116 protein-coding genes, 5 pseudogenes, 1 CRISPR repeat array and 2 riboswitches (2 of these 124 cut by a window edge) are annotated in these 115,343 nt (G+C 42.3%); of the genes and pseudogenes, 97 read left to right on the top strand and 24 right to left on the bottom strand.

Annotation, left to right across the window (positions count from 1 at the left end; translation table 11 throughout):
* From cas1b to ACQRBN_RS00790, 11 genes and pseudogenes are all read left to right on the top strand, one after another.
* A protein-coding gene (gene cas1b / locus ACQRBN_RS00840) for a type I-B CRISPR-associated endonuclease Cas1b (protein WP_427737035.1) crosses the window boundary here: on the top strand, positions 1-117 show its end. Its footprint begins 882 nt before the window's first position; the window shows 117 of its 999 coding nt (coding positions 883-999); the start codon falls outside the window, past its left edge; the stop codon is at positions 115-117.
* Complete coding sequence (cas2, locus tag ACQRBN_RS00835) at positions 118-408, top strand: CRISPR-associated endonuclease Cas2 (protein WP_427737034.1); 291 nt, start codon at positions 118-120, stop codon at positions 406-408. It abuts the gene before it with no gap.
* 179 nt (positions 409-587) lie between these two features.
* Positions 588-5,643: a CRISPR direct-repeat array (repeat unit 30 nt; unit sequence GATGAAGATTAACATGAGATGTATTTGAAC).
* Positions 5,644-5,887: 244 nt separating this feature from the next.
* On the top strand, positions 5,888-6,445 hold the full coding sequence (locus ACQRBN_RS00830) for an alpha/beta hydrolase (RefSeq protein ID WP_427737032.1): 558 nt from the start codon (positions 5,888-5,890) through the stop codon (positions 6,443-6,445).
* A gap of 1,130 nt (positions 6,446-7,575) precedes the next feature.
* A pseudogene (locus tag ACQRBN_RS00825) lies at positions 7,576-7,662 on the top strand (SEC-C metal-binding domain-containing protein); the annotation flags it as partial.
* 18 nt (positions 7,663-7,680) lie between these two features.
* Positions 7,681-9,057: a Wadjet anti-phage system protein JetA family protein gene (locus ACQRBN_RS00820; protein ID WP_427737031.1), complete on the top strand. Its 1,377-nt coding sequence runs from the start codon at positions 7,681-7,683 to the stop codon at positions 9,055-9,057.
* Between the two features lie 2 nt (positions 9,058-9,059).
* On the top strand, positions 9,060-9,674 hold the full coding sequence (locus tag ACQRBN_RS00815) for a DUF4194 domain-containing protein (protein WP_427737030.1): 615 nt from the start codon (positions 9,060-9,062) through the stop codon (positions 9,672-9,674).
* The gene (locus ACQRBN_RS00810) at positions 9,643-12,882 is read left to right on the top strand and encodes an ATP-binding protein (RefSeq protein ID WP_427737028.1); all 3,240 of its coding nucleotides are present in this window, start codon (positions 9,643-9,645) and stop codon (positions 12,880-12,882) included. Before ACQRBN_RS00815 ends, ACQRBN_RS00810 begins: the two co-directional genes overlap by 32 nt.
* A gap of 29 nt (positions 12,883-12,911) precedes the next feature.
* Positions 12,912-14,210, top strand: a complete 1,299-nt coding sequence (locus tag ACQRBN_RS00805) for a Wadjet anti-phage system protein JetD domain-containing protein (protein WP_427737027.1) — start codon at positions 12,912-12,914, stop codon at positions 14,208-14,210.
* Between the two features lie 160 nt (positions 14,211-14,370).
* On the top strand, positions 14,371-14,709 hold the full coding sequence (locus ACQRBN_RS00800) for a helix-turn-helix domain-containing protein (RefSeq protein ID WP_427737026.1): 339 nt from the start codon (positions 14,371-14,373) through the stop codon (positions 14,707-14,709).
* Positions 14,710-14,800: 91 nt separating this feature from the next.
* Positions 14,801-15,022 (top strand): aspartate dehydrogenase, encoded by a 222-nt coding sequence (locus ACQRBN_RS00795; RefSeq protein WP_427737025.1) that lies wholly within the window; start codon positions 14,801-14,803, stop codon positions 15,020-15,022.
* An 89-nt stretch (positions 15,023-15,111) separates the two neighbouring features.
* A complete protein-coding gene (locus tag ACQRBN_RS00790; RefSeq protein WP_427737024.1) occupies positions 15,112-16,416 on the top strand; it encodes an FAD-dependent oxidoreductase in 1,305 nt (434 codons plus the stop codon).
* Positions 16,417-16,490: 74 nt separating this feature from the next.
* On the opposite strand, the gene ACQRBN_RS00785 is transcribed toward ACQRBN_RS00790, so the two are convergent.
* The 5 genes from ACQRBN_RS00785 to thiS are packed head-to-tail and all read right to left on the bottom strand — an operon-like array spanning position 16,491 to position 20,109.
* Positions 16,491-17,108 (bottom strand): thiamine phosphate synthase, encoded by a 618-nt coding sequence (locus ACQRBN_RS00785; protein ID WP_427737023.1) that lies wholly within the window; start codon positions 17,106-17,108, stop codon positions 16,491-16,493.
* Positions 17,101-18,330, bottom strand: coding sequence for a 2-iminoacetate synthase ThiH (gene thiH, locus ACQRBN_RS00780; protein WP_427737022.1), 1,230 nt, complete (start codon positions 18,328-18,330; stop codon positions 17,101-17,103). Before thiH ends, ACQRBN_RS00785 begins: the two co-directional genes overlap by 8 nt.
* 13 nt (positions 18,331-18,343) lie before the next feature.
* Positions 18,344-19,153, bottom strand: coding sequence for a thiazole synthase (locus ACQRBN_RS00775; protein WP_427737238.1), 810 nt, complete (start codon positions 19,151-19,153; stop codon positions 18,344-18,346).
* Between the two features lie 59 nt (positions 19,154-19,212).
* Positions 19,213-19,851, bottom strand: coding sequence for a sulfur carrier protein ThiS adenylyltransferase ThiF (thiF, locus tag ACQRBN_RS00770; RefSeq protein WP_427737021.1), 639 nt, complete (start codon positions 19,849-19,851; stop codon positions 19,213-19,215).
* A 60-nt stretch (positions 19,852-19,911) separates the two neighbouring features.
* Positions 19,912-20,109, bottom strand: coding sequence for a sulfur carrier protein ThiS (gene thiS, locus ACQRBN_RS00765; RefSeq protein WP_427737020.1), 198 nt, complete (start codon positions 20,107-20,109; stop codon positions 19,912-19,914).
* 248 nt (positions 20,110-20,357) lie between these two features.
* A riboswitch (TPP riboswitch) is annotated at positions 20,358-20,465 on the bottom strand.
* Positions 20,466-21,696: 1,231 nt separating this feature from the next.
* On the opposite strand from thiS, the gene ACQRBN_RS00760 reads away from it, so the two are divergent.
* The 5 genes from ACQRBN_RS00760 to ACQRBN_RS00740 all read left to right on the top strand — a co-directional run bounded on the left by ACQRBN_RS00760 (position 21,697) and on the right by ACQRBN_RS00740 (position 26,557).
* Positions 21,697-23,409 carry a Na/Pi cotransporter family protein gene (locus ACQRBN_RS00760; RefSeq protein WP_427737019.1) on the top strand — a complete coding sequence of 571 codons (1,713 nt, stop codon included), beginning with the start codon at positions 21,697-21,699 and terminating at the stop codon, positions 23,407-23,409.
* A 399-nt stretch (positions 23,410-23,808) separates the two neighbouring features.
* The gene (locus tag ACQRBN_RS00755; protein WP_427737018.1) at positions 23,809-24,840 is read left to right on the top strand and encodes a methionine ABC transporter ATP-binding protein; all 1,032 of its coding nucleotides are present in this window, start codon (positions 23,809-23,811) and stop codon (positions 24,838-24,840) included.
* Entirely contained in the window at positions 24,833-25,492 is a 660-nt protein-coding gene (locus ACQRBN_RS00750) for a methionine ABC transporter permease (RefSeq protein WP_427737017.1), read from the top strand. Before ACQRBN_RS00755 ends, ACQRBN_RS00750 begins: the two co-directional genes overlap by 8 nt.
* Positions 25,493-25,517: 25 nt before the next feature.
* A complete protein-coding gene (locus ACQRBN_RS00745; RefSeq protein ID WP_427737016.1) occupies positions 25,518-26,378 on the top strand; it encodes a MetQ/NlpA family ABC transporter substrate-binding protein in 861 nt (286 codons plus the stop codon).
* A 44-nt stretch (positions 26,379-26,422) separates the two neighbouring features.
* Positions 26,423-26,557, top strand: coding sequence for a hypothetical protein (locus ACQRBN_RS00740; RefSeq protein ID WP_427737014.1), 135 nt, complete (start codon positions 26,423-26,425; stop codon positions 26,555-26,557).
* Positions 26,558-26,740: 183 nt separating this feature from the next.
* Here the strand turns inward: ACQRBN_RS00740 and carB are convergent, their stop codons facing one another.
* Positions 26,741-29,965 (bottom strand): carbamoyl-phosphate synthase large subunit, encoded by a 3,225-nt coding sequence (gene carB / locus ACQRBN_RS00735; RefSeq protein WP_427737013.1) that lies wholly within the window; start codon positions 29,963-29,965, stop codon positions 26,741-26,743.
* 269 nt (positions 29,966-30,234) lie between these two features.
* On the opposite strand from carB, the gene ACQRBN_RS00730 reads away from it, so the two are divergent.
* From ACQRBN_RS00730 to ACQRBN_RS00690, 9 genes are all read left to right on the top strand, one after another.
* Entirely contained in the window at positions 30,235-30,882 is a 648-nt protein-coding gene (locus tag ACQRBN_RS00730) for a TetR/AcrR family transcriptional regulator (protein ID WP_427737012.1), read from the top strand.
* A 58-nt stretch (positions 30,883-30,940) separates the two neighbouring features.
* Entirely contained in the window at positions 30,941-31,900 is a 960-nt protein-coding gene (locus tag ACQRBN_RS00725; protein WP_427737011.1) for an alpha/beta fold hydrolase, read from the top strand.
* Positions 31,901-32,157: 257 nt separating this feature from the next.
* Positions 32,158-32,607: a GtrA family protein gene (locus tag ACQRBN_RS00720; RefSeq protein ID WP_427737010.1), complete on the top strand. Its 450-nt coding sequence runs from the start codon at positions 32,158-32,160 to the stop codon at positions 32,605-32,607.
* Positions 32,607-33,581 carry a glycosyltransferase family 2 protein gene (locus tag ACQRBN_RS00715; protein WP_427737237.1) on the top strand — a complete coding sequence of 325 codons (975 nt, stop codon included), beginning with the start codon at positions 32,607-32,609 and terminating at the stop codon, positions 33,579-33,581. The genes ACQRBN_RS00720 and ACQRBN_RS00715 overlap by 1 nt, the downstream gene beginning before the upstream one ends.
* Positions 33,562-36,246, top strand: a complete 2,685-nt coding sequence (locus tag ACQRBN_RS00710; protein WP_427737009.1) for a YfhO family protein — start codon at positions 33,562-33,564, stop codon at positions 36,244-36,246. The genes ACQRBN_RS00715 and ACQRBN_RS00710 overlap by 20 nt, the downstream gene beginning before the upstream one ends.
* A 28-nt stretch (positions 36,247-36,274) precedes the next feature.
* Entirely contained in the window at positions 36,275-36,835 is a 561-nt protein-coding gene (locus ACQRBN_RS00705) for a chorismate mutase (RefSeq protein ID WP_427737008.1), read from the top strand.
* Between the two features lie 141 nt (positions 36,836-36,976).
* Complete coding sequence (locus tag ACQRBN_RS00700) at positions 36,977-37,684, top strand: helix-turn-helix domain-containing protein (RefSeq protein ID WP_427737006.1); 708 nt, start codon at positions 36,977-36,979, stop codon at positions 37,682-37,684.
* The gene (locus ACQRBN_RS00695; protein ID WP_427737005.1) at positions 37,681-38,406 is read left to right on the top strand and encodes a LytR/AlgR family response regulator transcription factor; all 726 of its coding nucleotides are present in this window, start codon (positions 37,681-37,683) and stop codon (positions 38,404-38,406) included. Before ACQRBN_RS00700 ends, ACQRBN_RS00695 begins: the two co-directional genes overlap by 4 nt.
* The gene (locus ACQRBN_RS00690) at positions 38,399-39,667 is read left to right on the top strand and encodes a sensor histidine kinase (protein WP_427737004.1); all 1,269 of its coding nucleotides are present in this window, start codon (positions 38,399-38,401) and stop codon (positions 39,665-39,667) included. The genes ACQRBN_RS00695 and ACQRBN_RS00690 overlap by 8 nt, the downstream gene beginning before the upstream one ends.
* Before the next feature lie 28 nt (positions 39,668-39,695).
* Here ACQRBN_RS00690 and ACQRBN_RS00685 read toward each other — a convergent pair whose 3' ends face one another.
* The 4 genes from ACQRBN_RS00685 to ACQRBN_RS00670 form a co-directional block, all read right to left on the bottom strand.
* Positions 39,696-39,824, bottom strand: a complete 129-nt coding sequence (locus tag ACQRBN_RS00685; protein ID WP_427737003.1) for a hypothetical protein — start codon at positions 39,822-39,824, stop codon at positions 39,696-39,698.
* Positions 39,825-39,827: 3 nt separating this feature from the next.
* Complete coding sequence (locus ACQRBN_RS00680) at positions 39,828-40,382, bottom strand: accessory gene regulator B family protein (RefSeq protein ID WP_427737001.1); 555 nt, start codon at positions 40,380-40,382, stop codon at positions 39,828-39,830.
* A gap of 325 nt (positions 40,383-40,707) precedes the next feature.
* Entirely contained in the window at positions 40,708-42,009 is a 1,302-nt protein-coding gene (locus ACQRBN_RS00675) for a cation:proton antiporter (protein ID WP_427737000.1), read from the bottom strand.
* 159 nt (positions 42,010-42,168) lie between these two features.
* Positions 42,169-43,089 carry a LysR family transcriptional regulator gene (locus ACQRBN_RS00670; RefSeq protein WP_427736999.1) on the bottom strand — a complete coding sequence of 307 codons (921 nt, stop codon included), beginning with the start codon at positions 43,087-43,089 and terminating at the stop codon, positions 42,169-42,171.
* 318 nt (positions 43,090-43,407) lie between these two features.
* Here ACQRBN_RS00670 and ACQRBN_RS00665 point away from each other — a divergent pair, with 318 nt between their 5' ends.
* The 7 genes from ACQRBN_RS00665 to ACQRBN_RS00635 all read left to right on the top strand — a co-directional run bounded on the left by ACQRBN_RS00665 (position 43,408) and on the right by ACQRBN_RS00635 (position 51,064).
* Positions 43,408-44,046 (top strand): endonuclease III domain-containing protein, encoded by a 639-nt coding sequence (locus tag ACQRBN_RS00665; RefSeq protein ID WP_427736997.1) that lies wholly within the window; start codon positions 43,408-43,410, stop codon positions 44,044-44,046.
* A 63-nt stretch (positions 44,047-44,109) separates the two neighbouring features.
* On the top strand, positions 44,110-45,822 hold the full coding sequence (locus ACQRBN_RS00660) for an IS1096 element passenger TnpR family protein (protein ID WP_427736996.1): 1,713 nt from the start codon (positions 44,110-44,112) through the stop codon (positions 45,820-45,822).
* A gap of 61 nt (positions 45,823-45,883) precedes the next feature.
* Positions 45,884-46,168: a hypothetical protein gene (locus ACQRBN_RS00655; RefSeq protein ID WP_427736995.1), complete on the top strand. Its 285-nt coding sequence runs from the start codon at positions 45,884-45,886 to the stop codon at positions 46,166-46,168.
* Between the two features lie 211 nt (positions 46,169-46,379).
* Positions 46,380-47,153, top strand: a complete 774-nt coding sequence (locus ACQRBN_RS00650) for an ABC transporter ATP-binding protein (RefSeq protein WP_427737236.1) — start codon at positions 46,380-46,382, stop codon at positions 47,151-47,153.
* A complete protein-coding gene (locus ACQRBN_RS00645) occupies positions 47,143-49,194 on the top strand; it encodes an ABC transporter permease (RefSeq protein ID WP_427736994.1) in 2,052 nt (683 codons plus the stop codon). The genes ACQRBN_RS00650 and ACQRBN_RS00645 overlap by 11 nt, the downstream gene beginning before the upstream one ends.
* 18 nt (positions 49,195-49,212) lie before the next feature.
* Positions 49,213-49,884 (top strand): response regulator transcription factor, encoded by a 672-nt coding sequence (locus ACQRBN_RS00640; RefSeq protein WP_427736992.1) that lies wholly within the window; start codon positions 49,213-49,215, stop codon positions 49,882-49,884.
* A gap of 76 nt (positions 49,885-49,960) precedes the next feature.
* On the top strand, positions 49,961-51,064 hold the full coding sequence (locus ACQRBN_RS00635; RefSeq protein ID WP_427736991.1) for a sensor histidine kinase: 1,104 nt from the start codon (positions 49,961-49,963) through the stop codon (positions 51,062-51,064).
* A gap of 83 nt (positions 51,065-51,147) precedes the next feature.
* Here the strand turns inward: ACQRBN_RS00635 and ACQRBN_RS00630 are convergent, their stop codons facing one another.
* Positions 51,148-51,558, bottom strand: a complete 411-nt coding sequence (locus ACQRBN_RS00630; protein ID WP_427736990.1) for a MerR family transcriptional regulator — start codon at positions 51,556-51,558, stop codon at positions 51,148-51,150.
* Positions 51,559-51,694: 136 nt separating this feature from the next.
* On the opposite strand from ACQRBN_RS00630, the gene ACQRBN_RS00625 reads away from it, so the two are divergent.
* The 8 genes from ACQRBN_RS00625 (at position 51,695) to ACQRBN_RS00590 (ending at position 57,504) form a co-directional block, all read left to right on the top strand.
* Positions 51,695-52,870: an iron-containing alcohol dehydrogenase gene (locus tag ACQRBN_RS00625; RefSeq protein WP_427736989.1), complete on the top strand. Its 1,176-nt coding sequence runs from the start codon at positions 51,695-51,697 to the stop codon at positions 52,868-52,870.
* A gap of 29 nt (positions 52,871-52,899) precedes the next feature.
* Positions 52,900-53,577, top strand: coding sequence for a ThuA domain-containing protein (locus ACQRBN_RS00620; protein WP_427736988.1), 678 nt, complete (start codon positions 52,900-52,902; stop codon positions 53,575-53,577).
* Positions 53,574-54,260 carry an SDR family NAD(P)-dependent oxidoreductase gene (locus ACQRBN_RS00615; RefSeq protein ID WP_427736987.1) on the top strand — a complete coding sequence of 229 codons (687 nt, stop codon included), beginning with the start codon at positions 53,574-53,576 and terminating at the stop codon, positions 54,258-54,260. The genes ACQRBN_RS00620 and ACQRBN_RS00615 overlap by 4 nt, the downstream gene beginning before the upstream one ends.
* An 18-nt stretch (positions 54,261-54,278) precedes the next feature.
* Positions 54,279-54,950, top strand: coding sequence for a hypothetical protein (locus ACQRBN_RS00610; RefSeq protein ID WP_427736986.1), 672 nt, complete (start codon positions 54,279-54,281; stop codon positions 54,948-54,950).
* Between the two features lie 260 nt (positions 54,951-55,210).
* Positions 55,211-55,393 (top strand): DUF6440 family protein, encoded by a 183-nt coding sequence (locus ACQRBN_RS00605; RefSeq protein WP_427736985.1) that lies wholly within the window; start codon positions 55,211-55,213, stop codon positions 55,391-55,393.
* 17 nt (positions 55,394-55,410) lie between these two features.
* Complete coding sequence (locus ACQRBN_RS00600) at positions 55,411-55,737, top strand: PadR family transcriptional regulator (RefSeq protein WP_427736984.1); 327 nt, start codon at positions 55,411-55,413, stop codon at positions 55,735-55,737.
* Position 55,738: 1 nt separating this feature from the next.
* Positions 55,739-56,635, top strand: coding sequence for a DUF2812 domain-containing protein (locus ACQRBN_RS00595; RefSeq protein WP_427736983.1), 897 nt, complete (start codon positions 55,739-55,741; stop codon positions 56,633-56,635).
* A 269-nt stretch (positions 56,636-56,904) separates the two neighbouring features.
* The gene (locus ACQRBN_RS00590) at positions 56,905-57,504 is read left to right on the top strand and encodes a TlpA family protein disulfide reductase (protein WP_427736982.1); all 600 of its coding nucleotides are present in this window, start codon (positions 56,905-56,907) and stop codon (positions 57,502-57,504) included.
* An 86-nt stretch (positions 57,505-57,590) separates the two neighbouring features.
* Here the strand turns inward: ACQRBN_RS00590 and ACQRBN_RS00585 are convergent, their stop codons facing one another.
* Positions 57,591-57,842, bottom strand: coding sequence for a hypothetical protein (locus tag ACQRBN_RS00585; RefSeq protein WP_427736981.1), 252 nt, complete (start codon positions 57,840-57,842; stop codon positions 57,591-57,593).
* Between the two features lie 88 nt (positions 57,843-57,930).
* Here ACQRBN_RS00585 and recQ point away from each other — a divergent pair, with 88 nt between their 5' ends.
* From recQ to ACQRBN_RS00565, 4 genes are all read left to right on the top strand, one after another.
* Positions 57,931-59,793 (top strand): DNA helicase RecQ, encoded by a 1,863-nt coding sequence (gene recQ, locus ACQRBN_RS00580; protein ID WP_427737235.1) that lies wholly within the window; start codon positions 57,931-57,933, stop codon positions 59,791-59,793.
* Positions 59,794-59,892: 99 nt separating this feature from the next.
* Complete coding sequence (gene rbr / locus ACQRBN_RS00575; protein WP_427736980.1) at positions 59,893-60,432, top strand: rubrerythrin; 540 nt, start codon at positions 59,893-59,895, stop codon at positions 60,430-60,432.
* 75 nt (positions 60,433-60,507) lie between these two features.
* Positions 60,508-61,278, top strand: coding sequence for an HD domain-containing protein (locus ACQRBN_RS00570; RefSeq protein WP_427737234.1), 771 nt, complete (start codon positions 60,508-60,510; stop codon positions 61,276-61,278).
* A 69-nt stretch (positions 61,279-61,347) separates the two neighbouring features.
* Positions 61,348-63,786: a cation-translocating P-type ATPase gene (locus tag ACQRBN_RS00565; protein WP_427736979.1), complete on the top strand. Its 2,439-nt coding sequence runs from the start codon at positions 61,348-61,350 to the stop codon at positions 63,784-63,786.
* A gap of 67 nt (positions 63,787-63,853) precedes the next feature.
* Here the strand turns inward: ACQRBN_RS00565 and yfcE are convergent, their stop codons facing one another.
* A complete protein-coding gene (gene yfcE / locus ACQRBN_RS00560) occupies positions 63,854-64,384 on the bottom strand; it encodes a phosphodiesterase (RefSeq protein ID WP_427736978.1) in 531 nt (176 codons plus the stop codon).
* 144 nt (positions 64,385-64,528) lie between these two features.
* Here yfcE and ACQRBN_RS00555 point away from each other — a divergent pair, with 144 nt between their 5' ends.
* From ACQRBN_RS00555 to ACQRBN_RS00535, 5 genes and pseudogenes are all read left to right on the top strand, one after another.
* A complete protein-coding gene (locus tag ACQRBN_RS00555) occupies positions 64,529-65,050 on the top strand; it encodes a GNAT family N-acetyltransferase (protein WP_427736977.1) in 522 nt (173 codons plus the stop codon).
* 80 nt (positions 65,051-65,130) lie between these two features.
* Positions 65,131-65,349, top strand: a complete 219-nt coding sequence (locus ACQRBN_RS00550) for a hypothetical protein (protein ID WP_427736976.1) — start codon at positions 65,131-65,133, stop codon at positions 65,347-65,349.
* Positions 65,350-65,363: 14 nt separating this feature from the next.
* A complete protein-coding gene (locus ACQRBN_RS00545; protein WP_427736975.1) occupies positions 65,364-66,023 on the top strand; it encodes an HAD family hydrolase in 660 nt (219 codons plus the stop codon).
* Positions 66,023-66,706, top strand: coding sequence for a Crp/Fnr family transcriptional regulator (locus ACQRBN_RS00540; protein WP_427736974.1), 684 nt, complete (start codon positions 66,023-66,025; stop codon positions 66,704-66,706). Before ACQRBN_RS00545 ends, ACQRBN_RS00540 begins: the two co-directional genes overlap by 1 nt.
* 248 nt (positions 66,707-66,954) lie before the next feature.
* Positions 66,955-67,200, top strand: a pseudogene (locus ACQRBN_RS00535) (IS110 family transposase); the annotation flags it as partial.
* 503 nt (positions 67,201-67,703) lie between these two features.
* Here ACQRBN_RS00535 and ACQRBN_RS00530 read toward each other — a convergent pair.
* From ACQRBN_RS00530 to ACQRBN_RS00515, 4 genes and pseudogenes are all read right to left on the bottom strand, one after another.
* Positions 67,704-68,564 carry a hypothetical protein gene (locus tag ACQRBN_RS00530; protein WP_427736973.1) on the bottom strand — a complete coding sequence of 287 codons (861 nt, stop codon included), beginning with the start codon at positions 68,562-68,564 and terminating at the stop codon, positions 67,704-67,706.
* Positions 68,565-68,624: 60 nt separating this feature from the next.
* Positions 68,625-68,939 (bottom strand): annotated as a pseudogene (locus tag ACQRBN_RS00525) (relaxase/mobilization nuclease domain-containing protein); the annotation flags it as partial.
* A 10-nt stretch (positions 68,940-68,949) separates the two neighbouring features.
* Positions 68,950-69,111, bottom strand: coding sequence for a rubredoxin (gene rd / locus ACQRBN_RS00520; protein WP_427736972.1), 162 nt, complete (start codon positions 69,109-69,111; stop codon positions 68,950-68,952).
* Positions 69,112-69,286: 175 nt separating this feature from the next.
* Positions 69,287-70,147, bottom strand: coding sequence for a class I SAM-dependent methyltransferase (locus tag ACQRBN_RS00515; RefSeq protein ID WP_427736971.1), 861 nt, complete (start codon positions 70,145-70,147; stop codon positions 69,287-69,289).
* Positions 70,148-70,439: 292 nt separating this feature from the next.
* On the opposite strand from ACQRBN_RS00515, the gene ACQRBN_RS00510 reads away from it, so the two are divergent.
* The 10 genes from ACQRBN_RS00510 (at position 70,440) to ACQRBN_RS00465 (ending at position 79,185) form a co-directional block, all read left to right on the top strand.
* Complete coding sequence (locus tag ACQRBN_RS00510; protein WP_427736970.1) at positions 70,440-71,375, top strand: substrate-binding domain-containing protein; 936 nt, start codon at positions 70,440-70,442, stop codon at positions 71,373-71,375.
* 1 nt (position 71,376) lies between these two features.
* The gene (gene pstC / locus ACQRBN_RS00505; protein WP_427736969.1) at positions 71,377-72,270 is read left to right on the top strand and encodes a phosphate ABC transporter permease subunit PstC; all 894 of its coding nucleotides are present in this window, start codon (positions 71,377-71,379) and stop codon (positions 72,268-72,270) included.
* Complete coding sequence (gene pstA / locus ACQRBN_RS00500; protein ID WP_427736968.1) at positions 72,263-73,126, top strand: phosphate ABC transporter permease PstA; 864 nt, start codon at positions 72,263-72,265, stop codon at positions 73,124-73,126. Before pstC ends, pstA begins: the two co-directional genes overlap by 8 nt.
* A gap of 42 nt (positions 73,127-73,168) precedes the next feature.
* Positions 73,169-73,918, top strand: coding sequence for a phosphate ABC transporter ATP-binding protein PstB (gene pstB / locus ACQRBN_RS00495; protein WP_427736967.1), 750 nt, complete (start codon positions 73,169-73,171; stop codon positions 73,916-73,918).
* Positions 73,919-73,921: 3 nt separating this feature from the next.
* Positions 73,922-74,575, top strand: a complete 654-nt coding sequence (phoU, locus tag ACQRBN_RS00490; protein WP_427736966.1) for a phosphate signaling complex protein PhoU — start codon at positions 73,922-73,924, stop codon at positions 74,573-74,575.
* A 12-nt stretch (positions 74,576-74,587) separates the two neighbouring features.
* Positions 74,588-75,262, top strand: a complete 675-nt coding sequence (locus ACQRBN_RS00485) for a response regulator (protein WP_427736965.1) — start codon at positions 74,588-74,590, stop codon at positions 75,260-75,262.
* A gap of 29 nt (positions 75,263-75,291) precedes the next feature.
* Entirely contained in the window at positions 75,292-76,608 is a 1,317-nt protein-coding gene (locus ACQRBN_RS00480; RefSeq protein ID WP_427736964.1) for an ATP-binding protein, read from the top strand.
* A gap of 195 nt (positions 76,609-76,803) precedes the next feature.
* Entirely contained in the window at positions 76,804-77,544 is a 741-nt protein-coding gene (gene yaaA, locus ACQRBN_RS00475; RefSeq protein ID WP_427736963.1) for a peroxide stress protein YaaA, read from the top strand.
* Between the two features lie 83 nt (positions 77,545-77,627).
* Positions 77,628-78,392, top strand: a complete 765-nt coding sequence (locus ACQRBN_RS00470; protein WP_427736961.1) for a MerR family transcriptional regulator — start codon at positions 77,628-77,630, stop codon at positions 78,390-78,392.
* A 265-nt stretch (positions 78,393-78,657) separates the two neighbouring features.
* Positions 78,658-79,185, top strand: a complete 528-nt coding sequence (locus ACQRBN_RS00465) for an ECF transporter S component (RefSeq protein WP_427736959.1) — start codon at positions 78,658-78,660, stop codon at positions 79,183-79,185.
* 143 nt (positions 79,186-79,328) lie between these two features.
* On the opposite strand, the gene ACQRBN_RS00460 is transcribed toward ACQRBN_RS00465, so the two are convergent.
* A complete protein-coding gene (locus ACQRBN_RS00460) occupies positions 79,329-80,798 on the bottom strand; it encodes a rhodanese-like domain-containing protein (RefSeq protein WP_427736958.1) in 1,470 nt (489 codons plus the stop codon).
* A 175-nt stretch (positions 80,799-80,973) separates the two neighbouring features.
* Between ACQRBN_RS00460 and ACQRBN_RS00455 the strand changes: the two genes are divergently transcribed.
* Genes ACQRBN_RS00455 through ACQRBN_RS00405 form a run of 11 tightly spaced genes read left to right on the top strand, consistent with a single transcriptional unit; the run spans position 80,974 to position 90,204 of the window.
* Complete coding sequence (locus tag ACQRBN_RS00455; RefSeq protein WP_427736956.1) at positions 80,974-81,966, top strand: heterodisulfide reductase-related iron-sulfur binding cluster; 993 nt, start codon at positions 80,974-80,976, stop codon at positions 81,964-81,966.
* Positions 81,932-82,966 carry a radical SAM protein gene (locus ACQRBN_RS00450; protein ID WP_427736955.1) on the top strand — a complete coding sequence of 345 codons (1,035 nt, stop codon included), beginning with the start codon at positions 81,932-81,934 and terminating at the stop codon, positions 82,964-82,966. The genes ACQRBN_RS00455 and ACQRBN_RS00450 overlap by 35 nt, the downstream gene beginning before the upstream one ends.
* Positions 82,967-82,989: 23 nt before the next feature.
* Positions 82,990-83,976, top strand: a complete 987-nt coding sequence (locus ACQRBN_RS00445; protein ID WP_427736954.1) for an ABC transporter substrate-binding protein — start codon at positions 82,990-82,992, stop codon at positions 83,974-83,976.
* A gap of 21 nt (positions 83,977-83,997) precedes the next feature.
* Entirely contained in the window at positions 83,998-84,807 is an 810-nt protein-coding gene (locus tag ACQRBN_RS00440; RefSeq protein WP_427736953.1) for an ABC transporter permease, read from the top strand.
* Entirely contained in the window at positions 84,797-85,522 is a 726-nt protein-coding gene (locus ACQRBN_RS00435; RefSeq protein ID WP_427736952.1) for an ABC transporter ATP-binding protein, read from the top strand. Before ACQRBN_RS00440 ends, ACQRBN_RS00435 begins: the two co-directional genes overlap by 11 nt.
* A 19-nt stretch (positions 85,523-85,541) precedes the next feature.
* Positions 85,542-85,874, top strand: coding sequence for an arsenosugar biosynthesis-associated peroxidase-like protein (locus ACQRBN_RS00430; protein ID WP_427736951.1), 333 nt, complete (start codon positions 85,542-85,544; stop codon positions 85,872-85,874).
* 2 nt (positions 85,875-85,876) lie between these two features.
* Positions 85,877-86,857 carry an arsenosugar biosynthesis radical SAM (seleno)protein ArsS gene (gene arsS / locus ACQRBN_RS00425; RefSeq protein ID WP_427736949.1) on the top strand — a complete coding sequence of 327 codons (981 nt, stop codon included), beginning with the start codon at positions 85,877-85,879 and terminating at the stop codon, positions 86,855-86,857.
* Positions 86,858-86,863: 6 nt separating this feature from the next.
* On the top strand, positions 86,864-87,301 hold the full coding sequence (locus ACQRBN_RS00420; protein ID WP_427736948.1) for a C-GCAxxG-C-C family protein: 438 nt from the start codon (positions 86,864-86,866) through the stop codon (positions 87,299-87,301).
* 13 nt (positions 87,302-87,314) lie between these two features.
* Entirely contained in the window at positions 87,315-88,316 is a 1,002-nt protein-coding gene (locus tag ACQRBN_RS00415) for a sulfurtransferase (protein WP_427736947.1), read from the top strand.
* Between the two features lie 17 nt (positions 88,317-88,333).
* Positions 88,334-89,482, top strand: a complete 1,149-nt coding sequence (locus tag ACQRBN_RS00410; RefSeq protein WP_427736946.1) for a glycosyltransferase — start codon at positions 88,334-88,336, stop codon at positions 89,480-89,482.
* Positions 89,483-89,499: 17 nt separating this feature from the next.
* Entirely contained in the window at positions 89,500-90,204 is a 705-nt protein-coding gene (locus ACQRBN_RS00405) for a TVP38/TMEM64 family protein (protein WP_427736945.1), read from the top strand.
* A gap of 55 nt (positions 90,205-90,259) precedes the next feature.
* Here ACQRBN_RS00405 and ACQRBN_RS00400 read toward each other — a convergent pair whose 3' ends face one another.
* Positions 90,260-90,955, bottom strand: coding sequence for an MATE family efflux transporter (locus ACQRBN_RS00400; protein WP_427736944.1), 696 nt, complete (start codon positions 90,953-90,955; stop codon positions 90,260-90,262).
* On the opposite strand from ACQRBN_RS00400, the gene ACQRBN_RS00395 reads away from it, so the two are divergent.
* The 5 genes from ACQRBN_RS00395 (at position 90,883) to ACQRBN_RS00375 (ending at position 94,363) form a co-directional block, all read left to right on the top strand.
* Complete coding sequence (locus ACQRBN_RS00395) at positions 90,883-91,041, top strand: rubredoxin (protein WP_005339874.1); 159 nt, start codon at positions 90,883-90,885, stop codon at positions 91,039-91,041. The genes ACQRBN_RS00400 and ACQRBN_RS00395 overlap by 73 nt on opposite strands.
* Before the next feature lie 154 nt (positions 91,042-91,195).
* A complete protein-coding gene (locus tag ACQRBN_RS00390) occupies positions 91,196-91,942 on the top strand; it encodes an SDR family NAD(P)-dependent oxidoreductase (protein WP_427736942.1) in 747 nt (248 codons plus the stop codon).
* An 89-nt stretch (positions 91,943-92,031) separates the two neighbouring features.
* Complete coding sequence (trxA, locus tag ACQRBN_RS00385; RefSeq protein WP_118049837.1) at positions 92,032-92,337, top strand: thioredoxin; 306 nt, start codon at positions 92,032-92,034, stop codon at positions 92,335-92,337.
* A 12-nt stretch (positions 92,338-92,349) separates the two neighbouring features.
* A complete protein-coding gene (locus ACQRBN_RS00380) occupies positions 92,350-92,670 on the top strand; it encodes a rhodanese-like domain-containing protein (protein ID WP_118041673.1) in 321 nt (106 codons plus the stop codon).
* Position 92,671: 1 nt separating this feature from the next.
* Positions 92,672-94,363, top strand: coding sequence for an FAD-dependent oxidoreductase (locus ACQRBN_RS00375; RefSeq protein WP_427736941.1), 1,692 nt, complete (start codon positions 92,672-92,674; stop codon positions 94,361-94,363).
* A gap of 116 nt (positions 94,364-94,479) precedes the next feature.
* Here the strand turns inward: ACQRBN_RS00375 and ACQRBN_RS00370 are convergent, their stop codons facing one another.
* Complete coding sequence (locus ACQRBN_RS00370) at positions 94,480-95,139, bottom strand: Crp/Fnr family transcriptional regulator (RefSeq protein WP_427736940.1); 660 nt, start codon at positions 95,137-95,139, stop codon at positions 94,480-94,482.
* A 161-nt stretch (positions 95,140-95,300) separates the two neighbouring features.
* Here ACQRBN_RS00370 and ACQRBN_RS00365 point away from each other — a divergent pair, with 161 nt between their 5' ends.
* From ACQRBN_RS00365 to ACQRBN_RS00320, 10 genes are all read left to right on the top strand, one after another.
* Positions 95,301-96,194 (top strand): hypothetical protein, encoded by an 894-nt coding sequence (locus ACQRBN_RS00365; RefSeq protein ID WP_427736939.1) that lies wholly within the window; start codon positions 95,301-95,303, stop codon positions 96,192-96,194.
* An 85-nt stretch (positions 96,195-96,279) separates the two neighbouring features.
* The gene (locus ACQRBN_RS00360; protein WP_427736938.1) at positions 96,280-96,606 is read left to right on the top strand and encodes a hypothetical protein; all 327 of its coding nucleotides are present in this window, start codon (positions 96,280-96,282) and stop codon (positions 96,604-96,606) included.
* A 119-nt stretch (positions 96,607-96,725) separates the two neighbouring features.
* A complete protein-coding gene (locus ACQRBN_RS00355) occupies positions 96,726-96,926 on the top strand; it encodes a 4Fe-4S binding protein (protein ID WP_427736937.1) in 201 nt (66 codons plus the stop codon).
* Positions 96,923-97,504 (top strand): 4Fe-4S binding protein, encoded by a 582-nt coding sequence (locus ACQRBN_RS00350; RefSeq protein WP_427736936.1) that lies wholly within the window; start codon positions 96,923-96,925, stop codon positions 97,502-97,504. The genes ACQRBN_RS00355 and ACQRBN_RS00350 overlap by 4 nt, the downstream gene beginning before the upstream one ends.
* Positions 97,505-97,606: 102 nt before the next feature.
* Positions 97,607-98,380 (top strand): NifB/NifX family molybdenum-iron cluster-binding protein, encoded by a 774-nt coding sequence (locus tag ACQRBN_RS00345; RefSeq protein ID WP_427736935.1) that lies wholly within the window; start codon positions 97,607-97,609, stop codon positions 98,378-98,380.
* 330 nt (positions 98,381-98,710) lie between these two features.
* On the top strand, positions 98,711-99,034 hold the full coding sequence (locus ACQRBN_RS00340; protein WP_427736934.1) for a thioredoxin family protein: 324 nt from the start codon (positions 98,711-98,713) through the stop codon (positions 99,032-99,034).
* A gap of 56 nt (positions 99,035-99,090) precedes the next feature.
* The gene (locus tag ACQRBN_RS00335) at positions 99,091-99,348 is read left to right on the top strand and encodes a hypothetical protein (protein ID WP_427736933.1); all 258 of its coding nucleotides are present in this window, start codon (positions 99,091-99,093) and stop codon (positions 99,346-99,348) included.
* Positions 99,330-99,497: riboswitch (M-box (ykoK) riboswitch) on the top strand. (Overlaps the previous gene by 19 nt.)
* A 220-nt stretch (positions 99,498-99,717) precedes the next feature.
* Positions 99,718-101,049 (top strand): magnesium transporter, encoded by a 1,332-nt coding sequence (mgtE, locus tag ACQRBN_RS00330; protein WP_427736932.1) that lies wholly within the window; start codon positions 99,718-99,720, stop codon positions 101,047-101,049.
* Between the two features lie 97 nt (positions 101,050-101,146).
* Complete coding sequence (gene pepI / locus ACQRBN_RS00325; protein ID WP_427737233.1) at positions 101,147-102,034, top strand: proline iminopeptidase; 888 nt, start codon at positions 101,147-101,149, stop codon at positions 102,032-102,034.
* A gap of 89 nt (positions 102,035-102,123) precedes the next feature.
* On the top strand, positions 102,124-103,008 hold the full coding sequence (locus ACQRBN_RS00320) for a DMT family transporter (protein WP_427736931.1): 885 nt from the start codon (positions 102,124-102,126) through the stop codon (positions 103,006-103,008).
* 105 nt (positions 103,009-103,113) lie between these two features.
* Here ACQRBN_RS00320 and ACQRBN_RS00315 read toward each other — a convergent pair whose 3' ends face one another.
* Positions 103,114-103,401, bottom strand: a complete 288-nt coding sequence (locus ACQRBN_RS00315; protein ID WP_427737242.1) for a hypothetical protein — start codon at positions 103,399-103,401, stop codon at positions 103,114-103,116.
* A 97-nt stretch (positions 103,402-103,498) separates the two neighbouring features.
* A pseudogene (locus ACQRBN_RS00310) lies at positions 103,499-103,747 on the bottom strand (DUF4118 domain-containing protein); the annotation flags it as partial.
* A gap of 195 nt (positions 103,748-103,942) precedes the next feature.
* Here ACQRBN_RS00310 and ACQRBN_RS00305 point away from each other — a divergent pair.
* Together ACQRBN_RS00305 and ACQRBN_RS00300 are read left to right on the top strand one after the other, a co-directional pair.
* The gene (locus tag ACQRBN_RS00305; protein ID WP_427736930.1) at positions 103,943-104,716 is read left to right on the top strand and encodes a polysaccharide deacetylase family protein; all 774 of its coding nucleotides are present in this window, start codon (positions 103,943-103,945) and stop codon (positions 104,714-104,716) included.
* Positions 104,717-104,815: 99 nt separating this feature from the next.
* Positions 104,816-105,061 carry a TM1266 family iron-only hydrogenase system putative regulator gene (locus tag ACQRBN_RS00300; RefSeq protein WP_427736929.1) on the top strand — a complete coding sequence of 82 codons (246 nt, stop codon included), beginning with the start codon at positions 104,816-104,818 and terminating at the stop codon, positions 105,059-105,061.
* A gap of 103 nt (positions 105,062-105,164) precedes the next feature.
* Here ACQRBN_RS00300 and ACQRBN_RS00295 read toward each other — a convergent pair whose 3' ends face one another.
* Positions 105,165-105,809, bottom strand: coding sequence for a PduL/EutD family phosphate acyltransferase (locus tag ACQRBN_RS00295; RefSeq protein WP_427736928.1), 645 nt, complete (start codon positions 105,807-105,809; stop codon positions 105,165-105,167).
* A gap of 168 nt (positions 105,810-105,977) precedes the next feature.
* On the opposite strand from ACQRBN_RS00295, the gene ACQRBN_RS00290 reads away from it, so the two are divergent.
* The 6 genes from ACQRBN_RS00290 (at position 105,978) to ACQRBN_RS00265 (ending at position 111,125) form a co-directional block, all read left to right on the top strand.
* The gene (locus ACQRBN_RS00290) at positions 105,978-106,187 is read left to right on the top strand and encodes a hypothetical protein (RefSeq protein ID WP_427736927.1); all 210 of its coding nucleotides are present in this window, start codon (positions 105,978-105,980) and stop codon (positions 106,185-106,187) included.
* 174 nt (positions 106,188-106,361) lie between these two features.
* Positions 106,362-107,693, top strand: a complete 1,332-nt coding sequence (locus tag ACQRBN_RS00285; protein ID WP_427736926.1) for a glutamine synthetase family protein — start codon at positions 106,362-106,364, stop codon at positions 107,691-107,693.
* Positions 107,694-107,753: 60 nt separating this feature from the next.
* A complete protein-coding gene (locus tag ACQRBN_RS00280) occupies positions 107,754-108,302 on the top strand; it encodes an ANTAR domain-containing response regulator (protein WP_427736925.1) in 549 nt (182 codons plus the stop codon).
* 47 nt (positions 108,303-108,349) lie between these two features.
* Entirely contained in the window at positions 108,350-109,195 is an 846-nt protein-coding gene (dapF, locus tag ACQRBN_RS00275) for a diaminopimelate epimerase (RefSeq protein WP_427736924.1), read from the top strand.
* Positions 109,196-109,219: 24 nt separating this feature from the next.
* Positions 109,220-110,434 (top strand): LL-diaminopimelate aminotransferase, encoded by a 1,215-nt coding sequence (locus ACQRBN_RS00270; protein WP_427736922.1) that lies wholly within the window; start codon positions 109,220-109,222, stop codon positions 110,432-110,434.
* A gap of 250 nt (positions 110,435-110,684) precedes the next feature.
* Entirely contained in the window at positions 110,685-111,125 is a 441-nt protein-coding gene (locus ACQRBN_RS00265; RefSeq protein WP_427736921.1) for an RpiB/LacA/LacB family sugar-phosphate isomerase, read from the top strand.
* A 121-nt stretch (positions 111,126-111,246) separates the two neighbouring features.
* On the opposite strand, the gene tpiA is transcribed toward ACQRBN_RS00265, so the two are convergent.
* Positions 111,247-112,035, bottom strand: a complete 789-nt coding sequence (gene tpiA, locus ACQRBN_RS00260) for a triose-phosphate isomerase (RefSeq protein WP_427736919.1) — start codon at positions 112,033-112,035, stop codon at positions 111,247-111,249.
* A gap of 288 nt (positions 112,036-112,323) precedes the next feature.
* Here tpiA and pdxA point away from each other — a divergent pair, with 288 nt between their 5' ends.
* From pdxA to ACQRBN_RS00240, 4 genes and pseudogenes are all read left to right on the top strand, one after another.
* Complete coding sequence (pdxA, locus tag ACQRBN_RS00255; RefSeq protein ID WP_427736918.1) at positions 112,324-113,343, top strand: 4-hydroxythreonine-4-phosphate dehydrogenase PdxA; 1,020 nt, start codon at positions 112,324-112,326, stop codon at positions 113,341-113,343.
* 2 nt (positions 113,344-113,345) lie between these two features.
* Positions 113,346-114,203: a four-carbon acid sugar kinase family protein gene (locus tag ACQRBN_RS00250; protein WP_427736917.1), complete on the top strand. Its 858-nt coding sequence runs from the start codon at positions 113,346-113,348 to the stop codon at positions 114,201-114,203.
* Complete coding sequence (locus tag ACQRBN_RS00245) at positions 114,204-114,734, top strand: nucleotide-binding domain containing protein (RefSeq protein ID WP_427736916.1); 531 nt, start codon at positions 114,204-114,206, stop codon at positions 114,732-114,734. It abuts the gene before it with no gap.
* A gap of 72 nt (positions 114,735-114,806) precedes the next feature.
* A pseudogene (locus tag ACQRBN_RS00240) lies at positions 114,807-115,343 on the top strand (2-keto-3-deoxygluconate permease) (it continues 485 nt past the right edge of the window).

Raw genomic sequence — 115,343 nt, 5'->3', positions numbered from 1 at the left:
ATATTGAAAAGAAAGGTGTCTTATCGAACGGCAATTAAGTTGGATTGCTATAAATTAATTAAGCAAATCATGGAAGATAAAGAATTTGTTCCTTTTAGTTTGAAGGAGGGTTATTGATTGGCTAAGAAAATAAATTATAATTATGCATTTGTGTTTTATGATGTGGGAGAGAAAAGAGTACAGAAAGTGTTTAAGGTTTGTAAGAAGTATCTGTCACATTTTCAAAAGTCGGTATTTCGTGGGGAGATGTCGCCATCAAAATTGATACAATTAAAGACAGATTTGAAGAAGGTGATAAATAAGGATGAAGATTTTGTATGTATTATTAAGTTGATGAATGACAATGTATTTGGTGAGGAGATATTGGGGAATGGAGATGTTGAAAATGGGGAGAGTTTGATTATTTAGGCCATTTTTACCAGGTGGAATTTGAGAGAAAAGTGTAGAAAAGCAGGTAAGATAAAGGAAAAGTGCGAGGAGAGAAAAGTATGAAGGGAAATGAGGTATGGCTGGTAAAAAAAGGGAAATAGTTGTAAAATAGAGGAATGTAGGGTATAGCGGATTCGGGAAATGGCGGAAATTCGTTGGATGAAGATTAACATGAGATGTATTTGAACAAATGCAGGATTGCTGTAAATCCGGCGTTTGATGTTGATGAAGATTAACATGAGATGTATTTGAACAGATTACTATTACGACACTGTCGCCAGCCTAAATGGGATGAAGATTAACATGAGATGTATTTGAACTACGAACACCCCGATTCTTTCAGAAAACGCTTGAGATGAAGATTAACATGAGATGTATTTGAACAAATAACGACAAACGAAACGGAGGTGAAGCAGGATGGGATGAAGATTAACATGAGATGTATTTGAACCATCTCCGTCTGTCTGCCTCGAACTGCTCCCTCGTGATGAAGATTAACATGAGATGTATTTGAACGATTATAGAGAGCATTAAAAATGAATTCGGCAGTAGATGAAGATTAACATGAGATGTATTTGAACTTGATTACTTGCGTTCCTGGGATGCAAGTAAGATGATGAAGATTAACATGAGATGTATTTGAACATAATATTAGGATTAATATTTGTAAGTCTGCAATAGATGAAGATTAACATGAGATGTATTTGAACATGATCCATGCAGTCCCCGCACGTACCTCTCTGCAGGATGAAGATTAACATGAGATGTATTTGAACTATTATACCAATCGCAAAAGGAGGTCACCCTTCTGATGAAGATTAACATGAGATGTATTTGAACGGATGTATGGTCGAAAAAGTGGAAATATGAAAAAGATGAAGATTAACATGAGATGTATTTGAACCTACGTGGAAATGCCACGCCCCTTTAGTCCCTCTTTGATGAAGATTAACATGAGATGTATTTGAACAACCAATTTCATTATAATGCTTATAATGAAGAACGGATGAAGATTAACATGAGATGTATTTGAACGTGATACGGACATTAAGTCCTGCTGCCAGTCGTTCGATGAAGATTAACATGAGATGTATTTGAACAACGTGGACAAGTCTTTGTTATCCCCTACTATTTGATGAAGATTAACATGAGATGTATTTGAACGAATGATTATATTGCAGATATCCGTTGGCTTGATAAGATGAAGATTAACATGAGATGTATTTGAACCGGTTTTATTTTTCTCTGTTGGATGTTGCAATGTAGATGAAGATTAACATGAGATGTATTTGAACATCCGATTGCTCTTACTCTAAACTTTTCGTTTTTCGATGAAGATTAACATGAGATGTATTTGAACGTCATATGCGCTTATCTTTGACGATGCAGCCTTGCGATGAAGATTAACATGAGATGTATTTGAACTTCATTATGCGAATGGCTTCTTCTTTTTTCTTTGCGGATGAAGATTAACATGAGATGTATTTGAACTTCCACAAGGGAAAATTACAGAAGTCGGGGATATCAGATGAAGATTAACATGAGATGTATTTGAACAAATAATGTCGAAACAGGAGTGGAATCTTTGAAATTGATGAAGATTAACATGAGATGTATTTGAACCAGAGACAGACCCTACCGTCCCGGAATGGGCGAAGAGATGAAGATTAACATGAGATGTATTTGAACCCTGTTTCTGAACTGCGTATGATAACCGTCGTATTTGATGAAGATTAACATGAGATGTATTTGAACTAAGTAACCTTCCACAAATCGCATCTGCGGCATTGGATGAAGATTAACATGAGATGTATTTGAACTTTTTTTCTTTTACAGCATGGAACATACATCCGCGATGAAGATTAACATGAGATGTATTTGAACATATTATTTTCTAACAAATATTTCTATTGTTCCTGATGAAGATTAACATGAGATGTATTTGAACGACGATGAAAACGTGGGAGAAATAGAACATAATATTGATGAAGATTAACATGAGATGTATTTGAACACAATAAATTAACCTAATCTACGCGTAGTGTGGTGATGAAGATTAACATGAGATGTATTTGAACATCGAACAGATATCGCAAAATATCGCAAACAATACGATGAAGATTAACATGAGATGTATTTGAACAGGAGGCTGTGGACGGCGTAAAGATAGAGGTTGGAGAGATGAAGATTAACATGAGATGTATTTGAACAGCCTCTAACATTCTGTCAAATGCATGTATATACAGATGAAGATTAACATGAGATGTATTTGAACCGGAATGACAACCTGCGAGATGGCTGAATTTCTCGGATGAAGATTAACATGAGATGTATTTGAACGCATTTAGTAATCATCCGGCAATATCTCCGGGAAATGATGAAGATTAACATGAGATGTATTTGAACTTTGCAGTGATCTGGCTAGGAATTATAAGCATGATGATGAAGATTAACATGAGATGTATTTGAACCAAGTTTCTCGGTTCCGTTCCAGTACCTTGGATACCGATGAAGATTAACATGAGATGTATTTGAACACCAAATTGTCATAAAAATAAATGGTAAAAATGGTTGATGAAGATTAACATGAGATGTATTTGAACGATATTTGCAGAGAGTTTAAAGTAAATGAAGTTTGGGATGAAGATTAACATGAGATGTATTTGAACCTTCCATTGCGAGGCAAAAATTAATATCCGGAGATTGATGAAGATTAACATGAGATGTATTTGAACTGTCCTCTTTCCAAAAAAGCATGTTCTCGAATATGATGAAGATTAACATGAGATGTATTTGAACTTGAATATATTCTTGCACAGTTGAAAAATGCAACGAGATGAAGATTAACATGAGATGTATTTGAACATACGATGCCAATAAGTTGCATGCAGAGATACCGATGAAGATTAACATGAGATGTATTTGAACAAACCAAAGCCAGCAGTTTCCATCGTCACATCTACGATGAAGATTAACATGAGATGTATTTGAACAACGAATATGCCACCATAGCAACCAATGACGGTCTAGATGAAGATTAACATGAGATGTATTTGAACTAATGTTTAGGAAGTATATAACCCAAATTTTCAAAAGATGAAGATTAACATGAGATGTATTTGAACTATTGAGTGTGGAAACTATGATACATTAATGAAGAGATGAAGATTAACATGAGATGTATTTGAACGAGCCTTAAATCTTGCAAGACGCTCATTCAGTGTGATGAAGATTAACATGAGATGTATTTGAACAAAACAGCGTAGTTTGATGTAAAAATTGCAGAAATCGATGAAGATTAACATGAGATGTATTTGAACACAAGTATTATGATGTTGCTATTGATAATGGCGCACGATGAAGATTAACATGAGATGTATTTGAACATTAACTACGGAAAGGAAGGAAAGGGAAGCATTGTAGATGAAGATTAACATGAGATGTATTTGAACAACTGAGATTTAATGGAGGTCTTATGATTGAGAGGATGAAGATTAACATGAGATGTATTTGAACTATGGACATAGTATACGCAAGTAAGGTGTTTACTTTGATGAAGATTAATATGAGATGTATTTGAACGAGTACAGCACATTGGTGACAATACTAGAAAATAAGGATGAAGATTAACATGAGATGTATTTGAACAGTGCGATATCGATTATCATGTGCAGCCAGACGGAGATGAAGATTAACATGAGATGTATTTGAACTCATTAGCATCTGTATCCACGACTTCCTGATCTCGATGAAGATTAACATGAGATGTATTTGAACAGCAGTGACTTCGGTCTATTGTTTCCTTTTCTTCCGATGAAGATTAACATGAGATGTATTTGAACTTCCAGAGCCTCCGCATCGTCCGTGATCTGCATCGGATGAAGATTAACATGAGATGTATTTGAATATCTAGTGAAGGGAAGCAACGTAATCGTAATTACCGATGAAGATTAACATGAGATGTATTTGAATGTGACTGCAAGAAACCCAAATCTTTTTCCAGAGAGAGATGAAGATTAACATGAGATGTATTTGAATTCCCATCTAACACCCGTTGCAATCATCCGGTTTATGATGAAGATTAACATGAGATGTATTTGAATTAAAGAAGGAGGGTAATCGGTCGAATGTGTATATCGATGAAGATTAACATGAGATGTATTTGAATAGTGGTGGAATGATGTATATGGTGAAATGCAATAAGATGAAGATTAACATGAGATGTATTTGAATTTGAGCGACGAAATATTTTATCGTATAATAGTTATGATGAAGATTAACATGAGATGTATTTGAATTGTCGTGTATGGATCTGGAGGAAGAACGAAGAGCGGATGAAGATTAACATGAGATGTATTTGAATCCGCACACACCAGCCAGGACGACTGGACACCTACAGATGAAGATTAACATGAGATGTATTTGAATCTGCGGATATCCAATGCAAATACCTGATCCGCCAAGATGAAGATTAACATGAGATGTATTTGAATTCCAGCGTGCCGTAGAAGCATCCGCATCTAACGCCGAGATGAAGATTAACATGAGATGTATTTGAATTCCGAATACCTGTAAAATACTGCAATTTTCTCACACGATGAAGATTAACATGAGATGTATTTGAATGCAATTCGGTCCATCATCTCCCTGTTTGTTTGCACAGATGAAGATTAACATGAGATGTATTTGAATTGAAGTGCAAGGACTGTAAGTATTGCAAAATAATATGATGAAGATTAACATGAGATGTATTTGAATTCCAAAACAAAAATACTGGAAGAGGCGTTGGATGCGATGAAGATTAACATGAGATGTATTTGAATAAGGGGGCAATATAATGAATTTTCTTGAAAAATTAAGATGAAGATTAACATGAGATGTATTTGAATTATTCGCTCCCTTCGATTGCCGCAAATGTCACCGGATGAAGATTAACATGAGATGTATTTGAATCAGGGATGTGACATTCGGATCATGACAAAAGATAAGATGAAGATTAACATGAGATGTATTTGAATACTCCATGTATTGATTCACACTCATTCCTGCTGTGATGAAGATTAACATGAGATGTATTTGAATAATGTAACCTCTTTCGCCCAATATATTCTCGGATCCTGATGAAGATTAACATGAGATGTATTTGAATCAAATTTGTGAGTATATCTCTTTAGTTATAATTCTGATGAAGATTAACATGAAATGTATATGAATAGCAAACAAGGCATAGAAAACTGATGCAAATAGTGTAATGAAGATTAGCATGTTAACGTATTGAATATTCCTGTGTGGACACCGGATTATTCAGGCGTATATGAATGTATATGTCCAAATTGTCCCACAATAGTCAAGATTGACAAAGATTAATATATGCGTTTAAATTCAGTATATTACGATAAAAATAAGGAATACAGACGATTGGCAAGATATACATAAAGTAAGAATCGAGGTTAAGAAAATGAAAAAGGATAAGAAAATAGCCGTAATATTTCCAGGAATCGGATACCACTGCGATAAGCCGTTATTATACTACAGCAAGAAACTCGCAATTCAGAACGGATATGTGCTGCAGGAAGTCCCCTACGGTAATTTTCCCCAGAATGTCAAGGGCAATGCAGAGAAGATGGAACAGTCATTCTATACTGCATTGGAGCAGGCAGAAGACATATTGAAAGATATTGTGTGGGAAGATTATAGCCATATCTTATTCATATCCAAAAGTATAGGTACAGCGGTTGCAGCCGCATACGCGGCAGAGCACGGGCTAGAGACCAGGAATATATTCTATACGCCCGTTGAGCAATCGTTTCGTTTCATGGGGCGGGAAGGAATTGTATTTCATGGGACATCTGACCCTTGGGTGAAGACTTCGGCAGTGAGACGCGGATGTGAAGAAAAGGAGTTAACGTTGTACATCACGGAGGATGCAAATCACTCTCTTGAGACGGGCGATGTGCAGCGGGACTTGGAGAATATGAGGACGCTTATGAGATTAACAGTGGAATATATTGAATGAGAATTGAAGAAAAGAGTTGTTACAGTAGATAATTCAACTCATATGCCGTATAATTAGTTAACAAAGCAAGCATATATTTGAAAAATACGAAGGAAATTAAGAGATGAATGAAATAGATCGTTAAAAAAAATGGATTAACTGATTTTGTAAAGCAGATGGCGCAGAGTATGGCTGACAATTTCATGATTCCCGGTGAAACTACGCTGGAGTTGCCAGAGATATTAATGAAGGCGCAGGATAGCCTTCTGGATATGATTATAGAGACATGGACAGATGAAGCAGAGTTTACAAGCTGGAAGGAGAAGGAAGATTTTGCGGAAGAATTGATTACCAAATCTTTTCAGAGCGAGATCATTTTTCTTGATGTGAAGGATATCGAACTTCTGGTAAAAACAATGAATAATCGTCCTCTTTCCCATGTGGATTGTGGAATCCTTATGGAGAACTATTGCAAAAAAGGCTGGGTGTTTATGTTTGGGAATGTAGACGCAATGGATTTTGTTGTTCCCAGACAGATTGAAGATATATTACTTACAACGTTAAAAGAAGATACGGAACAGCAGATGAAAATGGGGCTGGTCACGGGTGTACGATTTACGCTCCGTGCGTGCCTGAATCTGTTTGGTGTTATAGAAAGAGAAAAACTAAAAGAGATTGCAATAGACCAGATGTTTGAACGTGCGGATTGGTCAGAGGATGACAAGCAGATTATGCAGGGGATTTCTGGGAAAATCGATGAGGTCGTTGATATACTGGCTGAACGGGAAGAAGGATTCTGGTGTGATGGTGATTATATCATCAGTATAGATTTTCTGTATTACCAAAAACTAAAATCAGACCTGAAAAAGTTGTTCAAGGATAAAGTAAAGGCAGATGATATTCTGTTTGAAATAGAATTTCGGGTAGTGCAGGATGATATGAGTTTTAAAGATATCGTGGAATTACTGAATATGCATTCTGTAGTATTCCCGAATAAGACAAGGGCAGATTATTTTGCAAAGAATTGCAAGAAATGGCTATATACAGTAAAGCGCTGGAGCAATCGTGGATTCAGCAATAAAGAAATGGGAAAACCGGATGATACAGAAGAAGTAGAATCATCTGCGTTTAGTTCCACGGAGCAGAGCAAGGTCGTGCGAAAAGAACCGAAGATTGGGCGGAATGATCCATGCCCATGTGGAAGCGGCAAAAAATATAAGAAGTGCTGTGGAAGATAACCACACAGGAGAAAGCGTATGTTTCATATCATTCCAGAGAATTTTTTCACCCCTCTGGCATCACCGAATAAAATTGTATATTGGGAATGTATCTGTAAGCTGTTTTCTGTTATGGAACATCAGCTTTCTTTTGGTGTGGAGAGAGAAGTGTTGGTGGACGAACTACAGTATTATTTTGAACAGTCCTCAGCAGCAGAGGTGGTAGAAGAAGAATTTGCTCAGGCTGACAGCCGGGGCAAGGCAAATGGCATCTTAAGGAGACTTGAGTACTATGGGTGGATTGAGATAGAGACAGATAAAAGTTACGTACAGAGAGTGAACTTTAAAGAATATGCAGTCCGTCTTATGAAAACCATGCTTGAGATTGCTGAAGGGAAACAGATTGAATACCAGGGTTATATCTATACCATTTATAGTCTGGTTCGGGCAAATACGGACAATCCGGGTGTGGTACTTCTTCAGATACTGGAGAATACAGATTACTTAATCACCGGACTTAAGAATCTGAATTCGAATATTAAGCATTACATTGATGAACTGACAAAGCACAGTACAGTGGCAGAGATTATGGATGCCTTGTTTAATGATTATATTACGAATATTGTGGACAAGGCGTATCACCGTCTGCTGACCTCCGACAATGTGTCCAAATTCCGGCCGGAGATTATTGAGCGTCTGGAGGGCAGGAGCAGAAGCAAGTCGTATATAGGCAAAGCGGCAGCAGAGATTGCGACTTTGAATGAGATATCCGTAGAAGATGCAACGGAGTTGGTCTATCGCTATTTGCATGAGATTATCGAGGCGTTTCGCAACATGGATGAGATCTTGAATGAGATCAATCAGAAGAATACGCAGTATCAGCGGGCCGCGATTAACAGAGCTAAGTTCCTGCTCTCAGGAAATGAGGATGTCAGAGGACAGTTAAAAGAGATCCTTCTGGGTATCAATGAAGTTATGAATCAAGAACAGATGGATCTTGGCGGCATCTATGAGGTGGAATTCCTGGAACACTTGGTTCGCATTTATAGTTGTAGTTTTCTTGACAGCAATTCCTTCTATTCTCCGACGGAGGGTAGAAAGGAATTCATACCGCAGAAACTGGATGAGCGCGAGCCGGATCTGATGGCGCGTCAGGAAAAATTAAAGAAAATGATGGAAAAGATGCGAAGAGTTCTAAGCCCGGAGAGGGTTGGCAGATATGTGGATGAGCAGTTAGGTGACAGAACAGAGATGCTTGCCACGGAACTTCCTCTTGCAGAAGTGGAAGATTTCGTGAAGATTATATATGTGCGCCTATACGGACAGCGCAAGAACATGCGATATCAAGTAGAAGTCCAGGAAGAAAAAGAGGTCAATGGATTTCGGTTTAAAGATTTTAAGATTCGGAGGAAATAGTGGTGGAATTATTGGAGGGAATGCTTCAAAAGGATAAGGATGAATTCAAGAGAATATGTAACCGTCTGCTTGCGAACTGCTTTTTATGTAAAGGTAATGTGACCAATAAGTCGGATTATTATTTTGTACTTAAATACCGGGAGAGGTTCCGGGAATACCTGGAGGTGCTGGGATATCGTCTGGAGATCAATGAAGAATATGGCGTGATACAGTTAACCAACGCACAGAATTATAACCGGCTGAATCTGAAGTTGTTTGAATCGATTATCTTACTGATCCTTCGGATTCTTTTTGATGAGAAGAAGAGAGAATTATCAGTGAGTGATGAAGTGATCGTCAATCTGGGAGATATTCAGGACAAGTTCTTAAGCCTGCAGATTCGGGACAAGATGATTGATAAGACGACGATGCGCAATACACTCCATCTGTTCCGTAGATTTCAATTGGTAGAACTATTGGATCGAGATTTGGCAAATGAAGAATCAAGGGTATTAATCTATGATTCGATTCTGATGGCGGTAAGAGTGGAAGATATTAAACAGGCGTACGAGAGACTGGAACTTTATAGAAAGGGGAAACGTGCAGATGAAGAAACTTACGAGAATGAAACTGATTAACTGGCACAGGTTCACTAACTGCACGATTGATTTTGGCGATTCAACTTTGATCTCCGGAGAAAATGGAGCCGGAAAGTCTACGCTTCTGGATGCAATCCAGTTTGTTATCACTTGTTCTGCCAATTCATTCAATAAGGCGGCGCATGAGAATGGAAAACGAAAACTGACAGGATATATACGCTGTAAGACAGGAAAAGAGAATCAGCCTTACGAGCGTACCGGGGAACTCAGCGCACATATTGCACTGGAATTCTATGAGGAGAGCAAGGATCGGTATTTTATCATCGGAGCGGTTGTGGATTCTGCTTCGGAAGGGCAGGAGACGACCGGAAGGTATTTGATGGACAACGTAAGGCTTACGGAAGATATGTTCTTTAAAGGTAAGACTCCGAGATCTATTGCAGAATTCCGGGCGGCGAATAAGAAAATCCGACAGTGGTGTAAGACCCAGATCGAAGCAAAGAAGATGGTCAAGTCGCGCCTTGGAAGAATCGAGGATAAATTCTTTAACCTGATTCCGAAAGCACTGGCTTTCAAGCCGATTGATGATATCAAAGACTTTGTATATTCCTATGTATTGGATGAAAAAGAGGTAAATATAGACGTATTGCGTGAGAATGTCCGCAGTTACCAGGATCTGGAGCGTACCTTAGATGTGGTCAGGAAACGTATGGCGAAACTGGAACAGATTGAGAAGTTCTACAATGAGGTGCAGGATTGTATTCGCAAGGATAATATGTATGAATTCTTCCTATCCCAGGCAGAATTGGATCTGGTCAAAGAGAAGATTCAGTTGTTGCATACTCAGATTCATACGGAAGAATATCGTCTGAAAACGGCACAGGAGAATCTGAAGTCTGTCATCAGTGAAAAGGAGAAGAAGCAGGAGATGGAGACATCTCTTCGGGTAGAACTTAAGCAGAACAAAGATTTCCTGGCATTAGAAGAGCAGAAGAAGGAACTTGAAAAACTGGAGGAGGAAGAGAAGGAACTTCTGACAGAAAAGAGGGAACTGAAGGCAAGTGTGCGAAAGGCTCTTGATAAGGTATATAAACTTCTAGAAGTGAAAGATGTGGACGGATGTATTCGGGAGTATCAGGAACTTTTTGAACATATAGAAGAGATTCAGGATGTGGCACATGCCAAACAGGTCATTGAAAGGGCAATCAAGTATAAGGGCGAGATGTACGGCAAGATTCAGCGCAAGATGGCAGAGGTACAGATTCACTTAAATGAAAAACAGCATGAGAGAAAGGAATTGGAGCAGAGGATTGCGAGACTGGAACGGAAGAAACTTTCCTATCCTGATGCGGTAAGCAGACTGACGGATGCGATCCGCGAAGAATTCGCCAGAATTGGCAGAAAGACAGAAGCATTTGTCTTGTGCGAGGTGTTAGAAATCTCGGATGAAAACTGGAGAAACGCAGTGGAAGGCTATCTGAATACACAGCGTTTCTATATCCTGGTAGAGCCGGAGAGTTTTGATATTGCCCTTGGAATCTATGATAAGCTTAGACGGAATGGAAAAGCGTATGGTGTAGGACTGATTAATACGCAAAACATGGAAGCCTATGATACAACTCCGGCAGGCACTCTGGCATCTGTAGTCATTTCAAAGAATCGCTATGCCAAACGTTTTATCAATATGCTGCTCGGCAAAGTACAGATGTGTGACCGGTATGAAGACCTGAAAAAGTATCCCACATCTATCACGAAAGAATGCATGAAATATCAGAACCGAGTGGCAAGTGCAATCAAACCGGAGATTTTCAAGGTTCCGTTTATCGGGAAAAATGCATTTAAAGTACAACTGGCTCAGGCAAAGGAGCAGAAAGCAGTTTTAGACGAACAGATACAGGCGGAAGAAAGCCGTTTGAGAAATATGGAGAATATTCTTGCTCCTCTTTCAACCGCAGAGGATGTGGATATTAAGTACCGCTTGGACATACTAACCAAGATATCCCATGTAAAGAGTGCGCTTAAGATATGCAGGGATAATATTAAGACACTGGAGAGGAATTCATCTTTGATTCAGAAGCAGATTCAACTGGATGCTCTTGAAAAGATCCGTAAGGAGCTGGAGGAGCAGATTTCCAAAGAAAACAGGAATATCGGCAGAATCGAGGAAATGATTGAATCAAAGAAGATGCAGGTAGAATCCTCCACAGCCGATCAGATGGAGCACCAGGTGCGGGTTGCAGAGATTGTAGAAAGGGCAGGAGATGATTTCCCGGCATGGAAGAAAGAATACGATAAGCAGACCACGCAGAAGTCTTACACACAATTCCGGGAGAATTACGACAGGAGGCGAAAAGCCAATGATACGACACGGAAGAAAGCGGAAGGCGATATGATCGACCGGATGGTTGAGTATAAGACAGAGCATGGCTTTGGAGCGGCAGCCAGTCTGGAGGGGTTCCCGGAGTTCGCAGCAGTGTATGATCGGTTGAAGACTTCTGAACTTCTGGATTATGAGGAGAAGGTTCAGTCTGCAAGAATGGCAGCAGAAGAAGAGTTCCGTGAGCAGTTCCTGGCGAAACTTCAGGAGAATATGAAGCAGGCGCAAAGTGAGTTCAAAGAGTTGAATAAGGCTCTGAAAGATATTGCATTCAGTTCGGAAAAATATGAATTCCTGTATATGCCGAATAAGCATTACCGCAATTATTATGAGATGATTATGGATGACTTTAACGTAGTACAAGGTGAATCTATTTTCAGCGGCATTTTTCATGAGACGCATAAAGAAGTCATTGATGAATTGTTCGACAGGCTGGCAATTAATAACGATAATAATGCCAAAGTACTGGATGAATTCACAGATTATCGAACGTATATGGATTATGATATTAAGATTATTCATAATGACGGAACATACTCTTATTATTCGAAAGTTTGTGAGGAAAAGAGTGGCGGAGAGACACAAACACCGTTCTATGTGACGGTGGCGGCTTCTTTTGTGCAGTTGTACAGCAATAATATCGGTGGAGAAGCGGCAGGGCTTGTGATGTTTGATGAGGCATTTAACAACATGGATGATGAGAGGATCGGAGGAGTACTGGAGTTCCTGCGTCGACTCCCGCTTCAGATTATCATTGCAGCACCGCCGGATAAGATTCAGTATATTGGTCCTGCGATGGAGGAGACGCTGCTTGTCATGACAGATGAGAAGGTAAGTTATGTGGAGGAGTATTATAACGGCTCAGTATAGGATAATGTATTTTGCAGAGGAGTATGATAATGGCACAGTATGAAAAGAGAATTTTGAATGCGCTTCTGGATACTTATGAGAACAGTCTCTTATCAGAAGGTAAGAATAAAGTTACAGTGCATATTGCATTTCTATTTACGAAGAGAAATATCCCGGAATATTTCAACGAAAGTTCCATGGAATATGAGGAAATTCATACTTGTATTAAGGAATTGGAGGAAAGAGGATATCTGTCGATTGTCTGGAAACGGGGAAAAGAAAATCATATTGTGCAGAAAGTACTCTTGAATACGAATTGCGTAGATTCCGTATATCAGCATTTGCAGAGGATGCCAAAGTCAGAGAATGTAAGAAAAAATTTACGTATGTTGAAGCGGTTAGGAGAACAGTATCGATCTCCGGTTGTTGCAGCGTTGATTCGATACCTTATCAGACGGTTGGAAGAGAATAAGTCTGTGAAAGAATATATAGAATTATCAGAGTGTGAAAAGACGAGGCGTCTGATTCAAACGGTTGCGTCAATCGAAGAGAATGAAGAGGAGTGTTATGTTCGGGAATTTTCTATTCGGCATTTTGGAGATTCGAAAGTGTTCGAGGATATGCTGGGGATTGTCGGGAAGGTTATGCGGCGGTTTGGCAGCGGATATGAGGAGATGGATACTCATGCTATATTAGCGGAGTATTCTATCTATCATACGCCGAATTATGTGTATCTGAAAGGGGAAGGCATCTTATATCTTGAGAGGGAAGAAGAGAATCTGACAGTTGCTGGGGAAGATGACAGGATGTTGTTGAATTTTGGAAAGAAAGGTGCGATTCAGGAGAATCGGATTGATCTGGGAATGATGCAGCAGGGAATCGGATTGTCCGGGGAGGATATGAGATTTGTAAGAATCGATAATAAGGCAGATATCAAACGAGTGATTACCATTGAGAATCTGACGACGTTTTTCCGTTGGTCAGAAGCAGACAGTCTTATTATATATCTTGGTGGATATCATAACTCGTTGAGAAGAGAACTGTTAAAGATGATTTATGTACAGATGCCACAAGCAGAATACTTGCATTTTGGAGATATTGATGTGGGAGGATTCGAGATATTGGATGATCTCCGGGAAAAGACAGGAATTGATTTTCAACCTTATCATATGGGAATTCATGAACTGGAAATATATGAGAAATATGTAAAGAAGTTAACAGTGAATGATAAGAAGAGATTAAAACAACTTATAGAAAAGAAGAAGGAAACATCCTGCGAATTCATAGATGTTCTGCAATATATGGAAGAACATGAGATAAAATTGGAACAGGAGTGTATATCTGTATAAGTTCTTTTTCTGTCAACCAGTTTGTAACTGGATGCATATGACGGGAGTTTTTGATATTCTATTATATATTAGAATATGTAATTGATTGGATTATGTGGAGAAATTACGGAGGAACAAAAGTAATTACGAACAATTAACAGTAGGGATAGGTGATGAGAGAATGCAGTATCCGATAATCAGTGTAGAGCAGACGGGACAGAAGATAAAGGAAGCCTGTGAAGAGGCGGGGATTGGTGCAAGAGATATCCGGGAATATATGAATTTCGCGTCAACGCAATCGGTGTATGACTGGTTTAGAGGGAAGAACTTACCTTCTCTGGATAACTTTTATGCTCTGGCGAGGCTGTTGGGAATACCGATGGAGTCATTGATTGTAGATGCGGATTCTCCGACAGACGGGACGAGAAGAGCGACACGCTGTGAGTGTACGATTTCAAAGGTCAAGAAAGATGACCGAGTTCTGTCGTTTTATGGAGAGGCGTTGGAACGAACTGCATAATAATGGATAGCGGTGAGCATAGTAAGCGAGTGATACCGGAATGCACTTTATGAGTTATTTTAGAGAAGAGTTCTTTGGAGGAAGGAGAAAGATGCTACATCCATTTAAGAAAAAGGAGACAATTAGAAAAGAGTATGACAAAGAGAATCAGAAGCCGGTCATCCGGTGCAGCATTTGTACAGGTGAACAGGTTGCAGGATTCAAAGATATCCATACTGGAAAATTCCAGGATATCATGCTGATTCGGAATGCAAAGGATCTGGAGGAATTCAAGAGGATGTACGGTGTAGATGAACTGGAAAAAGAATATTAAGAGATGGCTGGAAAGATGCATAATTTCCCAATGCCTGCGAGAAAATAGGAGAAGATATATTTTCAGATGGAAGTCTGAAGGAGGTATATATGGATTCTATTTGGACGAAAAGTGTTGAACTTCCCCATTTTCAAGCATTAGAGGGTGATGCGCAGACGGATGTGTTAATTATCGGCGGAGGCATGGCTGGTATTCTGTGCGCATATTTTCTGGAGAAAAGTGGAGTTGATTACATTCTTGCGGAAAGAAAGACGATATGTTCAGGAATTACAAAGAATACGACGGCTAAGATTACCGCACAGCATGGATTGATATATGATAAGTTGCTAAAAAGCATAGGACTTGAGAAAGCAAAGTTGTATCTGGAGGCGAATCAAAAAGCATTACAGAACTATGCGGAACTATGTAAGACTATACAGTGTGATTTTGAAAGAAAAACAGCGTATGTCTACTCAGTAGATGACAGAAAAAAACTGGAAGACGAAGCAAGGGCATTAGAAAGGATTGGCTTACAGACGAATATAGAAGAGGCGAATAAATTGCCTATGCATACAGCTGGAGCAATTGGCTTCGAGAAACAGGCGCAATTCAATCCATTGAAATTCATATCCCGTATAGCATCCGATTTGAATATATATGAGAATACATTTGTGCAAGAATTAAAGGAAGATACGGCAATAACTGATAAAGGAAGTATTACTTTCAAAAAATTGATATTTGCAACTCATTTTCCAATTGATAATAAGCATGGTATGTATTTCTTGAAAATGTATCAGCATCGATCATATGTAATGGCATTGGAGAATGCGCCACAGGTGGAGGGGATGTATATTGATGAGGCAGTAGGAGGCATGTCCTTTCGGAATTATAAGAATTTTCTGCTGATAGGTGGCGGTAGCCATAAGACTGGAAAAGAGGGCGGTAATTGGAATGAATTAAGGAATTTTGCGAGGCTCTATTATCCGAATAGAGAGGAAAAATATTACTGGGCAACGCAGGATTGTATGACTTTGGATGGGATTCCTTATATTGGTCAGTATTCCAGGAACATGCCACGATACCATGTGGCAACCGGATTCAATAAATGGGGGATGACTTCATCTATGGTGGCAGCAATGATTCTAGGTGATCTGATATTAGAAAAAGAGAATCCATATACAACAGTTTTTAACCCATCAAGAAGCATGATAAAGCCGCAGTTGTTTATAAATGGAGGCACAGCAATAGCCAATCTTTTGACTTTTACTGAGAAGAGATGTCCTCATCTTGGCTGTGCCTTAAAATGGAATAAGGATGAGCACTCATGGGATTGTCCATGCCATGGCTCGAGATTCGATGGAAGCGGCAGGCTGCTCGATAATCCAGCTAATGGTGATTTGATTGACAAAGTCTAGAGTGCTGCATGAGGTCTGCTTTCTAGGCAGGAACTGTGTATAAGATTCTCTTTAAACTGTAAACAGACAGGTTCTTATAAGTTCATCATTCCGGACATGATACATCCACCTTCGGCGCCACATTCTCTAACTTCTGCAATCTGTTTCTCACTGATCTTAATTCCGCCTATGGCGTAAACGGGGATATTCACTCTCTGGCATACCTGACGGAGGAATTCAGTTCCTCGTGGTGGCAGTCCTTTTTTGCAATCTGTAGCATAGATATGACCCGCTGTGAGATAGGTAGCACCAAGTTCCTGTGCCTCTAGTGCATCTTCAACAGAATGCACAGAGGTGCCGATTGCGGAGAATGTATAAAGTTGATCTGCTTTTGTATTCTTATAATCCTTAAGCAGAGGAAGCGGGAGATGGATGGCATCGCATTCCAGTTGTATTGCGGTTTCTACATAAGTATGCAGGATGCATGGCACCTGATATTCCTTGCAGATGTCTGTTATCTGGCGTGCAAGGAGTGTATAGTTTTTTTCTGTGAGATCCTTTTCCCGAAGAATAACTGCTCTAGGGTGCAGACTGCATACCCGCGCTATCTGCTCCGGCAGTGGGCGGGAGCAGAGATGGCGGTTGCTGACAGCGATTATATGATCGTAAGTGGATGTTTCTTTGGTATTGTATTTCGCCTTAGTGTTAGACATATACATAATCATTCATGACCGGCTGAAGATCATGTTCCAGCAAAGCGTTATAAACTTCGTCTACAGAGCGCCCATCGGAGATCTCGAACTGGTCATCTCCTTTCTCTTCAATATCGTCGACGTGACCACCGATTCCAGTGCTGACACCGGCGGATATTTTGGTGGCAGCGATATTAACCAAATTATCGCGTACTCGAGCACATTCCCGGGTAGAGATGGTGATGCTGGCAAATGGCATGAACAAGCGGTAAGCACAGACAACCTGCAATAACTGAGGTTCGTGTACATCCATCGGATTAATCCGGTCATTATTAATAATTGGACGAAGTCTCGGACAGGAGAAGGCAATTTCGGCATGGGGATATTTCCGCTGTAGAAGATAAGCGTGGTATCCCGTGGCGAATGCATCTTTGCGGAAATCATCCAGCCCCAGCAGGGCGGCGAATCCGACTCCGCGCATACCACCTTTTAGAGCACGTTCCTGTGCATTCAGCCGGTATGGGAAGATGCGCTTATGTCCGGCAAGATGAAGTGTTTCGTATTTATCAGAATTATAGGTCTCCTGGAATACAGTCACATAGTCGGCACCACATTCATGGAGATAAGCGTATTCATCTGAGTTCATCGGATAGACCTCCAAGCCGATTACTTTGAAGAATTTGCGGGCGATTTTGCAGGCTTCTCCTATGTATTTTACATCGGATTTCTTACGGCTCTCTCCGGTAAGAATCAGAATTTCTTGAAGCCCGGTCTTGGAGATTGCAGCCATCTCTTTTTCAATCTCCTCTGGATTCAGTTGGGCACGGCTAATCTTGTTATGGCAATTGAAGCCGCAATAGATACAGTAGTTCTCGCAGTAATTGGCAATGTAGATTGGCGTGAACATATAGATGCTGTTGCCGAAATGCTTTCGTGTCTCCTGGCGTGCAGTCTGTGCAATCTCTTCCAAAAGTGGAAGAGCAGCAGGGGATAGAAGCGCTTTGAAATCTTCCGGAGTGCGGCTTTCGTGTGCTAAAGCGCGGTGGACGTCTGCTTCTGTATATTGGGTATAATCATAGGATTCCATAGCATGAATTACCTGGTCCATAATATCGGATTCCAGTACCTCCATGCCTGGAAGATAGGTCATATGGTCAATGCGGTTTTTCTTTTGGTCTTCTAATATTTCCTTGCTGAGGATGCTTTCATTGATGTGTGCATTTTTCGTATGTGTATGTTCCATATGCGGTCACTCCTTAATCCTGTAAAAATCCTGTCAGTGGAGAGGAGGCGCTTGCGCCCTTCTCAATCGTTCTTCCGAGCCCAGACAGATATGCGCTTCGTCCAGCCTCGATTGCTTTCTTAAATGCTTCTGCCATTGCAGGTATATCTCCAGCGGTAGCAATCGCAGTATTAGCCATAACTGCTGATGCACCCATTTCCATTGCCTCACATGCCTGTGACGGACGTCCGATTCCGGCATCTACGATGATTGGAAGATCAATCTCATCAATTAGGATCTGAATGAAGTCTTTGGTGCAAAGTCCCTTATTAGAGCCGATAGGAGAACCAAGAGGCATCACACATGCGGCGCCGGCGTTCGCCAGATCTCTGGCGGCGTTCAAGTCCGGGTACATGTAAGGCATGACAACGAATCCTTCTTTGGCAAGGATCTCAGTTGCCTTTATGGTTTCGTAGTTATCCGGCAGTAAGTATTTGGAATCGTGGATAACTTCTATCTTCACAAAATTACCGCAGCCAACTTCACGGGAAAGCCTGGCGATACGGACTGCTTCTTCGGCATTGCGTGCGCCGGAGGTATTAGGAAGCAGTGTAACGTTATCCGGGATATAATCTAAGATGTTGGCAAGTCCGCCTTCGTTGGCACGGCGGAGCGCCAGGGTAATAATCTGGGCTTCGGCTTTCTCGATACAGGCTTTTACAAGATCCAGAGAGAATTTGCCGGAACCGAGGATGAAGCGGGATGTGAATTCATGTCCGCCAAGAATAAATGTGTCTTTATTCTGACCCTCTTTTTGAATTTGTTTTTGAGTTTGTTTTTGCATTTGGCTCATAATATGTCCTTCTTTCTTTTTGTTATAAGTTATAAGTTACAACCTGGCAATCAAGGTTCTTCTTCTCCAAGAATCAGCCGTGTAATCATATTTGCTTGATGGGAAGCGCAGATGGCAACCCGTGGTGCCATAAGCCCTCTTCCGTAGGTGGATTCTGTTGTCTCGTCACCACAGAGATAGAAATTGCGAGTGATACGTCGGGTATGTATGGAATTGCTGCTCTCGTATCCAGCCATCCCGGAAGCAGCCACCAACCGCTTATCGGGGAAATGTTCCAATATGCCATTTACAAGTATTGCTTTTGCTTCCGGATGATCGAAGGCTTCGCAGATGATAGCATCATTCTGGAATAATTCCTGAAGGTTGTCTTGCGTTACCTGGATGCAGTCTGTTCGGATGTCCAGGTAAGGATTGATCTTAAGAAGCAGGGATTTTAGTGCATCTGTTTTGTACATGCCGACGTGTTCCATAAAGTATTGCTGGCGGTTGAGGTTTGTAAGATCTACCACATCAAAATCAATCAGATGCAGATGTCCGACTCCAATCCGGGCGAGCGCGTATGCGATATTGGAACCAAGGCCGCCCAGTCCTGCAACGGCAACATTTCCCTGAGAGAGAAGTGCTTGTGTCTCGGGAGAGTGACGTTCATTTAAAGCATTGTAGATCTGTTCTTTGGTAAAAGAATTCAATTAAGTTGCCTCCAATCTGCTATTATATAGTCGGGGTCGTTGTGTCTTATATACTGTAATCTAGCCGCCTCCTACGAAACTTACTACTTCCAGTTTGTCTCCATCCTTTAGAATAACGGATGTATACTGGGATTTGGGAAGGATAGCACCGTTCATCTCAACTGCGATACGATTGATCTGGTATTGGTGCTGCCTAAGATATTCAGCTACGGTAATGGGCTGATTAAGTATTACATCCTGTCCGTTTACAGTAATCATTGTGCACCTCCTTTTTTAGAGATGCAGATGAGTAGCCAAAGCATTCGAAGGGAATTGACGGTGGCAAATTCTGTAGGTGTATATGCATAATTCCAACAAAAAAGAGTTCACAAAGTAATACACCCGTGGTGGTGCACCCCTTCATGAACTCGCGCTCACTCTCAACATCTCTATATGTATTTGTTCAATGTAAATCCTGATTAGAAAAAAAGAGAGACGCCAAAGCATCTCCCGCATTCTCATGTCTATATTCGTTGAGTATACGTTTCCTACGTTGGCATTATCCAAATCAGGTATGTGGGTCGAAGTTGTCAACTTCCTCTCAGCCTATGCGATAAGCTCCCCAGTTGTATTTACAATTTACAGTATAAAAGGGGTGGGGGGATTTGTCAATGGGAATTTAGGGAGAAAAGTGAGTGTAGGAAGTGTACGGTGCAAGGGCAGGGAAGTCGTGGGCTGCAATCGGATCATTTCGCTAAGACCTCGTAACAGAAAAAGATACCGTCCGTTCTAACCGGGCATATTCGCTGTAAGCCCTTGATGGCCTTACGACTCAGATGCCCTCGAAACCAGGACTTGTGGTCCTGGTTTCGCACGAACTGACGGTATCTTTTTCTGCAACGAGGTCTAGGGCTTATGATACGGCCACAGCCCACAACTTCCCTGCCCTTGCACCTGACATCCCCGTGTACTCGGGATTTTCTCTAGTGGGGGATTCCGGCGGAGATGCGTGTGGAACGTTTTGGATAGATAACAGAGTGTGTACGTGGAGAAGCACTTTATGGAAGATAACAGAGTGGGTGGGTAAAGAGAGCAGTATGTAATTTGGGTTCAGGCTATGCATGCTTGCATACTTTGCTCAAAAAGGATTGTTCTACGGTATGCAATGATGAAAAATTATATGTAAAGCATATTCCCTGCACTAATTTATGTCTTAATCACAAAACTCCTGTTTACTTCATAATACATATACATTCCAGTCAACACAATTCCAATATATAAAGCGATCACTCGCCCAGTTCTCCCTCACATCCGTTCCATTTCCAATCTGTTATTTAGCCAACACCGTGCCCCACGCACCCCCCCCAGTCAGGAATCCTCACAGTTCATGAAGAGTCACACATAAGAATGTCAGGCAGAGAGGGGCAGTATGGCAGTTCATGTCCGTAGAAGAGCCGTACAATCCGTTGGTAAAAAAGAGGTCTGAAATCAGGATAATTCTGTGCCACAAGCACAGAATTCAAGAATGTCTGAGTCGGAAAAATCTTTCAGATTTTCTCCGACGATTACATTCGATTCCTGATTCCAGACCTCTTTTGAACCTACGAATTGTAGGCGATTGGAGTCGGATATGAACTGCCATACTGTCCCTCTCTGCCGTACATCTTAAGACCTATTCTTCACGAACAAACTTCCCACTTTACATATACTTTCCAAAAACCAGATACAAACTTCACATTTTACATAGATTTTACAATGAGAGTACCGTTGAATTTACATAAATACGCTACATTAATACCATGGCTGCAGGCGACTGCCGTGTCTGTGGCCAAAGGTGCGATACTTATAATAATTGAGGAGAGGGATATGAACGGTACATTAGAGATAGCATTTGGATTATTAGGTGGTCTGGCTGTGTTCATCTTTGGGATGAATATGATGAGTGAATGTCTTCAGAAAGCAGCCGGAGAGAGGATGAAGAGTATTCTTGCGCTGCTAACGAAGAATCCCATTATGGGAGTGTTAGCGGGTGCGTTGACAACTGCCGTGCTGCAGAGCAGCAGTGCGACAACTGTAATGACGATTGGATTCGTAAGCGCGGGGCTTATGAATCTTCCGCAGGCAATATCCATCATACTGGGAGCGAATATTGGTACTACGATGACAGCGCAGATTATTGCGTTTAAACTGAGTGACTACATATATGCGATTATTTTCGTGGGCTTTATTATCTCGTTTATTTCGAAATCCCAGAAGGCTAAGAACATCGGGCAGACAATCTTTGCGTTTGGTTTGTTGTTCTTGGGAATTGAGACTATGGGAAATGTGATGGAGCCTTTGGCATCCAGCCCGGTATTCACGGATATGATTGCAAAAGTGGCGGACATTCCGATACTGGGAGTTGCTGTCGGTACACTGATGACGCTAGTGGTACAGAGCAGTAGTGCGACGATTGCGGTGCTCCAAAACTTTGCCACGCAGCCAGGACCTGATGGAGTAACCAGCATTCTGGGACTTACAGGAGCGATCCCGATTCTGCTTGGTGATAATATCGGTACGACGATTACAGCTCTGCTGGCGAGTGTCGGACAATCGAAGGATGCAAAACGTACGGCAGTTGCACACTGTACCTTTAACATATCAGGATGTCTGCTTTTCATCTGGTTCGTGAATCCATTTGCCCGTTTCATCCAGTGGATATCGCCGAAGGGACCGGAGGTAGAGGTGATCTCCAGACAGATTGCCAACGCTCATACAACCTTCAATGTTGTGATGACGCTTTTGTGGATTCCGATGATCTGGCTCATGGTGAAGAGTGTCATGCGCATTATCCCGGAAGGTAAGCAGGCAGCAACGAACCCTGCAGATGCATTCTATCTGGATGAGAAATTAATCAGTCAGCCTGCGGCAGCCCTGCAGCTTGTTGCAGGAGAAGTAATCCGGTGCAGCAGAATTGTAGATGAGATGCTTCAGAACCTTGTGAAGGCAGTTAAGAAGGAAGACCGGGAAGTAATTCGTGAGATTCTGAAAGAAGCGGAGTTTGTCCGAAGCCTGGATGGAAAGATAACGGATTATCTGACGGATCTGTTCGCTGCCGGAGTGCTTACAGAGGAACAGGCAACGCAGACGGCAGGGATGATGTATGTTCTGGGCGATATTGACCGTATCGGAGCATTGTGTGCAGAGGTGTCGAATTCTATACAAGATAAGATTGAGAAGAAATATAAATATTCCAAAGATGCCATGAAAGATCTGGAGAAGAGCCTGAATATCATTGAAAATATGTACGCAGAAGCCCTACAGGTAATGATGACTGGCGATCTTGAGAATGCGAAGAAGATCCTTAAGAAGAAAGAGAAGGTCATGGCTTTGGATATCAGCATGAAGAAAGCGCATATGAACCGCGTCGGAAAGGGTAAATGCGAGGCAAGCCTTACCGTACCGTTTAATGAGATTCTGCGGAATATTGACCGTATGGGAGGCAGCTGTGTGAATATTGCAGATGCCGCTCTGGGGCAAGTGAAATTAGATTATTTTGGTCATATTGGAGAAAAAGTCTTGACAACTTCTGCGAATTAGTTTAAGATACAGAACATATTTAGAGATTACGGCAAGAAAGGAGATCAGATATGAAGACGTTTAATCATCAGAATACGAATCAGAATATGATGATGATGGTAGGCTGTGTAAACATGTGCATGATGTGCATGATGAACATGGCTTATTTGCGTATGCGTCGAATTATCTGATTTTAACATATACTATTTTTGAATCGTGTAAGATAGAGTATGAGGAACAGGTACGACGTGTACTTGTTCTTTTTTTGTTGGCTTTTATCGGAAGAGAACGATTGGTGGCAGAGTCTGAGGGCATGAAGGAAAGTTCTATTATACAAAAATATACCCGATATGTCGGAATCTCAGATAGAATATTGAATTCAAAATAAGTAAAGTGCAATGCAGAGAAAGGGGAAGGAATATGGCACAGATTGAAGTAAGACATCTTTCAAAATCATTTACTTCAAAGGATGTAAAAGTTGATGCCCTGCAAGATATCAATCTTGAGATTGAACAAGGTGATATCTATGGAATCATCGGAATGTCCGGAGCAGGCAAGAGTACGCTGGTACGATGTTTGAACTACCTGGAGAAGCCGACGGTCGGAGAAGTGTGGATCGAAGGCAAGGAACTTGGAGGCATGAAAGAGAAGGAATTGTTGAAGCAGAGGAAAGACATTGCAATGATCTTCCAGCATTTTAATCTGCTGATGCAGAAGAATGTAGTGGACAATGTGTGTTTCCCACTATTGATCCAGGGAGTTAAGAAAAAAGAGGCGCGCAAGAGAGCCAAGGAACTTCTGGAGATTGTAGGTCTAGAGGAAAAGGAATTGGCATATCCGGCACAACTGTCAGGTGGTCAGAAACAAAGAGTTGCTATTGCAAGAGCGCTGGCATCTGATCCGAGAATCCTGCTGTGTGACGAGGCGACCAGCGCCTTAGATCCACAGACGACTGCAGCGATCCTGGATCTGCTTGGAGATATTAACAGACAGTTTGGAATTACGATTGTGATTATTACGCATCAGATGTCCGTAATCCGTAAGATCTGCAATCAAGTGGCGATTATGTCACAAGGACAGATTAGAGAGCATGGATCAGTAGAAGACATTTTCAGCCATCCGAAGACGAAAGAAGCAAGAGAGTTAATCCTTCGTGATATTGATGGAGAGAGAGTCTCAAATGAGTCCGCATTAAAAGATCAGTTGATGGAAGATAAGAAAATCCGAATTGTATTCTCGGAAAATTCTGCATTCGAGCCGGTGATTGCGAATATGGTCCTTAAGATGGGAACTGCGGTGAATATCTTAAAGGCTGACACGAAGAATGTGGGTGGAATCGCTAAGGGAGAGATGATCCTGGGATTGCCTGCAGATAAGAAGATTCAAAAAGAGATTGAAGATTACATATTGGAAAGAGGACTGGAGATTGAGGAGGTGACAGGAGATGTTTAGTAGTGAAGTAATCGAGATGCTGATTATAGGAATTGGTGAGACAATGTATATGACGCTGGCATCGACGTTGTTCGGTTATGTATTCGGGCTTCCAATGGGAATTCTGCTTGCCATAAGTGATAAGGATGGCATCAAGCCGAACACATTCCTGTATAAACTGTTGGATGTAATTGCAAATATCGTGCGAAGTGTTCCGTTCTTGATTCTGCTTATCGTACTGATTCCATTTACCCGGGCGATCGTGGGCAAGAGTTATGGATCTACGGCAACCATCATTCCCCTTGTGGTGGCAGCAATTCCGTTTATCGCCCGCATGGTGGAGTCATCGCTTAGAGAAGTGGATGCCGGGGTGATTGAAGCCGCAAGATCTATGGGCGCATCCACATTTACAATTGTGGTCAAGGTGCTTCTGGTAGAAGCCAGAACTTCTCTGATCGTAGGTGTGACCATTGCTCTTGGTACGATTCTTGGATACTCAGCGATGGCAGGAACCGTCGGTGGAGGCGGGCTTGGAGATATCGCGATCCGTTATGGGTATTACCGTTATGAAGCCGGAATCATGATAGTTACGGTAGTATTACTGATTGTATTAGTCCAAATATTCCAGACAATTGGCATGAAATTGTCTGTTCATCTAGATAAAAGAAAATAATAACAAAAATAGGAGGAAATGTATTATGAAGAAAAGAGTGTTGACAGTATTTTTGGCAGGTGTATTAGCAATCGGAGTATTGGCAGGATGCGGCTCCAAGGACAAGGGAGAGGATTCTAAGGCAGAATCAGGTATAGATTCCGGATCTGACTCAAAGGTAATTACAGTAGCGGCATCCGCGACACCTCATGCAGAGATTCTGGAGGAAGCCAAAGGTCTATTGGAAAAAGAAGGATATGATCTGGAAGTTACCGTATTTAACGACTATGTTCAGCCAAATGAAGTGGTAGAAAGCGGCGAATTCGATGCAAATTATTTCCAGCATGTACCATATCTTGATAGTTTTAATGAAGAGAAAGGAACACATCTGGTAGATGCAGGAAAGATCCACTATGAGCCATTTGGTATCTATCCGGGAACAAAGAAAAGCCTTGACGAGTTGGAAAGCGGAGATACAATTGCAGTACCGAATGATACAACTAACGAAGCGAGAGCGCTTCTCCTTCTGCAGGACAATGGCGTGATTACATTGAAGGATGGCGCCGGACTGAACGCAACTGTAAATGATATCGAAGAGAATCCAAAGGATATCAAGATTGAAGAGTTAGAGGCAGCGCAGGTATCCAGAGTAGTAGACGAGGTTGCTTTTGTAGTGTTGAATGGTAACTATGCACTGGAGGCTGGATATTCTGTGAAGTCTGACGCGATTGCTTATGAGAAGTCTGATTCTGAGGCAGCGAAGACATATGTGAATATTATTGCTGTAAAAGAGGGAAATGAAGATAATGAAGGAATTCAGGCATTGGTGAAGGTTCTGAAATCCGATGAGATTAAGGAATTCATTGATGAGAAGTATAATGGGGCAGTAATTGCATTTGAAGAGTAGATTTCTTTAGGGAAAGTTTGTTATCGAAAGGGGACGGTGCAAGTGTGAGTTATGGGTGGCTGGCGACCGGAGCCTTTCGCAAGCCACCCATGACTCACGCTTGCACCCGACACATCCGAGAACAGGGACCTTCTCTGGGAGGAATCAGGTGGATGATTCAGGTGTATAGTTTCCTTTAGCGATTTACATATACATTACCGGAAAGACTCCTTCCCTCTTGCATCCTCGATGGAATCTCCCACTGATTATGAAAAGTTCCACCTAAGATTGTCAGGCAGAGAGGAGATGGATGGCGGTCCTGCACCGCCATCCATCTCTTCTCTGCCGTACACCTTACTTCTAACTTTTTAAAATCAATGTTTCTACAAATCCGTTATCTCACTATGCAACTGCTGCAACGACTTCACTTCCCCATTGCCATGCTCTTTCACATATCGGATTCCCTTCGCCGTAGCTCTGGCCGCAGCAATGGTCGTCATATAAGGAATCTTAGCCTTAATCGCAGCCTTACGCAGATAACTATCATCATGCACGCTGTCCTTGCCAACCGGAGAGTTCACGATCAGATCAATCTGTCCATTCGTAATCATATCCAGGATATTCGGACGTCCTTCGTACAGTTTATTCACTCTTGTCGCCTCAATACCAGCCCCATGAATCAATTCATAAGTATTGCCGGTAGCAATGATCTTGAATCCATCATCTGCAAAATGCTGTGCGATCTCCACAACTTCTTCTTTATCCTTGCGGTTTACAGAGATCAGTACAGTTCCGCCAAGCGGCAGTTTGGACTGAGTTGCTTCTTGGGCCTTGTAGAATGCTTCTCCATAGTAAGGAGACAGTCCCAGAACTTCTCCTGTAGAACGCATCTCAGGTCCTAATACCGGGTCTACTTCCTGGAACATATTGAATGGGAAGACTGCTTCCTTCACGCCATAATATGGAATGTGCTGTTCCTTTAATTCTGCAACCGGTGATGGACGTCCGGTCAGTTCGGAAGTAATGATATCGGTTGCCAGAGGCACCATGCGGATGTTGCATACCTTAGATACCAAAGGTACGGTACGGGATGCACGTGGGTTCGCCTCCAGAACGTATACTTTGCCCTTTTCGATTGCGTACTGCATGTTCATCAATCCTTTGACATGCATTTCTTCCGCAATCTTTCTTGTGTATTCCTTGATCGTATTCACTTTCTCTTCGGAAATGTGTACAGATGGGATGATGCATGCGGAGTCACCGGAGTGTACGCCGGCTAACTCGATGTGTTCCATAACTGCCGGAACGAATGCATGGTTTCCGTCGCTGATTGCGTCTGCTTCACATTCTAAAGCGTGATTCAGGAAGCGGTCGATCAGGATCGGACGATCCGGGGTTACGCCTACGGCAGCCTTCATATAGCCTACCATGCTTTCATCGTCATATACGACTTCCATGCCGCGTCCGCCAAGAACGTAAGATGGGCGCACCATAACCGGATAGCCGATTTCTTTTGCGATAGCAAGTGCTTCTTCTACGGTAGTAGCCATTCCGGACTCCGGCATAGGAATCTCTAATTTATCCATCATTGCACGGAACAGGTCACGGTCTTCTGCGAGATCAATGACAGAAGGTGATGTTCCAAGAATCTTAACACCGTTCTTCTCCAGTTCAGAAGCCAGGTTAAGAGGAGTCTGTCCGCCAAACTGAGCGATCACACCGACTGGCTGTTCTTTCTTGTATATGCTAAGTACATCTTCCAGAGTCAGCGGCTCGAAATACAGCTTGTCAGAAGTATCGTAGTCGGTAGAAACGGTCTCAGGGTTACAGTTTACGATAATCGTCTCAAAGCCAAGTTTCTTAAGAGCAAGTGATGCGTGAACACAACAGTAGTCAAATTCAATACCTTGTCCGATACGGTTTGGACCGCCGCCAAGAATCATGATCTTCGGCTTGTCTGTATTTACAGGATTCTTATCTTCTGCATTGTAGGTAGAGTAATAATAAGCGCTGTCAGGAGTACCGCTTACGTGAACACCTTCCCATGCTTCCGTGGCGCCAAGTTCAATACGGCGGTTGCGGATATCATCTTCTGGTACGTTAAGAATCTGGCTTAAGTATTTGTCAGAGAAGCCGTTCTTCTTAGCAGAGATGAGCATTTCATCTGATGGGAGAGATCCTTTATTGGCAGCGAGTGCTTCTTCTTCCTCTACCAATTCCTTCATCTGCTCGATAAAGTAAGTCTTAACTTTGGTAAGATCGAAGATCTCTTCAACAGTAGCACCTTTGCGGAGCGCCTCATACATAATGAAGTGGCGGTCACTGGATGGTGTGATCAGCATCTGAAGCAACTGTTCTTTGGTCTTGCTGTTGTAATCTTTCGCATAACCAAGTCCATAGCGTCCTGTCTCAAGGCTTCGGATGGCTTTCTGGAATGCTTCTTTGTAAGTCTTGCCGATACTCATAACTTCGCCTACGGCACGCATCTGGGTTCCAAGTTTATCCTCTACGCCTTTGAATTTCTCGAATGCCCAGCGAGCGAACTTGATTACTACATAATCTCCGTCCGGAACATATTTATCCAAAGTGCCGTATTTGCCGCAAGGGATATCCTTTAACGTCAATCCGGATGCCAGCATAGCGGATACCAGGGCAATCGGGAAACCAGTAGCCTTGGAAGCAAGTGCAGAAGAACGGGAAGTTCTTGGATTGATTTCGATAACGACGATACGGTCTGTCACAGGATCGTGAGCGAACTGTACGTTGGTTCCGCCGATTACTTCTACAGACTCTACAATCTTATAAGCCTGTCTCTGTAATTCCTTCTGGCATTCTTCTGATATGGTAAGCATAGGTGCGGAACAGAAGGAATCCCCTGTGTGAACACCCAATGGATCAATATTCTCGATAAAGCATACGGTAATCATGTTGTTATCGGCATCACGGACAACTTCCAGTTCCAGTTCTTCCCAGCCAAGAATGGATTCCTCGACCAGAACCTGTCCTACAAGACTTGCCTGAAGTCCTCTTGCACATACCGTCTTTAACTCTTCTTTATTATATACAAGTCCGCCGCCGGCACCGCCCATGGTGTAAGCCGGACGCAGGACAACCGGATATCCCAGATCGTCAGCGATTGCAAGTGCTTCTTCTACACTATAGGCAACTTCACTTCGTGCCATCTCAATACCAAGTGCGTTCATAGATTTCTTGAACTCAATACGGTCCTCGCCGCGTTCGATGGCATCTACCTGTACTCCGATAACTTTTACATTATATTTGTCAAGGATTCCTTCTTTCGCAAGTTCGGCACACAGATTCAATCCTGACTGACCTCCAAGGTTCGGCAGAAGTGCATCTGGTCTTTCCTTGGCAATAATCTGTTCCAGTCTCTCTACATTCAGTGGCTCGATGTAGGTTACATCTGCCATCTCCGGATCAGTCATGATGGTCGCCGGGTTGGAGTTCACCAGTACAATCTCATAACCAAGATTACGCAGTGCCTTGCAGGCCTGTGTTCCAGAGTAGTCAAATTCGCAAGCCTGACCAATGATGATTGGTCCGGAGCCGATAATGAGTACTTTGTGAATATCTGTTCTTTTTGACATTTGTATCCTCCTAATATACGACATACTTATAAATTTCCTTTTACTATTATATAGGAGAATTGAGAAAAAGAAAAATGAAAATTTATAAAAAAATGAATCAAGTAAAAATGATTAAATAGAAAAAGAAGTAAAAGAAAAATATTGTGCAATATTTATATTTATGATAGTATTACTATCATAAATTGGACAGAAAAATATAATCACAAAGGATAAATCTATCACTGTAACCAGTCAACAGGTTCATAAAGAAATAAGATGGAGAGACCAATATGGAAACAATGGGGATAAAAGAACGAAAAGCATATCACATCATTAAGACATCACTGGAGTTATTCTGCCGGCAGGGAATTGAGGACACGAAAGTAGAAGATGTGGCAAAGGCGGCGAAAGTAGGCCCGGCTACCATATACCGCTATTATGAGACGAAAGCAGAACTGACGATCCAATGTGCGATCTGGTATTGGAAAGAGATGGCGAATCGGTATCTGCCACTGATCCAGAGCGAGAGATACATGAAACTGGATGGAAGAGGCAAGGTGAATTGTATTCTGGATATATTCGTAAGAATGTACAGGGATGAGACGGCATTCTTGCGATTCTTGCATGAGTTCGATGTCTATGTGCAGAAAGAAGGAATCAGTACTAAGCGCTTGGAAGAATATGAAAGGAATATTCTGGATCTGAAGGTATATGTGACGGATGCTATGGAAGAGGGGATTCGGGATGGAACCTTATATAATCCTTATACTATGGATGAATTATATTTTACTTTAACACATACGCTTTTAAGCCTAATGCAGAAATTAGCTTCTCTTGGACGGATTGTGAATTCTGATGATATGGTGGCGAATGTGCGGCAGGTGGAGATTGCAAAGGAATTATTATTACAGGGAATTACACGGAGGGATGAAAGATGAAGAAACTGACAATGGGAAAGATTTGTTCCGACATTGAGGTCGGACAGGAGGAATAGAGATGGAATTGATCCGAACAGAGGGATATGAAGATAGAATGAATAGGGTGGTGATGCCGTATCTTGATAAATATAAGGAATGCGGATATTTCGACCCTGACGGGAGGGGAGATATCTACTATGAGAAGTATTGCCGGGAGTCACCCAAAGGAGTTATGCTGATTGCTCACGGCTTTACGGAATCTGCTCAGAAATATGTAGAGATGATCTATTATTTCCTCCAAGGGGGATATCAGGTATATATTATGGATATGCGGGGACATGGACGTTCTGTAAGAGAGGGCGAGGATCTGTCTATGGTACATATTGGTCGATATGAACATTATGTGGCAGATCTGGAATACCTTGCGGATGAGATTGCAAGAAAGGAGAATCCTGGACTTCCGTTATATCTCTATGGACATTCTATGGGAGGAGGGGTAAGTGCGGTACTCCTTGAGAAACGCCCGGAATTGTTCAATAAATCAATCTTAAGTTCACCTATGTTAAAGCCGAAAACAGGAAATATGCCGTTTGTTATAGTATATGTGGCTGCAGTTGTGCAGGTATGGCTTGGAAAAGGTAAGACGTATGTGGCAGGTCACCATGCATTCCGAGAGGATGAGACTTTCCCAGACAGTGCGGCCGTGTCCAGGGAAAGATATGAATATTATTATCAGCGGCGGCTGAAGGAATCGCTATTTCAGACCAGTGGGGCTTCCTATGGGTGGCTTCGGGAGGCGATACGACTGTCGAAGCATGTGCGAAGAAGAACAAATCGCCGTAAGATTCGTGCAAGTATTCTGTTGTTCCAGGCACAGAGGGATGACTATGTGGATAACAAGGCACAGAGACAATTTGCGCGTAACATAAGGGATGTAAGACTCATTCTGGTCAAGGGAGCGAAGCATGAGATCTATATGAGTGATGACGAGACGATGCGAAAATACATAAAGAAAATATTTAAATTCTTAGAAATGTAAATTATATAGTAAAAGATGTTGAGTTGAAAAAGTGCTTTGAAGAGAGAAGATGATCTCTTCAAGGCACTTTTTCGGTTCGAAAGAATAAATCACAGTTTTGAGATTGTTCTTCACTGTGACTGGTCTGTGATTATTGTGTTATATAATAATAAAAAGAAAGGGAAATATATGATTCTTCTTAAGAAATCTTAAGGTTTATTTGTAGAAGTTCTTAAGAAACTAAGAGTAGGATGATATGCAAGGAGGAAAACTGATAGATGAAGGTACGGGCAAGACAACTGAGATTATCTTTGCAAAAGATTTCTGCAACTGAGATGGTACGGTATCTGTTTTACGGTGGATGTACCACGGCTGTGAATCTGGCAGTATTCGCGTTATTGCGATATAAGACAGGATGGAATGTGCGAATTGCGAATCTGGTATCCATTCTCATAGCAATTGTGTTTGCATTTGTCGTAAATAAATGGCGTGTGTTTCGTTCTGTTTGGGATGGCTGGAAGCAAAGCCTGGTGGAACTGGGGCAATTCGGGGGCATGAGAGGGCTGTCGATGCTTTTGGAAATTGTGGGGACAGATGTCTTAATAGAATATATGCATATTTCAGATTTTAACAGCAAATTGGTGATGCAGTTCATCGTAATAGCGGTGAATTATATTATTAGTAAATTCTTTGTTTTTCGAAACAGAAAGTCAGGAGGTACGGCATGATGAATAAGATGACGGTAATTGTACCATGTTTTAATGAGGAAGAGGCTCTTCCTGTGTATTATAGGGAGATGCGTAAGGTTATGGAGCGAATGGAGGAACTGCAGAAGGTAGAGATAGAACTGCTCTTTGTAGATGACGGCTCTACGGACCGGACGCTTTCTATTATGAAGGAATTGAACCTAAGAGATTCGCGGTGTCAATATCTGTCTTTTTCCAGGAATTTTGGAAAAGAGGCGGCAATCTATGCCGGAATCAGCAATGCTTCCGGTGATTATGTGGCGTTAATGGATGTGGACCTTCAGGACCCGCCGGAACTTCTGCCGGAAATGTATCGGATATTGCAGGAGGAAGACTATGACAGCGTTGCGACGAAGCGCTCTACCAGAACCGGAGAACCGAAGATTCGTTCTTTTCTGTCGGAGAGTTTCTATAAATTCATTAACAAGATATCTAAGACGGAGATCGTGAATGGTGCCAGAGATTATAGGCTGATGCGTCGCAAGATGGTGGATGCGGTGCTTGAGATGAGTGAATACAACCGTTTCTCGAAAGGCATCTTCGAGTGGGTGGGATTTCGGACCAAGTGGCTGGAGTTCGAGAATGTGGAGCGATCTGCAGGGGAGACGAAATGGTCGGTTCGTAAGTTATTCATGTATTCGCTGGAGGGAATCACTGGATTTTCCGTTGCACCGCTTTCACTGGCATCTGTCGTGGGAGTTGTATTCTGTATGCTTTCTTTTGTTATGATTATGGTGATTATAGTGCGTACACTTGTATGGGGAGACCCGGTATCCGGGTGGCCGTCCCTTGCGTGTATTATTTTCATGGTTAGCGGGATTCAATTATTCTGTACAGGAATCGTAGGGGAATATCTGTCGAAGACATATCTGGAGACAAAGCATAGACCCATATTTATTCTGAAAGATTCCAGCGATGAGGTAAAGGAGAGGCATCATGAAGTGGTTAGAGCATAAATTCAATAAGGAGCATCAGGTTTCTGGAAGATGGAAGGGGAGTATAAGGGGACGGCAATTGGATCTTGTGCTCCCTTATCTTGTACTGGGGATATTGACATTGTTCTTTTGCTGGCTCTTTTGCTGGCGGTACGGGATCTTCGGAGCCAAAGTGGACTGGATCAGCCAGCACAGTGTAATTCCGGATTATTTCCGGCAGCAGTTCTATGAGACTGGGGATTTATTTCCAGAATATGCGGCGAATCTTGGCGGCGGACAGAACATCTATCATTTCTCTTATTATGGATTATATAATCCCGTGATTCTTCTATCCTATAATCTCCCATTTGTGAAAATGGGAGATTATATTATGGTGTCCGGGATTCTCTGCCTGATGGCGGCGGTGATGCTTTTGTATCACTGGCTTATGAAAAGAGGATTCTCCGAAAAGATCAGTTTTATTGCGGCATTTATGTATTTGCTGTCGGGACCGATGATTTTTCATTCTTATAATCAGATTATGTTTGTTAATTATATGCCTTTTTTGTGCATGGCTTTTCTGGGAGTGGATCGTTTTTTCGAAAAACGAAGAGCGGGCTTATATGCAGGAAGTGTATTTCTGATGATTATGACCAGTTTCTATTTCAGTATCGGGGGGATGCTGGCACTTGTATTATATGGAATGCATCGGTATCTTCAGATACAGGAGGTGAAGGGAGATAAAGTAACGTTTCAGAAGTTCCTGATAGAAGGTATCCGATTCCTCGTGCCGATGATAACGGCGGTGTTGATGAGTGGCGTGTTGCTTGTGCCAACGGCAATTGCACTGATGGCAAGAAGCCATCCTGATGGAAGCGGAGAAGTGAATCTGGGAGCGGGGATTCTCTCTGCGTTAAAATCATTACTGATTCCCGATACGCAGATCCTGCGCTTCGTCTACTCGCCCTATGGAATCGGACTTACCACGCTGGCAATTGCAGTTCTTATCACTGGATTGGCATATCGGAAGAACTATGAGCGGGTTCTTTCCTATGGATGTATCATGATACTGACTGTGCCGGTATTCGCATATTTATTGAATGGGGGATTGTATATCCGTGACAAGGCGATGATCCCTATGCTGCCGCTGATTTGTTATCTGTGTGCGTATTATTGGCAGAAACAGGAGAGGCGGGAACTTTCTTTTGCTGTAAGTGGAATTCCTTTTCTCCTGGTACTTGTAATCCTATACTTGGGGAAGGAACAGGTCGATTATACGAGGTATTGGAAGATCATTATGGCTGATGCGGTCATAATGCTGTTTTGTCTTCTGATTTTCTGGCGAAAAAGGGATATACTGCTGCTGGCAGTGCCGCCGATTGTATTCTTGACTGTATTCGGCAATGTATTCCATGTGAGCGCAGATAAGATGGAAAGCAGGGAATTCTATCAGGAGGTAACGGATCAGGAACTAAGAGAGGCGATTGGAGAGATTCTGGAAGATGAGGACGGCTTCTATCGGATGGAGCAGGGCGGATCAGATACTGAGAATGCTGCGAATCTGAACCGGGTCTGGAACATGTGGCAGTATGTCTCTTCTATGTATTCTTCGGCTTATAATGCGGATTATATGGCGTTTAGGCAGGAAATATTCGGACTTGATATGCCTTATCGGAATTATCTGATGCAGTCGGTATCCAAGAATCCAATATGGCAGAGATTCATGGGAGTAAAATATATCCTGTCAAAAGAGGAAGAGCCGGGATATGAATTATACCGGACGATTGGGAATGAAAAGGTGTGGCGTAATGAATCTGTCTCGCCTATTGCGTATGCGACAGATCGAGTAATAAGCGAGGAAGTTTATCAGCAGTTGGAGTTCCCTTATAATCAGACGGCGTTGCTATCTTACGCTGTTGCGGGAAATGTCAAGGAAAATGCCAAGGATGATATCAAAAATACAGTGAAGGCGGAATTTAAGAATCCCGAGACTGACAATGAAGAACTGCGGGTTGGGCCAATAAGTGGGGGATACCAGATCCACGCAGAGAAGAAGGAGAAAATCCAGGTAAAAATTCAGGCAAGTACATCTGACGGAACGAATTCTGAAAATATTGCAGATGCATCAGCAGATGAGATATTATTCCTGAGATTCAAGGTAAAGAACCAACAGCCGGGTCGGGATATCGCCATATGGCTGGAGGGAGAACGCAATAAATTGAGTGCCAGAGATCATATCTATTATAATGGAAACACTACTTTTACCTATGCCGTCGTATTGGATTCGAACAGTCAGGAGGCAGAATTGACATTTGGTGCGGGTGACTACGAGATTACTGATATAGAGTGTTGCCTTGAGAAAGAATCCATAGAAAGTGTGGAAGAAAGAAGCAGCGAATTATACCAGTCAGAATTCAGAGTGGACAGGGAAGAAACCAGTGGGAATCGGATTACAGGAAGCGTAGTGGTTAAGAGAGATGGGTATTTTATTACGACGATTCCATATGATGCGAATTATGAGATAAAGATTGATGGAGATAAGGTGGATGCCGAGAAGGTGAATATGGCATTTCTTGGCTGCAAGATAGGAGCAGGAGAGCATACGGTAGAGATCACTTATCATGCACCGGGGATAAATGCTGGAAAAATCATTTCATTTGTGGGAATTCTAATGTTTGTATTGCTAATTATCAAGAGGATTTGGTAAGATAAGAAGCGTAGGAGGAGATGAAGATATGACGTTAGATGAGATACGCGTAGAGATAGATGCGATTGATTCACAGATGAAGCCTTTATTTATCCAGCGTATGGAATGTGCCAGGCATGTTGCCGAGACGAAGGCTAAAACCGGAGGGGATGTGTACGTGCCGGAGCGAGAAGCAGTGATCATTGAGAGACGTGCATCGGATGTAGATGCCGGGATTCATGATGAGTATGTAGCATTTTTAAAGCAGCTCATGAGTATTTGCAGAAGATACGAGTATGGCATTCTGCCAAAGATGCAGGAAGAGGTTCTTGCAGAGGCTCTTAAGGCGGCAGGAATGGATGCTGGGAAAGAGCATCAGCAGGTGAAGATTGCTTTTTGCTTAAGCAGCAGCAATAATAATCTGAACCTGTTCATTAATATGGTCAATCTGAACCAGGTTGATATATTGAGTATGAGTCTTGAGACGAAAGCAGAGAATCAGATTGTCCATATGACGCTGAAAGGGAATGTAGGAGAAAGCAATATGAGAAAACTTTTCTGTCAGATAGGAAAAGAGGCAGGAAACTTTCAGATATTAGAGTTAATTTAGAAGGAGAAAATAAGAGTCCATAGTTCTTTCATATGTAAAAAAGAATCCATATACTTCATAGGTAGAAAATATTCACATTTGGGATAGAAGTAGGACATTCGAAACATTCTAAAATATAGGAAAACCTATTGGAGAATGTGCATGGATTCATCAAATTATTCGAAAGTTCTACAAAGATTAACATCATATAGAAACTCTCTGAATAAAACTCAGGCAGAGATGGGCGAACAGTTCGGAATTGATCAGAGTCATTATTGGAAGATAGAGTCAGGAAGTAAGCGAATCTCTTATAAGAGCCTGAAGTATTTTGAAGAGCAAGGTGGAGATGTCTGCTATCTGATTACTGGAATCCCACGGAATTATGGGAAGATGGATGAACTCATTGCTAGATGCAGGACTACGGAGGGGAAGAAAGATCTTCTTGAAGTCATGCTATGGGCGATGAATCAGGGGATTGGGCTGGATCATCAGAAGAGTACGATATCCCCGAGGTCTTACAGAAGCCTGAAACTCTTTCAAGGTGAAAGTGATTCGGTATCTGTCTGGGAAAATATCCGTAGAGTGGAGGGCATATCCCAGGTAAGGATGGCAGAGATTCTGGATATTAATATAAAAAGATATCGGCGGATTGAGAAGATGTCGGTCTATCCGGATTCGGAGATTCTGAACACGTTATATTGTGAATTAGAATATTCTCCTTTAACGATTCTGGATTCTAGGTTATACTATTTAGATGAGATGAACTATATGTGGGAGGGATTTTCAGATACAGTTAAGGACAAGTTGGAAGTATTCCTTGAGACAGCGCTGGACTTAATAATTGAAAACGAGAGCGAGTACAATGAATGAAAAATATACTAATTGTAGAAGATAACAGGAAGACGCTTAATGCGCTTACGCAGGCAATTAGTAAGATAGAAAAGAATATTGTGGTTTATAAGGCGGAGACGTATGAAGAGGCGTGCGCGGTGGCATTTTCAAAGCGGATCGATGTGTTTGTGATTGATATTATTCTGACGACGGAAAAACCAGGAGATGTATCAGGAATCAGATTTGCAGATTTGGCCAGAAAGCACGACAGATATATGTTTACGCCTATTATTTTTATTACGGCGCTTACAGATCCTCAGTTGTATGCGTATAAGGAACTCCATAGTTTTGGCTATCTGGAGAAGCCATTTTCCATGAAGCAAGCTGTGGAACTGATCGAGCAGTCACTGAAGTATCAGGCGCCGCAGGAAGAGAACCAGATAATCTATCTTCGCAAAGAAGGCATATTGTTTGCGGTGCATTCCCAGAAGATTCTCTATGCAGAAGTGAAGAATCATATCTTAATTCTTCATATGGAGGATGAGATTCTGGAGATGCCATACATTACCATTAAGCAGTTATTGAAACAGGTGAATCAGGAGGTATTCCTGCAGTGCAGCCGCAGCACTGTAGTGAATAAGATGCATGTTAAATATATAGATATCGTGAACCGGTATATTGGAATCGATCAGGATGATATCCGGATAGAGATCGGTCCTTCTTATAAGAAAGCGGTATATCAGGAGTTTATGGATGATTAGGAGAATCTATGCTTTGCTGGAAATCTGCAATGTAATTCTCTGCCTGCATTTTCTGCATGGCAGAAAGATCAGGGTGGATCTTCCGGGAATCTTATTGGTATGTGCGGATGCCCTGATCTTTGAACTGATTCATACTTATGCGGTGAATCCAATCATGATCAGTATGCTTTATATTTTGACATTCGTATATTCCATGGTCGAATTTGACAGGGATGTCAAGAGAACCTTGATAAGCAATATGCTCTATGTTATGATTGTGGGCATTCTGCAATTGATGGTAAGTATACCTACGATCCTGTTTCCGCAGGATGGATTATCGGATAATCTGCTGGCGGTGTACATTAATCTTGGCGTACTGGTCGTTCAGTATCTGTCAAGAAGAAAACTGCATCAGTTATTTGAACTTGTATTAAAGAAGAATGTAGTCATATTCGTGGTGACCGCCATATTCTGTGCAAGTCTGGTCCAGTCGATCATTCAGTATAAACGGTATATGAAGATGTCGCTGGATGAACTATTGATGTTGATGACCTTCGGAAGCATGGTGTGTATCTTATCTTATTGCTGGCAGATGGAGCGGGAAAAATTATATGCCAAAGAAGTGGAACTAAAGATGCATGAGGTGTATGATGATTCTTTTCGGGAGATGATCGAGAGCATTCGGGAACGCCAGCATGATTTTTATAATCATATCCAGGCTATCCGATGTCAGCATTATTCCATACATAATTATGAGGAACTGGTGCGGGAACAGGATGCATATTGTGAGATGGTATTGCAGGACAATAAGTTCTATAGGCTGCTTAGCAGCAGTAATCCGGTGATTACCGGATTCTTATATGGGAAATTCAGTGAAGCGGATAGACGGGGAATTGAGATTGAATATTCGGTGAAGATATTGCCGGGCGACAGGGAGATACCGGTCTTCATATTGATCGAGATCTTGGGAATCTTATGGGATAATGCCATTGAGGCAGTCGCGGACATAGAAGAATCACGGGTGGCGCTTAAGATAGAAGAGGATGAGGATTCTCTTAGAATTGAGATGGCTAATCCGATTAAGAACATATCCCGTGCAGAGATTATGCGGTTTTTTGAAAATGGATATAGCAGTAAAGAAGGGCATATGGGACTTGGACTTGGCAAACTGCAGAAATATTCCCGCAAGTATGGGTTTGATCTGCTCGTAGATAAAGAAAATAGAGATAAGTCGGAATGGCTGATCATAGGTGTAATGATTACGAAAAGCCGTCATTCCTAGGCTGGAAATGACGGCTTTTAGGCATTGCTTATTCTTCTTCCGGGAATGGATATTCTCCAAAGAAGAGCATACTGCATCCTTTCCAGTGAAGGACATAGACAAAGGCGAGACAGAAACTGCCAAGCATGCCAGCCAGATTTCTCTTGATGAAATTCATACATTACACCTCCTTAAGAACGCTTTTCAAGTATGCTGCGCCAAGTTGCAGCATATGTATCATAATCACCCAGAAGCCAGTCGTAAGGTACCGGTTCGGGGGAAATATGAACACGCTGATAAAATACAGAAAGATTAGTACGGTTAGTACCATCTTATAGGAAAATATCTGACCGTGCTGTAGTTCCTTGTGGTAAGGAGATGGAATCGGCGAGATATAATAACCGATCATAATAGCAGCAGCCAGAAGTACCATTTGTATTAATCTGGCAGGAGCATACTGTGGCAATATGGTAATGCACACGTAGAGATAACAGAAGGATGTTATCAGACATGCCAGATAGGAGTTGCAGTGTAGCCCACCGCTATAGCGTCTCAGGATTAATAATAACGAGACACTGAAAAGATAGTATGTAAGATTGGAGGTATAGTAAAAGAATATTCCCATCAGTATGAATTTGCTGAATTCAGACAGAAGAGACATTAACACATAGTGTACTAACTTAACCTGGTAATCGGTATAATTGTGCTCTTCTTTTAAATATGAATAAAACTTCATCTTCGATACCTCCTGATATGCATTGGATATACATACATTAGGATACATGAGAATAGGAGGCAGGATAAAAAGTTTGACTGAAATGCGTAAATTGATAACTAAACATGAGAAAACCCGTTAACCTGACCGGCTAACGGGTTCTCGTTGTTGTTATAGTTATCTAAAAGGAATGAGAGTAAAGTGCGGCACCCGGAATCAAAATTCCTGGGTGCAATACTTTGTGAGGGGGGAGATAGTTGAATGTGTTCTTCAACTATCTGACTCTTAGTATAATGGATAAATGTGTCTAAAATATGTTCAATTCCTTAAACAAATCGAAAATTTCTTAAAAAGAAATGAAGTCTTCTCCTATCTGGCTGGAAGTATCATGTCCTTCCCCTCGGTAAAGGGGTGCATTTTCATAATATGAGGTGACCTCTTCTCCCTTTTGTAATGTACTGATATTCGGTCCGCTCTTGAATATGATCTTCAAAAGGATCGGAGTGATAATGGTTGTGATGATAACCACGATAATGACAGGTCCAAGGAAACTGCTTCCCAGCATTCCAAGTGCCTCTCCCTTGTTAGCAACAATCAAGGCGACCTCGCCACGGGAGATCATACCGACTCCGATTCGTTTGCACTGGTAATTCTTATAGCCACATGCCTTTGCGCCAAGACCGCAGCCTACGATCTTAGTCAGGATTGCTACGACAGTCAAGATGACTGCGAATTCTACAATCGCCAGATTCATCTTCGGCAGTTCTACTTTCAGACCGATACTTGCGAAGAATACCGGCGACAGCAACATATAAGATAGGGTATCGAATTTGCGCTGTATAAAGGTAGATTTACTCGTGTTGGAGATGATCAGTCCGGCAATGAAAGCACCGGTAATATCTGCAACACCGAAGAATTTCTCAGCAATATATGACATTACAAGACAGAACACGAATGCCATGATCGCATGCCTTCGAAGTCCTCTGTCTGCCCGGGCCGTCCAGGCTTTGTACGCTTTGTAGAAGAAGAAACCAACAATGCCGGAAAATGCGAAGAACCCCACAATCTTCAGCATGACAGCGGCAATATTGACAGACGAATCCGCAAGGCTGGTTACAATAGTAAGAGCCACGATTCCGAGAACGTCATCGATAATAGCAGCGCCAAGGATTGCATTACCGGAACGTGTCTTTAACTTTCCAAGTTCTTTTAGAGTCTCTACTGTAATACTTACAGAAGTTGCCGTTAAGATAACGCCGATAAAAATATTTTGTAAGAATATACTGCTGGAAGCATCGGAATCAATGATTCCCGGCTTGTTAAAGAACCATGCCGCGGCGAAGCCTCCAATTAACGGGACGATAACACCGCACAATGCGATAACGAAAGATGCTTTTCCGCTTGCCTTAAGTTCCTTGATATCTGTCTCAAGTCCGGCACAGAACATCAATATGATGACGCCGATCTCGGCTACATTATGTAAGAAATCCGTTTCAGTCAGGATTCCCAGCATAGCCGGTCCAAGGATAACCCCGGCAAGAAGTGCCCCTACAACTTGCGGCATCTGTACTTTTCTGGTTGCAAGTCCCAGAAGTTTTGTGGACAGCAGAATGACTGCCAGATCCAATAGGTATTTGTAGCTTTCCATAAATATGTCTCCTCTCGTTTCAGCTTCCTGTGATACCCTCCTTTTGTCTCGTCCCAAATTATAAGAGCATCTATTTCAAGTGTCAAACGAATTTGCGTTTTTCTACCTATGTAATATTTATATATCAGATATACAAATTGTATATTATACGATTGTCTGTTATACAGACTGAGAAGGAGACCGCCTTGTGACGCAGGTCTCTAACAGCAGGCGTTTTAAGGCATTGGCGGCAATACTTAGCGAGTGGCTTCTGTCTTCAATCAGGCAAATCGTGCGGAAGGGGATATCCTCATAGAGAGGGATCTGGCATACCTCGCCTGCTGCAAGAGCATCTAAAGCAAACTTCTCTGGTACAAAGCCAATTCCAAGACCATTCTTTACAAGAGGAAGAATCTGGTCGGTTGTAGCAACCTCCGTATCGGGATTCCATACCAGATCATGCTGTAAATAAAGTTTCGAATAGAATTCATAGGTGGCTGCTTCTTTGCCCAGGCTGATCAGCGGATAACCGGATAATTCGGACAGATGGTTCGTGGTATCTGCCAGAAAAGCATATTGGCTGCTTCCTATCAGAATCTCCTGGAATTGTACGAGCGGTGTCCTTTTTAGTGGTTTGTGCATCTCTTTGGGCGAGGTGACAATTGCAAAGTCAGCAAGACCGCTTTTTAGTACCTGCAGTGCTTGCGGTGTTGTATGGTTAGAGATACAGAGACGGATGCCGGGATAGGTCTGGTGGAATCTCTGAAGGATAGGCAGCAGCAGTATATGCAGCGCAGTTTCGCTGGTTTCAATGGTTATGCTGCCATTCGCAAGACTCTTGTCATTCGCCAGTTCCAGTTCAGCGGTCTGGATATGGTGATAGGCAATCGCAACATGGTGATAGAGTTTCTCTCCCTCAGGAGTAAGAGTCACTCCCCGGTTGGAGCGGATGAAGAGTTTGCAGCCGAGCTGGTTTTCAAGGTTGTTCATGAACCGTGAGACATTCGGCTGGTTGCTCATAAGCGCGGCAGCAGCTTTGGAAAAACTTTTATATTTGGCTACATAATAGAAGATACGGTAATAGTCGTATGTGATTTCCATAGTTCCTCCTGAATCATTTTATCTGTATATAATCTGCAAATACTATGTGGATTTGATATATCTGATGCATTTTATATGCATCTGGGATTTAACGATTATATACCGTGCGAAATCGGAAGTAAAGAGAAACAGAATAAAAAACATCAAAAAGCATTAAAATAAGAAGTCTTTTAGCAAAAACTTAACAAGTTACAGTGATTATGGTATGATTAGGAGCAAAGTAGATAAAAAATATGGTTCATAAGCATATTGGGATTAGGAAAAAAGAACTATGGAAGATTCCGGAATTAGATGGAACTATCTGGAGCAGGAGGAAGTATGACAAAAGAAGAATTAGCGTTGGAAGTGATTGAGCGCCTGAAAAAAGAATATCCGGATGCAGGATGTACCCTGGATTATGACCAGGCGTGGAAATTATTGGTGAGCGTCAGGCTGGCGGCGCAGTGTACAGATGCGAGAGTCAATGTGGTTGTGGAAGATCTGTATGCCAAATACCCGGATGTGGATGCCCTGGCAGCGGCGGAGGTAGAGGATATCGAGCGGATCGTCAGACCATGCGGGCTGGGAAAGAATAAGGCAAGGGATATTAGTGCCTGTATGAAGATATTAAAGGAAGAATATGACGGCAAGATACCGAAGGATTTTAACTCGCTTCTGAAATTACCGGGCGTGGGACGAAAGAGCGCGAATCTGATTATGGGAGATGTCTTCGGAGAACCAGCAATCGTAACGGATACACACTGCATACGTCTGGTCAATCGCATGGGGCTGGTGGGTGGAATCAAAGAGCCGAAGAAAGTGGAGATGGAACTGTGGAAGATTATTCCACCGGAAGAAGGAAGTGATTTCTGCCATCGTTTAGTATATCATGGACGGGATGTCTGTACGGCGAGAACGAAGCCATATTGCGACAGGTGCTGCCTGAGGGATATCTGTGCGAAGGTTGGAGTAGAGTGATCGGTATTGTCCGGTTATTTGTGAGACGCCAAACGAACAGATGAAAGATAAGAAAGGGGAATTATGGGCTATCAGATTAAAATTACAATAAGAGGAAGTAAGCCGCCAATCTGGAGAAGGGTGATTGTACCGGATAGAATTACGTTTGCCGATTTGGATGCAGTGATTGAAAGTGTATTTGGATGGACACATAGCCATCTGTATGAATTCTATTTTAAGAATGAAGATGCAATATTTACAATTGATCCGGATGATTATGGACAGGAAGATGCTGAGAAAGAGTGTATTGATGCATGGATGTGGGAAGGAAATAGGTGCGAATACACTTATGATTTTGGAGATGACTGGAAGCATGACCTGGTGGTAGAGAAGATTGTGCCGTATGAATACCGCTATGCTGCAGTGGTGAAGTCCAAAGGTCCATATATGTTAGAAGACTGCGGGGGACTGTGGAGATTCTATGAGTATATAGAGGAAGCAGAGGAGTTTGAACTGGAATATGCGAATCAAGTACTCAGGGGAATGGAGTTTGATGAGGCAGAGCCAAGAGATGCGGACGAGGAATTTGAGGAGTTTTTGAAATCTGTTGAAGGCAGAGAGATGCTATTGGATGAAATGGATCTGATGATGGATGAACTGTATGAGCGGAAAGTAATAGCGGAGAATTGGATAGAGCAAAATAAAGATGCTGGGGAGATTCCAACGTTAGAATCAGTTCTCATACAGTATCCGAAGAAAGTACTGACAATGATTGCTAAAGTGAATGCTTTTTCAGGATATACTTCATTAAAGAAAGCAGAATTGGCCAAGTGGATTGCCAAACGGCTGTTAGATGATGAGTATATGAGGGGTATACTTGAGGTGGTATCAAGAGAAGAAGTCGAAATATTCGAAAAAGCCATGAATCATCCGGCAGGGATCTGGATGAATGAGGAAGTGATTGGAAAATCATTGTTCTTGTGTGCGTACGGAGCGTTTAACATGGTGGGGGTGTTGAGGATTCCCAAAGATGTAAGGGAGAAATATCAGAATATCTTTACCATTCAGTATCGAAGAGATAAAGAACGGAAATGGCTGATAGCAGATTATTGTGAATGTGCCGGATATCTGTACGGTGTGATCCCAATTGATAAAATGGCAGGAATTTATCTTGAATATGAAAAAGATGAACTTACGATTGAAGAAGTGATTGATCTGATTGATGATGTTGTTGCGGCGGGTACTGCGATGTGTAGAAAGGGAGACCTTTTATTTCATAAAGACTTGGAAGAAGAAGAGATGTATCGCTGGCTTCTAGAGATGCAGGGAGAAGTTCCTTATTATGTTCCGGAGAAAAAAGAAGAATTCCTTTCATATATGATGGAATATGTAAGAGGGTATGACAATGATTTGGATGAACCGGCAAAGGAATTTGTAAAATTTGTTCAGACGGAGTACCAATTGGAAGAGCCTTTTTCAAAGATGATTTATTCCGAACTTAAGACTTGGGCTCATATGGGCTATGACTTGGATATGCTGATGGCGGCGTTTGAAGAAGGATTGAGGCAATTCGGAGAGTCGGTTTCAAGGCGTAAACAGGTGAAGACTATTGAGAAGAAGATGCGGAAACTGTTGAATCATACGCGTACAGTTGTTTGTAGGGGATATACAAGGGCAGAGTTATGCAATAGAGACCGTAAAACGGGTTTTTCCATAGTAGGGAAGACATATCCAAATGATCCTTGCCCTTGTGGCAGTGGGATGAAATATAAACACTGCTGTGGGAAGAAGAAATAACGGTGTAATCGTAGGAATAAGAGACAAAAGTTTGAAATATGGCAGATATGGAGGGAGAATTATGGCAGATGTTGTAGGAATGTTGGATGAGTTACAGAACAAGGCGTTAAGAGATGAAGAACTTAAGAAGAGATTGCTGGCTACCAGAGAGGAGAAAGATCCGGTATCGGCGTTTTGCAAAGTGTGCCGGGAACTTGGATATGAGATCTACGAGATGGAACTGATCTGCGCCGGAGAGGAGTTCCACGCTGCCATGAAAAGAAGTACGAACGGCGGTGGAGAGAATTCACCGATGCTGGCAGGGGAAGATGATTTCTATGAATTGTTTTTGGCGAATTTGGAATGAGTCGGAAGTGTACGGTGTCAATGAGAGTCATGGGCTGCTGAAGATCGGAATCTTTCGCAGCCCATGACTCTCACTGACGCCTGCCCATCCTGGTTCAGTTCTGCGTACACTGCAACCTCCCCTTTCACCAACTGTAAGTGTTCATTCCTTCCTGGCTGATTTATAATATAAATATGTAAAGACCAGAAGGAGGATTTAGCCTATGAGGAGTATGAATAAGATTTTAGAAGTGCAGTCGCTACGAAAGTATTACGGAAAGGGAGGAAGTATTACCAAGGCTTTGAATGGAATGTCTTTCCAGGTCCTGGAAGGAGAGTTTCTAGGAATTATGGGAAGTAGTGGTTCCGGAAAGACGACACTTTTGAACTGTATTGCGTCTACGATTCGTCCGACAGAGGGAAGGATTCTCCTGAAGGGTGAGGATATCGGAAGATTGAAAGGAAAGAAACTTGCTGATTATCGGGGGAATAAGATAGGCTATCTGTTTCAGAATTTTGAGTTATTGGATAATCTGACCGGGTGGGAGAATATTATGCTGCCGATGGCAATTCATAATATACCGGAGAAGGAGTGCAGACAGAGGATTCAGGAACTGACAAAGTATCTGGATATCAGGGAGGTGCTGATGAAGTTCCCGGCGCAGATGTCCGGGGGACAGAAGCAGCGTGTGGCAGCGGCAAGGGCGCTGGTTCTGGAGCCGGAGATTGTCCTGGCGGATGAGCCGACGGGGGCACTGGATAGCAAGAGTGCCAGAACATTGATGGAGAAACTGGCAGGACTTAATGAGGAGAAGGGAAGCACGATTCTCATGGTAACACATGATTCGAATGCGGCCAGTTATTGTTCCAGAATCTTATTCATACAGGATGGAATATTGTTCCACGAACTTCGACGGAGGATGCCGGAAGAAACCAGCGAAGAGTTTTATGAGAGGATTATTACGGTGTTAGCACAGTTGGGAGGAGGAAGTGCGAATGTTCTTTGATCTTGTACGCAGGAATAGTAAGAGAAGCAGAAGGGAAAATGGCATCTATTTTGTGTCTCTGATTGTGTCAATTGTGGCTTTTTACATTATATTATCGTTAGAGAATCAGGATGTAATGATATTTCTGAAGGAGATGGAGAGTGATGCGGTATCCAGGCTTCTTGGGCTGATTCCGGTTCTTTATGGAATGACTTTGTTCATTATATTTTTTCTGGTGTATTTTGCGGGTAAATATCAGTTGGATCGCAGGAATCATGAATTTGGCATTTATCTGATCTCTGGCATGAGGAAGACGAGATTATTCGGGATGCTGATTGCAGAAGATATTTTAAACAGTGTGTGGGCGCTGGCAGTCGGGATTCCGGTGGCAGTTCTGTTATCGGAAGTAATCAGTCTGGTGACGGCAAGGCTGGTAGGGCTTGGAATTGTGGGGCATAGGTTTACATTTTCGGTAGGAGCGGCAGGGTATACTATACTTGGATTCTTTCTTGTGAAGGCGGTTGCATTTGCAATATTAAGCGGCAGGATTGCCAAAACAGAGATTCAAAAGTTGTTGACAGATTCTCAGGAGGAGAAGCCAAGGAAAGTATGTGGAAAAAAAGTTGCTGTAGAAATGCTGATGGGGATTCTGCTATTATGTCTGGCGTATTGTCTGGCTATAAGAGGCATGGCATGGCGGAATATCCGAAATATGGGGATTACTATGCTGATCGGCATATGTGGAACTTTTCTGGCATTTTATGGAGTTAGTGCCGTGGTGGAATTGCTGTTTCGAAGGAAGAAAAAGGAAAGCGGTCTGAACGTGTTTACATTTCGGCAGATTCAGGAATATATTGCATTTAAGCCGAATACGCTGGCGATCGCTTCGCTTCTGATTCTGGCAGCGGTTTGCTGTTTTGGATATGGAGTGGCATTGTCTGTGGGAAGTTCTATTCATGAGGGACATTGTATGGACTATACCTTTCAGGGAGATGAAAAGGAAGTGAAAGATGCCGTAGGCTCTGGTGAAATATCAAAGTATTTTGATGAACTATTTGAGGTTCGGACGGGACTATTCTTTGCGGAACTTGATAGTGAGCATACGTTCAGTGCAGAGTCGTTTATAGATACAATAAGGCAGCAGAAGAATTCAGAAGATAAGGAGATCCTTCTGAACAATCTACAGTATTTTACCTCTCCATACCTGATTGAATTGTCAGGATATAACCGGATTCTGGAACTTGCGGGGAAGAAACCCATTCAGATAGAAGATAATCAGATGGTATTGTATAGTGATGCAGAGTTTACTACAGATTCCAGAGATAAGGTGGTGGAACAGGCACTTGACAGTCAGCCGTATGTGGAATTCGATGGGGAAAAATATCAGATCACGGAAGGATATTATCATGAAGGCCTGGTTACGGATCGGTTGATTACTATATCTTATGGATTGATCGTAACGGATAAGACATATGAGAAATTGCTGGAAGGAAGAGAGGATAATGTCTATTGGAATGCAACACTTGAGAAGAATTTTGTAGAAAAGGAAGGGCTGATGCGGGCGATTGCACAGGTGAATCGGCTGCTGGATGAAAAGGAAGTTCCGTATGAGAGTTATCTTCAGAATATAGGGAGGCAGTTATTCTACGTGGTAGGTTCCAGTTACCTGACAATCTATCTGGCAATTATTTTCCTGATTATATCGAATACGGTTCTGGGAGTGCAGTATCTGATGCAGCAGCAGAAAGATGGAAAGCGTTATCAGACATTGATACATCTTGGATGTGATTATAGGATGCTGTGCCGCTCTGCAAGGTCACAGATCCGGTGGTTTTTCTGTATACCCGTTGTGGGAGCAGCCATCAGCAGTGTGTTCGGTATTAAGTCACTATTTAGCGGGATTCTGATGACCAGTATGAAAAGCAAGACAACAACACTTTTTGTGATTGCTTTGGCTATGCTGCTCGTTCTGTGTGTGGTAGAATATATGTATGTTGCGGCAGTTATGAGAACCAGTGACAGGCATTTGCTAGAGATGTTAGAGATAAAGCGTGATGAGTAGGATGAGTAGGAGGATTCCATGCAGAAAATTATCATAGTAGAAGATGATCTGTACATGAGAGAAGAATTAGAGTATATGTTTCAAAAAGAAGGCTATGAGACTCTATGCATGGATTCTTTTGAACATGCGATAGATGACATTATCGCTGACTCTCCGGAGTTAGTGGTTCTGGACGTTAATCTGCCGGGAACTACGGGGTTCGAGATATGTAGAAAATTAAAGCAGCGCAGCAATATCCCGGTTCTGATCCTGACGTCCAGAGATCAGTTGAAAGACGAATTGCATGCATTGGGATTGGGTGCGGATGAATTCCTTACTAAGCCCTGCCATAAAGAGCGGCTGCTGGCGAGAGTGTCCAATCTGCTTAGACATTACGAAGGCAGAGGTAAATTAGTGGGAAGGGAAGGATTCCTGTTGGACAGGCAGACATATACGTTGTATTGGAAAGAACAGTCTGTGATTTTGCCGGAGAATCAGGGGAAGATTCTGGATATGCTTCTGACACATTGGGGAGAAACGGTTGCGAAAGAGACGCTGTGTGAAATGCTGTGGGGGACAACGGAATATATTGATGAGAATGCGCTTCAGGTTAATATGACGAGGCTTAAGAAATCTTTACTGAAACTTGGGGCAGATTATAAAGTGACTGCAATCCGTGGGGTAGGCTACAAAGTGGAAGCGGACGGATAAGATGTCAGATTTTTCGTATCATAGGAATGATGGCGAAAATGATCATAGAAATAATGATAATGGGATGAATATCGGAATGAAAAGAATCAGAGATTGGTGGAATAGATTACGGGAATATCGGTTGTGGCTGGCAGTGTTGCTTTTGGTGGATGCACTGCTGGGATTGCTTTTGTGGCTGCTGGATGCGAAGTCATTTTGGTCGTTATGTGGAATATTTTCCCTAAGTTCTATGGGGCTTTTCATTATTCTGGCATGTTATATTTATAGAAGGGATCAGCGTAGGGAGAAAAAAATCCTTGGATTCATAGAGAGTCCGGATGAATTCCATGAGGCGGAGGCGCTGGAAGCCTCATTTCCGCGGGAGAGGAAAGAGATTGAGATGATAGGCAGCAGAATGCGGGCATTAGAGCAAGAGATAAAAGAACTTAAAGCGCAGTTGGAAGGGCAGGAGGAATATGTAGAAGCCTGGGCGCACGAGATTAAGACGCCTCTTTCGCTGATGACATTCATGCTGGATAATCGAAGAGACGAGATACCCCAAGGAATATACTTGAGATTGCAGCATGCAAGAAATCAAATGCAGGAATATGTGAATCAGATGTTATACTATGAACGATTAAAGGCGGTTCATAAGGACTATATCTTTGAGAAGATATGTCTATCTGATTGTTGCGAGGAGATGCTGGAAGAGTATGGGAATCTTCTGCTTGAGAGTGGATTCGTAACGGTGTGCCGTATATCGGAACAGTGTAAGAATGTAGAAGATATGGATGACCAGGTCGTATCGGACAGGAAAGGGCTACAGTTCATACTAGGTCAGGTAATAAGTAATGCGGTAAAGTATAGAAAAGATACAGGAGAGCGGACTCTGATATTGGAATTGTCAGATGAGGTACGGGAACTTGGAAATGATATAGATAGAAAGAAAGGAGAAAGCCCGGAGTATACGATTCTGTGTATCAGAGACAATGGCAAAGGAGTAAAGCCGCATGAACTTCCGTTTATTTTTGATAAAGGATTTGCCGGTGATATCGGAGTGGGGAGGAAGAATGCAACTGGTATGGGACTGTATTTGGTGAAGATGATGGCGGAAGATCTGAATATCCAAGTAGAGGCACGGGCGGAGTGGGGAGTAGGATTCGAGATGAGGCTGTATTTCCCAAAGATATGTAAATATTAATCTGATATCTAAAATCCAGAAGGTTATAGAACTGGCTTTAATCACTCTGGCGGATATGATTGGGGATCTGTTGAATGATACTTTTAATCCATGAATTCCCTCCAGGAAGGTAATTCCCGATTCTCTGCAATTGCTTTTTTGATCGCCTCATGGTAGGCGATCTTTTCGTTAATATGTATCAGATCTGCAGTTATCTCTTCTAACTTCTGTTCCATATGAGTGCGGTGCTTATATAGAAGCGCCAGAATCTCATCAATGTTGGTGAATTCATTATCTTCCAGTGTAAAGAATCTGCTGATGTCTGTAATGGTAAGTCCGGCGCGCTTGAAGCAGCAGATGGCTTTCAAGCAGCCAATATGGTCTTCGGTATAGATGCGCTGTCCGGATGGTGTGCGGTCCACATTCTTCAGAAGTCCCATCTCCTCGTAATAGCGGAGAGTAGAGGAGGGGAGTTGGAATAATTGTGAGATTTCTTTGATGGTATATGTCTTCATTTGGTCACTTCCTTTGAATATTTTTCTTTATAATTATTTTCAGTTTTATGCTTGACTTCAAGTATACTTGAAGTGCTATCTTTTGTAAAGAAGTAAGGTGTTCATATAAGTGAAAGAAGAAGGGAAGTTATAGATTATGGATAATTTTACATTTTATAGTCCGACATATTTTGTATTTGGAAAAGAAGAAGAGAACAATGCAGGGAAATATGTTCAACGGTTTGGTGGGAAAAAAGTTCTGATTCATTATGGCGGGGGAAGTGCAGTACGTTCCGGTCTTCTGGATCGTGTGAAAAAGTCATTGACCCAGGCCGGTCTGGAGTATGTTGAGCTTGGAGGAGTAAAACCAAATCCCAGAAGTGGTCTGGTGTATGAAGGAATTGGGCTTTGCCGGAAAGAAAAGGTAGATTTTATACTGGCAGTTGGCGGCGGAAGTACGATTGATTCAGCGAAGGCAATTGCGATTGGTGTTCCGTATGAGGGAGACTTTTGGGACTTTTATCAGGGAAAGGCTGCTGCAGAGGCACTTCCGATAGGAACAGTCCTGACGATTGCGGCAGCAGGAAGCGAGGGTGGAAATGGTTCTGTCATTACGCATGAGGAAGGGAATTACAAGCGTGCTACTGGAAGTGAAGTACTCTATCCAAAATTCTCCATTCTGAATCCTGCGCTGACCCAGACTCTTCCGGCATATCAGACAGCCTGTGGTATTACAGATATTATGGCACATCTTTTGGAGAGGTATTTTACGAATACGAAGGAAGTAGAAGTAACGGACCGCCTGTTGGAGGCATTATTGCTGACGATGATCAAAGAAGGCCCAAAAGCAATAGAGAATCCGAACGATTATGGCGCAAGAGCGAATATTATGTGGGCTGGCATGATGGCGCACAATGATTCCTGTGGCGTAGGACGCAGCCAGGACTGGGCAAGTCATGAGATTGAACATGAGTTGTCAGGGGCTTATGATTGTGCACATGGCGCAGGTCTGGCGGTTGTAATGCCAGCTGTTATGAAGTATAATATGTACCGTGATGTGAATCGTTTTGCGCGTCTGGCTGTCAATGTATGGGGCTGTCAGATGAATTTTGACCATCCGGAAGAAACTGCAAAAGAAGGAATCGAAGCATTTCAGCATTTCCTTGCAAAGATCCATATGCCTTCTAACTTAGAAGACCTTGGAGCCAGAGAAGAAGATATTGAGATGCTGGCACACAATTGCAGTTACGGTGCGGGAAGAACCGGTATTCTGAATGGATTTGCGGCATTGACAGAACAGGATATTATCAATATCTATCATTTGATGGGTTAGAACAGATTATAAAGAGATAGGTGAGTAAGATGCAGAAAATATTAGTATTGTGTGATGATATATGGCATCCGGCAGAAGTAATTGAAAAGGGGATGCTCCCTCTGGCAGGAGATGCTTATGAGTTTGATGTTGTTAAAGCAGCAAAAGATATCCTGACGCCTGAGATGCTTGAAGAGTATCCGCTTATTATCTGCTGCAAGAGCAATAATGTAACCTCGGGAAATTCGGCGCCTTGGTTTGAGAATACGGTAACCGAAGTCATGGGTGCAGAGTTCCGTAAGTATGTGGAGAGAGGCGGCGCGTTTCTTTCGGTTCATTCAGGGAATGTCTTTATGGGTGATGGAGACGGTATCAAAGAGTATACGGAATTCGTGGGCAATCGTTTCCTGTCTCATCCGCTCCGGTGCGGGGTGACACTGAGAAAAGAAAAGGAACATCCGATTATGCAGGGAGTAGAAGCACGGTTTGATATTCGGGATGAGCATTATCAGATGGAGATTCTGGCAGATGATGCAGATGTATTCCTTACCTCAGTCTCCGAGACCGGAGGTATTCAGATTGCCGGATATACCAGAAAAATAGGCGATGGGCGGCTTTGTGTCCTGACGCCGGGACATACGCTTTCTGTCTGGAAAAATGAGCAGTTCCAGAGAATCTTTTTGAATGCGGTCAATTGGTGTCTGCATGGAGAGGAGGATGCTGAATGAAACGTGTATTTATCACAGGAGCTGATCGTGGGATTGGATTCGCGCTTTGCAGATGCTTTTTGGAAAACGGCTGGCAGGTATTTGCCGGACGTTTTATGAAGGAATGGAACGAGTTGGAAACACTTAAGAAAGAATATGGACAGCGGCTTTCCATGATTAATCTGGATGTAGGGAGTCAGGAGTCTGTCAGTCAGGCAGCATCCGAAGTGGAAAGGCAGACGGATTATATAGACATGTTAGTGAACTGTGCCGGAATCTTCCGGAATGGAAGCAGTGAGACGACAGTCAATTGTCTGAACATCAATACAGTGGGACCAATCCGCATGGTGGAGGCGTTTCTTCCATTGATGAAGCAAGGCGAGAAGAGACTGTGTTTCTTTTCTTCGGAAGCGGCATCCATAACACTGGCCCATCGGAAAGGCGACGTATCCTACTGCGTTTCAAAGACGTGTCTGAACATGGCAGTCCGCCTGATGTTTGAAAGGCTAAAGCCGCAGGGATACAAGTTCCGGTTATACCATCCGGGGTGGGTTCGTACTTATATGAGCGGACAGAAAAGTACAGTCGGGAATTTTGAACCGGAAGAAACGGCAGCAGTTGCATATGAGCAGTTTATTTCAGACCGTGATTGGGAAGATGTATTGATTCTAAGTGATGTATCCAATGAAATATGGCCATTTTAGAAGTTGGGAGAAAACGAGATGAGTAGAATTGTTTTAAGTATAGATAATGGGAATCACTGTCAGGAAGAGGCGAAGAATTATCTGAGTTCTCATGACTGTAAAGTATATACCTTATCGGGCAGAGCCCGCCAGCCGAAGGCATGTATTGCGGGATGCCCGAAGGAGTATGCGTGGTTAGAAGGCGAAGATATCCAGGGATTGCTGGCTGAAATCGAGAGGAATGAGGGGAGAATTGATCTTCTGCTCTTTGGAATTGATGAACAGATACCAGAAGATAGTTTCATAGGAAATCATGACTGTGAGGAGCTTTTGGAGGTGCTGGGAGAACAGATCAATCATACGGAGTATATCATCGAAGCAGCGCTTCCATTGTTGCGAAAAGGGAATCTAAAGCGTATCGGGATGATCACGAAGAAGGATTCCAGTGTCAGTTATTGTAAAGATGACCGTAATTATGGACGGCATATGGTCTGGGCAGGACTCAATATGGTAGGCAAACTGTATTTTAATATGCTTCGCCCGGAGGGATTCACCTTCCGGTGGTACTGCGCCGAAGACAATGCAGGTGGTATGTCAGCGGGAGAATATCTTTTGAAGGGATTGTGCTATGATCCGAATGAGCCTTATATTCATTCGGATGAGAATCGGTTTGTCATGAGAGATTCTTATCTGAGGGAGATTCCCTGGTAAAAGAGATAAAGCGAATATTGCGGCACAAGTATTCCGGGGACTGATGATCCCATGAGTGCCGGTATCCATTCTTCAGTTGCATAATGATGATCAGGCTGTTACATTTGCAAATTAAATCGTGAATGTAACAGTCTTTTTATATACATGAATAAAAGTAAAAAATATGTTGACAGACGATATATGTCGTGATACGATATAGAAAAGATGAGTCGAGTGACGACATAACGTTGGACGACATAGAAGAAAAGGAGAAAATTACAATGGCAAACAAAGAAAGGTTTGAAAAAGTTTATTCACAGGGAAAGGTAAATGTAACAGAAATTTGGGTAGATAAGGAGACAGGCGTGAATTACCTGTATCATGTATCCGGCTATTCAGGAGGATTGACTCCATTATTAGACAGGGAAGGAAAACCAGTGATTACATCTGTATATCCGGAATAGAGACGTGAGGTGTATATATGGGAAAGAAAGTAGAACCGCTGACAGAGAGTTATTTTTACATTCTGCTTTGCCTTGCGGAAGGTCCGAATCATGGCTACGGCATCATGCAGAAGACAAAGGAATTGTCAGAAGGTGAAGTGAAGATTGGTTCTGGTACGATGTACGGGGCTACCGGGAACATGATGAAGAAAGGTTGGATTGTTGAGCGCAATGATTACAGCGAGGGCACTGAGCGCAGAAGGATGTATGAACTTACAGAAGAAGGAAGAGAAACCCTGGATGCTGAGATTAACAGATTGAAGCGTCTGCTGGCAGGAGCAAAGAGCATATTGAAGGGAGAATAATATGGGAAAGTTGAAGACAAGTCATAAGGCCTATGCAGCATGGGATTACGGGAAGGAGATTGAAGATCTGAATCAGAAGTCCAGGGAAGGATGGCAATTGGTAAAGGGCGGATGTTTCAGGAGTGTATTTGAGCAGGATGAACAGGTAGTTTATCGGTATCAGTTGGATTATAATACGGATATTGAGAATCGGATGCGGTATATTGAAACGTTTCGGGAACAGGGATGGGAGTATATGAACTCTACTTTTAATGGATGGCATTATTTCCGCAAGCCTTATGACCCGGAACTTCCCGAAGAAGAATATGAGATCTATACAGATTCTTCCGGCCTCTCAGAGATGGAGCAGAGATGGACACGGCTGGCAACGATTTTGTTAATTGCAATGAGTATTATGGGGATTACTATGTTGATAAAAGGAGTACAGTACCCGGAATGGCCAAGGGTGCCAATGATTCTTTTGTATCTGGACTTTATTGTATTTATCGGAATAGGACTCCGCCGCTTGAAAAAGAAAGATAAAGAGTATCATAAAGTGTTTCCCTTGTCTGCGATGGTGTATATCGCAGTTGTATGCTGGATTGTCGGAGTTATGTTGTCGGTGTTTCGTCCGGATGTAAGTGGTACGATCAAGGGAACTGGCAGTACCAGAAGTTATGAGAATTTTAAAGTAAGTTATCCTGACAATTATTACCTGGATCTTACAATGGATAATGAGATACCGTGTGAATTCCAGATTGTGGATCAGAAAGGAGATATTGTATATTCTAATCAGGAAGAAAAGGTGGAAGAAGAGAGTATACAACTGAGATTATCCAAGGGCACATATCAGATTAATATAGTAGCGGAGGATGATGGTACGGGTGGAAATACGCAGGTAGCGTATGAACTGAATTAAGTGAGAAGGCCCATAGTAAGAAAATAGAGAAGAGGCTGCAACATTTATCTTATAAAAGGTAATGTTCGGTCTCTTTGTCGCGATTATGATAGTAGTTAGGATAGGTACTGTTTTTATTTGATTATGAAGTTGTGGTAAGTTATAATGTTGATTAGTCTTATAATTGTGTCTGGAAGATTTGAGAATTTCTAAGACAGACTGGTTGCTATAGGATATTTGTAAAGTAAGGAAACTGGATTTAAAGGATTCTAACAAAGAGGAGGAAGAATATGAGGAAGCGAAGAATAAAGGAAATTATTGTGATGATAGTTTTACTGGTTCTTTTGTCTGTTGCATGTGGTTCTAATCAGGACGAGGACAGTGCCAAGAAGGATAATGCGGAACAGAATGTAGAGGATGCTTCAGTGGAACAGTCTGTATCAAAAGAGAAGCCTTTTGGAAATTTTCAATCGGAGACATTGGAAGGGGAAGAGATAACTCAGGAAGTATTTTCCAATTCAAACCTTACCATGGTAAATATCTGGGGAACATTCTGCGGTCCATGCATTCAAGAGATGCCAGAACTGGGAGAACTGAGCCGGGAGTATGCGGACCAGGGATTGCAGATCATCGGTATGTTGTGTGACGTAGAAGAAGCAGGCGATGAGACTGCATTAGAGATTGTGGAGAAGACACAGGCAGATTATCCGCATATTGTTGCATCTATGGGACTGAAACTAGGAATCTTGAACGAGGTATATGCTGTTCCAACTACAATATTCGTGGATCAGGAAGGAAACCAGATTGGTGAAGTGTATTCGGGGGCGCGTGATAAGGAAGGCTGGACAGAGGTTATTGAAGAACTGTTGAAACAGGTGAAAAAGGAATAAAAGCAACGTGTTATGCAAATGAAAAACAGCACGGCGTATGTGCTGTTTTCATTGCATAATCGCATATTGGAAAGTTTTAGCAGTGTTTAATTATTGGTAGTTTTCAGGCTTCTTAAGCAATCAATAAGTTCCATATCATTAGCCTGCAATTTGATATTTGAGCAATAGTTTTTGCCCTCCGGCGTGGTGACAGTGATTTCGATTACAGTTCCTTCTTTCATTGCTTCCTGGGATACAGCATTTATAAATAGCGGGAATTTGGGGTGGTTAGCACGAAAACGGTCCATACATCCCTTTATTTTTTGAAGCATGGCAATTTGATTAAAATTCATATTCATAATCTATTTCCTCCTTCGAAAGTTTCTCTATGTGGCATTATAATGGAATTGAGTGTAATAGTCAAAGAGGTATTTGGAATTGAGTAAGATGACAGCGGAAAAATTATTAAAACAGTATTTTGGTTATGATGATTTCAGAGAAGGTCAGCGTCCCTTAATTAATGCCGTTTTGGAAGGACGGGATGTGCTTGGGATTATGCCGACGGGAGCCGGGAAATCAATGTGTTTTCAGATACCGGCTCTCATGATGGAGGGGATTACGCTTGTGATATCTCCATTGATATCGCTGATGAAGGATCAGGTCGGGGCATTGAACCAGGCGGGGATTCATGCGGCTTTTCTGAATAGTTCACTGACAATGGGACAGTATGTCAAAGCATTGCGTCTGGCAAAGGAAGGGCGCTATAAGATTATTTACGTGGCGCCGGAGCGGCTGGAGACGGAAGGATTTTTAGATTTTGCATTGTCTCGTAATGTGAAGATTTCTTTCATGGCAGTAGATGAAGCCCATTGTGTGTCTCAGTGGGGGCAGGATTTTAGACCTAGCTATCTTAAGATTATGGAATTTCTTAAGCGGCTTCCTTATCGTCCGGTAGTAGGAGCATACACGGCAACGGCCACAGAAGATGTGCGGGATGATATTATGGATATTTTAGAACTACAGAATCCTTATGTTATGACAACTGGATTTGATAGGGGGAATCTTTATTTTGCGGTAAAGAAGCCGGTAGACAAGTATAAGGAATTGGTGAGATATCTACATAAGAGAGAAGAGGATATGCCGGGAAGCAGTGGGATTGTCTATTGCCTGACGAGAAAGAATGTGGAAGAGGTCTTCTATAAGTTGAGAGAAGAGGGGTTCTCTGTCACCCGGTATCATGCGGGATTAAGTGACGAAGAGCGGCGGGAGAATCAGGATGATTTCATCTATGACAGGCGGCAGATCATGGTGGCGACGAATGCATTTGGTATGGGGATAGATAAGTCGGATGTGCGTTTTGTCATTCATTATAATATGCCTAAAAATATGGAGAGTTACTATCAGGAGGCTGGACGAGCCGGACGAGATGGAGAGCCTTCGGAGTGTATCTTATATTATGAACCTATGGATGTAAGGACGAATCGTTTCTTTATAGAAAATAATGAGGATAATGAAGAACTGGACGAATTCACCCGACAGTTGGTGAAGGAGAGGGATACGGAGAGGTTAAAACAGATGACATTCTATTGTTTTACTTCCAATTGTCTTCGCAATTATATCCTGAATTATTTTGGAGAGCACAGTTCTGGCTATTGTGGCAACTGTCTGAATTGTATGACTCAATTTGAAGAAGTGGATATTACGAAAGAAACGATGGCAATTATGAATTGTATTGATGCAAACCGGATGAAATATGGACTTACAACGATTATTGATGTGCTGCGTGGTGCGAAGAATCAGAAGGTCCGTTCTAAGGGACTGGATCGTAATCCTGAGTATGGAACTCTTGCGGCAGTTACCGTGCCAAGACTTAGACAGATCATGCAGGAATTAATGTATCAGGGATATCTTGAGTTGACCGGAGACGAGTATCCGGTGATTAAGACCACGGGATTGGCAGCAGACTGGCAGGCAGAGGATGAACCGCTGTTCATGAAACTTGCGAAAGAAAAAGAGCCGGATGTGTCAGAAAAGACATCTAAGAAGAACAGGCGTAAAAAGGCGGGAGCGGCAGCGGTATTGGCGGAAAAGGACTTGGGATTGTTCGAGGCATTGCGGGTTTTGCGTAGAGAGATTGCAGCAGAAGAAAAAGTACCGCCGTATATTATATTTTCAGATAAGACCTTAACGCTGATGAGTGCGGTGCGTCCGAAAAATGCAGAAGAGATGTTAGGGATTAGTGGTATTGGTGAGTTTAAATTGGGAAAATATGGCAATCGATTCCTGGAGGTTATTGCGAAATATAATTAAGATGATGCAGCCGGGAGAAACAGATAACTGGCAAAGTGCCAAAGTAACAAAAGATGAGGGGAGGGAATACAATATAATAAAAAGTTACCGAGGCGGATTATGGAATTTAAACATAGTAAAACATATAGCAACCTGCAGAAAGCCTTAGAGGGAGAATTGTTAACCTGTGCAAGGTACAGAGTTTATGGGGAAAAGGCCAAGAAGGAAGGATATCAGCAGATTAGTGAGATCTTTTACGAGACGTCAGGCAATGAACAGGAGCACGCCGAGATCTGGGTACGGATTCTGAATGACGGTAAGATGCCGGATACTTTAGAGAACTTAAAGAGTGCATGTAAGGGCGAGAATTATGAATGGACGAAGATGTACCGGGAATTCGCGGAGACTGCCGAGAAGGAAGGGTATGATGAAATCGCGAGGTTATTCCGTGGAGTAGGAGGCATTGAGAAGCATCATGAGTACCGATATCGGCAACTGGCGGAGAATATGGAACGGGGCAGGGTATTTTGTAAGAATGGCAATGTGGTATGGATCTGTATGAATTGTGGTAATATCTATACTGGCAAATGTGCGCCGGAGAAATGTCCTGTGTGTGGGCATCCGCAAGGATACTTTAAACTGAATTGCGAGAATTATTAATGAATTAAAATGTGAAAGCGAAATTGTTATTAAGACAGAAGAGGAATTATGTTCAGAGAAACGAGAGGATAGATGATGGATTTACAATATGCAAAAGAACAGTTTGAAAACTATCTGAATCACTATGACAGAGATGATGATAAGGTGAGATTGAAGATTGTACACACATATGGCGTGGTAGAGTGCAGCGGTGAGATAGCCTGGAGAATGAGACTGTCTAAAGAGGATACAGAACTGGCTCAGTTGATAGGGCTTCTGCATGATATCGGGAGGTTCGAACAGTTAAAGCGTTTCGATAGTTTTGAACCTGATACTATGGACCACGCCAGTTTTGGTGTGCAGATCCTATTTGATGAGGGAATGATTCGTGAGTTTGTGAAAGATGACAAATGGGATGATATCATCCGTATTGCGATTGCAAGGCACAGCGATTTTAAACTGGAAGGAATTGAAGATGAGCGGACTTTGATGCATGCGAGAATTATTCGGGATGCGGATAAACTGGATAATTGCAGGGTGAAATTGGAGGATTCGGTTGAGACAATTCTAGGTGTCTCTGCCGAAGAAGTGGGAGGCATGGAGATCAGTAATGAAGTGATGGAGCAATTCCGGTGTAAAAAGTCTATACTTTCATCCACCAGGCGAACGAAGATGGATTATTGGGTCTCCTATCTGGCATATTTCTTTGATATCAATTATGAAGTGTCTTTTGAATTGATTCATGAACAGAACTATATAGATCTCCTGATTGACCGGATACCGTATTCTAATACGGAGACGGCTTCGAAAATGGAAGAGATTCGAGATGTATTAAGGGAATATACGAAAATTGTAAGACATTTTTAAGAAAGTGTTTATAGAATTCTAAACTTTCCAGGCGTATAATTGTTAGCATACATATGAGGAGGTTGTTATATGAGACGAAAGTCCGGACAGGCAGTATCAGGTGAGACACAGGAATATGAGATAGAGCGCGTGCCGGTTACTCGCTGTCAGCCAGATTATACAGAAGGGCTGGATAGCACGCAGGTAAAAGAGAGAGTGGAGAAGGGATGGTCGAATATAGCGGTAGATCCGCCTGCTCAGACAACGAAGGAGATCATCCATGAGAATGTATTTACATACTTCAATCTGATATTTGTGGTGCTTGCGATATTGCTTAGCCTGGTAGGATCTTTTCGTAATCTTACGTTTCTTCCGGTTGTGATTATTAATACGCTGATCGGTATTATTCAGGAGGTACGTGCGAAGAATGTGCTTGAGAGACTGAATATGCTGAATGCGCCTCGGACTTGTGTCGTACGTGAAGGCAAAGAATCAAGCGTGGATTCAGAAGAACTGGTATTGGACGATATCGTCGTATTTAAAGCGGGAAATCAGGTGTGTGCGGATGCTGTTGTCGTAGAAGGGGAAGTAAGGGTGAATGAGTCTTTATTGACTGGTGAATCGGATGAGATTATTAAGACGGATGGCGGGCATCTGATGTCAGGCAGTTTTATTGTGGCAGGGCAATGTCATGCCAGGCTGGAAGCGGTAGGAGCGGATTCTTATATCTCCAAATTAACGCTGGAAGCAAAAGCAATGCAAAAAGGCGAGCAGTCAGAGATGATTCGCTCTTTGGATAAATTGGTCAAATTCGTCGGTATCGCGCTGATACCGATAGGAATTGTGTTATTTGTGCAGAGTTTTTTCTTCAACGATGAGACTTTTCGCAATAGTATTACTTCTATGGTGGCCGCGGTGATCGGGATGATCCCGGAAGGACTCTATCTGCTTGCAAGCGTGGCTTTGGCGGTCAGTGCTATGCGGCTTGCACATAAGAAGGTGCTTCTTCATGATATGAGAAGCATAGAGACGCTTGCGAGGGTGAATGTCCTGTGTGTGGATAAGACAGGAACGATTACCGAGAACTCCATGAGTGTGAAGAAACTGGTGCCAACAGAACTGTATGATAAGGAATCTATGCCGGAACTGTTGAAACTGGTAGGAGATTTCGTTAAGGCGATGAGCAGTGATAACAGTACGATGGAGGCAATGAAGGAATATTTTAAAGAAGGGACAGGGGCAGTACCTATTCATGTGACTCCATTTACTTCTGAGGCAAAATATAGCGGGGTTGCCTTTGCGGAGAGATCATATGTGTTGGGAGCACCGGAATTCGTATTAAGAGAGGATTATGAGGCATATAAGACGGAGATTCAGATTTATGCGAAGCGGGGCTATCGTGTGCTGGTATTTGGGAATTATGATGGGAATCTGGAAGGTCAGAAACTGACAGAGAAGGTGACGCCTCTGGGGTATGTTCTTCTGGCGAATCCAATCAGGAAGGAAGCGCCTGAGACGTTTGCGTACTTTGCAGAGCAGGGAGTAGAAGTCAAGGTAATCTCCGGAGATAATCCGCTGACAGTATCAGAAGTGGCCAAAGAGGCGGGCATTCAGAATGCGGAAGAGTATGTAGATGCAGCGACGCTTAAGACAGAAGAAGATGTAGAGCGGGCAATTGCAAGATATACAGTATTCGGGCGTGTGACGCCGGCACAGAAGCGGCAGTTTGTACAGGCACTAAAAGGGCAGGGCAAGACGGTTGCTATGACGGGTGACGGTGTGAATGATGTGCTTGCCCTGAAGGATGCAGACTGCAGTGTTGCTATGGCTTCCGGAAGTGACGCGGCGGTGCAGGCTTCGCAGGTAGTGCTTCTGGAGTCGGATTTCTCCTGTATGCCATCCGTTGTGTTAGAGGGAAGAAGAGTGGTGAATAATATTCAGCGTTCAGCCAGTCTGTTCCTGGTAAAGAATATTTTCTCCTTCTTATTATCGCTTTTTTCCGTTGTGTTCATGATTACTTATCCGCTGGAACCGTCTCAGGTATCACTGATTAGTATGTTTACAATTGGAATCCCGGCATTCTTCCTGGCATTGCAGCCGAATAAGGAAGTGATTAAGGGACATTTCCTGACGAATGTATTTTTAAAGGCTCTGCCGGCGGGGCTTACGGATGTGCTGGTGGTTGGTGCGCTGGTGGTATTTGGACAGACGTTTGGAGTGGATTCGCTGGATATCTCAACGGCGGCTACGATGCTGTTGGCGATTGTTGGATTCATGATTCTATATAAGATCTGCCAGCCATTTAATGTATTTCGTGGTGTGATCTGGGTTGGTTCTATGATTGGGCTTTTGGGGTGTAGTATATTCCTGCCGGATCTGTTCGCAATTACAGGAATGTCTACGAAGTGCATTATGTTGTTTGTGGTATTTTCTATTGCGACCGAGCCTGTGCTTCGATATTTGACGATGTTGATTGGAGGATTGAGGAATCTGCATATAAAGATTTTTCATAAGAATTCGCTTGTTTGATTCAAGCATACTGAATATGCGTCTGGCAGAGAAGAATATTGCAGTATGCCTGAACGGATAGAAGAGATTAAATGGGCAGAACATTTCCGTCAAGATCTTTCCAGATGAATGCTCCGTCATAGATCATATATCCATGTGCGGAATTCTCTTTCGGAATGGAGATGGAACCGGGATTCATATACGTATAATTGCCTATGTTCTGATTCGCAGGTATATGAGTGTGGCCATTTAACAGAATATCTCCTTCTTTCAGCATAGGAAGATTCTGTGGGTTAAAGTGATGCCCGTGGGTTGCGAAGATGGTATGTCCATCTAATTCCAGAAAACAATAGTCTGCCAGGATTGGGAATTCCAGAACCATCTGATCGACCTCTGTGTCACAATTGCCGCGAACACATAATAATTCCTGCTTCATGGGATTGAGCATAGCGATTACTTCTTTGGGATTGTAGTCCTTAGGAAGATCATTCCTTGGACCATGATAGAGAATGTCGCCTAGAAGCAGTAGCTTATCTGCCTGCTCTTTTTGATAGGCATCTATCATTTTGCGGCAATAGTAGGCAGAACCGTGAATATCAGATGCAATCATTAACTTCATATATGGATACCTCGCTTTCATATTATGCGGTTTTTACTTGCACATCAGTGCAATTCATTGTAACACAAATTCAGTATGACGTAAAATTTAAATCTGCTGATTGAATGTTCCAATACCAACTTTTTTGTTATGAAGGAGACGAAGATGAACCAGAAAATTGAGATTGATTATGCAGTGTCAGACGATGTGCCGGATATTATGATGATTATGGAGACAGCAGGTCAATTAACCAAGGATGCTGCCTGGTATAGTATGGACGATGAAGAATTCGTTAGAAGACATCTGGGAGAAGAAGGCTTCACCCTGAAGGCAATGAAGAATGGAGAGATGGCGGGATTCCTCATCGTGCGGTATCCGAAAGAGGCGAAAGATAATCTGGGAGTTTATATTGGACTGGATGAAGCGCGTAAGAAAGAAGTTGCACATATGGAATCAGCGGCGGTGCATCCTAAGTGTAAAGGGCTTGGGATCCAAAGATGTCTTATGGCATATGGAGAAAATGTTGTGAAGGAACAGAATTACAGATATTTGATGGGGACTGCGCATCCGGAGAATACATACAGTGTGAATAATTTTCTGAAACTAGATTATGAGATTGTAACAGAAGTGGAAAAATACGGCGGATTGCCAAGATATGTATTTTGTAAGGAATTGGATGCGTCATAACTGGCAGAATATGTTATACTATATCTATACATTATCGGGCAGAGCCCGCCAGCCGAAGGCATGTATTACGGGATGCTCGAATGAGTATACAACATTATGCGGCATATTATGATACATTAGATGAAGGGGGAATTATGATGACAGAAGAATTAATCAGGGAAGTAAAACATATCCAGAAGTGTTTGGTGAATAAGAATATGGAAGGTGAAGAGTGGGAAGAGAAGATGGAAGTCATCCGCAAGTTAGAGGATGTTGCTACCTATCTGAAAGATGCATTGGGACGGGGAATTGAGTTCTAAGGGCGATGTGTGAGATGATAGAAGCGCTTGTATTTGATATGGATGGACTTTTGTTTGATTCAGAACGTATTGTAAAGCGGTCATGGGAAGAGGCAGGCAGTTGGCTTGGGATTAAGCATATGGGAGATCATATCTATCATACTCTTGGAAGGAATCTGGCTGGAAGAAATGAATATTTTCGACAGGTAATTGGTGCGGATTTCCCATGTGAGGAATTTGCGAAGAGAACTCGAGTGTGTTTTTATGAGATTGTGTCCAAAGAAGGATTGCCTATGAAGCCGGGAGTAAGAGAACTGCTGGAATATGGAAGAGATCACGGTTATAAGATGGCTGTGGCTACATCTTCCAGGCGTGAGTATGCGATGAAGAATCTTAAGGAAGCGGGAATCTATGAATTCTTTGATGGAACAATATTCGGAGATATGGTGCAGCGTGCGAAGCCAGATCCGGAGATATATCTAAGAGCATGTGAGTGTATCGGGATTTGCCCGGAGCAGAGTATTGCTTTTGAGGATGCGCCGGCGGGGATACGAGCGGCACATGCTGCGGGGATGCTGCCGGTCATGGTGCCAGATCTTGTAGAGCCGACGGCGGAGATAGAGGCTTTGTTATATAAGAAGTGCGAGAGTCTTTATGAGGTGATTACTTTGTTAGAAGAACTTAGGAGTCGGTAATGGATATAAAGGATTTGGAATTATTCCGGGAACTTACGGAAGAAGAGATTCGAAGAAGCATTGTATGTTCGGAAGCAAAAGTACAGGAATATGAGAAGAATGAATATATCTTTCGGCAGGAAGATGTTCCAAGGAAACTCTACTTTATACTTGACGGGAGTGTGCTGTTAGGGCAGGTCAATGTGATGGGACGCCAGAATTATACAGAATACTTAAGTGAAGGGCAGAGTTTTGGTGAGGCAGACTTATTTCTAGAGCGTGCGTCTTATGAATATTTTGCTCAGGCAAGAAAGAAGACCAGGGTACTTTCCGTTTCCAGACATTTTTTCTACAGTACTTGTACGAAGAATTGTGCGCACCATAGTAAGATTATATTTAATATGATGAAGATATTTGCAGAGGAGTCGGATGCCAGGGCGAAGAAGATCTATCTTCTGACTTGCGGGACGCTCAGGCAGAGAACTACTTCTTATCTGATGCAGTTAAGCGGCGGAAGAGCAGATATAGAACTGACTATGAAGCGAGAGGAGTTGGCGGCTTATCTGAATACGACCAGACCTTCTTTATCCCGTGAATTGTCCTATCTTAAGGAATGTGGCATAATAGATATCATAGACCGAAGCCATATTAAGATTCTGGATTTTGAATTGTTACAACATGAGATTGATAAAAAAGAAGAATAGTGCGGTTCTCAGAGGCTTTTTTATGCGGTCGTCGATAAGGGACGTTCTTCTATAACTCTATGAATGCCTCTTTTTTGTATTCGATTTAATTTATGTTCTCGTTTTAAAACCGAAAAGGTTCCTTATGCCCTAATTTGGTGTAGGCGCATAACTCTCCTTAGATAATCCGCAGAGCCAGCTTTTTGACCATTTTGATGAAAGGATGGATAATACGCACTGGCATTTATTCTGGCAGTCCTAATGTAAACCAATCTGGCACCTATGAGCAAAGAAGTGTTCATACATCCAAACGAGGCTCTGCTGAACTTCGTAAAACTCTCTTTCAGGTCATGGATTGTCTGATTAAAACCCATCCGCAAGATGATCCTGTATATTTGTTTATGGATAAAAAACGTTCGGAGGGCAAAAAGTACTATGTTTATATGACAGCAGGCGCAAATAGGTTTCTTCGCATTTATTATGGTCGGGTCAAAGAATACCTTACATCTCGATAATCTTTGTTAAAAATGGCATGTTAAAAGACCAACACACAAGGTGCTGGTCTAGTTTCGTTACTACAATATATCTTTTAATATTTTCAAAAATTCTGTTGACTTTTTATTTGCAGGCTATGAATTAGATTTTATCACAGAAAAACCTTTCGGTTACATATTTACAGAAAAAGTTTCACACTGCCGGTTTACACAAACTTTTGGATACTCCCCATCAAGTACTTACGCATTTTTCCGTATGAATTTCTTTTACAATTACCAAAAAGATATACCATCAGGTTTTTCTCTTATTATCTTTATAGGTTGTAATAATTAGTTGTATCAACTCTGCAGTTGAGCTTACACTAAGAATAAAACCCAAGACCATAATAAAATTATAAAAATGAATAATGTACACATAAGCACATAATATCATCAATGCAACACTGCAAAACAATAACCATAAATATGTTTTCATTAATTTCTTATAATTCATATCTGAGCCTCATTATATCAAAATATACATACTATCCTATTTGTTTAATATGATATAGGGTTTGCTTATAAGTATCTCCATCATAATTTTTGTTTGGATACCAAGTGTAATCACTTCTATAAGCATATTTTTTAATTGGTGTTATATAGGTATTTGTATAGTTCTTATGGGCATAGTTTGTGGCTTTATAAGACAATCCTCTTGTAGATGGATTACGGTCTCTTATCCAAGACACAACAGCACCCAACCCCGATGATAATCCCGAAGAAACGCCCAATTCCAAACATATAATAGTGATAACAGCTCCAGTTGCCAAATTAGAAATTGCAGCTGTCAATGTAATATCAGGATCCTTTTTCGTTCCTAACAGGTGCGTATAACTACTTTTTGAATCATATGGACAATTAGGAACAACCCAATTCATAACCTCACCACTCTGCGGCGATATTTCGCCGTCAGTTGAATTGTTATTAGTCTCAAGAATTTTTCCATCTATGTATACGGTTCCATCATCATCTATTTGGAGCTTATTGTAAATATCGTTCTCTTGTATGTTCAGCACAATTCCTGTGTCCGACATATCAACTGATATTTTATTTACAACTCCTCCCGAATAATCATAAACATAAACGATATCATCTGCACAAGACTCTATTTCTTTAATGAACGCTGGTTCAAGTCCTATATTTTCTAAAACCTCTAATTCTTCACAAAGGTCATCTTCTAGAACTTTTAAATTTTCATCTTCTTGAATAAGCTTTTGAGCAACTACGTTCACCTGTTCAGTCTTTGGCGATTTTAATTCTGCTGCATTTACTATCGGAACTGACGTAACAAAAATGCCAACAACAAGTATCATACTCATAAAACATCTTAATGTTTTTCTCTTCATTTTAATTACTTTCTCTTTTCTGAATCATTGCTATTGCTCGTCTAATAATACATACTATTTTCGCTTGTTTGTAGTATATTTATGATAGTCAGTAAAACTGGTAGCATTAAAAATGATATGGTTGTGAATATGCCCTTTATCTACGTGGGTAGTTATGACGTATTCATACTTTCCTTTCAAAACCTTATCTGCAAATTCTTTCCCTATATCATGTGCAAGTTGCGGATCAGAAATTTCTCCCGGCTTAAAAGACTGTATCATATGAAAAGCCAGATTATTTCCTTTTTCCATGACATTACGTTTTCCCATTTCCTGTGTTAAGCAAAATTCCATTGCTGCTGATTCTAGCGAACATCCATAAGTAGAAGCAAGAATAGGCAGATGCCTATTCTTCTACTACGAATACGTCTTTTCCCATTCCGCAGATTGGACATACCCAATCTTCCGGAATATCCTCGAATGCAGTTCCTGGTGCGATACCGCTGTCCGGATCTCCAACCTCTGGGTCATAAACATATCCACAAGGTTCACATACATATTTCTTCATAATCTATACCTCCAATTTTTATTTTTTGATATTGTGATTAGTATCATCTAATCTAGTCATAGGATACATGAAAATGCATCTGTTTTCTGTAACAAATGTTACGAAAATCATTATTTTTCTTTATCTATCTGTTCCAGATTGATTTCCTGGCGGCTGTACTAGAAACGGTATTGTCCTAGCGTGCTTCCCAACGCCCGGAAGCGCCACAAGGAAGTACCAACCCGGTCTGAGTCACCGGTAGTCCGATTTCCTGAGAATCTACAGTACCATTATATTTCTTTAATTCTGTACCCAGCATATAGGTAAGCACAGCAGGGGCAAGCCCGGTGGTGTATGAATTCACAAGGAAGAACAGTGGGTCATCCGATAAAATATTCGTACATAATTTAATTAACGGATGGATTGCATCTTCAATCTTCCAGATCTCTCCTTTAGGTCCTCTTCCGTAGGATGGCGGGTCCATGATAATAGCATCGTAGTGGTTGCCCCGGCGGATTTCTCTCTCTACAAACTTTACACAGTCATCTACGAGCCAGCGGATCGGTCTGTCTGCAAGTCCGGAAGAAGCGGCATTCTCCTTCGCCCATGCGACCATTCCCTTAGAGGCATCGACATGCGTCACGCTGGCGCCGGCGGCAGCAGCGGCAAGTGTTGCGCCTCCTGTATAGGCGAATAAATTCAATACTTTAATCGGACGCCCTGCATTTCGTATTTTTTCAGAAAACCAGTCCCAGTTCGTTGCCTGTTCCGGAAAGAGACCGGTATGCTTGAAACTAAATGGCTTCAGATGAAAGGTCAGTTCTTTGTAGTGAATCTGCCATTGTTCAGGGAGACTGAAGAATTCCCATTCTCCGCCGCCCTTTTTGCTGCGGTGGTAGTGTCCGTTCATATGTTTCCAGCCCTTGTGTGTCTTCGGGGTGTCCCAGATGACCTGCGGGTCGGGGCGAACCAAGAGGTAGGAGCCCCAGCGCTCTAGTTTCTCGCCTTTGCTGCAATCTATTACTTCATAATCGTTCCAGTTATCTGCAATCCACATGATTTGTATTCCTCTCTTGCGGTAAATATTATTTAGAATCAAGTAGGATTATAGCATGGGGAGGGGGAAAAGGGAAGATGTTTGGCGAAAAAGTGGGGATGGGGAATGGACGGTAGAGCGTGAGGCTCGGAGCAACCACCCTCCCTTCCCGGATTCGGTCACCAATAACCAAATTCCCACTTTACATACATTTTACGTTTCCTGGATTTCAGATTTTACATTCTCTCGATATGATAATACCTGTGAAGAAGATGATACTAATAATTCTGAAATGAAAAAGGAGATTAAAATTATGAAATTGAAAAAGTTTATTGCAGTATTGTCAATTGTGGGTATGATTGCAAGCATGGCAGCAGGATGTGGCAAATCGGATGCAGATGCTGATACAAGTGCAGATAGCAAAGAAGATGCCAATACCAAAAGTTCAGCAGGAGACTGGGACCCGTCCATGGATATTACGATCGTATCCAGAGAGGATGGATCAGGAACCAGAGGTGCATTCATCGAACTGTTTGGAATTGAAGAGAAACAGGATGATGAGAAGGTAGATATGACTACAGAGGAAGCACAGATTACGAATAGCACTTCTGTTATGATGACAACCGTAGCAGGTGATGATTATGCGATTGGCTACGTATCACTTGGCTCACTGGATGACAGTGTGAAAGCACTGAAGATTGATGGGGCAGAGGCGACAGCAGAGAATATCAAGAGTGGTGATTACAAAGTATCCAGACCGTTCAACATTGCAACAAAAGAAGGTCTTGATAATGAAGTGGCAAAAGATTTTATTGCATTTATCATGAGTGAAGAAGGGCAGCAGGTAGTTGCAGACAATGGTTACATACCGTTAGATGATGTTAAGCCATTTGAAGGAACCAATCCGGAAGGCAAGGCAGTGGTAGGCGGATCTTCTTCTGTATCACCAGTGATGGAGAAATTGATCGAGGCGTACAAGAAGGTGAATACGAATGCAGAGATTGAACTTCAGACCACGGATTCTACGACAGGTATGACATCTGCCATTGATGGAAGTTATGATATCGGCATGGCATCTCGGGAACTGAAGGATGAAGAGATTGCAGAAGGATTAACCGGACAGGTAATCGCTACAGATGGTATTGCAGTTATTGTAAATAAGAACAGTACAGTAGATGAACTGAGCAGTGACCAGGTAAAGGCAATCTATACTGGTGAGGCTCTTACATGGGATGAGGTAATCGAATAATATGAAATCAAAAGCATGGACTGAAAGATTCATGCAGGGAGTGTTCTTCATTGCCGCCTGCGCTTCGGTGCTGGCGGTAGCTCTCATTTGTGTGTTTTTATTCGCAAATGGTATCCCTGCGATGAAAGAAATCGGGTTTGGAGAATTCTTAAGCGGGCAGATGTGGAAGCCGAAGAATGATATCTACGGAATACTTCCTATGATTATAGGAAGTCTGTATGTCACGGCAGGGGCGATTGTGTTCGGTGTCCCAATAGGCATACTGACAGCAGTGTTCATGGCGTTCTATTGTCCGAAGAGAATCTATAAACCACTAAAAACAGCAACGGAGTTATTAGCAGGAATTCCATCCGTTGTATATGGTTTCTTTGGGTTGGTAGTATTGGTGCCGGTGATTCGCAATCTGGGCAGAACGCTGAAAGAAGCCGGCGTGTTAAAATCGGCAGGAAACGGAAGCAGTATCCTGACTGCAGCACTTCTCTTAGGCATGATGATTCTGCCTACGATCATTGGTTTGACGGAATCCTCTCTGCGTGCAGTTCCCGATCAGTATTACGAAGGTGCAGTTGCGTTGGGAGCAACCCATGAAAGAGCGATCTTCCGGGTGGTTCTTCCGGCGGCGAAGTCAGGAGTTGTGGCTGCGATCGTATTAGGCGTGGGGCGTGCCATTGGTGAGACGATGGCGGTAATCATGGTGGCTGGTAATCAGGCGAGAATCCCTTCGGGAATCTTCCGAGGTGTGCGTACACTGACAGCGAATATCGTAATTGAGATGGGTTATGCAACAGGGCTTCACAGGGAATCACTGATTGCGACAGGTGTCGTTCTCTTTGTATTTATCTTGATTATTAATTTCTGCGTAGCATTTTTGAACAGGAGGAATGACCATGAGTAGGAATGAAGTTACATTAAAACAGAAAATGAAATCCTATACAAGAACTCCCGGATCATTGATCGTGATGCTTCTGGTCATGCTATCCGCAATCCTGACATTTACGGTATTGATCTTTCTGATTGCGTATATACTGATCCATGGAGTACCGTATCTGAAGCCGTCACTGTTTTCGTTAAACTATTCTTCTGAGAATGCATCCCTGATGCCTGCGCTGGTAAATACAGTGATCATGACATTCTTGTCTTTGCTGATTGCCGTGCCGTTTGGGATTTTTTCAGCCATATTCCTGGAGGAATATGCGAAACGAGGGAATCGATTTGTGGAGATTATTCGTTTGACAACGGAGACTTTGCAGGGAATTCCTTCGATTGTATATGGGCTGTTTGGAATGCTGTTCTTTGTCAGCACATGCGGCTGGGGGTTCTCCATTTTAGCGGGTGCATTTACCTTATCGATTATGGTACTTCCGTTGATTATGAGAAGCACGGAAGAGGCGTTGAAGGCAGTGCCGGATTCTTACCGGGAAGGAAGTTTCGGGCTTGGAGCAGGGAAACTTCGTACCGTATTTAGAATCGTTCTGCCATCTGCGATACCTGGCATTCTGGCAGGTGTGATCCTGGCGATCGGAAGAATCGTTGGCGAGACGGCAGCATTGATCTATACGGCTGGTACGGTGGCGGATTTTCCCAAGGGAGTCATGAGTTCCGGAAGAACGCTGGCAGTACATATGTACAATTTGGCAAGTGAAGGATTATATATGGATCAGGCATATGCTACGGCGGTGATTCTGCTGGTTCTGGTAGTAGGAATCAATACATTATCAGGCGTAGCAGCGAAGAGATTAACGAAAGTATAGAGATAAGCGAAAGCATAGAGATGAGCATGGAGAGGAAATAGCATGAGCAAAATAAGCATTAAGAATATGGATCTGTATTACAGTGATTTTCATGCATTAAAGAATGTGAACCTGGATATTGAGGCGAATAAGATCACTGCGTTTATCGGTCCTTCCGGTTGTGGGAAGTCTACGCTTCTGAAATCCATCAACCGCATGAATGACCTTGTAGAGGGATGCCGAATTGAAGGAGATATCCTTCTGGATGGGCAGGATATTTTCAAAGATATTGATGTAAACTTATTAAGAAAGAGAGTGGGAATGGTATTCCAGAAGCCGAATCCATTTCCGATGAGCATCTATGATAACATCGCTTACGGTCCTAGAACTCATGGCATTCATTCGAAGGCGAGATTGGATGACATCGTGGAGAAATCATTAAGAGATGCGGCAATCTGGGAAGAATGCAAGGATCGTCTGAAGAAGAGCGCGCTTGGTATGTCCGGCGGGCAGCAGCAGAGGCTCTGTATTGCGAGAGCATTGGCAGTACAGCCGGAGGTGCTTCTGATGGATGAGCCTACTTCTGCTTTGGATCCTATCTCTACATCGAAGATAGAGGACCTTGCGATGGAATTGAAAAAAGATTATACTATTGTCATGGTAACGCACAACATGCAGCAGGCAGTTCGTGTATCTGATAACACCGCTTTCTTCCTGTTAGGTGAAGTTGTTGAATACAATGACACGGAGAAATTATTCTCTATACCGTCAGATAAGAGAACAGAGGATTATATTACAGGGAGGTTTGGTTAGGATATGCGTAATAAATTTGATATGCAGTTGGAGCATTTGAATGAGTTGTTGATACATATGGGTGAGTTGTGCGAGATCGCTATTAATGAGGCGACGAGTGCATTGCAGGAGGGAAGCCTTGCGCGGGCAGAGGCAGTCAGAGAGGCAGACGAAGAGATTGATCAGATGGAAAAAGATATTGAGCGTCTGTGTCTGAAATTATTGCTGCAGCAGCAGCCGGTTGCCAGAGACTTAAGACAGATCTCTGCAGCACTTAAGATGATTACCGATATGGAGCGTATCGGGGATCAGGCATCCGATATTGCGGAGATTATTATTTCTGAGAAGAAATCAGAGGCAACGGATATCCTGAAGATTGGGATGATGTCCGAGGCTGCAGCGAAGATGGTAAGGGACAGTGTGACCGCCTACGTGAAGAAGGATCTGGAATTATCCAGAAGCGTGATGGAGGCAGATGACGCAGTGGATCGGATGTTCGAAGAGAATAAGCAGGAATTGATTGAATACATTGCCCAGAGTAAGGGGGATGTAGGACGGCAGGCGATTGATCTGATCATGGTTGCCAAGTATCTGGAAAGGATTGGGGATCATGCGACTAATATTGCCGAGTGGGTGGAATTCTCCATTACGGGAATTCATAAGGATTTTAAGATATAGAGGAGTGGCAGAATGATATTTTGTGTGGAAGATGATAGTAATATTAGGGAATTGGTTGTGTATACATTGGAAAGTACGGGATTCCAGGCGTGTGGGTTTGAAGATGGACAGGAATTCTTAAAGGCGCTGGCGCTTGAGACGCCGGAACTGATTCTGATGGATATTATGCTGCCGGGAGAGGATGGAATCTCTCTTCTTAAGAAATTAAAATCTTCTGCGAAGACCCGGGAGATTCCGGTGATCATGGTAACGGCGAAAGGCGCAGAATATGATAAGGTGAAGGGACTGGACTTGGGAGCCGATGACTATGTGACGAAGCCATTCGGAATGATGGAACTGATCTCAAGGATCAAGGCAGTGCTGCGCCGGAGCAAGAAATCCGGAAATGAGCCACAGGATATCATAAGTCTTGGAGAGATTGAGATGGATACGAAGAAGCATGAGGTAACATCAACCGGCGAGGTGGTAAGCCTTACGCTTAAGGAATATGAACTTCTCAAACGGCTGATGAAGAATCCTAATATTGTTATGACAAGAGACAGTCTCTTGGAAGACATCTGGGGATATGATTTTGATGGAGAGACGCGAACGGTGGATGTACATGTGAGAACCCTGAGACAGAAGTTGGGAGTCGGTGGGGAGAGGATAGAGACGGTTCGCGGCGTGGGATATCGTATGAGAAAATAATACTATGATAGAGACAGAGGTCATTCTATATGAAACTTAGGGCGAAGATACAGAAAAGTATGATACTGGTGATTGTGACGACGTTGCTGGCGGCATATGTGATTACGACATTCGTAGTATACCGTCAGACCGTACGGCTGATGGAAGATGAGATCTGCCAGGAGGCAGATTATATCAAGGCAGCGATTGAGATATCAGGAAATGCTTATCTGCGTCAGATGGATGATGTACGTAAGAATACGAGAGTGACCCAGATTGATGCACAAGGGAAGGTATTGTATGATTCCAAGCAGGATGAAGTAACCTTCGAGAATCATAAGGACAGGCCGGAAGTAAAGGATGCAATGGCGAACGGGAGTGGGAAGGATATCCGCCATTCGGATTCGCTGAATCAGGATATGTTCTACTATGCGGTGAAGTTATCGGATGATACCGTACTGCGTGTGGCGAAAGGCATGGATACGATATGGCTTACAGCGATTCAGATTCTTCCGATCATGGGTATGATTGCCGCTGTTATGCTGCTCTTTGCATTCGTGCTTGCAAGGTGGCAGGTGCTTAGACTCATACGACCGATTAATGAACTGGATCTGGAACATCCGTTGGAAAATGAGATGTATGAGGAACTGACACCATTGCTTCAGAGTATTGATGAGCAGAATCGGGAAAAAGACGCTATTGCCAATATGAGAAAAGAGTTCTCTGCCAATGTATCTCATGAATTGAAGACCCCGCTTACTTCGATATCCGGCTATGCGGAGATTATGAAGGATGGGCTGGTAAGACCGGAAGATATGAAGAAATTCTCCGAGCGTATCTATAACGAGGCAAGTCGGCTGATCACCCTTATAGAAGATATTATCAAACTTTCCAAACTGGATGAGGGAGAGGTGGAATTCGAAAAAGAGGATGTAGACCTATACCTTCTTACCAGGGAAATCATCAGCCGCCTGGCACCACAGGCATCTGCAAGAGAGATCCGGGTGACAGTTACCGGGGAATCAGTCGTTTATCATGGCATACGGCAGATCCTGGATGAGATGATCTATAATATCTGTGAAAATGCAATCAAGTATAATAAGCAGGGAGGTTCCGTCAGTGTGTGGGTTGGTGGGACTCTAAAAGGCACGAAGGTCATTGTCACGGATACTGGGATTGGAATACCAGAGGATCAGAAAGAGAGAATCTTCGAAAGGTTCTACCGGGTGGATAAGAGCCATTCGAAAGAGACCGGGGGGACTGGTCTTGGATTGTCGATCGTGAAGCATGGTGCGATTATGCATGGTGCAGAAGTGCATGTAGAGAGCAGGGTCGGAGAAGGGACTCGGATGGAGTTGGTTTTTTAGGGGAATTCCGGCGGGGATGTTGGGGAGAGTGTTGGGAGATGGAAAAGAGTAAAATTGGGGGTGTGGATTAAGCGGGAAAGTATGCTTGATATATGATGCGTGTTTGATATAATAAGCATAAGATTGAGGAAAGCAAACTTTCCATAACTTCTGATATTTGCGCTGGTATTTATGTTTAGAGGAGGACTATGAGATATGAGGATTATCATCTCCCCGGCGAAAAAGATGAATATAGATACGGATACGTTCTGCTATGAGAACTTGCCGCGGTTTTTGGAGGAGACGGGGAGGCTGATGGAATGGATACAGGGGCTTTCTTTTGAGGAGATGCAAAAACTGTGGTGCTGCAATGATAAGATTGCCCAACTTAATTATCAGCGGTTTTGCGACATGAATCTTTATCAGAACCTGACTCCGGCGCTGATTTCTTATGAGGGAATCCAGTATCAATATATGGCGCCGGAAGTATTTACCCAGAAGGAATGGGAGTATGTGGAGGGACATCTTCGGATTCTGTCCGGATTCTATGGCGTGCTTAAGCCTTTGGATGGCGTAACGCCTTATAGATTAGAGATGCAGGCGAAGACCAAGGTAGATGGAACAAAGAATCTCTATGACTTCTGGGGAAACAGACTCTATATGGAAGTGAAAGATGTGGATCATACAATCCTGAATCTTGCATCTAAGGAATATTCCAAGTGTATTGAGAGATATTTGGAATCGGAGGATACATACGTTACCTGTGTTTTTGGAGAGTGGAAAGACGGTAAAGTAATACAGAAAGGTACACAGGCGAAGATGGCAAGAGGAGAGATGGTGCGTTTCATGGCTGAAAAAGGAATCGAGAACCTTGAGGAAGTAAAAGGGTTTGGGCGTCTGGGATATCGTTTTCGGGAGGATTTATCTTCCGATACGGAATATGTATTTTTAAAATAATTGAAATAATTTTGAATGACCCATTGACTTTGACGCTGCGTCAACTGGTATTCTTGACCTATCCTTAAGGAGGTTGAAAGAAGATGGAGTATAGTATCAGAGAATTATCGGAACTGGCGGGAGTGAGTGCACGGACTCTTCGCTATTATGATGGGATCGGTCTTTTGAAGCCGCTATATGTGAATGAAGCAGGGTATCGCTATTATGGTGAGAACGAAGTTGCATTGCTGCAGCAGATATTATTCTACCGGGAAAGAGGCTTTGATCTGAAGCGGATCAGGCAGATCATGTATCAGGATGATTTTGATATTATGAGCGCGCTGGAAGAACATCTTCTGGAACTGGAAGAACGAAGAGAGCATATGGATGCTCTGATTCGGACGGTGAGACAGACGATATTGCAGGTGAAAGGAGAAGGCAGGATGAGTGATGCAGAGAGATTCGAAGCGTTTAAGGAAAGGATTGTCAGAGAAAATGAGGAGAAATACGGTGAGGAGATCCGTGAAAAATACGGTGATGACGAGATAGATGAAGCGCACCGTAAGATATTGAATATGTCGGAAGCAGACTATGAAAGATTCCAGAGCCTGGGAGAAGAGATTAAGAAACGTTTGCAGGAGGGTGTGACTGCTGGCATACGGCCTGACGGTGAAGAGGCGAAAAGGATCGTGATTCTTCATAAGGAATGGCTTGGCAGGACATGGAAGCAGTATACGAAGGAGGCTCATAAAGGAATTGCCACTATGTATATTGCGGATGAGAGATTCAAGTTATATTATGACCAGGAGGTATCAGGATGTGCAAAATTGCTTGAGAAGGCAATTCGGTATTGGGTGGATAAGATTTAAGATAGATAGGATTCAGGGCAGAGATTTATTCTATGCCCTGTCTGTATGGGGAGGAGATTTTTGTCAGATACTACTGGCAGAGGGAGTTTCGAGATGATGAGAGAGTTTTGAGATGGTTGATAAAACTTTAATGCCTTATAAAAGAAGATGCCGGTTCTAAACTGGTCTGCTCATTTTTGTGATAATTGGCACTTTAATTTGAGCCACTACTGCTGTACATTAGGTTAAAGCAAGAATTATTACATAAAGGAAAGAGGTTTTAATTATGAATTCTAATCTGAAAAAAATTGTAATGACAGCATTATTTGCGGCGCTTGCCTGCGTTGCCACGATGTCTATACGAATTCCTACTCCGGGGACGGGCGGCTATATCCATCCGGGAGATGCAGTGGTAATATTAGCAGGTATCATTCTTGGACCTGCCTATGGATTGCTTGCCGGCGGCGTTGGTTCTGCAATGGCAGATCTGTTGGGCGGATACTTCGTATATGTGCCAATCACTTTCGTGATTAAAGGTCTTGTGGCACTTGTGTCAGGACTTGTGTTCCAGAAGGTTGGGAAGGATTCCAGAACCCGTTATATGGCAGTGGTTCTTGGCGGCGTGATAGATATTATATTTGTTGCGGGTGGATATTTTATATGTGAGTTCCCGATGTATGGCTCCGGTGCGGCGGCAAGTATTCCGGCTAATATCATTCAGGGCATCAGCGGACTTATTATTGCCTGTGTTCTCTACCCGATCCTGATTGCAATACCGGATGTTCGCCAGGCTGCATATAAGAAAGTTTCATAAAGAGAAATTGGCACCAGATTCTAGCAGGCATTGAGGTTACAGCATAAACAATTGAAGACGGAACAGAAGAAAGAGAAACACAGAGGCAGGTGAAAAGACTTGCCTCTGTGTTTTTGTAATCTACGTCATTTTACATTTTATATTTATTTCGCGATTTTTTTTCTTTCAAATACGATTACGCTTAATGCAATACCTGCGATTAACACATATGGAATTGCAGAAGTAGCATCGCCAGTTTTTGGTGCTTTAGCAGTAGTTGCCTTTTGGCTCGTATCTGGTTTTTGAACTGAATTTGTGTTTGTATTAGTATTAGTTCCAGGTTTCTGGGGAGTACCAGGATTCTGGATTTCAGTATCAGTAGTTACAAAATTAGCCTGAATAACAGAATTTTTTGCTCCACCTTCGATAGTGAAGATGCTTTCTGCTGGAATGCCTGCTTCTTTTAAGAGAATAGTAGCTTTTTCAGCACCTCGGCTTCCGCTGTTGCACAGGATATAGATCGTTTTGTTGAAACTCTGCAAATTAGCTTTTACATAAGCAGAGAATTCTGTTGCCAGATTATCTGGAAGACTATTGTCCGCATCAAATACAGGAAGTGAAAGAGAGCCTTTCAGATGTCCTTTCTCATAGTTGACTTTAGAACGAACATCAAGAAGGAGGATTTCGGACTTCCCGATAGAGTTTACGGCTTCTTGTGCAGTAACATAGGTGAGTTTTGCTTTGATGTCAGAATCTTTTGCGCCGTTTGTGATGGTAAAGATATTTTCCAAAGCAAAACCTTGATCCAGAAGAAGTTTTGTAGCGGTCTGCGCACCGCGGCTTCCACTGTTACACAGGATGTAGATATTTTTCTGGAAATCCTGTTTGTGTCCATTGACATACTTTACAAAATCATCCTGTAAGTTTTTAGGCAAGTTATTGTTTGCATCGAATACAGGAAGTGAAAGGGAACCTTTCAGATGTCCTTTTGCGAATTTGTCAGCAGATCTTACATCGAGAATTAAGGAATCAGCATCACCAATCTTTGATACAGCCTCAGCGCCGGATACTGACTTGTAGTCAATTACAAATTTGCTTTGTACGGTAGTATCCGTTGCACCACCAGTGATGGTATAGATGTTTGACGCATCGATTCCGCTAGCGATTAATGATTCGGTGCCGGCAGCTGCACCACTCTTACCACTGTTGCACAGGATATAAATCTTTTTCTGGAACTGTGCTTGATTGTTCTTTACATATTCGGTAAAATTAGCCTTTAATTCATCTGATACACCATTTGCTCCAAATAAAGGGTAAGAGAATGAGCCTGGTAAATGGCCTTTGTCATAATTTGCTTTTGTACGAACATCAAGGATTAAGATATCAGTATTACCAATTGCTGCTACTGCATCAGCGCCAGACACATACTGGGTGGAAGCCTTGGTTGTAGGTTCTTCTGATGTTGGAACTAAAGGTTCAGTTACTGCAGGAGTTTCTGGTTCTGGCTCAGAGTCTGGAAGTGTAGTTTCCTGAGAATCATCTGTCGGAACTGTTGCATCTGCAGCCATTGCCAATGTGGAACTGCTGAAGATTAATACTCCTGCCAGAATGAGGGTTAATAATTTTCTTTTCATAGTAATTCTCCTCTATAAAATGTGTAGATTACAACCCTATTATATCTAGTATTCAGATAATACGAAAATAGTTTATGTCTATATAAGAAAGTTATTATCGACAATATCTATTCGACATAATACGTGAATTCTCTTATACTAAGATTGTATGTTTTGATTGAAGAAGGATTAGAAGATGAACACAATTTATACAGAAACAATGAAAGAGTGTATTAGATGTGGAAAGTGTACAATAAATTGTGATTTTTTACGAAAATATGGATTGATGCATAGTTTAAAAGACTTGAATAGATTAAGAGAGTTGTCTTTTCATTGTTTTATGTGTGGGGAGTGTGAACGGTATTGTCCTAAGGGAATCAATGGAAAAATAATTACTCAGGCAATCAGGATTGAACAGGCAGAAAAGAATACGGGAATGCCGGCAATTAATGGATATGAGAAGCTAATCGAGGAAAAAGCGGATTACCTATATAAGAACTATCAGCATGCTAATAATCATACCGTTCTTTTCATGGGGTGTAATTTTCCTGCGTATTATCCGGAATCGGCGAAAAGACTGAGTAGATTATTCCGGGAAAAATATGGGATTGGGACGGTCTATGAGTGTTGTGGAAAGCCTGTTATGGAATTGGGAGCGCAGAGGTTAGCGCAGAAAAGTATTGAGGCGATTCAAGATAGGATGCATAAGATGAATGTCAAAGAGTTAGTTATGGTTTGCCCGAATTGTTATATGTATTTAAAAGACCGGTTAGATATCAGAATGGTTTCTATCTTTGAGAAATTTACTGAATTGGGAATAGGGGAGGTGTCTGAAGGCAGTAAGATGTATGTATTTCAACCTTGTCCGGATCGTGCAGAAGGAGAATGGCTGAGATATATACGGAAATTCTTGAAGGATCGAATAGAAATCATAGAAGGAGTACAGTGTTGTGGTCTGGGCGGCTGTGCGAAGACCCAGGAACCTGAGATAGCCCAAGGGTTCGCAGAGAGGATCATACAAAAAAATTATCCGGTGATATATACATATTGTGCTTCCTGTGCAGGAAATCTCAGCAGAAATGGATGTCGTAATGTTCGGCATCTTATCTTTGAGATTTTAGGTTTGTGTGAGGAAAAACCGGATATCTACAATAATGGAAGGAATAGAAAGGAATCAAAATTCTGGTAAAGAAATGATAGGAAGAATAATACAAAGTAAAAGAGTACTGGAAGCCAGAGAGAAAGCATTGGCTGGAATAGCGTTCACAAAAGAGGAATTAATTATGCTGCTGGATATTGATCCTGAGTCAGATGAGGCCGAGGAATTAGGAGCGGCAGCAGGAGAAGTGGCACGAAAGTATACAGGTGGAAAGGCACGATTATGGGGAGCGATAGGTGTGGATTACAGACCCTGTGATATGAACTGTGATTTTTGTTCTTTGGGGAAAAAGTGGGGAATTGTAAAAGAGGAAAAAGAAGTCACGTTGGAAGAGATGATCCGGCAGGTACGATACTATGTGGAGAATGAATTTCACTATATTTTATTGAGAACAACGGAATTCTATAGCCCGGAGAGACTGGGAGAGATCGTGAAAAATATCCGTAAGGAAGTTCCTGGTGAATATGAGTTGGGATGTAATATTGGTGAATTGGATTCTGATAAAGCAGAATATCTGTATCAATGTGGAGCCAGGATCGCATATCACTGTCTGAGGCTTAGAGAGGGACAGGATACACGGTTTGAGATTAGTGATAGAATCCGTACATTGGATGTAATCAGAGATTCTAAGATGAAACTTGGATTTTGGGTGGAGCCGGTGGGACCGGAGCACACGAACAAAGAGATTGCGGAAAAGATATTACAGACATTGGAGTATTGTACGGATGTCTGCGGGGTAATGGCAAGGGTACCGGTAGAGGGAACTCCGTTAGGGAATTATGCTCAGATTAGCGAAAAGCGTTTGGCGCAGATTACGGCAATCCTTCGCTTGGCTTGCGGAGATAAGGCAACGGAGATCTGTACACATCCGGCCAGCGAATTGGCGGTCAGGTACGGAGCTAATGTTATCACGCTGGAGACAGGGGCGATTCCAAGAGACGCAGATTTTGTGGAAGAATATTGGGAAGGATTACATGTAGGTCAGGCCAGAGAGTGGCTGGATCGAAATGGATATCAAGTAAAAAGTTAATGAGAAAATGGAGGAAATGAAAAATGTTATGTAGGAAACGTGTAATGGCAGTTTTACTGGCAGGAATGGTATTTTTGTGTGGGTGTCAAAAAACGGGTACCGCATCTGAAGAGAAAACTGAGACAAAAGCGGAAGAAAAGACAGAGCAGGTTAAGGTTGGAACATGGAAGACGGCTCAAACAATTCTGCCGTTCTTCTACGAGGAATTCGCAGATGATAAGTATGAGATTGAAGTGGCTCCGTTTACGAATCCCGGAGACCAGAAGGCCGCACTTCTGGCAGGAGAACTGGATATGACGGGAACAACATTGGTAACAGCAATTTCTGCGGCCGCAAATGGAGAACCAGTGAAGATTGTGTGCAGCCTCTGTAACAAATGTTCCGCGTTAGTAGTGGGAAAGGACTCAGGGATTGAGACGGAAGCCGATCTGAAGGGGAAAACGATTGCTTACGTGCCGGGAACGATGCATCATGCCTTATTGTTGGATGTATTAGAGAGAGCAGGGCTGGATGCAGAGAAAGACGTGGAATTGGTACGTATTGATTTCTTTGATATGGGACAAGCCTTAGCAGATGGCACAATTGATGCTTTTTGTAGTGGAGAACCATATCCATCAGAGGCAATTTTAAAAGGGTATGGACGTGTGTTGAGTTATCCATATTTTGATGATAGTATTGATACGATCAATGCGGCGATGATTGTAACAGAAGATACTATAAAGGAAAAACCTGAATTGGTACAGGAACTGGTAAATGCACATTTAAAAGCAACGGATTATCTGACCGAGAATCAGGAAGTGTGGTTTGACAAGTCCTATGAGTTCGGAACCGATAAAGAGATTATGGAGGTATCTGCCGAAAATATAGAATTATGCGGTGATATTGATGAAGAATTTATTGAGCATACGAAGAATCTGGCGCAGAAGATGAAGGAACTTGGTATTATTAGCGAAGTGCCGGATATCGATGCTTTATTTGATCTGTCATTTCTGGAGAATGCAGAGCAATAGAAGAGAGTGTTAGGGACGAATATGAAAAAAGCAAGAAGGAATGTACAGGAGCAGTTTATGGGATTGCTTCTTCCGGTTGCAGTGTTGATAATATGGTTTGTGGTCACCAGTGATGAGTCTATGCCTAACTATGTTCTTCCTTCTCCAAAAGAATTTGCAATTGTGTTTTGGAATTTTATTTTTGGCGGTGCAGATGCGTCTCCCTATAGTGGAAAGATGCTGGAGAATCTGCAGGTAAGTGCATTGCGCGTCGCGAAAGGATTTGCATTTGCCGGAATCGTTGGCATAATAGGAGGATTTTTGACGGGAAGAGTTCCGTTGTTGAGAAAAATCGTTGATCCAACGGTACAAGCGCTGAGATCGGTTCCCGGAATTGGCTATTTGCCGTTGGGAATGGTATGGTTTGGTGTCGGGGAAGAGAACACCTTGTTTTTAATATCCCTTGCGGCTTTCTTCCCGGTATATTTAAATACGCAGGAAGGAGCAGCCCGGGTACCAGAACTATACCTGCGTGCAGGCAGGATGCTGGGGGCAGAGCGGCTGACATTGTTTTTTACGGTTATTTTTCCGGCAACTTTTCATAACGTTGTTGTCGGTCTTAGATTGGCGTTAGGGATTTCCTGGGCTTATCTGGTATTAGGCGAGATGACGGGGGTGACCAAGGGAATTGGCGCGATTATGATGGACGGCCGGATGTTAGGACATGTTGATATTGTGATTGCATGTATGGTCGTCATTGCGGTTACCGGAAAACTCTGTGATTGGATTCTGATGGCTGTTTGTCAGGTGTTTGCCAAGAGACTGATGGAGGAGAATTCCGATGGAAGATAAGATGTATAGAGTGGAACATTTAAAAAAGACATTTCAAAGTGCAAATGGAAATCGAGTACAGGTGTTTCATGATCTGTCTATGGATATTCAAAAAGGAAAGATAACAGCGGTTCTCGGCCCCAGTGGCTGTGGGAAAAGTACGTTATTGAATATTTTGGCAAGATTTGAGTCTTATGAGTCAGGAACGATCTCAATTCCTAATAATGTAGGAGTCGTGTTCCAAAGTCCTGCCCTTTTTCCGTGGCTTACTGTTGAACAGAATGTGGCTTATGGATTGAAAAGAAGAGGAATTCGCAAGAAGGAACGTAAAGATCAGATTGTGAAGTATTTGCAATTGGTACAGTTAGAAGAGTATGCAGCATACTATCCAAGTGAACTTTCCGGAGGTATGCAGCAGAGGGTGGCATTGGCAAGAACTTTGATACTGCATCCGGAAGTGTTGCTCATGGATGAGCCATTTTCTGCATTAGATCCCAAACTTAGAGTCCAGATGCAGCAGTTAACCTTGGAGTTATGGAAGGAACTGGGACAGACCATTCTGATCGTGACTCATGATGTGGAGGAAGCGCTTATATTGGCAGATACGATCTATGTTATGGAAGAGTGTCCGGAAGGAATCCGGAAAAAGATTGAAGTTCCATGGCAAGAAAAGTGCGATTTAATCAGGAATACAAAAGAATTTTTCGAACTGAAGAATTCTTTGTTAAATAATTAAACATAAAGGAGGAAGACATATGGAGACATACTATAATCCGGAAGATCTGGGAAAATTTGGAACAATGGGTGAGGAGGCACCGCAGCTTTGGGAAACATTTATGAACTATTATGGTTCCGTATTTGCAGAGGGCGCATTAACAGCAAGAGAGAAATCATTGATTGCATTGGCGGTTGCTTCTGCAATACAATGTCCGTATTGTATTGATTCCTATACGAATGACTGCTTGAACAAGGGAGTTAATGAGGAGCAGATGACAGAGGCAATCCATGTAGCATGTGCGATTCGCGGGGGTGCATCTTTGGTTCATGGTGTACAGATGAAAAATATTGTGAAGAAATTGGAGTTTTAATTATGAGTGAGAATTTAAGATTAGCGGAGACAACGAGTGTGCCGGCATTTGAAACATGTATTACAGACCAGGAAGTAAAATATACCTTGGATTCTTTAGAGGTATTGCAGATTAACGTCGGAAGGCTTTGTAATCTGGCATGTAAGCATTGCCATGTTGAGGCAGGACCGGCAAGAACGGAAGTGATGTCCAGAGAAGTAATGGAAGCTTGTATACAGGTCTGTAAGGAATGGGGATTCAAAACGGTAGATATCACAGGTGGTGCTCCTGAGATGAATCCTGATTTTGAATGGTTTGTCGATGAGATGACGAAGATTTGTGGGCATGTAATTGTTCGTTCGAATCTTGTAGTGATGCTGGAAGAAAAATATAAGCATTTGCCACAGTTCTTAGCCGACCATAAAGTGGAGATTGTTGCATCGCTTCCGTATTATCGTGCGAAAGAAACGAATAGGCAGCGTGGAGACGGAGTATTTGAGGGTGTGATTCAGATGCTGCAGTTGTTGAACAGTCTTGGTTATGGAAAAGATCCGGATCTGGCATTGAATCTGGTCTATAATCCAAACGGTGCGTTCTTCCCGCCTGAACAGGGAGCAATGGAAAAGGAATATAAGCAGAGACTGATGGCTGATTATGGGATTGTATTCAACAACTTATTTACAATTACGAATAACCCGACCGGAAGATTCGCTGGTTTTCTGAAGCGCAGCGGCAATCTGGAAAGTTATCTGCAGAAATTATATGGAGCATTTAATGCAGCAACCTTGCCAACGATGATGTGCCGTAATCAGTTGTCTGTTGGATGGGATGGAAAGTTATATGATTGTGATTTTAATCAGGCGGCTGACCTTCCTGTTTTAACAAAGGAGACAATCATGGATCTTGTAGGAAAGCCATATGTAAAGAGGGAGATATGTTTTGGAAAACATTGCTATGGATGTACGGCAGGACAAGGCTCTAGTTGCGGTGGTGCAACAGAATAGGAGGAAATGATGGAAGAAAAAATGATTCAGGAACAGTTTATGAAAGGATATGACTGTTCTCAGGTGGTAGTTTCACATTTTGCGGAAAAAATGGGGATTACAGAGGATTTGGCGAATAAAGTAGCAGCCTGTTTTGGAGGCGGTATGATGCAGGCGGATACTTGCGGTGCATTTACAGGTGCATTGATGGTTATTGGATTGAAGTATGGACATTATGATGTAGAACAATTACTCGCTCAGAAAGATGTTATGATGGCTAAAAGTGCGGAGTTCAAGAAAAAATTCTTTGAAAGCCGCAACACATGCAATTGTAAAGAGTTAATTGGTTATGATGTGTCTACACCGGAAGGATTTCAGGCGGCTTTGGAAAGTGGAAGAATGATGGAGTTCTGTCCGGCATTGGTAAAAGAAGTGATTGCAATGTTGGATGAGGTATTGCAGTAGGGAGTAAGAAAATATGAAATGGAAAAGATTAGTGGCTTTTGGGCTGGCTGTTGTTCTTGGTTGTTCTCTTCTTGGCGGATGTGGTAAAAAAAGTAGGGAGACTGTAGAAAGACAGCAAGTGGAAGAAGATGTAAAAGAAGAGGATGCAAAAGAAGAATCTGAAAAAGAACCGGAGGAGACTGAGGTTCCGGATGATGGAAAGTTTCATGGGAAATGGGTAGTAGACGCAGAATATGCAAAAGGCCGTGTAGGGGCGGAAGATACTGTATTTGTAGATAGTCGTGGAGAGAAGCAGGCAATATTAGGAACGATAGAAGGTGCTATTGCTACAGTATGGCAGGATTGGTCTGTCCAAGAAGGAAATGCTGGAGATGAAAAATGGGGATGTATCCCTGAACCAGATGCATTGGCGAGCATTTTAGGGAACCTTGGCATTACAAAAGATAAGGAGATTATCTTACTTGGTGAGACGTTGGAAGGTTGGGGAGATGACTCGCGACTTCTTTGGGAACTTTTAGCAGCAGGATATACAGATGTCAAGATGGTAGACGGTGGATTGTCTGCGTTAAAAGAAGCAGGAGCACCAACACAGTTTTTAGCGTCTAAGCCACAGCCAGGAGAAGTAGTTATTGATGAAATTGATTACTCTCATGTCATGACAACAGAAGAATTGCAGAGCAATTATGAGAAGTATAAGATTGTAGACGTGCGTACGGATGATGAGTATAATGGTGCTGTATTATACAATGAAGCTAAAGGTGGTCATCTTCCAGGAGCCATTCATATCCGCTACACGGATCTGTTTCAGGAAAATGGAACATTGAAGCCGAATAAAGAATTGATCCAGATGTTTGAAGATACTGGCTTATCAAAAGAAGATTCTATTGTAACCTATTGTACAGGTGGAATACGTTCTTCTTATGTTCAGCTAGTATTAGAAATGTGTGGATTTGAAGATTCATATAATTATGATCAGTCGTTCTGGCGGTGGGCAGTCGTTGGTGAAGTAGAATAAAATGTGTTGGGATAAAGATGGTAAGTATTGTATTATGTACGTATAATAGAGAAAAAAGTATCGGTGCATCTATAGACAGTATTTTGAATCAGACTTATAAGGAATGGGAATTAATTATTGTAGACGATGGATCGACAGATGGAACTCGTAAAAAACTTGAGGAATATCAGGATAAACGGATTAAGTGCATATTTCTGCCGGAGAATTCTTACTATTGCTACGCAGCTAATGTAGGAATAGGCGAAGTAGCGGGTGAATATGTAGCATTTGCCACAAGCGATGATATCTGGGAAACCCACAAATTGGAAAAACAGATTGCATATCTGACGGAACATCCGGAATGTGGAGCTGTATTTTCAAAAGTTGCTCTTATAGGAGAGAATGGTGAAAGCGTAGAAGATAAGCATCCGGATATGGTTCAACTTTTTGATCAAAAGAATCGGAGCCGTACAGAATGGCTCCGGCGCTTTTGGAATATAGGAAATTGTTTGTCGCACCCGTCTTCTGTTGTAAGAAAAAGCGTCTTAGATGAAATTGGTGGGTATGATTTATTTTATGCTCAATTGGCAGATTTTGAATTATGGATTCGGATAGTATTAAAATGTGATATCCATGTGTTGCAGGAGAAATTAGTAGGATACCGTTGGTACAGTTCTAAGAAGCAGATAAGTGCTCCGACAGAAGAGAAGATGCTTCGGTCTATGAATGAGTTTTTTTCTATTAAGAAAAGACTTTTGGAATTGATGAGTGATGAACAGTTGATAGAAGTATTAGGAAGTCAGTTCCGCAACCCAGAATCGTCCACTCCGATTGAATTGGAGTTCGAAAGAGCATTTTTATTGATGGAAAAAGGTGCTGAATATAGCAGGTATGATATCTTCGGACTTCAGAAGATGGAAGAAGTGCTGAGAATCCCTGGAGCAGCAGAGGTGTTAAAGAGTCATTTTCATATTCGTTTACAGGATTTGTACTATAAAAATGGAAAAAAGCATTACATAGACGAAGCAATGACGAAGCGGCTGGAGTCCCTGGAAGAAGAAAATGTGAGGATTCGTAAGGAACTTGAAAGTTATCAAAGAGAGTATGCTTCAGTTGTACAGTCGAATATCTGGAGAGCAACAAAGCCGCTGAGAGTGGTGTTGGATAGAATAAAGCGAAAGAATTAGGCAGTGAGGGTATCAAGATGAAAGGGCAAGAAAAGAAAAATGTGTGGACGAAAAAAATCGTAGTTGTGGCATGTATTGTGGCTGCTGTAGGAAGTTATTTTTGCATTCCTTCTGTAAAAAGTACATTGGATGAAATTTTCCAGATGTTTGCGTCCGGGGATTTTACAGTTGTAGGTGAATTTGTGGAATCCTATGGTGTGTATGCAGCAGCAGTATCATTTCTTTTGATGATTTTGCAGTCTGTTGCCGCTCCCTTGCCAGCTTTTTTGATCACGTTTGCTAATGCGAATCTTTTTGGATGGTGGCAAGGAGCAATTCTATCATGGTCAAGTGCTATGGCTGGTGCGGCTTTATGTTTTTGGATTGCAAGGATTTTGGGACGTGATGTGGTTGAAAGGCTGACCAGTAAGAGTGGTTTGAGGCAGATAGATGATTTCTTCGAAAAACACGGGAAGATGAGTATCCTAATTGCAAGATTGCTGCCATTTATATCATTCGATATTGTTAGTTATGCGGCTGGGCTTACATCAATGTCTTTTTGGAGTTTCTTTGTGGCAACAGGGATTGGGCAATTTCCGGCAACCATTGTATATTCTTACGTAGGTGGAATGTTGACTGGAGGAGCAAAATTATTTGTAACAGGGTTATTTGTTTTATTTGGACTGTCGGCATTGATTGTACTTCTTCGGCAGATATATATGGAAAGGCAGAAAGGTAGATAATTTATATGAAAGTATTGGAAAAGCACCGGTAACCAGGTGCTTTTTTCTGCAATTCTCATGTTTCATTTATCTTTTCTGTCTGTTTTTTATCTACTATAAATCCGAGAAGGGCAACGATAAACTCCGTAATCGGATAGGCAAGCCATACTCCTGTCATTCCCCATATGGCTGATAAGAGAAAGGCCATTGGAATAATCAGTATCAGCCCTCTTAAAATAGAGAGAATATGGGCTGGCAGTGCATTCTCTATAGAAGTAAATAATGTTGCCAGAATGATATTATACCCAACGAATGCAGTTGATATAAAGTACAGTTTGAGACCAATGACTGCAATCCGCTGTAAATCCATATTTTTTTCGCTATTAAAGATGGAAGTGATTGGCTGTGCAAAAATAAATATCAGCAGATACGCAGCACAGGATACGGTGAGCATGGTTATCGTAGAATATTTAAGCAGTGTTCGTACCTGCTGTCTGTCACCTTTTCCATAAAAACTACTTATAAGCGGCTGGACTCCCTGTGCGATTCCTGTATAGACCGCAACAATTACAAGGGAGATATTGGCAATTACACCGTAAGCGGCGACGCCCGTATTGCCTTCTAGACTCAGTATGATGGCATTAAAGGTAATCATGACAATACCTGATGAAAGTTGTGCAATCAAGGAGGAACAAACTAATGAAATATGTATGTGACGTTTGCGGATGGGAATATGATGAAGAGGAAGGTTATCCTGAAGGTGGTATTGCACCAGGAACAAAGTGGGAGGATGTTCCGGAAGATTTTGAATGTCCATTATGTAATGTTGGAAAAGATCAGTTTTCAGAAGTTGAATAGAAACCTAATCTTGTGTTAAATACGGATGGATAAATCAAAACCCTGGTGCGTGAGCAACAGGGTTTTTTATTGCGATATTTTGTGATGATATCACAGAAAATAATCTACCTTTTGCTTATAATGTAGCTAGAAACTAAGTAAGGAGGTAGTCTAAATGAGATTAAAAGATAAAGTTGCAATCATTACGGGTGGAAGCCGTGGCATAGGATTTGCTACAGCTGATAAATTCTTGAAGGAAGGCGCTACAGTTGTATTGGCGGCAAGTTCACAGGAATCGGCAGATGCAGCTGTAGATAAATTAAAAGAAAAATATCCCAATGCAATAGTTGCTGGAATTAGTCCAAATCTTGCAAGCATGGAGTCTGTCAGAAAGGCTTTTAAAGAGGCAATTGAAAAATATGGATGTGTCGATATACTGGTAAATAATGCAGGAATTTCAGAAAACACCTCATTTATGGATTATACAGAGGAGACTTTTGATAAAGTCATGGATCTAAATGTAAAAGGAGTATTTAATACTACTCGTGTAGCTGCAGAATGCATGGTGGCAAGAGGCAAGGGGGTCATTCTCTCAACTTCTTCCATGGTGAGTATTTCTGGACAGCCAAGTGGGTTTGCTTATCCTGCATCCAAGTTTTCAGTAAACGGATTGACTGTATCATTAGCAAGAGAACTAGGACCTAAAGGTATTCGTGTTAATGCAGTTGCACCTGGGATTACAGAAACTGATATGATGAAGGCCGTGCCAAAGGAAGTTATCGAACCTATGATTGAAAGAATTCCATTGCGTCGTCTTGGACAGCCAGAAGATATTGCCAATGCATTTGTGTTTCTTGCTTCAGATGAAGCGAGTTATATTACAGGTGTTATACTAAGTGTAGATGGTATGGCAAGAAGTTAAGGCAATGTGGTATGGTGATGTCATCACAGAAAAGAAATAAAATTCAGATTATAATAAAGCCACAAAGAAATGATAGGGAGGATTATAAAATGACTGCAATTAATATCAATAAAAATAATTTCCAGAATGAAGTAATGAATTCTGATAAACCTGTCCTTTTGGATTTTTGGGCGCCTTGGTGTGCTCCTTGTCGTATGGTGGTTCCTATCATAGAGGAGATTGCAGGTGAACGCCCTGATATCAGAGTTGGTAAAATCAATGTGGATGAGCAGCCTGAACTGGCAAGTGAATTTAGTATTATGAGTATCCCAACTTTGGTGGTTATGAAGAATGGGAAGATTGTACAACAGGTTTCAGGTGCGAGACCTAAGAATGCAATTTTAGAAATGCTTTAAGGAGGTGCGCTAATGGGATTTTTTGATTTCCTTAAACAGGCGAATATTAATCAAGGGATAGAGGAATATAAAAGGACTGCTGGTGCAGTTCTGCTGGATGTACGTACTCCGCAGGAATATCAGGAAGGGCATATACCAGAAAGTAAAAATGTACCGTTACAACAACTTAACAATGTTGTTTCAGTAGCGAAAAATACAGAAATTCCACTGTTTGTATACTGTTATTCCGGAGCCCGAAGTCGTCAAGCAACAGGGTTGTTGCAACGAATGGGATATTCTAAAGTAAATAATATCGGTGGCATTGCTGCTTATTCAGGAAAGGTGGAAAAATAAGATGAAGGTAATAATTGTAGGCGGTGTAGCTGGAGGAGCTACAGCTGCAGCAAGAATACGAAGACTGGATGAACATGCAGAAATTACTGTGTTTGAAAGATCCGGATACATATCCTATGCGAATTGTGGACTTCCATATTATATTGGAGACGTGATCACAGATCCGGAAGAACTTACATTACAGACACCAGAGAGTTTTTTTAAACGTTTCCATATCAATATGAAAATTCATCATGAAGTTATCTCCATACATCCGGATCGTAAAACGGTTTCAGTGAAAAATTTGGAGAATGGTGAGATATTTGAAGAAAACTATGATAAGCTGATCCTTTCTCCAGGTGCAAAGCCAACACAGCCGAGACTTCCTGGAGTAGGTATTGATAAGCTTTTTACACTTCGTACAGTAGAAGATACTTTTCGGATCAAGGAATATATTAATAAGAATCATCCAAAATCTGTAGTGTTGGCTGGTGGCGGTTTTATTGGCTTAGAGTTGGCAGAAAATTTGAGGGAGCTTGGCATGGATGTTACAATCGTCCAGCGGCCTAAGCAGCTGATGAATCCATTTGACCCGGATATGGCATCCATGATCCATAATGAAATGAGAAAGCATGGAATAAAACTGGTATTGGGCTATACAGTAGAAGGATTTAAAGAAAAAGACAATGGAGTGGAGGTCTTATTGAAAGATAATCCATCACTTCAGGCTGATATGGTAGTGCTGGCAATCGGAGTTACACCAGACACAGCATTAGCAAAAGAAGCTGGTCTGAAACTTGGCATCAAAGAAAGTATTGTAGTGAATGACAGAATGGAAACCTCTGTACCGGATATTTATGCTGTAGGTGATGCAGTTCAGGTAAAACATTATGTTACTGGCAATGATGCGTTAATCTCTTTAGCGGGACCTGCTAATAAACAGGGCAGGATTATCGCGGATAACATTTGTGGTGGTGATAGTCGTTACCTGGGCAGTCAGGGAAGTTCTGTTATCAAAGTATTTGATATGACAGCAGCCACTACAGGTATCAATGAAACCAATGCCAAAAAGTCAGGATTAGAGGTAGATACAGTAATTCTTTCTCCTATGAGTCATGCCGGTTACTATCCTGGTGGAAAAGTGATGACCATGAAGGTGGTTTTTGAAAAAGAAACCTATCGTTTGCTTGGTGCTCAGATTATTGGATATGAAGGAGTTGATAAACGTATTGATGTGCTGGCAACAGCAATTCATGCAGGGCTGAAGGCAACCCAGCTGAAAGATTTAGATCTCGCATATGCACCGCCTTATTCATCTGCCAAGGATCCTGTAAATATGGCTGGATTCATGATAGACAATATAGCGAAAGGTACCTTAAAACAATGGCATTTGGAAGATATGGATAAGATTTCTAAAGATCAAAATGTGGTGTTGCTAGATATGAGAACTGTAGGTGAATTTAACAGGGGTCATATGGATGGATTCAACAATATTCCTGTAGATGAACTGAGGGAACGAATTAACGAAATTGAGAAAGGAAAGCCTGTGTATCTGATATGCCAAAGTGGTCTGCGCAGTTACATTGCTAGCCGTATTCTGGAAGGAAATGGATATGAAACATATAACTTTTCCGGTGGATTCCGCTTCTATGATGCAGTGGTTAATGACCGTGCGCTGATCGAAAGGGCATATGCATGCGGTATGGATTATTAAAAATAATCATAATATTTTTATAATTTTCTCGTAGTATAAAAAGATCCCCCTTTATTAGAATGACTTTCATAATTCTGATAAATGGAGGATTCTTTAAATGTTATAGAAAAACAGTTTTACGATCTTTGTAGTGTTTCCAGTCTTTTCGAATCAAGGATTGCGATTTTGCCGCGGGAGAGTCTGACAAGGTCCTCGCCTTGAAAGTATCGGAGCATTCGAGTGATAACTTCTCTGTGGGAACCAAGATGGTTAGCAATCGTCTCATGAGTGATTTTCAGCTCGTTTGTTCCTTCGATAGAGGTCTCTTCTAGAAGAAATGAAGCAACTCGTTTATCCAAACTCTTCCACATGATTTGTTCAATCAGCCACATGACATCAGAAAAACGGGTAGCCATTAACTCATTGGTATAGTTTGCGACAGGAGCAGATTCCTTCATAATACCTTTATAGATTTCAGCAGGGATGATCCAAAGATCAGTATCTTTTTCTGCTTCAATGGTTACTTCAAATTGAATGGATCGCATGATACATGAGGCAGATAAAAGACACATATCCATATCGAACAGACGGTAAAGTGTAATTTCTCGTCCTTCATTTGAAAGTATGTAGGTTCGAATCTGCCCGGATTTAACCAGTAATAATCCAGTACAGTCCAGGTTTCCATTGTGAATGATCGTTCCTTTTTTTACATTCTGTGTGATTAAATTGTCTGAAATTAGTTTTTTCTGTGCTATGTTTAAGTCATTCCATAGTGGAAAATAATTTTCGAAGTTCATAACAGTTATCTCCTTTACGAACATAGTATACTTGCTTTTTTAAGATGCGTCAATTCTATAATTGACATATGCCATAAATAAAAATATACTGATTATAGTACATGATTGATGTAAATATGAGGGAGGGAAAAATAATGCAGGGAGATGTCAGTTTTACATTTTTGAACCGAATTGAAGAAGTAGAACTGAATATTGTAGATAGACGATGGCAGTCTGCACTGGCATTGGCATTGACTTTGCCAGATATTTGCGGAGGTATTGCTTTCCCGGAAATTGTTAAACATTATCGAGATGGCCGGGTTATGCTGGATCGACAAAAAAATCCGACCCGTGATGTGGGAACCCAGTATATCCGCTGGTTTGATGAATATGCAGGGGACCACTTTAAACTATCTCAATCCGATGAAAAGCCATATATTTGCGGAGAACGTTGTTGGCAGCTTCGGTGTGAATATCTTCATCAAAACAAAGGATTTTTAAATGATGAAAATAATATACACTTTCATCTTGGATTAAACTGTGGAATGTCAGTTTGTCAGCTGGACAGTATGAACATACAGGAGAACAGAATCGATATTCGTATAGACATAGAACAGTTTTGTCTGAGAATGTGCAAAGCGGCAAAGAGTTACTATGATAAAGTTAATTTGGAAAAAGACTTTAGTCTCTATAATACACCAGTTTTGGATTTTATTCAGGTAACACAAAAAAAGAAAGATGCTTCTATTATTGCACTGATCTGTGGCAATGAACGCTATGCAAAAGGATTAAAAGAAGCATTGCAGTTTATTTCAGAGCAGATCATGCTGTTTTACACACCGGAAAGTGCTAAAACAAAATTAGGAAAACATAAGCCGGATCTTTGGATTGTTACCGAAGATATGACGAGACAACCGAATCAGCCATGGCGTGCTGACAGGACAACACCTGTAATTTTAATCACAGGCAATCCCGATTCTGTTGAGATTAAAAAGGAACCAGGGAAAGTAACTGTTCTTTCTATGCCATTGTCGATAGTTAATTTTCGGAAAACCGTCAAAATATATGTGTCGTGAGGAGACGTTTATGCTGTATATAATACTATTATTTGCATTCATAGTTGTATATTTGATGATGCTTATGCGGAGACAGAAAGATAAGATGAGCGAAATTAAAATACAAATGGATCAACTGCAAGCACAACATGATCAATTGCAGAAAGAAAGGGATCAGTTACTAGAACAGATGAATCATCTGGAAGAGCAGCGAGAACACTTGCAAATGCAAACAGACCAGGCATTCCGGAGTACTGATGAAATTGAGAAAATTTGCGATGAAATATGGCATCATGCTAATACCATCCACCTTTATTCTTCGTTATCTGAAGAAGAAAGCAAATCTATAACAATGAAAGAAAAACAAAAAGAAATTATTAGAACAACCGAGGAGATTCTAAACATCATATATAAATATAAAGGTGATGTATAATAAAAATATGTCATTGTAGTTATTAGCGGTCAAGGTAAATTCTTATGTAATAATATCACAGAAGAATTTACCTTTTTCACGTACAATAGAGATACCAAATTTGAAAGGGGAACAAAGCATTGGCAAAAAGAGTGGCAAGTGTCGATAAAAAAAGATGTGTTGCCTGCGGAGTATGTGAAAATACTTGTCCGTTGGCAGCGGTTAAAGTTCATCGTGGGTGCTATGCGGTAGTAGAAGAAACATTGTGTGTAGGATGCGGGAAATGTGCAAAGTCCTGTCCGGTAGGCTGTATTGAAATGAAAGAGAGGGTAGCAGTGTGAAGAAAAAGAAGCATTGGTATGATTATTTATGGATATGGGCGATCATTTATTTTGCTCTCGGTTTTTTTAATATTTTGTTCGCGTGGTTTGGGATGATTGATTTCCTGGTGCCGTTAGGAATAGCAATATTCGGTGGAAATAAATTTTTCTGTAATCATTTGTGTGGACGTGGACAGCTTTTTAGTAAGCTTGGTGGAGATTTAAAATGCTCAAGAAATAAATCAACCCCGCGATGGATGAGTTCAAAATGGTTCAAATATGGCTTTTTGATATTTTTCCTTACAATGTTTGGCAACATGGTATTTCAGACATATTTAGTTGGTGCCGGAGCATCCTCCTTGCGTGAAGCTATCAAACTATTCTGGACCTTCCGTGTTCCATGGGGATGGACATACACTGCAGGAACAGTAGCTGATTGGGTGGCACAGTTTAGTTTTGGATTTTATAGTTTGATGCTTACATCTCTGCTGTTAGGGTTGATCGTAATGGTGTTATATAAGCCAAGAACCTGGTGTGCATTTTGTCCAATGGGAACAATGACGCAGGGCATCTGTAAATTAAAAAATAATGGAAAATAAGTAATACTATTAGGTTATACATAAAAGGCATATGTCAAAAACGTTATTGACATATGCCTTTTATAAGGCTATTATATAAGAAAAGCGAGAAAGGAGCAGTTTATGCCGAGACCAGTAAAATGCAGAAAAGTCTGTCATTTCCCCAATATTTTAGAATTCCTTCCGGCAGATAATACTGAGAAAAAAACACCTATTGTTCTGACGGTAGATGAGTATGAGACAATTCGTCTTTTGGACAAGAAAGGTTATAGTCAGGAGCAATGTGCAGCATCTATGCAAGTCGCAAGAACAACAGTTCAACGGATTTACGAGATTGCCAGGAAGAAAATAGCATATGCACTTATTGATGGACATCCGCTTAGAATTGAGGGTGGGGATTTCATAATCTGTGACGGTCAGAACAGCAACTGCAGCTTTGGAGGATGTTATAAACAGGAAATATACAAAAAATATGCAGAAGAAAAAGGAGAAGGTATCATGAGAATAGCAGTAACATATGAAAATGGACAGATTTTCCAGCACTTTGGACACACAGAGACATTTAAGATTTACGATGTAGAGGAAGGAAAAGTAGTACATTCAGAAATAGTAGATACGAATGGAAGCGGACATGGTGCATTAGCGGGAGTTCTTAATGCATTGAATGCAGATGTTCTGATCTGTGGCGGAATCGGAGGCGGTGCACAGACAGCGTTAGCGGCAGCTGGTATTAAACTCTTTGGAGGAGTTTCCGGAGATGCGGATGAAGCAGTAGAAGCCTTTATTAATGAAACACTGGATTACAATCCAGATGTGAAATGTTCTCACCATGAGCACAGCCACGGGGAAGGACATACATGTGGCGAGCACGGATGTGGAAGCCATAGTTGTCATTAAGAAGAATAGTAAAAAATAATAATACGAAAGGATGTGCCAAGGTAATGGAGAAGTTACCGTAGCGCATCCTTTTTTGTTATTTTCATATTGATTATTTCTTACTTGCCGAAAGTAATGAATTGAACGTATAATACTCGCAGCTTTTTGTAACTGTCAAAGATGGGAGTATACTTAATTTATTGAGATGTGTCAATTATATAACTGGCATATGCCGTAAATAGAAATAAAAAGAAGCGTAATAAAGCAAATTGTCTTTTCTGTGATATCATCACGGAAGCAAGATCTTTTATGGGGTATATTAAGTTCAAACAGGAGAAGGGGTTAAAAAATATGACATCAATAAATATAAATAAAGAAAAGTTTGGACAATTAATTCATAAGGAAAAACTGGTTTTGGTTGATTTCTGGGCACCTTGGTGTGGTTATTGCCGTAGAATTGGAGCAGCTTATGAAAAAATAAGTGAAGAATACAGCGATATTCTTATTGCTGGAAAAGTAAATATTGATGAAGAACCACAGATTGCAGAAGCTGAAAAGATTGAGATAGTTCCTACGCTGGTTTTATATCGAGATGGAAAGGCAATAGATTCTATTGTTGCACCTGAATCAAAAAAAATGATAGAAAATTTTATTAATGAAGCTTTAGAAAAATAGGAGGACTGCTGTATGAATGAAAATCATGTTTACGATATGATTATCGTGGGATGAATATGAGTAAAATGAGAAGAGCATGTGAATTCATAGTGGCCGGAACTTTGATCGGCAGTATGGCAGTCCCGGGGATGACAGACAGTCTGAAACTTCAGAATTATGAACCGACAGAAGAACTGTCTATCCCGGATTATGTAGAAGTGACAGCCGATGTGGCGGATTTTGAACTAGAACTTATAGGATTTTATTTGACATTATTGTTCAGCGGTCCTATAATGGAGAAACAAAACAGAATAGACTATTACTTCGGTAGGTGAGGTTACCACAGGGATTTGGAACATCCTAAGATTGCTGCCGCGAGAATTGTGGAGACACGATGAGCTGGTTAGCAGGATATGTCGTGAAGGCATAACCTAATGCAATTGATATGCCCTGTGATGCTAAAGCTTGAACGGTGAACAGGGGATTAAGATATATACAGACTTTCGCATTGCTCAGGCATTGCGGAAGTTTTTTTCTATAGGGAACTTCGTTCCCTGTTGATTATATTTGGCATAAGTTGCATCTATGAAGTAAGTATGTAAAGAAGAGAAAAGAAGGAGGTGAGGTTATGGACGCAGGTGCCAGTTATCACTCGCAGATGGCGATAAACGTAAGAAAATCAAATAAGAAAAGGAGAGATTATAATGAACAGAGAGATCTTTACCGCACTCCTGCAGCAGCATCAGTACCAGGCTGTAAGGAGCATTTTGAATGTCATGAATGCAGTGGACATAGCCTCACTGCTATCCGAACTTGATAACAAAGAATTGGCATTTGCTTTCCGTCTGATTCAGAAAGAAAAGGCGGCGGAAGTATTTGCCAATATGAATAATAGTATGCAGACCTGTCTGGTAGAATTATTTTCGGACAAGGAACTTCGGGAACTGCTGGAGGATCTGTATATGGATGATACGGTTGATATGCTGGGAGAACTTCCGGCGAATCTGGTTACACGAATTCTGGATACGGTCAGCCAGAAAGACAGGGATACGATCAACCGACTTCTGAATTACCCGGAAGACAGTGCCGGAAGCATTATGACAACGGAATACGTGGATCTAAGACCAGACTGGTGCGTTGCAGAGGCTATGGCGCATATCAAAGAGGTCGGCATCCATAAGGAAACAATCTATACGTGTTATGTGACCGAGAAGAAGAGGCTTCTTGGAATTGTTACTGCCAAGGATATGATGGTGGCAGATGATCATGTGGTCATCCGGGAGTTGATGGAACAGGAGATGATTACGGTCAATACGAATACCGATCAGGAGGAGGTAGCCCGGTTATTCCGTAAATACGATTTCCTGGCGATTCCGGTTCTGGATCTGGAAGGCTTTCTGGTTGGAATCGTAACTTTCGATGATGCGATGGATGTCCTGATTGATGAGGACACCGAAGATATCACGAAGATGGCAGCGATGAACCCCGGCGAGAAATCCTACTTTGAAACCTCCATCTTCGGTCATGCCAAGAGCAGAATCCCGTGGCTTTTGATATTGATGTTCTCCGCCGCCATTACGGGCACAATTATAACAAAATATGAAAATGCATTCGCTGTAGTTCCTATCCTGGTATCCTTTATTCCGATGCTTATGGATACCGGAGGAAATTGCGGTTCCCAGAGTTCTACGCTGATTATCCGAGGGATTGCGCTGGATGAGATTCAGTTCCGGGATATCTTCCGGGTGGTGTCAAAAGAGTTTGGAGTATCCTTAATAGTGGGTATCGTGCTGGCGGTGGCTAATGGTTTGCGGATCATGCTGATATATCGGAATACAGCACTTGCGCTGGTAGTGGCTCTTTCGTTGATGGCAACGATCGTGATCTCGAAGATGATAGGGTGTATCCTGCCGCTGCTGGCAAAGAAGGCTGGACTGGATCCGGCACTGATGGCGTCGCCGTTGATTACGACGCTGGTGGATACATGCTCGATTTTGATATACTTTGGAGTGGCGACCAGGGTGTTTGAGTTGTAGGTGGGAATTGAACAAAAAATAAAATTCCACTCATACGGATTGCCAATTGTTAAAAAAATATTTATAATAGAGACAAATATTGTCGAGGAGGTTTTCAATAATGAAAATTAAAGAAGGCTATATGCCGTACTTAGAGTACAAAACATATTACAGAATTGTAGGAGAGTGCACTGGCAACAAAAAGCCACTTGTACTGCTTCACGGAGGACCAGGATCCACACATAATTATTTTGAAGTATTGGACAGACTTGCAGAAGAAGACGGTCGTCAGTTGATTATGTACGATCAGATTGGATGCGGCGAATCTTATGTGGATAATCGTCCGGATCTGTGGAATGCGAAGACATGGATCGAAGAACTGATGGCGCTTAGAAAGCATCTTGGGCTGGATGAGATTCATCTTCTCGGACAGTCCTGGGGAGGAATGCAGCTTCTGGACTATGTATGCAACTACAAGCCAGAGGGGCTTAAGAGCCTGATACTTTCCAGTACGCTTCCGGCTTCCTGGATGTGGGGAATCGAGCAGCACCGTATGATTAAGGAACTGCCACAGGAGATGCAGGATGCGATTGACAAAGCGACATCTACGAATGATTACAGTGATCCGGCTTATATTGCGGCAGAGACAGAATATATGCTCCGTCATGCTGCGGGCGCAGTAACAGAAGACTCTCCGGAATGCTTAAGACGTCCGGTGAAGAAGGGCGGCGAAGCATATGTTGTTGGCTGGGGACCGAATGAATATACTCCTATGGGAACCCTGAAGGATTATGATGTAACGGAACAGTTGAAAGAGATCAAGGAGCCAACGCTTGTAATCAATGGTGGGAACGATCTGTGTACGCCATATATCGCGAAATACATGTACGACAGAATCCCGAATTCCAGATGGGAACTGTTCCGTACCTGCCGTCATATGTGCTTCGTAGAAGATACGGACAGATATGTAGAGTTGATGAAAGAATGGCTGAATGAGAACGATTAATATCTTAAGATAAAGAAGATCAGCCTGAAGCAATGGATGAAAAGCAGTCCGAGATTGCAGATGGATGAAGAGAGTGGGAAACAAAAGAAATGGAACGTAAGAAGGGCTTGTTTGCCGCGTTTATGGCTGGGTTATTATGGGGCGCTACCAGCCCCATAGCCCAGTTTCTGTTTGAAAGTAAAGGAATCGTATCGGAATGGCTTGTGCCATACCGTCTTATGGCTGCAGGAATTCTTCTTTTCCTGTATGCTGTTTTTATCAAGAAGCAGCCGCTGTTTGATATATGGAAGAACCGGGAGGATGGAATCAGGCAGGTGGCATTCTCTGTGTTGGGAATGATGGGAATGCAGTATTCCTTTTTTTGCGCGGTTCAGGAGATGAATGCAGGAATTGCTACTATATTCCAGTATTTGAATCCGGCAATGCTGCTTATGTATTTTGCGATCGTATACCGGGTGACTCCAAAGGCAAAAGAAATTACGGCAGTGCTTTGCTCGGTATTAGGTATATTTCTTGTGGCAACGCACGGGAATATCCATGCATTAACAATCTCTTCTAAAGGAATCATATTAGGGCTTTTGGTGGCTCTAACGACTTGTTTCTATGGAGTGATTCCGGGACCGCTTCTTAAGAAGTATCCGGCGGAGATTGTCTGTGCATGGGCAATGATTATTGGCGGACTAATATTAATGGCTGTGAATCGTCCATGGAGGATGAAAGTAACGATTGATGTAGAAGTGATGATTAGTTTCTTTGCAATCGTAATATTTGGAACGATTATGTCTTTCTGCTGTTACCTGTATTCGCTTAAGACGATAGGATCAGTGCATGCGGGATTATTGTCCAGTGTAGAGCCGGTGGCAGCAACCATTCTGGCCGCAGTGTTTTTAGAAACCGCGTTCCAGCCGATTGATGTAGTGGGATTCGTGCTGGTTCTGTCTACGATGTTTATTCTGAACATTAACGCGACATAACATGGAGGCTCATTGAATGATAGCATAAAAGAGGATGCGTTTTGGCGCATCCTCTTTTTGAGAGAATCATGAATGAGGCTTTATTAAGATATGCCACCTTCTCCTTCATTTTAGCAGATATAGATAAAATGAACAGAACTTGAAGTTGTTCTTAACAGAACTGTCAATGCCTTTCCCATAATTCACTACGTGGAATGTGACGGCATGTTCGCTTTCGGTAATGATTAATTCTACAGGTTCGGTACTCTCGGAATGCACGAGAGCATTCTTCAGAAGATTGATTAGGGTCTGCTCGGTCAGGAGAGGATCCATAGGGATCATCAGGATATATTCTGGTGTAGAGATATGGATGGAAGCGAAGATCGTGGGACACTGCACGCAGCAGGTTGGCACAGATTCGCTCTTTCTCCACTTCGTTTAGTTTTCGCTCTCTTTCGGCAATGATCTCATCCTGTTTTTTGAGCCGTGTGGTCATGGCGCTGGTTGTGATTGTAATGATCAGCATACAGATAAAAGTAATCGGATATCCGCTCAGCGTAAAATTCACTTCAAAGAATGGGTATGTAAAACATCCGTTAATGAATATTACGCAGAACAGAGCGGACAGAATGTCATATAGATAGCCGGTAGTATGTCTCGAGATCAGGATGAGCGCGAGTATGTAAATCAAGGCAATATTGGCAGAATTATCCCGTACAAAATGAAAAAATAAGAATGCCAGCCCAGTGGCTATGAGCAATATGCTTAATGTATATAATATATTATGAATGATTTTTTCATATCTATTGTGTGAAGGGGTTTCTTGCTCCTTTTAACTAATAATTTTTATACACAGGTATTATAACATTTAATGGTACTTTGAGGGGTAAAATTTGTGTTTGGATTCTCTGGGAACACATACACTATAAATAAAGGCATATGTCTGGAGATATCTATGAAAGAAGAAAATAAGAGAAAATGGAAGAATACCTGCGTCCTTGCCCTGACACTGGTGATTGCCCTGGCAGGATCTTTCAAATACCTGTCCGGCTATGTGACGATTTCCAGTAATGTAAATGGCAGAGAACTTCCGATCTACTCCGTGGAGACGGAAGAAAAGAAGGTGGCGCTGACCTTTGATGCAGCGTGGGAGAATGAACAGACGGAGGAAATCCTTAGGATTCTGGAGGAGCATGGGATACATGCCACTTTTTTTATGACCGGGGGATGGGTTGAGAAGTATCCGGAGGATGTGAAAAAGATTCTGGCAGCAGGGCATGACCTTGGCAATCACAGTGAGAATCACAAGAATATGTCCGAGTTGAGCAAGGAAGAACAGAAGTTGGAGGTCATGAAGGTGCATGAGAAGGTCAAAGAACTGACTGGTACAGACATGAAACTTTTCCGTCCGCCCTATGGTGATTATGACGATACTGTAATCCAAAGTGTACAGGAGTGCGGGTATTTTCCGATTGAATGGTCTGTGGATAGCCTGGATTGGAAGGATTATGGAGCAGATAATATTGTAGATACAGTTCTTGGACATAAGGAATTGAAAAATGGGGCGATCATCCTATGCCATAATGGGGCGAAATATACAGTAGAGGCATTAGAAAGGCTGATCAATGGCTTGGAAGATAAAGGGTATCGGATTGTTCCGGTATCGGAATTGATCTATACGGATGAATACCATATGGATGTGACAGGGCGACAGATTAAGAATATTTAAGGTGTGTGTCAGAGATTCTGTACGCATGGCAGGCAAACTGTGTTATAATGAATTCGATTTCCGAATTCATAGAGACAATATAGTAGAAAGGATATAGAGATGGATAGCAGAGTGTCTGTAATCAGCATTATTATAAAAAATGAAGAGGCTGCAGGGGCGGTAAATGAATTGCTTCATGAGTTCCGTCAGTATATTGTGGGGCGGATGGGGATTCCCTATAGAGAGCGTGGAATCTCGATCATCAGCGTGGTGCTGGATGCACCGGGGGACGCAACGAGTTCCTTGTCTGGCAAACTGGGAATGCTTGAAGGGGTTAGTGCAAAGACTCTGACAGCAAAGATGTAATAACAGTAAAGTTATTTTATGAAAACGGATTCTAATATTTGGTGCGTGACAGAATGCTGCCGAATATTGGAATCCGTTTCTGTAAAATTCCTTATATAGACGCTCAGAATCTATTAATTCCATTCTGTAATTCTTCTGCCCACTTCTGAAGATTATAAGTCCGTCCTCCAAAGAGTTTCAAAAGAGCGCCGGTAGGATGATTGTCATTGGCAAATGCGTTCGCTTCATCCGTATCCACATGCATTGCCAGGGCGAAGTTCGGGTGCACCCGGACAACCACATCTGCGAATATCAGGGAACGCTCAAAACTTTCCATAATAACGAAGACTTCGTCATTATCTTTCACATTCAACTGAATTGCCTGTACCGGGGTCATATGTATATGCCTCTTGGCTACAATAACACCATGATCCAGTTCGATGCTTCCGTTAGGTCCTTCCAATATACACCCCGGAGTTCCTTGTGTATCGCCGGACTGACGGATCATACCGGGAATTCCAAGTTTACGGGAGTCAGTCATGGAGATCTCTACCTGCGTCTCGTTACGAAAAGGACCAAGTACAGCGATTTTTTCGAAAGAGCCTTTTGGTCCTCTGACAGCAAGGCGCTCTTTGCAGACATACTGTCCGGGCTGGCTTAATTCAGCCTTAAAGGTCAGGTCACGGTCTTCTCCGAATAATATATTAAAATCTTCGCGGCACAGATGTATGTGGCGCGCGCTCGTCTCAATTGGAATTGCAAGTCCCATAATCATATCACCTCATTCGTAGAATAACCCTATTCTATCAGAGATGAGACGGTTTTTCAATTATTAATAATTATTGCTTTTGTTAATTATGGATATCTGCTATAATGGATTTACGGCAATGCAGAACTGATATGTGACGAGTATAATTAGGATAAGGAGGATGCGTCTATGAGAGAAGTATGGGAGAATATCAAGGAATTCATGAAAAGAGACTGGACACCGGCAGAGAAAGCGCTGATGATTATTTGTGCGGTATTATTGGGTGTGGTATATGGTTTTTTGATCGCGCCGATCAAAGCAGGAATCAGTTGCGGCAATAATAATGGCAATTCCTATGTTCAGTCAGATGACGGATACTGGTTAGGTGACGAAGAATAGAGCATTATTTGAGGAAAGTTGGGCATTTTGTCACGTTGACAAAGTGCCTTTCTCTATTCTATAATCTAGTGTGTAAGACAAAGGCGTTTTCATCATGGCATGAGAGCGCCCATTTTTATATAGAACCAGGAATTGTGTGATAATTACATATATTTAGGTCAGGAGGGAAATGTAATGAATAATTACACGAGAGAGGATGTCTTAAGGATGGTGGAGGAAGAGGATGTGGGGTTCATCCGTCTTCAGTTTACAGATATCTTTGGAACCATGAAGAATGTTGCGATTACGACCAGCCAGCTTCCGAAAGCGTTGGATAACCAGATTATGTTTGATGGATCTTCTATAGAAGGATTTGCCAGAGTCGAGGATTCAGATATGTACCTTTATCCGGATCTGGATACTTTTGAGATATTTCCATGGAGACCGCAGCAGGGGAAGGTTGCAAGGTTGATCTGTGATGTGTATAAGCCGGATGGAACGGCTTTTGCGAGTGATCCGAGATATATCCTGAAGAAAGTAATGGCAGAGGCTAAGGAGATGGGATATGAGTTCAATGTAGGACCGGAATGTGAATTCTTCCTGTTCCATACGGATGAAGATGGGATTCCGACAACGCTCTCCCATGAAAGTGCAACGTATTTTGATCTGGGACCTCTGGATCTTGGAGAGAATGCGCGCAGGGATATGGTGCTGACACTGGAGGATATGGGATTCGTTGTGGAATCGTCCCACCATGAACTGGCGCCGGCACAGCATGAGATTGATTTCAGATATGATGAAGCATTGGCAACTGCTGATAATATTATGACGTTTAAGTTAGTAGTGAAGACGATTGCAAAGCGCCACGGGCTTCATGCAACATTTATGCCCAAACCGAAATACGGTGTAAATGGCTCTGGCATGCATACGAATATGTCTCTGAGCAGAGATGGTATGAATGCATTCTCCGATCCGAAGGATGAGAGGGGGCTGAGCAAGGAGGCATATTACTTTATCGGCGGTATCATGAAGCATATGAAGGCGATCAGTTTCATTACGAATCCGATCGTGAATTCATACAAGAGGCTTGTGCCGGGATATGAGGCACCTGTATATATTGCGTGGTCTGCGAAAAACCGGACGCCTTTGATCCGCGTGCCTGCAATGTGCGGGGACAATGCAAAGATTGAACTTAGAAGCCCGGATCCGTGTGCGAACCCATATCTTGCGCTGGCGGTGTGCCTGGCAGCAGGTCTGGATGGTATTAAGAATGAGATCATGCCGCCGCAGAGTATTGATTGCAATATCTTCGAGATGACGGCCGAACAGAGAAAAGAGGCGGGGATCGAATCGCTTCCGAGAAGTCTTCGTGAGGCGGCGAAGGAATTCGAGAAGGATGAGTATATTCAGGCAGTTCTTGGTGAGGATTTATCAAGAAAATATCTTAAGGCGAAGAATAAAGAGTACGCAGATTACCGCGCGCAGGTTACAGAATGGGAACTGGGGAAATATTTACACCGTATGTAGACATTTTCTTTTAAGGCAGACACAATAGAGTGAAGACTGAGAATAACAGGAGGTGTGAGTTTGGTTGGTATTATTGTTGTATTTCCCAATAAGGATAACGCAACCAATATTCGCAACCTATTAGTGCGGGGCGGAATGGATGTAACCGGAGTGGCTACTACGGGTGCTCAGGCGATGAATTACGCGGATACTGTAGATGAGGGAATTGTGGTATGTGGCTATAAACTGAAGGATATGATGTATACGGAACTTCGGGAATACCTGCCGAAGACTTTCGAGATGCTTCTGATCGCGTCTGCGGATAAATGGAGCGAGGGCGGCATAGAGGGTGTTGTGGGCTTGTCAATGCCGATTAAGGTGTATGATCTGATGAACACGATGGATATGATGCTGCGGACGGTCGACCGAAGGCGTAAGAAGCGAAAACTGGAGCAAAAGAACCGGAACTCCGAACAGAAAGCGTTGATAACGAAAGCAAAGGAGCTGTTGATGGCACGTAATAACATGACGGAGGCAGAAGCGCATAGATATCTTCAGAAGAGCAGCATGGACAGCGGGACGAATATGGTTGAGACGGCAGAGATGGTGCTGAGTATTATGTCAGAATAATAGCGGAATTATAATAGAGAATCAAAAGATGGAAGGAGAGTGGGAGTGTGAGATTCACGAAGATGCATGGACTTGGTAATGACTATGTCTATGTGAATTGCTTTAAGGAGAAGATTGAGAACCCGCCGGAGGTGGCAAAGTATGTAAGTGATCGGCACCTTGGGATTGGCTCGGATGGATTGATTATGATTAACCCATCGAAGGTGGCAGATTTCGAGATGGAGATGTATAATGCGGACGGTTCCAGAGGTGAGATGTGTGGCAATGGAATCCGTTGTGTAGCGAAGTATGTGTATGATTATGGACTGACAGATAAGACCAGCATCTCGGTGGAGACACTTGGTGGGATTAAGTATCTTGATCTTATGGTTGCCTGCGGCAAGGTTGCGCTTGTGAAGGTGGATATGGGCACGCCGGAACTTAGGGCGGAAGCGATTCCAATCGAGATGGAAGAAGGTTGGGAAGCAGATCAGGTAGTTGATGAAGTAATTGTAGTGGATGGAACAGAATATCATATGACAGGTGTGTCTATGGGGAATCCGCATGCGGTGGTCTATATCGAGGATGTGAAGGGGCTGGATATCGAGAAGATTGGTCCGAAGTTTGAGAATCATGAGAGATTCCCGAAGAGAATCAATACGGAATTCGCGAGGGTGATTGATCGTAAGACGGTAGAGATGCGTGTGTGGGAGAGAGGTTCAGGAGAGACTCTTGCATGTGGAACGGGTGCCTGTGCGGTGGCTGTTGCAAGTATTCTGAATGGACTGACGGATCATGAGGTTACGATTCGATTATTAGGTGGAGATTTGAAGATTGAGTGGGATCGGGAAGTGAATAAGGTGTATATGACCGGTCCGGCAACTACAGTGTTCGATGGTGAGATTGAAATATAAAGAATATATAAAGGAGTTAGAAGAATGTTTAAAGTAAATGAAGACTATCTAAAATTACCGGGGAGTTATCTCTTCTCGACGATAGGTAAGAAAGTAGCAGCATTCCAGGCAGCGAATCCGGATAAAAGTATTATCCGGCTTGGAATCGGGGATGTAACACAGCCATTGGCGCCGGCAATTATTGAAGCGCTGCACAGTGCGGTTGATGAGATGGCGCATGCAGAGACCTTTCATGGCTATGCGCCGGATCTTGGCTATGAATTCTTAAGAAGCGTAATGGCGAAGAATGATTATCAGGATAAAGGCTGCGATATCAAGGCAGATGAGATATTTATCTCTGATGGAGCAAAATGTGATTCTGGTAACATCCAGGAGATATTTGCAAAAGATAATAAGATCGCCGTTTGTGACCCGGTATATCCGGTATACGTTGATACGAACGTTATGGCAGGACGTACGGGAACTTACGATCCGAAAGCAGAGACATGGAGTGATGTCATTTATATGCCATGTACTAAAGATACAGGTTTTGCGCCGGAACTTCCGGCAGAGACACCAGATATCATCTACCTGTGTTTCCCAAACAATCCTACGGGATCTACAATTACGAAGAATCAGCTACAGGAGTGGGTAGACTATGCGAATAAAGTGGGAGCGGTTATCATCTATGATGCTGCTTATGAGGCGTATATCTCTGAAGATAACGTGCCGCACACCATCTATGAGTGCGAGGGTGCGAGAACCTGTGCGATTGAACTTAGAAGTTTCTCCAAGAATGCAGGGTTCACCGGAGTAAGACTTGGTGCAACTGTCATTCCGAAAGATGTAAAATGTGGGGATGTTTTGCTTCATTCTCTTTGGGCGAGACGTCATGGAACCAAATACAACGGCGCGCCGTATATCGTGCAGAAGGCTGGAGAAGCAGTATATTCTGAGGCTGGAAAAGCACAGTTAAAAGAACAGGTTGCTTATTACATGAAGAATGCAAAGACAATTTATGAAGGATTGAAAGATGCTGGGTACAATGTATCTGGCGGTGTTAACGCACCATATATCTGGTTGGAGACGCCGAAGGGAATGAGTTCTTGGGAGTTCTTCGATTACCTGCTCGAGAATGCGAATGTTGTGGGAACTCCGGGATCTGGATTTGGACCGAGCGGCGAGGGATATTTCCGGTTGACTGCGTTTGGATCTTATGAGAATACAGTGTCAGCAATTGAAAGAATTAAAAAAATGTAGTAGTTGGGGACGTAGTAAAATGCACTTTTACTACGTCCCCAATTAGCAAATGTGGTGTACCTAATTGACATATGCCCTGTACCCAATGTGGCGCAGGGTACTTTTTTGGCTTTTTTTAAATTGGCGGGTTGCGATTGCTTTTGAATTAACAAAAACAAAATATAAACGAAAATAAACACAATTATAGACAAATGAGAACGCAAGTGATAAAATGATAAAACAAAACAAATCGAAAATGGAGGAAAAGAAAATGAAAATTGCAATCGGTTGTGATCCAAATGCCAAGCAGGCGAAAGAAGAATTGATCGAGTTTATTGAAAAGAAGGGATACGGTGAAGTGACAGATTTCGGAAGTGAGGACCCGATCTATGCGAATGTGGCTATCCGGGTGGCAGAGGCAGTTGCGACGAAGGAGTATGATCGGGGAATCTTAATCTGCGGAACCGGGCTTGGCGTATCCATTGCGGCCAACAAGGTAAAGGGTGCATATGCAGCTCTGCTTTCGGATGTCTATTCTGCAAAGCGTGCACGTCTTAGTAATGATGCCAATATCGCATGCATGGGAGCATTTACGATTGGAAATAAGTTGAGAGAAGAACTGACAGAAGCCTTTTTAACAAATGAATTCGAGAAAGGGTGCGCTTCTCAGCCGAAAGTAGATGCGTTCGTTAATTATGAGAACGCACACTAGAATGTGGATCGATATGCAAGAAAAAGGAGGGATGCCCCTCCTTTTTTTTATGCCCCTTTTTATGTATCTGAGCAGAAGTGCTGACCAGATTTCCTGTTGTATTTTGCAAACAAAAGCACGATTAGTTTTTTTGCTGCGCTTCATAAGACGCCATTGCATCACGGATTAATTGCTCGAACTTATCTGCCTGCCATGCGGCGCGTCCGGTAAATAACCCGTCGATGGAAGGCTGTGTGATTAACTGGCAGGCATTGTCAGGGTTTACGCTTCCGCCATATAATGTTGGGATATCCTTCCCGGCATCCCCGAAAAGTTCGGTCAGACATTCTTTGATTATTTTATGCATCTTTTCTGCGTACCCGGCGGAAGCAGGAGTCCCGTTTACTCCGATGGACCAGACAGGCTCGTATGAGATCCAAAGATTGGAAAGGTGGGAGAGGGGGATGTCATGTAATCCTATTTTTAACTGCATTCTGAGAACTTCCGCGCTGATGTTATAATCCTTTTCCTGTGCAGTCTCGCCGATGCAGAGAAGAGTGGTGAAGCCGTGGTTAAGAGCGGCTTTCACCTTCTGGTTTTCTTCGGAATCCGTCTCGCCAAATACATGTCTTCTCTCGGAATGGCCGATCATGACCAGGTTAAGACCGAGTTCTTTGAGCATAATAGGAGAAATCTCTCCGGTAAATTGCCCTTCATCGGCCCAACACATATTCTGAGCGCCTAATTTGATATAGGACTGGTCGATATGCTTGGCCGCACTTTCAAGTGCAGTGTAGGATGGGATGATGAACAGGTCGATATCGTCTCTGCTGATATCTTTTGTCTTCTCATAAAGTGACTGAAGATAAGAAACTGTTTCCTGAATAGTTTTGTACATTTTCAGGTTGCTTCCAAAATATAATTTTTTCATATTTACCTCCTTATGTTGTATTTGATGAATTGATTTCATTATATTCTGGAAACGAAAAAAACGCAACTACAAAAATGGTGATAATAAATAGAAACGAAAAAACAAAAATAAACGAAAGAAAGGAGGGCAAAACTAATATATATCGCACAAAAATGTGGTGTTTAAAATATATAAATGTACTGAATTTACAAAAACATGTTGAAAAATCCTCAAAATCGGGATAAAATTAATTCGCAAACAAAAATTAAACAAAAATAAAACGAAAATAAAATGAAAAGGAGAGAAAGAATGGAAGAAAAGTTCAGACCTATTACAGCGATTACAATGGGAGACCCGGCCGGCATAGGACCAGAGATTGTAGTTGGAACAATGTTATCAAAGGAAATCCACGAATGCTGCAGACCATTTGTGATCGGAAGCAAAGCAATTATGGAAAAAGCAGCCAAAGTATTGGGAAAAGAATTAAAGTACAACAACATTACAGATCCATCAGAAGCAAAATACGAATATGGCACGGTAGATATCCTGGAGACAGGAGAGTATGATACAGATTCTATTGAATGGGGAAAGGAGCAGAAATTAGCGGGTCAGATGGCAATTGACTGGATCATGAAGTCGATTGAACTTGGAATGACCAAGAAGATTAATGCCGTGTCCACATCCCCCATTCATAAGGGAGCAATAAAACTGGTTGGAATCAAAGAGCCGGGACATACAGAGATCTATCAGAACCAGACGAAATCCCCGTATGCGCTTACGATGTTTTCTTGCCATAAGTTAAGAGTATTCTTTGTAAGCCGCCATATGTCTCTGGTGGATGCGTGCCATTATGCTTCCAAAGAGATTGTGCTTGAGAACGTCATCAATATTGACAAAGAACTCCGCAAGATCGGAATCGAGAATCCGTTGATAGCAGTTGCAGGATTGAATCCGCATAATGGAGATAATGGTCTGTTTGGTACGGAAGAACTTACGGATATCGGACCGGCAGTAGAAGCGGCTAAGGAGCGTGGAATCAACGCAATCGGACCTTGCCCGGCGGACTCGGTATTCAATATCGGAAAATCCGGCAAGTTTGATGCGATTCTTTCTCTGTATCATGATCAGGGGCACATTGCATGTAAGACATTGGATTTTGAAAAATCAGTCACACTTACTTTCGGGCTTCCGTTCATCAGAAGTTCGGTAGATCACGGAACCGCATTCGATATTGCGGGAAAAGGAGTCGCAGGATGTGTAAGCCTGATTGAATCAACGAAAGTGGTTGCTGAATATGCAGCAAAGCAGCATGAGAAAGAGATGCAATAATTATGGGAAGCCAAAAAATAGCGGTGAAAGAAAGAGAGGTTAAAGAGATGCCACTGATTGGAGCAGTAGCCGATGATCTTACCGGAGCAACTACCACGGGAGTGTTGCTGGCGAGAAGCAAGGCGAGAACGGCAGTGTTTTTCAATGTAGAAGCTGCAACGCAAGCGGAAGGCGTAGAGGAACTGGATGCTATTATCATCAGCAGCAACAGTCGTCCGCTTCCGGCGAATGGGGCGTACGATAAGGTGAAGGAAGCAACGATCGCCCTTAAGAATATGGGGGTGAAGTATTTCCAGAAAAGAATCGATACTACCCTTCGTGGTGGAATTGGGGTAGAGCTTGATGCGATGCTGGATCAGTTAGAAGAGGGAACCGTGGCTGTTGTGGTACCAGCGATGCCGCAGTCAAGAAGGATTCTGGTTGGAGGATATTCGGTGATAGATGGCGTTGCGCTGATCAATACTCCGGTTGCACAAGATGTAAGAACTCCGGTAAAGGAAAGTTACATACCCAAACTTCTGTCCGTCCAGACGCGCCGTAAGGTCGGACTGGTAACCTTGGACCAGGTGCTTCAGGGAGACGAAGTGATTGAAGAGGCGCTGGCAGAGCGGAGGAATGCCGGATGCGAGGTGATCGTAGTAGATGCAATTGCTTTGCAAGATGTAGAAAATATCGCGCAGGCATGTATTTCCCTGGGATGGAACGTGGTCAGTGTGGATCCGGAACCGTTTACAGCTAAGATGGCATATCATAGGAGCCTGATCGGGATTGAGGAAGCCAATCTGCCTCCGGAGGAAGAAGAGAGTGACAAGACGGTCCTTATTGCGGCGGGAAGCGCAACACCGGTTACAAAGAAATAGATGGCGATCCTCTGCCGGGATGAGCGCCATATAAGAATTAGCGTAGAGCCGATTCCGTTGATTGAAGGCGGCGCGGCTGCTAAGGGTGAGGTGGCAAAAGCGGTTCAAAAAGCAACGGAATTGCTGTCGCAGGAGAAGAAACCAAGGGCGATTCTTTTTGAAACGGCTCTGCACGGCGAATTATTGAATCTGGATGAAGAGGATGCGAAGCGCCATTATGCGGAAGGAATGAGCGCAAACCGTATCAATGCAGGGTTAGGAAGGATTATTGCCGAGGTTCTGGAGTTCTCTGGTAAAGAGAATATCGCTGGTTTATATACAACAGGTGGAGATACAATGGTGAATGTATGCTATCAGCTTGGTGTGGAATGTCTTGAGGTACTTGACTATGTTATCCCACAAACAGATATAGGACGATTGATCGGAAGTGCTTGCCACGGACTTCCGGTGGTTGGGAAAGGCGGATTAACAGGCAATGACAATATCGCATGTGATATTGTAAAACGCTTGTTCAGAGAAGCGGAGAGATAGATATCAGGTGATGAACATCCTGATAATCATGCGGACAATGCATGAAGATATATAAAGAAAAGGAGAGGAAAAATGAATCAACAAAACACAGAAATGAAAGAGACCAGGGATTTTAATATCCTTAACAAGATGAAGGAATTGCCGGGCGGCCTGGTAATTATTCCGCTGGTAATCGCGGTCCTGCTGGCAACATTCGTGCCGCAGTGTTCCAGATTGGAGGCTATGTAACGGCGTTATTCTATGAAGGAAATTCATGTATGATGGGATTCTTCCTGATCATATGTGGCTCTATGATTAATATCAAGCAGGTAGGCATGCCTTTATACAAGGGCGTGGTTATGACAGGGGTGAAGTTCTTATTTGGAGTGCTGCTTGGAATCGTTGTCGGGAAGATATGCGAACCGGAGGGATTTCTTGGAATTGCACCTTTCGTACTGATTGCGGCAATTACAAATTCCAATGGCTCTCTGTATATTTCATTGTCTTCGCAATTTGGTAATGCGACAGATACAGGTGCGATTTCTATTCTGTCATTGAACGACGGACCGTTCTTTACGCTGATTGCGCTTGGGGCAACGGGTCTTGCGAATATTCCGATTAAATCATTGA

Origin of the sequence: Bariatricus sp. SGI.154 (assembly GCF_050313795.1) — a bacterium.
Lineage (GTDB): Bacteria > Bacillota > Clostridia > Lachnospirales > Lachnospiraceae > CAMBRQ01.
Note: the sequence above shows the minus strand (reverse complement) of the source record. Positions and strands in the feature narration are given on the sequence as shown.

Bases quoted from the DNA above. Each gene is read 5' to 3' on its own strand.
- ACQRBN_RS00730 (WP_427737012.1), top strand. From the start codon at position 30,235: ATGGAAACAATGGGGATAAAAGAACGAAAAGCATATCACATCATTAAG.
- ACQRBN_RS00820 (WP_427737031.1), top strand. From the start codon at position 7,681: ATGTTTCATATCATTCCAGAGAATTTTTTCACCCCTCTGGCATCACCG.
- ACQRBN_RS00545 (WP_427736975.1), top strand. From the start codon at position 65,364: ATGATAGAAGCGCTTGTATTTGATATGGATGGACTTTTGTTTGATTCA.
- ACQRBN_RS00745 (WP_427737016.1), top strand. From the start codon at position 25,518: ATGAAGAAAAGAGTGTTGACAGTATTTTTGGCAGGTGTATTAGCAATC.
- carB (WP_427737013.1), bottom strand. From the start codon at position 29,965: ATGTCAAAAAGAACAGATATTCACAAAGTACTCATTATCGGCTCCGGA.
- arsS (WP_427736949.1), top strand. From the start codon at position 85,877: ATGAGTGAGAATTTAAGATTAGCGGAGACAACGAGTGTGCCGGCATTT.
- ACQRBN_RS00805 (WP_427737027.1), top strand. From the start codon at position 12,912: ATGGCACAGTATGAAAAGAGAATTTTGAATGCGCTTCTGGATACTTAT.
- ACQRBN_RS00390 (WP_427736942.1), top strand. From the start codon at position 91,196: ATGAGATTAAAAGATAAAGTTGCAATCATTACGGGTGGAAGCCGTGGC.
- ACQRBN_RS00715 (WP_427737237.1), top strand. From the start codon at position 32,607: ATGAATAAGATGACGGTAATTGTACCATGTTTTAATGAGGAAGAGGCT.
- ACQRBN_RS00435 (WP_427736952.1), top strand. From the start codon at position 84,797: ATGGAAGATAAGATGTATAGAGTGGAACATTTAAAAAAGACATTTCAA.
- ACQRBN_RS00720 (WP_427737010.1), top strand. From the start codon at position 32,158: ATGAAGGTACGGGCAAGACAACTGAGATTATCTTTGCAAAAGATTTCT.
- ACQRBN_RS00510 (WP_427736970.1), top strand. From the start codon at position 70,440: ATGAAATTGAAAAAGTTTATTGCAGTATTGTCAATTGTGGGTATGATT.
- ACQRBN_RS00775 (WP_427737238.1), bottom strand. From the start codon at position 19,153: ATGCAAAAACAAACTCAAAAACAAATTCAAAAAGAGGGTCAGAATAAA.
- ACQRBN_RS00600 (WP_427736984.1), top strand. From the start codon at position 55,411: ATGGGAAAGAAAGTAGAACCGCTGACAGAGAGTTATTTTTACATTCTG.
- ACQRBN_RS00680 (WP_427737001.1), bottom strand. From the start codon at position 40,382: ATGAAGTTTTATTCATATTTAAAAGAAGAGCACAATTATACCGATTAC.
- ACQRBN_RS00670 (WP_427736999.1), bottom strand. From the start codon at position 43,089: ATGGAAATCACATACGACTATTACCGTATCTTCTATTATGTAGCCAAA.
- pstB (WP_427736967.1), top strand. From the start codon at position 73,169: ATGAGCAAAATAAGCATTAAGAATATGGATCTGTATTACAGTGATTTT.
- ACQRBN_RS00650 (WP_427737236.1), top strand. From the start codon at position 46,380: ATGAATAAGATTTTAGAAGTGCAGTCGCTACGAAAGTATTACGGAAAG.
- thiH (WP_427737022.1), bottom strand. From the start codon at position 18,330: ATGGAACATACACATACGAAAAATGCACACATCAATGAAAGCATCCTC.
- ACQRBN_RS00760 (WP_427737019.1), top strand. From the start codon at position 21,697: ATGAACGGTACATTAGAGATAGCATTTGGATTATTAGGTGGTCTGGCT.
- ACQRBN_RS00340 (WP_427736934.1), top strand. From the start codon at position 98,711: ATGACATCAATAAATATAAATAAAGAAAAGTTTGGACAATTAATTCAT.
- ACQRBN_RS00335 (WP_427736933.1), top strand. From the start codon at position 99,091: ATGAGTAAAATGAGAAGAGCATGTGAATTCATAGTGGCCGGAACTTTG.
- ACQRBN_RS00625 (WP_427736989.1), top strand. From the start codon at position 51,695: ATGGATAATTTTACATTTTATAGTCCGACATATTTTGTATTTGGAAAA.
- ACQRBN_RS00700 (WP_427737006.1), top strand. From the start codon at position 36,977: ATGGATTCATCAAATTATTCGAAAGTTCTACAAAGATTAACATCATAT.
- ACQRBN_RS00620 (WP_427736988.1), top strand. From the start codon at position 52,900: ATGCAGAAAATATTAGTATTGTGTGATGATATATGGCATCCGGCAGAA.
- ACQRBN_RS00320 (WP_427736931.1), top strand. From the start codon at position 102,124: ATGGAACGTAAGAAGGGCTTGTTTGCCGCGTTTATGGCTGGGTTATTA.
- rd (WP_427736972.1), bottom strand. From the start codon at position 69,111: ATGAAGAAATATGTATGTGAACCTTGTGGATATGTTTATGACCCAGAG.
- ACQRBN_RS00455 (WP_427736956.1), top strand. From the start codon at position 80,974: ATGAACACAATTTATACAGAAACAATGAAAGAGTGTATTAGATGTGGA.
- phoU (WP_427736966.1), top strand. From the start codon at position 73,922: ATGCGTAATAAATTTGATATGCAGTTGGAGCATTTGAATGAGTTGTTG.
- ACQRBN_RS00675 (WP_427737000.1), bottom strand. From the start codon at position 42,009: ATGGAAAGCTACAAATACCTATTGGATCTGGCAGTCATTCTGCTGTCC.
- ACQRBN_RS00655 (WP_427736995.1), top strand. From the start codon at position 45,884: ATGGCAGATGTTGTAGGAATGTTGGATGAGTTACAGAACAAGGCGTTA.
- ACQRBN_RS00345 (WP_427736935.1), top strand. From the start codon at position 97,607: ATGCCGAGACCAGTAAAATGCAGAAAAGTCTGTCATTTCCCCAATATT.
- ACQRBN_RS00445 (WP_427736954.1), top strand. From the start codon at position 82,990: ATGTTATGTAGGAAACGTGTAATGGCAGTTTTACTGGCAGGAATGGTA.
- ACQRBN_RS00750 (WP_427737017.1), top strand. From the start codon at position 24,833: ATGTTTAGTAGTGAAGTAATCGAGATGCTGATTATAGGAATTGGTGAG.
- ACQRBN_RS00830 (WP_427737032.1), top strand. From the start codon at position 5,888: ATGAAAAAGGATAAGAAAATAGCCGTAATATTTCCAGGAATCGGATAC.
- ACQRBN_RS00420 (WP_427736948.1), top strand. From the start codon at position 86,864: ATGATGGAAGAAAAAATGATTCAGGAACAGTTTATGAAAGGATATGAC.
- rbr (WP_427736980.1), top strand. From the start codon at position 59,893: ATGGAATTTAAACATAGTAAAACATATAGCAACCTGCAGAAAGCCTTA.
- ACQRBN_RS00265 (WP_427736921.1), top strand. From the start codon at position 110,685: ATGAAAATTGCAATCGGTTGTGATCCAAATGCCAAGCAGGCGAAAGAA.
- tpiA (WP_427736919.1), bottom strand. From the start codon at position 112,035: ATGAAAAAATTATATTTTGGAAGCAACCTGAAAATGTACAAAACTATT.
- ACQRBN_RS00465 (WP_427736959.1), top strand. From the start codon at position 78,658: ATGAATTCTAATCTGAAAAAAATTGTAATGACAGCATTATTTGCGGCG.
- ACQRBN_RS00645 (WP_427736994.1), top strand. From the start codon at position 47,143: ATGTTCTTTGATCTTGTACGCAGGAATAGTAAGAGAAGCAGAAGGGAA.
- ACQRBN_RS00245 (WP_427736916.1), top strand. From the start codon at position 114,204: ATGGCGATCCTCTGCCGGGATGAGCGCCATATAAGAATTAGCGTAGAG.
- ACQRBN_RS00615 (WP_427736987.1), top strand. From the start codon at position 53,574: ATGAAACGTGTATTTATCACAGGAGCTGATCGTGGGATTGGATTCGCG.
- ACQRBN_RS00285 (WP_427736926.1), top strand. From the start codon at position 106,362: ATGAATAATTACACGAGAGAGGATGTCTTAAGGATGGTGGAGGAAGAG.
- ACQRBN_RS00430 (WP_427736951.1), top strand. From the start codon at position 85,542: ATGGAGACATACTATAATCCGGAAGATCTGGGAAAATTTGGAACAATG.
- ACQRBN_RS00450 (WP_427736955.1), top strand. From the start codon at position 81,932: ATGGAAGGAATAGAAAGGAATCAAAATTCTGGTAAAGAAATGATAGGA.
- ACQRBN_RS00630 (WP_427736990.1), bottom strand. From the start codon at position 51,558: ATGAAGACATATACCATCAAAGAAATCTCACAATTATTCCAACTCCCC.
- ACQRBN_RS00705 (WP_427737008.1), top strand. From the start codon at position 36,275: ATGACGTTAGATGAGATACGCGTAGAGATAGATGCGATTGATTCACAG.
- ACQRBN_RS00660 (WP_427736996.1), top strand. From the start codon at position 44,110: ATGGGCTATCAGATTAAAATTACAATAAGAGGAAGTAAGCCGCCAATC.
- ACQRBN_RS00270 (WP_427736922.1), top strand. From the start codon at position 109,220: ATGTTTAAAGTAAATGAAGACTATCTAAAATTACCGGGGAGTTATCTC.
- ACQRBN_RS00485 (WP_427736965.1), top strand. From the start codon at position 74,588: ATGATATTTTGTGTGGAAGATGATAGTAATATTAGGGAATTGGTTGTG.
- ACQRBN_RS00410 (WP_427736946.1), top strand. From the start codon at position 88,334: ATGGTAAGTATTGTATTATGTACGTATAATAGAGAAAAAAGTATCGGT.
- ACQRBN_RS00460 (WP_427736958.1), bottom strand. From the start codon at position 80,798: ATGAAAAGAAAATTATTAACCCTCATTCTGGCAGGAGTATTAATCTTC.
- ACQRBN_RS00515 (WP_427736971.1), bottom strand. From the start codon at position 70,147: ATGTGGATTGCAGATAACTGGAACGATTATGAAGTAATAGATTGCAGC.
- pdxA (WP_427736918.1), top strand. From the start codon at position 112,324: ATGGAAGAAAAGTTCAGACCTATTACAGCGATTACAATGGGAGACCCG.
- ACQRBN_RS00395 (WP_005339874.1), top strand. From the start codon at position 90,883: ATGAAATATGTATGTGACGTTTGCGGATGGGAATATGATGAAGAGGAA.
- ACQRBN_RS00755 (WP_427737018.1), top strand. From the start codon at position 23,809: ATGGCACAGATTGAAGTAAGACATCTTTCAAAATCATTTACTTCAAAG.
- ACQRBN_RS00300 (WP_427736929.1), top strand. From the start codon at position 104,816: ATGGATAGCAGAGTGTCTGTAATCAGCATTATTATAAAAAATGAAGAG.
- ACQRBN_RS00635 (WP_427736991.1), top strand. From the start codon at position 49,961: ATGAAAAGAATCAGAGATTGGTGGAATAGATTACGGGAATATCGGTTG.
- ACQRBN_RS00570 (WP_427737234.1), top strand. From the start codon at position 60,508: ATGGATTTACAATATGCAAAAGAACAGTTTGAAAACTATCTGAATCAC.
- ACQRBN_RS00585 (WP_427736981.1), bottom strand. From the start codon at position 57,842: ATGAATATGAATTTTAATCAAATTGCCATGCTTCAAAAAATAAAGGGA.
- ACQRBN_RS00295 (WP_427736928.1), bottom strand. From the start codon at position 105,809: ATGGGACTTGCAATTCCAATTGAGACGAGCGCGCGCCACATACATCTG.
- ACQRBN_RS00685 (WP_427737003.1), bottom strand. From the start codon at position 39,824: ATGAATTTCATCAAGAGAAATCTGGCTGGCATGCTTGGCAGTTTCTGT.
- yaaA (WP_427736963.1), top strand. From the start codon at position 76,804: ATGAGGATTATCATCTCCCCGGCGAAAAAGATGAATATAGATACGGAT.
- ACQRBN_RS00690 (WP_427737004.1), top strand. From the start codon at position 38,399: ATGATTAGGAGAATCTATGCTTTGCTGGAAATCTGCAATGTAATTCTC.
- ACQRBN_RS00605 (WP_427736985.1), top strand. From the start codon at position 55,211: ATGGCAAACAAAGAAAGGTTTGAAAAAGTTTATTCACAGGGAAAGGTA.
- ACQRBN_RS00290 (WP_427736927.1), top strand. From the start codon at position 105,978: ATGAGAGAAGTATGGGAGAATATCAAGGAATTCATGAAAAGAGACTGG.
- ACQRBN_RS00305 (WP_427736930.1), top strand. From the start codon at position 103,943: ATGAAAGAAGAAAATAAGAGAAAATGGAAGAATACCTGCGTCCTTGCC.
- ACQRBN_RS00610 (WP_427736986.1), top strand. From the start codon at position 54,279: ATGAGTAGAATTGTTTTAAGTATAGATAATGGGAATCACTGTCAGGAA.
- ACQRBN_RS00725 (WP_427737011.1), top strand. From the start codon at position 30,941: ATGGAATTGATCCGAACAGAGGGATATGAAGATAGAATGAATAGGGTG.
- ACQRBN_RS00375 (WP_427736941.1), top strand. From the start codon at position 92,672: ATGAAGGTAATAATTGTAGGCGGTGTAGCTGGAGGAGCTACAGCTGCA.
- ACQRBN_RS00665 (WP_427736997.1), top strand. From the start codon at position 43,408: ATGACAAAAGAAGAATTAGCGTTGGAAGTGATTGAGCGCCTGAAAAAA.
- ACQRBN_RS00640 (WP_427736992.1), top strand. From the start codon at position 49,213: ATGCAGAAAATTATCATAGTAGAAGATGATCTGTACATGAGAGAAGAA.
- ACQRBN_RS00785 (WP_427737023.1), bottom strand. From the start codon at position 17,108: ATGTCTAACACTAAGGCGAAATACAATACCAAAGAAACATCCACTTAC.
- ACQRBN_RS00590 (WP_427736982.1), top strand. From the start codon at position 56,905: ATGAGGAAGCGAAGAATAAAGGAAATTATTGTGATGATAGTTTTACTG.
- thiS (WP_427737020.1), bottom strand. From the start codon at position 20,109: ATGATTACTGTAAACGGACAGGATGTAATACTTAATCAGCCCATTACC.
- ACQRBN_RS00480 (WP_427736964.1), top strand. From the start codon at position 75,292: ATGAAACTTAGGGCGAAGATACAGAAAAGTATGATACTGGTGATTGTG.
- mgtE (WP_427736932.1), top strand. From the start codon at position 99,718: ATGAACAGAGAGATCTTTACCGCACTCCTGCAGCAGCATCAGTACCAG.
- ACQRBN_RS00415 (WP_427736947.1), top strand. From the start codon at position 87,315: ATGAAATGGAAAAGATTAGTGGCTTTTGGGCTGGCTGTTGTTCTTGGT.
- ACQRBN_RS00540 (WP_427736974.1), top strand. From the start codon at position 66,023: ATGGATATAAAGGATTTGGAATTATTCCGGGAACTTACGGAAGAAGAG.
- ACQRBN_RS00360 (WP_427736938.1), top strand. From the start codon at position 96,280: ATGAGCGAAATTAAAATACAAATGGATCAACTGCAAGCACAACATGAT.
- ACQRBN_RS00440 (WP_427736953.1), top strand. From the start codon at position 83,998: ATGAAAAAAGCAAGAAGGAATGTACAGGAGCAGTTTATGGGATTGCTT.
- ACQRBN_RS00790 (WP_427737024.1), top strand. From the start codon at position 15,112: ATGGATTCTATTTGGACGAAAAGTGTTGAACTTCCCCATTTTCAAGCA.
- ACQRBN_RS00550 (WP_427736976.1), top strand. From the start codon at position 65,131: ATGAGTATACAACATTATGCGGCATATTATGATACATTAGATGAAGGG.
- recQ (WP_427737235.1), top strand. From the start codon at position 57,931: ATGACAGCGGAAAAATTATTAAAACAGTATTTTGGTTATGATGATTTC.
- pstA (WP_427736968.1), top strand. From the start codon at position 72,263: ATGAGTAGGAATGAAGTTACATTAAAACAGAAAATGAAATCCTATACA.
- ACQRBN_RS00595 (WP_427736983.1), top strand. From the start codon at position 55,739: ATGGGAAAGTTGAAGACAAGTCATAAGGCCTATGCAGCATGGGATTAC.
- ACQRBN_RS00800 (WP_427737026.1), top strand. From the start codon at position 14,371: ATGCAGTATCCGATAATCAGTGTAGAGCAGACGGGACAGAAGATAAAG.
- ACQRBN_RS00810 (WP_427737028.1), top strand. From the start codon at position 9,643: ATGAAGAAACTTACGAGAATGAAACTGATTAACTGGCACAGGTTCACT.
- ACQRBN_RS00250 (WP_427736917.1), top strand. From the start codon at position 113,346: ATGGGAAGCCAAAAAATAGCGGTGAAAGAAAGAGAGGTTAAAGAGATG.
- ACQRBN_RS00405 (WP_427736945.1), top strand. From the start codon at position 89,500: ATGAAAGGGCAAGAAAAGAAAAATGTGTGGACGAAAAAAATCGTAGTT.
- ACQRBN_RS00470 (WP_427736961.1), top strand. From the start codon at position 77,628: ATGGAGTATAGTATCAGAGAATTATCGGAACTGGCGGGAGTGAGTGCA.
- ACQRBN_RS00370 (WP_427736940.1), bottom strand. From the start codon at position 95,139: ATGAACTTCGAAAATTATTTTCCACTATGGAATGACTTAAACATAGCA.
- pstC (WP_427736969.1), top strand. From the start codon at position 71,377: ATGAAATCAAAAGCATGGACTGAAAGATTCATGCAGGGAGTGTTCTTC.
- yfcE (WP_427736978.1), bottom strand. From the start codon at position 64,384: ATGAAGTTAATGATTGCATCTGATATTCACGGTTCTGCCTACTATTGC.
- ACQRBN_RS00380 (WP_118041673.1), top strand. From the start codon at position 92,350: ATGGGATTTTTTGATTTCCTTAAACAGGCGAATATTAATCAAGGGATA.
- ACQRBN_RS00555 (WP_427736977.1), top strand. From the start codon at position 64,529: ATGAACCAGAAAATTGAGATTGATTATGCAGTGTCAGACGATGTGCCG.
- ACQRBN_RS00710 (WP_427737009.1), top strand. From the start codon at position 33,562: ATGAAGTGGTTAGAGCATAAATTCAATAAGGAGCATCAGGTTTCTGGA.
- ACQRBN_RS00530 (WP_427736973.1), bottom strand. From the start codon at position 68,564: ATGAAGAGAAAAACATTAAGATGTTTTATGAGTATGATACTTGTTGTT.
- ACQRBN_RS00695 (WP_427737005.1), top strand. From the start codon at position 37,681: ATGAAAAATATACTAATTGTAGAAGATAACAGGAAGACGCTTAATGCG.
- ACQRBN_RS00565 (WP_427736979.1), top strand. From the start codon at position 61,348: ATGAGACGAAAGTCCGGACAGGCAGTATCAGGTGAGACACAGGAATAT.
- trxA (WP_118049837.1), top strand. From the start codon at position 92,032: ATGACTGCAATTAATATCAATAAAAATAATTTCCAGAATGAAGTAATG.
- ACQRBN_RS00795 (WP_427737025.1), top strand. From the start codon at position 14,801: ATGCTACATCCATTTAAGAAAAAGGAGACAATTAGAAAAGAGTATGAC.